This is a genomic window from Nocardia sp. NPDC049707 (assembly GCF_040674855.1).
Taxonomy (GTDB): domain Bacteria; phylum Actinomycetota; class Actinomycetes; order Mycobacteriales; family Mycobacteriaceae; genus Nocardia.
The window spans coordinates 99,644-214,986 of sequence record NZ_JBFANN010000004.1; the positions used below are offsets into that span (position 1 = coordinate 99,644).

Consider the following 115,343-nt stretch of genomic DNA (forward strand, 5'->3'; position numbering starts at 1 on the left):
GGCTCGACGAGCCTTTGGCGGGGGTTGATGATCTGCGGGAGGTGGTGCCGGAGTCGGATTCGGCTGCATCGCGCATTGATGATGCGTTGGCGCGTGAGTTGGCTGCTGCGGAGGAGGCGTTTCGGCGTCGTGATGCGGATGCGGAGGCGGAGCATCGAGCGCTGATGGATCGTCTCGATGGGGTGATGCGTGGGCTGGAGGAGCCTTTTGTGGGGGTTGATGATCTGCGGGAGGTGGTGCCGGAACCGGAGTCGGCTGAGTCGCTCGGTGATGATGCGTCCGCTCGTAAGTCCGAAGAGTCGCCGCGCTCGGATGACGAGCCGGATGAGGATGGGCCAGAGCCAGCGGCATCGCCATCCGGACCGCCACACGATCCGCCGGACAGTCCGGCCTCCGGTGCGAAACCGATTCCGGAGTCGTCCGAACCGACGCGCGGCGAGGAGCCGATTCAGGTTCGCCTCGACGACGATTCGGATGGCGTGGAGTCCGCGATTCCGGAGGAGGCGGGGCCGCAGGAGAACACCGAACCGGTCGCGGAAGCCGGGGGTGGGTCGAAGAAACCGCCCACTGACCCGCCCGCACCGCCGACGTCCGATCCGGAGGAACCGTCAGGTCGGAAAGCTGAAGACGGCGGTGCGGAGAACAGGAAGCCAGCTGGCATACCGGATGCGACCGGGAGACCGGATCCAGCACCCGAAGCCCGGATCGGTCCGGAGCACGAGGAGGCGGTGCGGGCGCATGCGGATGCGGTCGCGCGGCGGGATGCGCTGGCGGCCCGGATCGCGGAGCTGGCCGATCGACTTCCGGCGCAGGAGGACGCGGATGCGTGGACGCCGCGCCGGATTCGGGCGACCGTTGCCGAATTCGCCGGGCGGCGACTCCTTTCGGATGCCGATCGGGCCGTGGTGGCCGAATTACAACGACTCGCACTGGAATTCGCACGGGTCGATGCCGAGGCAGGCGAACTCGCGACGCGCATCGGACTGGTCGACGAATACGACCGGTTGTTGCAGGAGCGGCGCGATCTGGTGCGCGAGCGCGAGTTCGTGCGCGCCAAGGCCAATGAGCGCGCCGCCAATTTGGGTCTCGACGATTCGACGGAATGGGTGCGCCGGGACCCCGATGCGCGCGACGAGGCGATTCAAGCGCTGCACACCCGCGCCCGGACCGATGTCGTCGACGTGCAGGGCGGCCTCGACGAGGCGAATGCTCAGGTGCGCAGCCCCGTCGAGCCCGGTGAGCAGGGGCGGCGCGAAGAGGCGTTGCGCAAACTCATCGCGGCGACCGAGGACTTCGAATCCCTCGACGATCAGGTCCGTCGGGTCGATCAGCGACTGTCCGAGCTGGAGGACCAGGGCGTCGCGCGACACCGGCCGCCGTCGGAAGAGGGCGCTGCCGAAATCGATCGGATGGCGCGGGAGCGGGCCGAGGAGCTTCGGCAGATCAAGCCGCGGCGGACCATGCGCGATGATTTGGCTGTCCGGCTCGGTGTGGTCGATGCGTCGGGCCATCCGGATGAGGCGGCACTGCAACCGGATCGGCTGCGGAATACGATCGCCGACCTGCGAGTCGAGGCGGATGCCGAGGCGCGCGATGGCACTCTGTCCACGGCCGAGTCGGCCGCTCGGCATCGCGAAATCGACGGACTCTTCGACGCCGCCGATGATGTGAACCAGGCGCACAATCGGATCGGCCGCCTGCAGGACGAAATGGCCAGCGCCGCAGGTGTATGGCGGCAGCAGGTCGAGGCCGAGGGCGGGCGCATGGTCACCGACCGGGTCGGCATCGTGGCGGGCGAGCGGCCCCGCATCATCGTGTACGGTCCGCGCCCCGATCCCGCGTCGCCGCGCATGGATCACGATCGGGCCCTCGCCGATGCGCTGCGCCGCGATCCCGCGGTCGCCCAGGCGATGGTGCGTCCGGAAACCCGCGTGGAATACCGTGAGGTCCGCGCGGATCGGGAGGGCAATACCCGGACGTTGCGGCTGTCGCCACCTGAGATCCGACGATTGAGCACCGGCTGGCACAACGGCAGACGCATGGATATGACGTCCTGGGTCGATGCCGAAGGCACTGTGCACCATGTCGATCCGACCCGTCCCGATTGGGTGGACAATCGCGATGCCGGGACAGTGCCGAAGAAGTTCACCCCGAAGGATCCGCCGGACGGTGTGAGCGGCTGGGCCATGGAGGATGTCGTCAACGACATCACCCTGCCGACCGATCATGTTCCGCCGGGCGAGATCGCGGAGAGCACCCTGCCGGTGCATATGCCGCAGGCACCCGCGCGCTACGACACCTCGTCCGTGCCGCCCGGCACACCCATCTTCGAACAGCACTGGGGCGGTGACGCTTACAACATCACCCGGCTGATTCTGATGGCCGCGCAGACGCCCAAGCATCCGGCGGTGCAGGCCTGGATTCAGGCGCATCCGGAGATCGGTGCATGGGTGCAGGCCCGGCCGTGGCTGCAGAAGATCCCGCCGTTCGGCACCGTCTTCCGCAATTACGAGTGGTTCGCGGGGCCGGAGCGCAATATCCAACCGATGCATCGGCCGTGGGATCCGGCCGAACACGGCCATCCCGCGGATCGGGTGGCGATTTCCGAAGGGCTGCAACGGGAATGGGATCGTGACGTCGCGAACTGGCGTCGCGTGCAGGACTGGGCCGACGCCGAGTACCAGCGGTTCCTCGCCGATGACAGCGATATCGATCGGATCATGGACGGGCTCGATGCGCACCGCCGGGCCCAACAGTTGGCCGCGGCCCGGGATGTGGTCGGGACCGTGCAGGACAGGCTGGTTACGGCGGATCGTGGTATTGATCCGACTCGCGATGTCGATGCGCAGTTGCTGCGGATGCAGGACGAAAACGACCGCGTCGCTGATGATTTGGCGGACCGTTTCGTGGTCGACGATCGGAACGCGGTGCGCGACACCATCGCCGACATTCGCGAGCTTTTGCGCGCGGGCGCGGATCCGGCGGCGATCGCCCAGATCCTCGCTCAGCACATGCACCACGACATGCCGGCGTTCACGCGTGCCGAGATCGAGCAGATCAAGAACCATCTGATGGTCGATGAGCATCTGGTGCGCGACTACACCGATCCCAACGGCGCGTACGTCCGTCGTCCGATGGATCGCCTCGCCGATGTCGCCGAGGCATGGAACCGGTTGATGGCGGGCGAACCGCTGCCCCAGGACCTGATCCTGCTGCAAGACGCGCGCGCGGAAGCCGACTTCCTGCGCGCCATTCGGGGTGCCACCTGGCGCGCTGCCAACACCCACGCCATCGGCCTCGGCTTCCACTGGGACGCGGACCGTCCGCCGCTGACCGACTGGCGTGCTGACATTCCCTACGCGGTCGATATCCTCCCGCCGGATCCGGCCTGGTCGCCACCGGTCCAGCACACCGGTCCCGAACTGCCACCGGATGCGCCGCCGCTCGGTGCTATTGCGCCGCCGGATACGCCGAGCCCCGGGGGGAGTGCGCGATCCGGGGGTGTGCGGCCGGAATCCGAGTCTCCTGCGGAAGGCAGTGCGTCGGGGCGGGATCCCGATGCGGCCGCGCGACAGGCCGATATCGAGCGCATCGCGGACGAATGGGCCGCCGTGTTCGTCGCTCGTGAAGACGCGCGCACCGCCCTCGACCAGGCCATGGCCGACCCACAGCAGACCGACGAACAGCAGGCCGCCGCACGTCGATTGGACGAGGCTGACGCCGAACTGACGCGGTTGAACGAGGAATTGAGCCGCGCGGTTGCCCGAGATATCGCCGAAACCGAAGCGAGCCAGGATGATTCGTTGGGTGCTCAGTCGGATGCGCGGGCACGGCAGGATGGTTCGGGCAGCGATCCTTCGGCACCCGAATCGACCGGCGACGGTTCAGTGCGTCCATCCCAAGATCCCCCGACCCCGGTATATCCGGACGAACCCGGGGACCCCACCGACCCCGTGCGGCGAATCGAGCAGGCGCATCAGCGTGCTGTGGCTGGGTTCGATGAGTTGCAGCGCCGCATCGATGCGTGGCACGAGGAGGCGTTGCGAGAGAACGAGCGGCGCTACGAGGAAGCTGTCAACTCGCTGAGTGAGCCGGAGCGGCCGATGCGGCCCGGCGAGGCCGATCGGTCTGCCACGGATCCGAGGTCACCGGATGGTCAGGATCTGAACGAGAGTGCTGGTCGTCGTGATTCTGCGAGTGACGAGTCCTCTGACAGCGCAGTGGGTCGAGACGGTGACGGTGACGGTGAATCATCCGACGGTGTCAGGTCAGGCGATCATTCGGGCGATGCGGAGTCATCCGATGCTGGGCGGGGTCGTGGCCGTTTCGATGGTGAATCATCAGGTGAGACAACGCGTCCCGAGCAGGGAGGTGATGGTGAGTCGGCTGCGGAGCGGGTGCGGAACGAGCGTGCTGGTGCAGGGGAGACCTCCGGTGGTGGCTCGCGTATTCGGGCGGGGGACGGGGAGTCGGGTGCCGATGCCGGGAGTCGCGGTCGGGACCGAGGTGCGGACGAGGGTGGGGCTCGGTCTAATCGGGATGGTGAGCGGGTCCCTCCGGAGGGGCGGTCGGATTCGGGTGGTTCGGAGCCGCCGCCGTTGCCCGGTTCGATGCTGCGGTCCCATATTCCGCATCCGCCGAAGCTGAACCACGAGTACGAGATGCCCGATCCGCCGAGTCGGGCACCGTTCGATCCGACGTGGCCGCTGCCGAAGCACCCGCCGGAACCACCGCAGCCGCCGCATCCACCGACACCGCCGCATCCGCCGAAGCCTCCGGTTCCACCGAAGCCTCCGGTTCCACCGAAGCCTCCGGTGCCGCCGCATCAGCCGGTGCCGCCCAAACCGTCGGTACCCCCGACGCCCCCGCCTCCATCAACACCGAGGGTGCCGCCGAAGCCTCCGGTGCCGCCGCATCAGCCGGTGCCGCCCAAACCGCCGGTACCCCCGACGCCTCCGCCTCCATCAACACCGAGCGTGCCTCCGGTTCCACCGACTCCTCCATTGCCGCCGACGCTGCCGACGCTGCCGACGCTGCCGGTGCCGCCGACGACGCCAGAAAACCCACAACCCCCAACGTTCGCACCGCACGACCCAACGACATCCCCGCGCGACCGGGCGCACCCACCGTCATCCGGCCACCCGTCGGATCCGCGGGTCCGCCCGGGTGCGCCCGTGCCGTCGTCACCACCGGACCAGCGCCATCCCGGTGCCCCACTGTCTCCCGGTTGGCGCGACGCAGCTCCTCGGCCGATCAATCACGTTGCACCGCAACAAGACCCGACCGCACAAACAACACCCCCACCGACGACGTCCCCACCTGCCGGCGCGCCATCATCACCCGCCCGAAACTGCGAAGGCACCAATGGCCACCGCAACGGCCCATCTCAGAACGGCAACAGCACAACCCTTTTCGTTCAACCCTTCTCCGGTTTCGGTGCTGCCGCACACTTCGACCCGGAAACCGGTGCGCTCCAAGCCTTCGGGGGCGGAATCGGCCCGCAACGCGGCGTATACGGCGATCTCGGTGACACACCGGCGGTCTTCTACCGCGCTACCTCCGGCCTCGCCCTACGTATCGGCGACTACACCATCGACCTCGACGGCCCTCTCGTCGCCATCGAATGGGAACCCATAGCCAACCGCCAAACCCGCTTCGCCGTCACCGCCTCCGGCGCCGTCATCTGTCAACTGCTATACCGATCGCTGCCTCCCGAACTAGACCTCGGCCGCCTGATCCACGACGTCTGCGCCACCCCCAACCGCCGCGCCCAGATCTTCACCCGCTGACCCAGGCATGCCGATCGAGCGCGAGTGCTTGCTCGGACTCGCTCAGATCGTTCCTTGTGAATGTTCCTGCGGGACACGGAGTTCGGACCAATACGCGTGGCGTATCGCATCCCACAACCGGTCGAGTTTCGGGAACCGCTCGCGCATCTGAACCAGGTCCGGCGCAGTGGCCGAGTCAGCGCTGGACATCACCGTAGTTGCTTCAAATATGTTGGTCACCAGCATTATTCGAATCCGTTGGTCATCGAGCCGCCAGATCGCCTGCCAGCCGTCCATCTCGATCCGATGTTCGCTCATGCCGGACTCCCGGATCGCCTACACGTCATCGCTGTCAACACCTGTACTTGGGACCGGAAGCCCCAACTCGGTGAGTTTGTCCAGCACTTCACGTAAAGTCTGCACCGCCGGCCCGCCCTCCGCGCAGACCTCGCGCTCCAGCACTGGGAACTCGAGCCCACGCGCCGCGGCCCGCTCACGTGGTGTCAACGATGGCGGTGCCAGCCGACACGCATCGATCAATGTGTAATACGCCGCTGCCTTCCACATACACAGCCCGATCCGACAGGCGCGATGCACGCGCATCTGCTCATGTGCCAACTCGACATCGGCATCCGCGCAAACCCTCGGCGGCGTCACGATCATGCCCACGGTCATCACGCCACTTTCATTTCGGCCGGAACCGGGACCGCAACCCTCGCCCATGTGGTTGCGGGACAGACGGTTTCGAGATCGAAGTGCTCACACACCCGCGCTGGCTGATCGTCGACCTGAGCGAGGTCGTAGACAACAATCGCAGCCACATCGAGCCCGGCTGCGATACCAAGGGCGTAACCGATCGGATCGCAAGCGTCCTGCGGGGGCCGCACCGTGTACGCACACTGGTAGCCCAGCAGCCGCGCGTGCCGCTGCACAGCTTCCGCATGCCGAGGCGCGTCCAATCCTGACACCTCGCCCCGCACGAAACCGACCGCCATCGGCCTACAGCTGTCGTTCGGTGACTTTTCTCCTTCCGTCGCTTGCATTTTCGTCACTCCGGGGAACTGTGAGAAATGTGCGATGGAGCTGTTAACTCGACAGCCCCGGGGTTCGGTAACAGCTGCGGCGCAGGGCGCGCTGATCGTTGAAGTGTTCGGAGTCATCGGTTCAGTCCTGTTCGTCGTACCTCGATGAGGATTGGTTTCGTCATTCCTGGTATGCATCAACACTGGACCTGGGACGATGCGGAGCGCAGAGCGGAAAGAAGCAGGTTTGAGCGAGTTTTAGCGAGGGGGCGGCGGTGACCACGCGGTGGACCGGTGGAACTGTTCGAGCACTACGGACGGCATTGCGCATGAGCCAGCGCGATTTCGCCCGGATGATCGACGCTGGGCAGCGGACGGTCTCCGGTTGGGAGCGAGGGGAATCGAGTGTCAATGCCGCAGCACAGCTTGCACTCGACGCACTTCGGGCGACACTGGACCCTGTGGCGCGGGCGCGCTTCGAAGTGCTGGCCGAGGAGACCGATGTGGACCGTAGACAATTCCTCATGACAACGGCAGCGCTGGCCGCGACCGCCGGAACAGCCCGGCCGACGGTAACGCCGGCAGCTATTGATCACCTTCGGACAACAGTTCATGCGGGAATGCTGTTGGACGATTCGCTCGGATCCGACGCCGCGAAGCCCCTGGTAGATGCGATGGCACGGACCTGCCTGACGCTGCTGCCCGACTGCCCCGAATTGCTGAAACCACAACTGTCGCAATTGACGGCCGAAGCTGTGGCGTCTTCAGCCTGGGCCGCATGGGATCAGCGGGACGTGAAGTTGGCCGACGCATTGTTCGCGCAGGCGTTTCAGCACGCCGAAGATGCGGGTGATACTGACGTCCAAGCCGGAATCTTGGTGCATCGCACCGATCTCGCCGTGTGGACTCGCCGCTACGCCGACGCGGCCGACTACGCCGACGCAGCATTGGACATCAAGGTCCGTGATCGCAGAATGGCGGACTACCGGGCGCTGCGATCCGCACAGGCATTCGCGCACGCCAATCGGCGTCAAGACGCCCGACGGCAGTTGGAAGCCGTTTCTGGAGAACACATTACGGAGACAACGCCGGACGATTCGTACGCGTATTGGATGGCGGGCTGGGTGACCAGCGACGTCACCGGTTCTGTTCTGGAAGCGACGGGTGATCGGCGCAGTGCCGTGGAATCGGTCGAGGAATCGCTGCAGTTCATCCCCGAACACGCAACACGCCACCGAGCGTTGACGCTGCTGCGCCTCTCCCGAATCGCCGCGCCCCTCGATCTCGATCGATCCGTGGCCGCGGCAAAACAAGCGGTAGCATTTTCGCGCACGAACCCCTCACCGAGAGTGCGCGAGAAGTACACCGAAACGCGGCGCCTGTTAGAGCCCTGGAATGACACCTGCGCCGTCCGCGAACTGGACGCCTTCACCGCAGGTGCCGCGGAGTTCGAGCAGCGCTTCCAGCAGCGGCACGGTTCGGTGCAGACCTAGGATCCGTCGCTGCGCCACTGATAGCCGAAGCCGCGGACGGTGGTGATCAAACCGGGCCGGTCGAGTTTCGCGCGCAATCCGGTCATATGCACATCGAGCGCCCGCGATACCGAGGCCGACGAGTCGCCCCAGATGCGGTCCATCAGTTCTTGTCTGGTGACGACGGTATCGGGTCGCTCCGCCAGGATCCGAACGAGCTGGAATTCCTTGTGCGTGAGCATGATCGGCACTCCGGCAACCTCGACCCGCCGAGCGATCAGATCCACCCGAACATCGTGGGAAACAACCACTTCCACGGGCGAGGCATGGATAACGACGCGACGGTTGACCGTCTCCAGCCGGGCTACCAGCTCCCCGATGCGCGGCGGTTTCACCAGGTAGTCATCCGCGCCGGCGCGCAGCGCGAGTACCACAGTGCGCTCACCGGCTCGGGCGGTGAGAATCAGCACCGGTATCAAGCTGACCTCACGCAGTCGCCGCAACACCTCCAACCCGTCCATATCCGGTAGTCCGAGATCGAGGATCACCGCGTCGTAGTCGCGGTGCGTGCGCAGTAGGTCAGCACCGCGCCGTTTGCGGTCTACGTGGTAGCCCCGAGCAGTGAGCGCGGCCAGCAGCGCTTCACCGACTCCGTCATCGTCTTCCACCAACACAAGCCGCACGCGCTGATCCTTGCAAAGCGAAGCTGCCACGCGCAGGCGTTTGCGAATAGCCAGGCGCCCCTGGACATTTCGAGCGATCTGCAAGCAGTCGCTAGCGGTCGGCCGCTTCAGCGTTGGCGTCGGCCTTCTAGCTGTCCCTCAGGAAAGGTCCGAACCGAATTCAGCGCTGGAGAATTCGGCTGTCGCAGTCGCAGATGCCCTGGTCGGAGGCAGGTTCGAAGTCTTAACAATCCCTTTAGCTTGTCACCATCGGTAACCGGATGCGCGGGTCGATCCGCATGCCAGCATCGGAGTGGACATCGATGGTGACTACGTGCCCGGCACTCGAAACAGCAGCACGCGATCGGTGAATCGATTGCGTTGGAACAGGAACGAGAGCAATGACTCGAGCATCGCGTAGCAATTCCGTGAGGGGTGATGGTCGGGCGACGGGCGGGTGCGACGGGCCGATCGGCGGCACGGCTACCGTGGTCGCCGACCACGGCCGGTACGCCGACACGTTGGTTTCGCGCATCGCCAGGGAGTTGGGCGAACACGGCCCCCTCGGTTGGCAGCGTCTGAACGCCGTATTCGCGCTGACCGTGACCGTCGAGTCCGCGTGTGTCGAATTCACCGGTGCGCATCGGCAGGTACGCCTGGAAGTGCCGGAGTCGGTGGTCGCGCTGGTCCGGCAGTATCGTGCCGGGATTGCCGCGTCCGGCGTCGAGCCGTGGTGGCGACTGTTGTTGCAGGCCAACGCATACGGTGACATCGAGGTCGACTATGACTACGGCGAGGAGCCGTTCCCGGCCGATCAACTCTTCCGTCCGGAGGCGTATCGCGCCGATGTGGCGGCGTATCCGCGGCCGCGACTGCCGGTGTGGTTGGGGGCCTACATGGGGCATGGTGACCGACAGTGCCGCCGCCCGCACCGTGCGGTGGCCGCCGCCCTCGTCGATCGGGCGCACGGGGTGAGCGCGCGGCCGGTGGATCCGGAACTGCCGTCGTTCCCGCGGTTGTGGGCGCGCTGGGCGGTGATCTCCGCGGCGCACGTTGCCATTGCGTCCGACCGTGGGCCACGCATTGTGGCGTCGAACGGCTGGTTCGAGAGCGGCGGGAACGGCAGTAGTGGCTCCACGCTGTACGTCGTGCCGGGCGGACGAGCCGTGCTTTCGGGCGGAGTTTGGGACGCACCGGCTTTGAACGCGGCCTATAACGGCGGCGTCGATCTGCCGAACCTCTATGCGGGAGCGCCGGATTGGGTGAGCAATGCGGTGCTGAGTCCGCGCGCGGCTGTCGGCTTGCTCTCGTTCTGCTTCTGGTGGGACGGCCAACAGTGGTGCTGCGGGGAGTCGCCCTCGGTGCAGCAGTGCGGTGCGGCGATACCGGAAATCTGGGGGCCGCATACTGTGGTCGAGTCGGTGGCCCGGCTACTGTCGGCGGATCCGAGCGCCCGAATACGAACTGTGGTGGCGCACTTGCTGACTGCCGCCGAGCGCGGTGTGGTCACCCGAGAGCTGTTGGCGGACACATTCGGTCGCGATGCCGATCTCGAAGCCGCGATGCGTCAGCTGTCCGCAGCCGGATTGTCTGCGCCGCAACCGAATCGAGTTCATGCCGGGAGCCGGTGGTCCGAGTCGGCAGCCGAGAGTATGTCGGGATTTCACCTTTTGGACGGCGAACGTCCATGCGGTGATCGAATTGCGCTATAACTCGTTCGAGGTCGTGCCGAGTGTCGGCGAAGGTGAACTCTTTATGTTTGTGCTGTGTAAGGGTTTCGACATGCCGGGTCTCTCGATCACATCCTGTGCCAGGATGAGGCCAGTGTGTCGGCTCGAACCGGTACCGCAATCCTTCCACGGGTCGGTGGTGTCGGATGGATGAGGAGATAGCTGCGACGTGACCAGACCAGACGACGAGGTCCACGACAACCAGGTCCCCGACGAATCGGCTTCGGATCGCCAGCAGCCGAATCTCGCCGACGAGCAGAGTGCCGACCACGAATTCCTGCGCGAGTTCCAAGAGGCTTTCGAGGAAGCCAATGCGGAACCCGATATCGGCTTCACGCTCAGCGAATCCACCGCCGCCCGGACCGCTGCTGGTCAGGAACCCGATCGAACTTCTGGTGCGGCACCCGCCGACCCGGTCGAGCAAGCCAAGCAACTCGGCCACCGCATCGCCCGCGAACTCGCCACCGCCGGTCCGCAGGGTTGGCGGCAGCTCGATGCCGTCTTCGCCTTGACCTCCGTCGCGGAGTTGGCGCAGATCGTCTTCAGTGACGGTGACCGTTCGGTGCGCGTGCAGCCGCCGGAGCCGGTGCTGGATCTGGTCCGCGAACACCGCGGGGTGTCGGCCGGTTCGGCCGCTGGCCCGTGGTGGCGACTGCTGTTGCAGTTGTCCAGCGAGGGTCACCTGGAAATCGACTACGACTACGGTGACGAACCATTCCCCGACGATCAACTGTTCCCTGCCGAGGTCTACCTGGCAGATCTCGAGGCATACCCCCGCGACCGGCTGCCGGTGTGGCTGGCCGCCTACGTCGGCCACGGCAACCGCCAGTCCCGCACTCCGGCGCAGGCGGCAGCGCAGGCGCGCGCGGACCGGGAGTCCGGTGTGCGGCCGGTCGTCTCGGAGCGTGATTTCCCGGCGCTACCGACGATGTGGGCCCGCTGGGCGGTGATGGCGGCGGCGTTCGTCGCCGTCGGATCGGAATGGGGGCCGCGGATTCTGCCCGCGCTCGGCTGGTTCGAGGGCGCGAAACGCGGTGGCTCCACTCTCTACATGCTGCCCGGCGGCCGGGCGGTGCTGTCCGGCGGCGTGTGGAACGCACCTGCCTTGGACGCCGCCTACAACGATGACGCGCCGATGCCCGATTTGTACGCGGGCGCCCCGGCCTGGGTGGCCAACCCGGTACTCAATCCTCGTGCTGCCAGCGGTCTGCTGTCGTTCTGCTACTGGTGGGAGGGCGGACGCTGGCATCGCGGCGAGTCGCCATCGGCCGATCAGCTCAGTGCGGCGGTCGCCGGGATCTGGACCGCGGAGACGGTGACCGATGTGATCGCGGGCATGCTCGCCGAGCGGCCCACCGACGGGCAGCGGGCAGCGGTGACGACGCTCGTGTCGGCGGCCGAGGCCGGCGTGGTCACCCGGGACACGCTCGTCAGCGTATTCGGCGACGACGGCGTTTTCGATATCGACAGTGCTCTCTACCAGCTCGTCATGGCCGGGGCCGCCACCACACTGCCGGATCCGATGCCGGAACAGGAAGCCATCGATCGGGTCCGCGACTACGTTCTCGAGCGCGGACTGGATACCACCGGATACCCCCTCGACCAGTTGCGCGCCGACCGCATCAGCTGCGGTTGGATGGTGTACGTGCCGACCGCGCCAGGGGAGATCTCGATCGGACGGGCGATTTTCTACATCGCCGATGACGGTGTCCTGGAACAGTCTTCGTCCTCCATCGCTCCGTCGCGCTATATCGAAGAGTTCGAGAAGCGTTTCCAGGAGCGCAACGGCATGGTCGACGCGTAGCGGAAAGACATTCCTAACAGATTCTTTAGCTTCTCATAGCCCGACACCGATCCCGTACCGCCTCCGTAGTGCCAGAATGATCGAAAAGCCCCGGCACACTACAGAGTTCGCCTGCATTTCACTTTCTCGTCGGTGTAGCGCGCATGCGAGTACATCGGCGGGTGTGTCGAGAGAGGTGTGAGATGACAACCGAGAAATATTCCGAGAAGCTCAAGGCCTCGGGTACCGACAGCGAGAAGGTGCGCGATCGGCTGAACAACACTGCCGACCGGATCCAGGCGCAACTGGACTCGTTGTTGGCCATCGTCGGCAGTGATCACTTCGGCAGCCAGTTCATCGACGGCCCGAAGGGGTTGAAAGCGCGGCTCGAGGGTTCCGTCAAGGGCACCCGCAGTCAGGCCAAATCCTGGAACAACCTGGCGGACGGCCAATTCAAGTCGGCTGACGTAGCCAAGAAGAACGAAGACATGGCGGCGGAGGCTATTCGGCAGGCCCAAGCCCGGCGGCAACGGTGATCGGCGGGCCACCTTTCGGGGTCCGGTCATAGAGGTGGAGCGGGTGAGATGGTCGGACGTGCTGAGGGCGAGATCAGCGGGCTACTGGATGACTTCCGCAAGCGCATGCAGGATATCGCCGCAGCGCAGCGGCAGCGGGTCAAGCTGACCGCCACCGCGACGACTCGCGACAAACTGGTTTCGGTGACGGTGAACGCCAATGGAGTGGTCATCGAAACCCGATTCGCCGATCGCATCGACGAACTCAGCTATGCCGATATCGCCAAGGCGGTCACCAAGATGGCGCAGCAGGCGGCCGACGAAGTGTTCCGCAAGAGTAAGGAACTCGCCGCGCCGTTGCTCGAGGAGCGCGCGCGGTTGCCGAAGCTTTCCGATGTCATCGAAGGGATGCCCGATGTCGAGCGCGAAATTCCGTTGGAGCCACCGGTTTCGGTCGCGCCGCCGGGATCGCCCGAACGTGACGAGGACGAGGCGATGACATTCGACGACGTGGAGAGCCTCGACCACGCCAGGGCCGATCCGGGAAAGGGCGTCACCGGTCAAGCCTGGTGACGCGACCGTTCGATGGGCTACTGGGATATTCCGCCTGAGCTTGCCTGGCTCGAATGGGTAGCGGGCTCCGAGATTACCCACGTCGACCCCGACGATCTCGTGGTGATCTCCGCCGCGCTGCGCGAAATCGGCGACGAGATACTCCGCGAAGCAATCGGCGAAGCGGATTCCGCTGCCAGCTCGGTGGTCAACGCCTACCCGCAGGGCGACGGCGGGGCGAAAATGACCGCGACCCTGCGGTCGATGATTCACAACGACACCCCGGCGGGTAAAGAACCCGACCATGGCTCGATCGAGCTGATGGGCAACTCGTACAAGGAATTGGCCGACGCGGTCGATTCCTTCGCGGGCGAAGTACATTCGAATCACCTCAACGCCATCTTCTCGCTCGGCTGGCTGGCGGTCGAACTGGCCTGGGCACTCAGTGGCGGACCGGCCGCGCCCTTCCTCGAGGCAGGGGCGATCGCCGCGACGCGGCTCGCCTTCCGGACGATGGGTGAGTGGCTGGCGTCTCGAATCGCCCGCATGCTCGGTCAGCGGTTTCTTTCCGATGCCGCACGCCGGGCCATCGCCAAGGTCGTCTACGAAATCATTCAGGAAGCGGCGGTAGAGGTCTTCCAGGGCACGGTCCAGGAAGTTGCCGTGCAGGGCATTGTCATCTCCGAGGGCCTCCAGGACGGGTGGCGGGCCGGCCAGATCTGGGAGAACGCCTGGGTTTCGGCGTTGGCCGGCGGTGTGGGCGGCGGCGCCGGAGCCGGGTTCAACCATCTGTTGCCGCGCGGCCTGCAGGGTGGTGGGTGGCGCGGGGCCCTCGGTGGCGGCCTGGTCGGTATCGGCGCCGGCCTGGCGGGCGCGACGGCCGCGGCCCTGGCCACCGGGCAGTGGGATCCACGGGCCTTCACCGGTGGCGGGCTTTCCGGTGCGGGGCCGAGCGCCGCGCACGGATATCGGGGCCGGGACCAATACGGCGGCGGGCCGATGAATTTCAACAACCAGACGCCGTCACGCGTCGGTACGCAGCCTGCGGCCGGACCCAATGTGCCGGGACCCACCACCGACGGGACCGCGCCGACCACCGCGCCCGCGGACCGCAACAGCACGGGGACGAACGGCACGGGGACCAACGGCGCGGGTACGAATGGTGCCGGGACCAATGGTGCTGGCAACAATGGTGGCGCAACCAATGGCGCTGGTACGAATGGCAGTTCCGCGACCGGAGCCAATGGAAACGGAAGTTCCGGCACTCCGACAAGTGCCGCTGGCGCATCGGGTGCGACCGCAACCACTGGAGCGAATACCGATGGCGCGCCCGCCGCTTCCAGCAATGGCGCCGACAGCTCCGGCGCCAACGCCGCTCCCGCCCCCGGCACGCCCGGCGGACCGGTGGCGAACAACTCCGATTCCAACGCAGGCGATTCGGGTGCGAGCAACAACGGCTCGAGTGGTAATGGTTCGCCGACAAGTGCTGGGCCGGGTCAGAGCAGTCCGGCTCATGGCGGAGATGTGTCGGCAGCGAGCACGCCCGGATCGCCGACTGCGGCTCCGGTCGGCGACAACGGGTCCGGTGCGAACCTCGGTGGTACCGACAGCAATGCGACGACTTCGGCATCGAATACGTCGAACGGCGGCGACCCGGCGCAATCCACTTCGTCGCCGACCTCGACGCCCAGTGCGACGAGCCAAGTGGGTACCGGTCCGGCTTCCCCCACAGCACCGGGAGGTATGTCTGCTCCGCAGGCCGGGGCCGCGCCGTCCGCCGCATCGTCGTCCGCCGCATCGTCGGCGGCAAACGCAGCGCCCACGTCTTCCGGATCATCGAGTTCGGCGACGCCGAGCGCATCGAGTTCTACCGCGACGCCGAGTTCCATGGCGCACCCCAACGCTGCCGCGAATACGAACTCCGCGGCGAATTCCAGCACCCCGACGAATCCGAACGCGGCGCGGGCGGCGACACCGACTTCCGACGGGACGGCCAGACATACCGCAGGACCCGATGCGACCCGTTCCGCATCGGACACCGCGACACCCGAATCGAGTACCGCGACACCCGAATCGAGCACCGCGGCGCCCACATCGGAGGCGGCGAAACCACAGGTCGGCCGCGCCGGTGCGCTGGACCCGGTCGCTGCGCGGCAGCCGAACGCCGCACCGCAGGACGCTGTGCAAGCCGGTATCGCGGATACCGCAGTGCCGCAAGCGAGTTCAGTCGACTCGGATGCTGACGCGGACAGCGCACGCGCACCGGCCGAACCCGATGTGCGGCTGAGGCCCGAAGACGGTCTACTGCCCCCGCCGCCCCCACCGCCGCCCGCCGATTCGGGCCGCCCGCCCGCGAACAGTCGCACGGGCTCCGACACTGATACCAACACCAACACCAACACCAACACCGACGAGAATGCCGCGCCCGAATCCGGTCGGGTGTTGCCCGAGGACAACAGCAAGGCGACTCCGGAGGAGCGAGCCCGGGCCGCGACTCTGCTGCGCGGTATCGATCCCGACGCACCGAACCTGCGCGCGACGGATTTGTTGCACGGCGTCGCCGACAGCGACACCGCCGTCGACGATGCGAAGCAGTTGGCGAGCAAGAACGCCGAGCGGTGGGCGAATCTGAGTGACGCCGACAGGGCGCTGCTGATCCGCGTCTATCCCAGCGTGATCGGTAAGGCACCCGGTATCGACGCTGCCTCGGCCGATGCCGCGAACCGGCGGCAGATGGTCCTCGAGCTCACCGATCTGGTCTCCCGTGGCGACTTGGACGCCGCTCGGATACAAAAACTGCGAAACCTGGTGAACGCATCCGTCGCGCTGGAGGAGGCGCGGGCGGCGGGCCACAAAGTGCCCAGGTCGACCAGGCAGCAGGTGGCGGGAGACCTCGCCGACGTGCTGTCGCACGGTGATTTGAACGCCGCTGAGAAACAGCAGCTACAGAACCTGATGCGCACAGTTCTGGCATTGCAGAAGGCGCAGGCCGCGGCGGCGGCGATCGACCCCGATATGCCGGTGCGGGTGATCGCCTACGACTCCACCGCCTTCGATGGCAGCGGTAGTGCGGCAATCGCGTTCGGCAACCCGGATACCGCGACCCAGGTGGCCTGGCATGTGCTGGGTAAGAACGGCACGCTGGCCAATGTCAACGACGCACTCGCGGTGACGCTGAACCAGCACCGCGCCACATTGCCACGGCTGCGCGCCGGCGAATCGGCCGCATCGATCGCCTGGCTCGGCTATGACGCCCCGACCACCCGCCGTGGCGCATTCTTCACCGGCCGCGCCCGTGCCGGAGCTGAACTGCTGCTGCGCGACCTCGCGGCCTTCAACGCGGCGCGGGAAGCGACCGGCGAGCGGCCGTCGAACAAGATCATCGCCCACGGTTATGGCGTCGACGTAGCCGAAAACGCAGGTGACATGGGCCGTCTGTCCGGCCTCGCCGACGATATCGTGCTGACCGGCATGGAAGGTGAGCCCTTTGTGAATAAGGGCCATTACGGCGACGACGTGCGCGTACATGTCCGCGACGACGCCACCGGCCTGTACCGCCAATGGAACGCCCCCGAACAATCCGGACCCAAGCCGCCCGAGGGCGTCCCGACCGACACCATGTACCGGATCGCGGACATCGCCGCCGACCGCGCCGGCGCCACCCCCCACCGCACCCCGGATACCGCCCCTGTGGATCCGGATGCTGCGCCTGTGGATCCGGATGCTGCGCCTGTGGATCCGGATGCTGCGCCTGTGGATCCGGATGCTGCGCCTGTGGATCCGGATGCTGCGCCTGTGGACCCGGATGCAGCCCCCTCCGACCCGGATTCGCAACGTCCTCCGTTGCGCGAGAACGGCTGTTCCGAGCAGGCGTTGTGGGTGGCCAAGCAGCGGACCGGCAATCCGGAGATGACGGTGCCCGAAGAGGGCACTGTCGGTACGGACGGTATGAACTGGCGTGCGCTGGAACGACATGCGGGTGCTCAGTTGACGCCGATCAACGGCAATCGCAAGCAGTCGGCGCATCAGATGATCGCGGATGCGCTGACGTTCATGGGCGGCAGGTCGACGGTGATCGTCGTCGATCAGCAGCACGGGGTATTCGGGGAGAACGAGGTCGGGGCGCATGCCTACGTCATGTACTTCGACGCCGCGACCAACAAGGTCATGGTCGACGATCCGCGGCGAAATCCCAACGGCCCGTTCGAATTCGACCCAAGCAACACACCGGACGTCAAGCGCACCTGGGGCATTGTCTACGACGCGAACGGCACCGCGACACGTCCACTCGCGGCCGGTAGCGGCGTTCAGAGCGACGATCTCGATTCCCATATGCCGTCCCGCGTCGGTGAGGGCGATCCGGTCGATCCGATGCGCGAAGTGCAGCGCTACCTCGACGATCCGCGAAATTCCCCGCAATCCGGGCAGGATCCGTTGTCGCCGGGGGAGCGCGACTACGTCAACGCCCTGTCCGACCCACTCGGACTGGGTGATTCGCTGCCCGGTACCGCGGATCCGCTGCATACCCTGGCCGATCTCGCACACACCGCCTGGGTGCGCGGCTTCCTGGACACTTCCCCGGAAGGCCGTGCGGCGCAGTATCTGCGCTTCCCGAACGACCTCGGGCCGCTGAACCTCGACGAACGTTTCCCCGGCGAACGCTACTGGCGCTATCCCTCCGATCCCGCCGACGCCGATTTCGTGCGCCAGCGCGACGACGTCGAGAACGACCCGTCGGTCGATACGAACACCCCACCGCCGTCGCTGCCGCGTTCCGCGCCGGAAGCGATCGCCGGTCCGCCGCGGACCGTCACCTCCAGCGCTCCGGATAGTCGTGCGCCGCAAGCGTTGTCGCCGCAGGCGGAGCAGGCACGGTTGCTGCGGCAGCTCGGCCTGTCCGCCGATCAGGTGAGCAGCCGGACGGCGCTGGCCGAAACGGTGGCCGAGCAGCAGTACCGGACGCTATTGCGCGCGGGCGCGATCGAAGCGCTCGCGCAGACGATCCAGCGTCAGGCGACCGCGACCGATCCGGAGCAACGCGCCGAAATCGCCGCGGTCGGTGACCACTGGGCGAGCTTGCTCCGGCTCCCGGCGGGTGATCTGACCGAGTCCCAGGTCGAGACGACGATCGCCCGATTGCGGGCCGAAACCCTGGCCCGCGCGACGGCGATCATCGATCTGGCCGATGCGGCACAGGCGGTTATGGCTGTTACGGCCGGACCGGCCGGTCAATTGGCGGAAGGTGAGTCCCTCCGCTACACGATCACTGTTGGCGGCCAACGGATTCCGGTGCTGCTCGTCGCCGACGGCAACGGTGGCTGGCGGGTCGAACCGGCCCGTCCGCTGGCCCAGCCGAGCCTGCCGGACCGGCAGACATCGGACCCGGCGCAACCGGATTCCCGGATGCGCAAGCTGCTGCGGCAGTTGCGGTACATGTTCGGCCATCATGGCGACGGACGGCCGATCCGGTATGCGTTGGGTTCCGGAAACAACACCGACTACTACAACTCCGATGTCGCCTCGATCCAGATGGCCACCGGCCATTCGGGTGACCACGTCACCGGTTTGGACTGGGACCCGGCATTCTTCCTGCTCCAAGCGAAGAAGTTGTGGTCCGGGCGCGAGGCTTTCATCGCGATGATCCGCGGCGACTACGCGGCGAGCCCGCGCATCGGCTCACCGGAGTCGCCCGAACTGCCGCCGCCCGCCGAGCGTGACGGCATCCCGAACGCACTGGTGCCGTCGGTCGACGATACGACCGTGCATCCGCCCGAGGACGCCGATCTCGCCGCGCAGGCATGGGTGCTCGGCGACGCGATCGATCAGCGCAACGCCGCCGGTGTTGCGCTGTACCAGATGGCCGACCAGCTGAATCTGCCGTTGCCGGATCTGAGTCCGGACGCGGTCGCGCGGGCGGTCGACGAGGCGGCGTACCGCCCGCTGCGGCAGGCGGCCGCGGCCGCGGCATTCGCGGACGCGGTCCAGAACTTCACCGTCGAGAACGGCGACCTTCGCTTCCTCGCCACCGATATGCGCAACGCCAACCCGCTGGAGCGCTTCGCCAATGAGATGAACATCGCGCAGGGCGGACGGCCGATCTCCTCGGAACCGAGCGGCGTCCAGAACAATCCGACCCGGATGCGGTTCAACTACGACCTGGAGAGCCGGAGTCCGAGCGCTGAGGCACTGCGGATCGCCTACAACGCGCTGCGACGTCAGCAGATCCTGATGCAGCTCGGATCGTGGACGACCGCGATCGACGTCGATCCGATCCAGCCGCAACCGCGGGAAGTCGCACAGCGACTGGCCGAATTACAGGACGCCGCGCGGGAAATGGCCAGCAAGGCAGCCGAATTCGCGGAACTGGCGGCGAAGTACCAAGAGGCGGACAGCCGTTTCGCCGACCTCGCCGATGAGATGGCGGCCGCGGCCGGACACAAGTGGATCGCCGATGCCGGCGGTGCGCTCCTGGCGCCCGGCATCGGATTGCTGGACGGCGACCGGCTGGTCGTGATCGACGACGGCGGCGGCCACGATCGCCTGTTGGCCGACGCACTCGCCGATCCGCGCAATGCCGATATCGCGGAGCTGCTCACCCGCGGCGAACTGGAACTCGAGTACCGATTCGCCTGGGCCGACCCCCGCAACGGAAACCTGCACGTCGCGGCCATCGATGCACCCGAGGTTCGGCATTTCTCCGATGACGTCGACGGCCGCAGGCTGTCCGTCACGGTGGTCAGGGACGGTGACGGCCCCTGGCGAGTGATCCCCACCGAGACCACCGACGCACCGCAGCCGGACAACCGGATCGACGTACTGGATGCGGACGCGTTGTCGACCGCCGAACTGGTGGCGCTGGTCGAGGATGCCGCCGTCCGGCTGGATGTGCCGATCGCCGACCTGGCGCCGGATCAACTCCGGTCCACCCTCGACCGGTTGATCGCCGCCAACAACCTGCGCGCGGTGCGGATCGAGGCACTCGCCGATATCGCCCGCACCCATTTCGATATCGACCGCTTCACCAAGTTCGAACAGGCACTGGCCGATGCCACAGTGTCCAGGGACGAATTGCGCGGCAGGCCCCAAGAGGCCATCGACGAGTTGAAGCAGCAGCACCCCTCACGGGCAGCGAAACTCGACAAGCTGGCGGGCCTGCTGCGACAGGACCCGGATCTACTCGATTTCGATCCGCATGTCTACGACGAACAGGGGCGGATGCGCCCACGCGGCCTGCCGATGCACCACGCTGACGCTCGCGACCGAGTAGACAGCGTCATCGGTGACGCCGCCGCCTTCCTCGACGCGGCGCGGGCACATACCCCGTCGGCGTCCGACCCGCCCGCGCCGAACCGTGACTGGGTGCGCCTGCTCGGCGTCGACCTGGAGAACGCGTCCCCGCGCGAGTCGGAAGCCATTTACAAGGCCCTCAAGGCGGGCACGCTCGCCGATCTGGCGCTGCGTACTCCCGAGCAGATCGCCGAGATTCAGGAGGATCTGCGCGGCGAGGTGCGGCAGGCGATGGCCGATCTCGCGGCTCTTGAAGCGCTCGCCGATCGCTACTTCCACATACCCAGTGGTGGTCAGCTGCTCAACCACTGTCTGTCGGAGTCCTTCGCCGACCTGAACGGACACCAGGGACCGGTCGTCACACGTGTTGCCGTGGATCCCGACCGCATCGCGGGCGTTCCGTGGGCCGAGGCACGGCCGCACTTCGGTGCCGCGAAACCCGGACTGTTCCGGACGGATTCGGACGGAACCGGTCACGCGCACCTCATGACCGGTCTGCGCGCGCAGGGACCGAACAGCACGGCCTGGGTGCTCGATCAACGCACGACCACCGACGAATTCGGGGTCGGTGCGCACTCCTACGCGGTGCACTACCTCGGCGGCGACATCTTCGTCGTCAACGGTCAGCGGGTCACCTTCGACGGCATCGACGATCAGGGCCGGGAATGGCTCGTGACCGACGCGGGCGATCGCGTGGCGCTGGCCGAATTGACCGGCGGCACCAGGCAAGAGACCGCGAATACGTGGGCCGTCGTGTATCAGGACGGCGTGCATATCCAGGATCTCGGCGATGTATCCGCCCCGCCCGCCGACGATCTGCGCATCGGTCAGGATCCGCCCGGTGTGCAGCGGTCGAACGACCCACTGCACCAAGTGGATCGGTTCTTCGCCGAGACACCCGAATTGCGGGCCGAGTCCGGGCAACCGGATCCGCTGACACCGGCCCAGCGCACGCAGGTCGCGGCATTGTCGGAGGCGCTCGGCCTCGGGGAAACCCTTGCCGGACTGCCTGATCCGCATTCGGCACTGCTGGATATGGCGCAGATGGCGTTGGCCCGCCGGTTCCTCGACCCGTCACCGGACGGGTTGGCGGATCAGCACATGCTGTTCCCGACGCATTTCGAACCGTTGACGATCAACGAGCGATTCCTGGGGGAGCGGTACTGGCGCTATCCGTCGGATCCGAGCGACGCTGAGTTCATCGCGCAACGTGACGTGCTGGAGAACGAGTTGCGCTCGCGCGGTGGGACGCCGGACGCGCAAGTGCCGACACCGATCCCGGCGGCGCATCCGCAGGCGATCGCCGGCCGCACGCCGGTACCGGATACCAGTGCGGCTACCCCGCGCCCCACCTCGATCACCGAGGTCCAGCAGACGCTGCTGCGGCAGTTGGGGCTCACAGCCGATCAAGTGAGTACTCCGGCCGCGCTCGCGGAAACTGTTGCGTTGCAGCGGTATCGGATCTTGTTGCGGGCGGGCGCGGTCGAGGCGCTCGATACGGCCATCGGGCGGCTCGAGGCGGCGGTCGATCCGGAGCAGCGCACCGAGATCGCGGCGGTCGGCGATACCTGGGCGACGCTGCTGGAGGTGCCCCCGGCTGATCTGCAGACTGGGCGGACGGCCGAAACGATCGCGCGATTGCGGGCCGAGACCGTGGCGGCCGCCAGGGCGGTTGCCGATCTGGCCGATGTCACCCAGCTGATGCAGCGGCCCGCACCCGGCCCCGGTGCGGCGCGGCGGGTCGATCTGGTGCTCGACGGTGAGCGGGTGCCGGTGCGATTGGTGCCGGATCAGCGCGGCGGCTGGCGGGTCGAGCCCGCCGAGCGGCTGGTGGCGCCGCAGGTGGCCTCGAACGCGGTCGCGACCACGCCGGATAAGCAGCCGTCGCTGTACCAGCGGATCAAGAACCGGATGTTCCAGCGGGATGTGCCGAACCCGGTGCATCCGCCGTCGGAGTTGGTGCCGCAGGGCCAAGAGGCCACGCTGCACGGTATCGGCCATCTCGTCGACAGCGATTTCCTGCTGCATTTCGAGGGCAATCCCGCGCTGACAGCACGGGAAGTAGTGAATCTGTGGCGCAACCGGCAGAAGTTCTGGAACTACCTGCGCGGCAAGTTCACCGCCACGCCGGTCGAGGCGCCGACGGATCGCCAGGGCAGGCCGTATCAGCCCTGGAAGCAGGACGCGGACCCTGCGGCGTTGCGCGAGTTCGAGGCCGAATTGGACCGCCTCGGTCTGAAGGACCGGTTCATGCCACAGCTGGGGACGCCGCCATCGCCGCAGGCACCACCGGTCACGCCTGCTACGCCCGGGATCGATAACGAACTCGCCCCGCCGGTACCGGCGGCGCAATCGCATGAACCCGATCCACAAGTCCGCGAAGAGCTGGACAACTGGGGCCGGGAGGTCGAGCAAGCCGCGCACGAGCGCGAGACGCAGGCCCAAGCGCTGCTCGCACTGGTCGGTCCACTGGGGATCGAATTGCCGGATCTGAGCCCGGATTCGGTGCGCGCGGCCATCGACCAGGCCAGGTACCTGCTGATGCGGCAAGCGGTGTCGGTCGAACGGTTGGCGGATGCGCTGCGCCGCTTCGATGTCGAGAACGCTCGCATTCCGTTCATTACCGAAACCGATCTGTCGCATCTGCTTCCGGCCGCCGTCGTCAACCGACCGAGTCCGATGGAGCGGTTCGAGCGCGAGGTCGCCGCCGCGCTCCGCCAGGGCAGGCCCGGCGGCACCCTGCACTGGGGCGGGGTCAACAACAATATGCAGGGCGGCCGGATGTGGTGGGATCTGTCCCGCCGCAACACCCCGGAGGGCCGCCAGTTCTTCGAGGACGCGCTGCGGCGGCACCAATTGCTGACCGAAGTCGATCACCTGACCCATCTGCTCGGCGTTGATCGCGAGGCGCTGATCGCGGATCGATCCGGCTTGGCGGATCTGCGCGGCCGAGTCGACGACCTGAACCGGGCTGTCACCGAGATCGAGCAGCAGGCATCCCGGTATCTCGACGCGGACACCGACTTCGGTGACCACGTCGAGGTGATGGCCGATATCGCGGGCGGCGAGTGGATCCGGGCACAGGGCGGTGTGTTGCTCGACCCGGACAACGCCCCCGGTATCGGCCTCGTCGGTGACCCGATGCGGCTGGTTGTCGTCGACAACAACCTCGAACACGACACCGTGCTGGCGAACGCGCTCGCCGATCCACGCAACGCGGATCTGGTCCGACTGCTCAATGAGGGCGGGCTGCAGGTCGAATACCGGGTCGCGTGGCCGCAGGCGGCGGCGGTTCTCGACGCCGCGGGCCAAGAAATCGGCCGTACCTGGGAAGTCGCCACCGCGACGGTGGAATCCCCTCAGGTGCGGCACTTCTCGGGCGACTACGACGGGCTCGGCCTGACGGTCACCGCAGTGCGCTACGGCGATGGATCCTGGCAAATCGCCCCCGGGCCGTCGACCACTACGCCTGCCGTTACGTCGCGACCGGAAATAGACCTCGGCACCATAACGCGCGTCGAGGTCGAAGCCGCGATCACCGAACTCGTTGGTCGACTGCCGGTCGGTCGTGCGGATCTCACGCCGGGACAACTGGATTCGACAATCGAACGACTGCACTTCGAGAATCGCGCGCGGGCGGCGCATATCGAAGCACTGGCCGACTACGCGCGGATCATGCTCGACCTGGACGAGTACCACAAGTTGCAGACCACGCTGGACAAACTCGGTGTGGACCGCGACGCTTTGCGCGCCGATCCGGAGCAGACGCTGGACCAGCTGAAGGCCGATAAACCCAAGCAGGCCAAGGCGATCGACGCACTCGCGCGCCAGCTTCGCGACAACCCGCAACTGCTCGATTGGGATCCACGGGTCGCCGACGAGATCGCGGGAATCCCGCACACCGACGCCCCGGCGCAGCTGGCGGCACTCGTCAATGACACCGGTCAGCTCCTCGCCGAATTGCGCTACCACGGGCTCAACCCGACCGCCGTCCCGAATATGCCTGCGCCGAACCATGATTGGGTCCGGATGCACGGCGTCGACATCGACAGTATGACGGCCAAGCAGTATCTGGCGGCGTTCGGCAAGTTCAAGGCGGACAAGCTCGAAGCCTTGATGGTGCGCACGCCCGAGCAGCTGCTCGCGATCCATGAGCAACTCCGGGCCGAAGTACGGCGAACCGCTGCCGAGATCGAGGCGTTGGCCGCGTTGGCCGGGCATTACACCACCACGATCGATCCGAGCGGTCTGTCGGCGATCAACACCTGTGTCGCCGATTCGCTGAGCCGCATTCTGTCCGATCAGGGCGACGTGGCCGATGTCCCGGTGCCGCGGCCCGGACAGCTCTCCGGTCTGGCGTGGAACGAGGTCCAAGCGCTACTGCACGGAGCCAGGCCGGAAGGTTTCGACAACGGTCGGGCACGTGGCCACGCCGATCTGATCGAAGCTCTGATGAACAAGGGGCGCGCGGGTGCGATCGCGTGGGTGCTGGATCAGCGCGCGACCGTCGACCAGCACGGCGTCGGCGCGCACTCGTACACGGTGAAGTATCTGGGCGGCAATCGGTTCGAGGTCGATGGGCGGCCGGTGACGTTCGACGGGAGGGACGCCTCGGGACTGGAGTGGTTCATCACGCCCGATGGCGCCCGGATGGCACTGGCGGAACTGACCGGTGGTTCCCGAACCGAGACGGTGGATACGCATGCGGTGGTCTGGCGCGATGGTCAGGTCATCGAAAACGTCGGCGACCGCACCGCCGCGCTGCCCGATGACCATGTCCGGATCGGTCGGACTCCGGATGAGAACACCCCGGTCCCCGCGCACCGGCAACCCCCGGCCAACGCCCCGCCCACGGTGGCCCGGTTGCGGGCGCAGATGGCGGACGCGCTGGCCGTGGAAGCGGCCGCTCGCACCGAGATCACGCAGCTGGAGGCCCAAGCACAAGAGGCCCGCCGGGACGGCTTGCACGAGCGGGCATTGCGTCTCGAGGAGCAGGCCGAACAGCGCGTCATCGAGGCGGATGCCGCGCGAGATGCGGCGGAGGCGGCGCGTTCCGACGCTGTCGCGGTCCGTGCGGCGGCGATCACCGAGGCTGAACAGGACGCCCGGTCCCGGATCGCCGACCTGCGCGCGCAGCTGGCCGAACAGCTCGGCGATAACGAGATCGCGCAGTTCCGTAGCGACCTCGAACTCATCGACAACCTCGATGGCGCCTTCGCGCTGCGTGATCGGGTCGAAGTCGCCCAGCAAGCCTTCCAAACCCTCGAAGCGCAGATCGAGCGCGGCCAGGCGGCCATCCAGGCGCTGCGCGAGGGCATCCGGGATCTGGAGGCGGAACCCGTTGACACGGTGGAGTCTTCGCGTGCCAAGCAGGCCGACCTCCGAACGGCCCGCACGAAGCTGCGCGAGGCCCTGCACACCATCAGTGCGCTGGAGGCGACACACGCCGCGCTGAGCAGGAAGCTGCCGCCCGGTGATCTGATCGAACTGCGGGCGGCCGTGACCACGGAGATCCTGGCGGCGACTCGTGCGCGCGATGCGGTGGCCGACGTTTTCGGGGTCAGTGATGTCGACCAGTTGAGCCCGCGCTATCCGGGACCGGTGGAGCCGGGCGTGCAGCAGGTGCGCACCCTGCGTGACATCGATGATCAGCTGAAAAAGGCAGAGGCCGAGTTGGATCGGCTCGCTGAGCGTCGGGCGGCGTTGGCTGCCCTTGACGACCTGGGGTTGCTGCCGATTTCCGAGCGTGTTGGTGTTCATCCGGCGGCGCAGCCGTCGGCGGGTTTTCCTGATGCGCGGTTGGTGGTCGTTGGTAGTGATACCGATGTCAATGGGTATCGGCAGGCTTTGCATGCGGTGCTGCCACCGGACACCGACCTGAATTTGGTGTTGGGGCTGGCGAAGTCGGACAAGGTTCCGTTGCGGGTCGAGTTCCATCGGGTGGAGGTGGATGCGCAGGGGCGTTTCCAGCGATCGCATCTGTTGCCGTCCACGGATGCGGAGCTCACTCGGCGTAGTGGTTCTTGGGAGCCGGGCAAGCATGCGCGTAAGTGGGAGAAGACTCGTTGGACCGATCCGCAGCCGCCGTTTCTGTTGAAGTTTTCCGCGGTGCCGAGTTTCGACAAGATGTTGGCTGGGTTGCACGATTTCGAGAACGGTGAGGTCCCGGCGTTCGTGTTCCCGCAGAACATGCCGTTCGCCCCGACGATCTACAACGTTCCCGAGGGTGTCAATGCTTGGACCTCCGCGGTCGGGCTCGATGTGTTCCAGGCTCGGATCATGGTGATCGGCATTTTGGAGCGGTTGCCGAATCATCCGTGGATGAAGAATCTGCTGCACAATCGTCCGTGGATCGGTCGGGCCATCCTCAGTGCCACTCGATGGTTGCCTGCGAACACTTCGCACGGCAAGTCGGTGCAGTTACCGTTGTCGGCTGATTTCGCTTCTCGGCATGCGAGGTTGGCGTGGGCTCTCGGTGATCTCACTACGTGGATTCCCGCTGTCCGAGACGGCCGTTGGATCCATTTGGTGCCGATGGTCCGTGGCACTCGAACGCATGCGTGGTTCGCCGATTCCCAACCCGATCCGCAGTCGCTGCATCGCGCCGATCTGAGCAGGCCGCCGATGCACGCGGAGATGCTGCGATTGGACGGCACCGTGGTCCGGCCCTACACCGGGGAGAGCGTCGAGCTCCCGGAAGCGCTCGTTGAGCGCTGGCGGGCCAATGACGAAGCCCGCGAGGCTGTTCGGCAGCAGACCGCAGCCGAGTACGCCCGATTCGAGCACAACCTGTTGCACGAGAGCGACAGCTTCATCGACCGGATCGTGGACCGGGCCGAAGCCGATCCGGACCGCTACTCCGGCGGAGATCCGAAGCGTTGGGTGCGCAACAAGCAGGGCGTATGGGTGCGCGACCCCAGCGGTGCGACCCTGGCGAAGCACCCCGACGGGTCGACCTGGTTGCGCGATCACGACGGTGCGGTGCGTTCGAGCGAGGAGATCGCCCGGACGCTGCGCCAGGTACGCGACTACCTGCTGCGCAATACCGAACTCAACCAGGTCGCCGACGTGGCCGCGCTGTGGAACCGTTTGATCGACGGTAAACCGGTGCGCGAGGACATCATCGGTGTCGAAGCCGCGCTCGCCGAGATCCGTTATCTGGCAATAAATCCCGAACATACCGGGCAGCAGGCCCATGAGGCGGCGAAGAAGGCGGGCTACGACTGGGACGCCAACCGCCCGCATCTGCCCGGCAAGCGCACCCTGTGGCAGCGGTTGACCGGCCGCCGGGCCACCCCGCTCGGATTCACCGCCGAACTGGACCAGCAAATCAACGATCCGGCGCACACCCGCCGCTTCGGTACGACGCTCTACTACGGCAGGCAGGGCTTCGATCAGGTGCGCGCCCAGATCCGCGCGGTCATGGGCGGCTGGCCGGAATCCAAGATCGCCGAGGCGCAAGCACAGGTCACCGAGCTGGCCACCCGCGCAACTCAGTCCTATCGCGGCGATCACGACCTGGCCCGTGGCGGCGTGCACGTATCGGCGCGAGTCACCGGCAACCCCCGTTTTCAGACCCTGCAAGTGTCCGTTGAAACAGACGGCGACGGCTCCTTCACGCCCACCCACTACACCCTCGATGAGCACGACAACAACTGCGTCGTAGTGGCCGCCCAATTCGTCAACGCTCACCAAGGCGACGTCACCTGGGCCGATATGCTCGAACCCGGCCTGGCGGGCGTGCGCTTCGGCGACCTCGTCCCCGAACTGCGCGGCGCCCCGATCCAAGGCTTCGCCACCGACGAGACCGCCAGCGCCCATGCCCGTCTCGTCCGCGGCCTGATCCAAGCCGGACCGGGCACCACCGCCTTCGTCATCGAACAACGCGGCGCCCCCGACCGCCACGGCGCCATCGGCCACGCCGTAGAACTGACCTACCTCGCCCGAAACCCCGACGGCACCCACACCTTCTCGCTCAACAACGAGACCGTCACGCTCGCCGAGTTCGACGGAAACGGCCGCGAATGGTTCGTAGCCCCCGTCGCCCGCCCCGCCACCCCCGCAGTGGCCGCAATCGAAGGCCGCCCCACCACCACCCTGGTGTCCCTGGCCGACCTCACCGGCGGCACCCGAGCCGACACCGTTGCCCTCTGGGCGGCGGTATGGCACGACGGCCGAGCCATCGTCATCGAAGGCGGCGACGTCGACGCACCGATGCCGGATGCGGACGCCCACATCGGCCAGAACGCCCGGAATGGCCCTGAGCAGCCAGCTATCCCATCGCTGCGCGAGGTGCTGGAAGCGGCAGCCGAGGGTGCGAGCACCAGCGAGCTGGCCGACATGCTGCAGGGGCTGGAGCAGCAATACGGCCCCTATCGCCTGACCGATTTGTCGGTGCGATACCTGTCTTCCGGCGGCATATCCGTCGACGGCATGGTCGTCGACGAAAACGGGATGGACGCGGGAACTCTCACCGAAATCTTCGAGATCGACGAAGACGGCCGGGTCACCGTCCGGCACGAAAACCTCCGTATCGACGAGGATTACCAGGGCCGAGGCTTCGCGCGAAACTTCGTCGAGACAATCGACGCACTGTATTTCCGCAGCGGCGCCGACCGCATTCTGATCACCACGCAGGGGGACGGCGGCAAGTTCTGGGCCATGGCGGACTACGGCTGGAATATGGATGATCCGCGCGCGGCAGCGGAGTGGATCAAGGCGCGGATCGAACAACTGTTGCCGGTGGTCACACCCAGCGAATATCAGATTCTCGCTTCCATTCAGCAGCGCCTCAACGGCCCGGTCGAGAGCTACCCATCGCCGCGCGAGATCGCCACCCTGAATATCGACGGGCGCCAACTCGGTGACCGAATCATGCGCGACGCGTGGTGGGACGGTACGCGGGAGCCGGGATCGCCCGCAGCAACCGAGCCTGCGACAGTGGGGCAACCGGTTCCGTTGACGCAGCTCGCGGTGAGTGAGATCCGCAACTGGATCGCGCCGTCGCAGGCACCGTCCGCAGCGGGCGCGACCGATGCGCTGGTGCTGTCGGTCGGACGCTCCGACAGCCAATTGCGGCCCGGCGAGGTGCTCGACGCTGACGATCGGGTGGGACGTGACCGGGTGAGTAGCGTGCCCGATGCCCGTGATCGTGTCGTGCGGTGGCTGGCCGAACTCGGCTGGGGCGATGTCGATCAACGTCATTCGGTGAAGTTGGCCGCATCGGAGCTGGTTGCCAACGCGCTCGAGCACAGCACCGAAGAGGTCGCGGTGCTGGTTCGGGTCATCGGCGAGCCGGGCTCGCGGGTAGTGTTGCTGGCGGTGCTGGATAACAATCCGGCACAGCCGACCCTTCCGGTCGCGCGGGCGGAAGCCGCGGCCGAACCGGCTGCGGAAAGGTTGGAGGGCGCCGACCTCGACGCGTTCCTGGGTACCTTCGACGAGGAAGCCGACGTCCCGGTCCCCGATCCGGCAGCGGTCGAACCTGATTCGGAAGTGCTGACCGGCGATGCTCTCGATTCATTCCTCGATGGCTTCGACGAGGATGCCGCAATCGTGCTTCCCGATCCGGACGCGAACGAGGCGAACCCGCCGACGGAGGGCACTCGGGGGCGCGGGCTCACAATTGTCGCCGAGCTGAGCGATGGCTTGGGCATCGTGGGGATGGATGACGCCACGGGCAAGGCGGTGTGGGCGGCCTTCGTCGAGAACGGCGGCGCCACCGAGGACGTGGCGACCGCCGCTGTATCGGAATCCGGTGCGGTCGAAGCCGATCCGCATCCGGTCACCGCACCGGAGATGCCCGCATCCGGACTCCCCAGAGGGATGCGGCGGCTACTTGCCGGCATCGACGACGCTGCCAGAACTCCGGAGTTGGCCGAACGTGCCAAGAGCTTCGTCCTCGACCGCTACCACGATTACCGGCAGCAGAGGTCGCAGACGCAGTATCGAGAATTCCTGAATACCAAGACAGCCGAGCTGATGGCGCAAGGTATTCCGGCATCCGATGCCGAATCGACGGCTCGGCAGTTGACCGATGAGTTCATCGCAGGTGAGCGCGCACAGCGGGGAATCGACCGTGCCGCGGCGGAGCGTACGACCGACTGGGTGGACAAGGTCCACATGCGCGCACAACGAGCGCGCGGTGATTTCGTCGACCGGTTGGTCCGGATCAGCCTGGCGGAGCAGGGAATCCCCTCCGATATCGACCCGGCACTGCCTGCCGAACGACGGGTTGTCATCGATCGGGTGAATGCCCTGATCGAGAGGTTGGGCGAAACCCAGAACCGGTTGGATGAACTGCTGTCGGTCAAGCCGGAGTTGCTCGATAACGGGGCAGGCCATTGGCAGACGGTCCTCAATTCGATGCGTTCCGAACTGGCCGAGTTGGCTGGAGACTACTTCGAGGGCAGGACCGCGATCGGACAACCGATTACCGCTGCGGTCGATGTCGGCTTCCTGAAGGGCTACGACATTGTCGTGCGCGGCCTCCTCGGGGAATTCGCAATGGCCGCGCGATTGGACAATGTGCAGGCCGTCGGACTGCTCGTCGACGCTGATCTACCAGGGCAGAGCAGGTTCGACGGCGAGATCGATATCGTCACCGACCGCGGCGCGACATGGCATGAGGTGAAAACCCGTGAGCGCGCTGTGCAGCATGATCGGGGCATCCGGCCGGATACCGAAGCTCAGGTTCGCAAGCAGCTGCACATTGCATATCTGAACCGCGCGTATTGGGTGGATGGGCGGCCGCCGAAGATCGTCTGGCACTTTCTGGACGGCGTAGCGCCGACGGAGAAGGCCCAGATGGAAGCCATCCGGATCGAGGACGAGTCCGGCCGGGTCATCCACGACCACCGTGTCGAGGTCGTCGACCACGCCGATACCGCGATATCTAGTTCCTCGAAATCCTCCGCACGCCAGCAGATTCCGCCGCTGCCGGAATTCGGATTGCCGGAAGGCATGCACCAGATCCTGGCTCGGATCGATACCGCCGCCGGTGATCGCGAATTCGCGGGCCGAGTCGAGGCCGCCGTGCTCGAGCGGTACCGAGAATTCCGGCAGGAGCAAGCCGAGCGCGCTCACCGGGAATTCGTGAAGAACAAGACAGCTGATCTGTTGGCCAAAGGTACACCGGAAGATCGGGTAGCACCGGCGGCCCGGCAGTTCGCCGACGAGAACCTCGTCAGCGATCGCACGGTGGCACGAATCGGTCGTGACGCCGCGGCCCGGACCAAGCAGTGGGCCGAGAAGGAGCTCACCCAGTTCTTCGCCGAGCCCGCGGCTTCGCACTCGGATCCGGCGGGCACGATCGATACCGGTGAGCTGCCGAAGGGGCTGCGCAAAGTTTTGGCGCAGATCGCGAACGCCAGTGATCCCGCCGCCGCGCAGCAAGCCGAAGCTATTGTCCTGCAGCGTTATCAGGAATACTTGGAAACGCCGACGGCGAGTGTGCGCCGGGACGCCCTCGCCGCGAAAGTGGAAGAATTCTCCCGGCTCGGCATGTCGACCGCCGACGCCGAGCGCTTGGCGCGGTCCGAGGTCGACGCCTTCCTGCGTACCAAGGCCGCGCGTAAAGCGATAGATGGTGTCGCCGCGAACAACACCGTCCAATGGGTGTCCAAGGCGCAGCGCAGCGCCGATCGTGCGGGTGTGGATCTGGTCGACCATCTCGCCCGGTTGTACCGAGACGCGAGCGTGGCGGATTCGGCAACCGCGCCGCAGGACGCACCGGGATACCGGCCCAAGTCAGCGGAATCCGCGAACCCGGGTACCTCCCGGACCGGGATCGCAGCCGTCACCGACGGCTCGCACCAACGGTCGGAATCCGAGACTCCGACGAACCGCGGACGCCCCACCGGTTCGGTAATCGCGAACCCGAATCCGTCGGGCCGCTTCGATCCGGGCATGCTCACCGCGCACAGTCGCGATGCCGCGGGTGCGGGGGACGCGTTCCGGCGACCAGGTACGCAGGGTAAACCGTTGCAACCCAACGCCGATCAAGAGATCGATCCGCAGGGCCACGACACCGATGTGCACAGCACCGCGATCGATTCGACCATCGCCGAGCCGTCGGGCCGACCCGATCCGGGCCATGCTCGGCTGAACGACGATGTGCCGCCGACTGATCCGGTGTCGACGGAACCATCCGAGGGTGGGCAGCGGCTGAATCCGGACCAGATTCGGTTACCTGGGCTTTCTGAAACTGTCCTCGCGTGGAAGAGCCCGAACTACGAGTTCGAGGGCGCCCTGGATGCCGTCGCCCGCACCGCGATCGAGGCGGCTGGCGGACGCGCGCTGACCGATCGGGTCGGCCTGGTGGATGACGTTGCGCCCCGCGTTCTCATCGCGGACTGGGAGGGTGCTGATCATGATGCGGCATTGACCGCCGCGCTGGATCAGTTCCCGGAGCTGGCAGCCGCACTCACACAGCCCGGCGCCCGGATCCAATATCTGTCCGGCCGCGTCGATCCCTACGACAACATCCTGCTATCGGACATCGACTCGCCGGAACTCGTCTCCGCCGCCATCGAATCCGGTCCGTGGCAAGGGATCGAGCTGACATATTGGCAGGACACCGAGGGCTACTGGTGCCCGGTACCGCAAAACGTCCCACTCGATCGAATTCCGCCCGCACGCACCGGAAGCGACCTGAGTTCGAGTCATCCACTGCGCGCGGACTATCGAGGCGAAAACAATGAGAGCCTCCCGATCTTCCGCCGGGTCCACTACATGTCCGAGGCGCAACGCGAGGCGACTCGGGTATTCGTGGGGCCGGACGGCCGCCTCTACCGCGCCGTCGACGGCACCCCGTTCCATGCCGCCCGTACGAACGGGAACCGCGCGCAAGCGGGCTGGGCGATGTTCGTCATGGACAGCAGCGCCAACCTCTACGCAGACACCAGCGAAATCCCTGGTATCTTGCACCACTCTTCGTTCCTTGCCGGTGCACCGGTTAGTGCGGCCGGATCTCTGAAGGTCCCACACGGCCGAATGGTCGCCATGGATGACCAGAACGGACACCACTGGGCGAACGCCGAATCCAACGACCACGGTTTGCGACAGCTGCGTGCCCAGGGCTTGGTCACGGCGGACGGATTCCAGCAATACGACCACAAGATCCAGGTCCGCGAATCGACGCTGCCCGAACCCGAAGCTGGTCAGGAGACCGATGCGGCCGAGGCACGGACCAGCGATGACCTCGACCTGCCAGAGTCGAGTACCGAACAACAGCCGGATCGAACCACCGGCGCGTGGCATCCGCACCTGCCGGGCAGCGAACATGCCGCTGACCCTGCCGCGTATCCGGGCCAGCTCATCACCCACGTCGAGGACAATCCCGACTCCGGCGAAGGCCCCGAATACTTCGACGCGTCCGAACCCGCGCCGCCGAACCAGCCGGATCCGCCTGCCGAAACAGTGCAGGGCGTCGGCGAATTCCATGGCTCCGCTCGCGATGCCGCCGAGCAGACGCTGACTCGCGAGCTGGCGTTGAACCTGACCGAGGGTGCGCTGCGATTGGTCATGCCCGCGCAGACCAGCTGGCATCGCGACGGCCACTTCCTGCTGCCCGACGGACGCTCCGTCCACCTCGGCGTCGCCGAGCTGCCGGGCAATGCGATCGGCGGCTTCGCGTTGCGCGCGGACGGCAACGTCGATCTCACCCTGGCGCAGGGGCTGCGCAACCGGGATATTCCACGTGCGGTCGCGCATCTGTTGACCCGGCTCCGTCAGGTAACCGATCCGAATTTTCGGCATCCGGGTGGTCGGTTCGCGGAACTGAAAGTTCTTGCCGGGCAGCTGGATCAGGCGATTTTCGATCCGGGCCGCGCCAAGCTGGTTCCCGATGTGCGGCAAGACCTGTTCGCATTGCTCGACGATCTGGGCATGATCAGCGATCCGGTCGGCGACGCCGCCGAGCAACTGGCCGCCTTCGATCCAGAACTATCGCGCCGGATCGGCCTGGAATACGGTGGGGCGGTTGCCAATCGGCCCATATTCGGCAAGGCGCTGACCGATCCGGCCTTCGACGCTGCCGCGTTGGCCCACCTCGGCGAGCTGGCCCAGGCGCTGACCGGACCTTATGCCCGCGACGTGTTGATGGCCGAGGCGCTCTCCCTCAATGCTCGGATGCGGGAAGAGCAGTGCCGCCGCATGTTCGAGCCCATGTTCGCCGACAAGAACGCGGGAGCGGTGCGCAAGCAGTTGGTGGGCGACGAGGAACATCACCTGCTCACCAATGACGACCTGATGGCCGAACTGAGCCCACTGCGGGCGGCCTTCAACGACCCGTTGCCGCACGGACCTTCCCGGTTCGCGGCCTTGGACGCGGCCATCACGCAGGTCGCGAACTCGCCCGGCATTCCGCGACAACTGCGTGAAGCCATCGACTTCGAGCAGATGCGGATGGCGGCTCGGGCCTTCTGCGAGATGCCCGATCGCTCGGGCGGCGTGCTGGACCGGACCACCGGACAGGTCACCTTCGACTTCCTGCCCGCCCACGACCGTGGCACGACGATGTCGCTGCTGGAGTTCTTCCACGCCGTCGACCGCGCCAACCGCGGTGCCGCCGAGCACGGGTTGAATATCGAATACGTCGTCGTCATCTACGACGAGTCCGGTGGGCGTTCGACGGTGGACATCCTGTCCCGGCCACGGCCGCATTACCGGATGCCCGCGGCGAACAACCACCCCGTGCTGTTCGCGCCGCGCCCCTCGGTGCCCGCGGCGGCGGCAGGCGGTCACACCGTCGATGTCGGGGTCGGCCGTGGCGGATTCGCCGTGGAAATGACTCCGGAACAGGATCGTTCGGGCGGCGGCCTGGTGCTGCAAACCGAACTGCCGATGGACTACGCCGATGCCGGGCAGCGCCGTCGCCCGCTCGGCATCCTGGACCCCGGCCCGCTCACCCAGCCGGGTTCGCTCATGGTGTGGGCGGATCTGCTGACCGCCGGTGACGTACTCAACGCCGGCGGTAACGGCGGCGTTGCCCGCTTCTACATCAACAATGTCAGCGCCCACTTCGGCGACGCCGAATACGACGCGATGGCCAGGACCCTGCCGCGCACCCTGGCGCCGGGCGGCCGCCTGGAAATCCAATGGGATATGAAGTCCGAACTCGTCGAGGGCGGCGAACCCGGCGATCGGGGCCACATTCAGGGCGACAAGCTGGTGTTGGCGATCAACCGCGTGCTGCCGCCTTCGGTGGCTGCGGCCTTCAGCGTGCTGGAGCACACCGTGTTCCCGCATCCGGGCAGTGCCGAATACGTCTTCACCATCGATGCGGGTGCGAGCAACGTACTCAATCCGCAGGCGATGGCCAAGTATTCGCCGCCCGCCCCCACCGACCGTATGGTGATCGTGTACGAACCACCCGGCATGCGGCCGAGCGCTGCGCGGACCGACCTCGAGGACGGTGCACAGTAATGGCGGAGATCGACGGGGTCCGGCAATGGCTGGACCGCGCGGCCGAATTCCTGCGCGGCCAACTGCAATGGTTCGGCGGTCAGATCGCCCCCGGCGCGGTCACGCACGTCGCCATTCCCGCGCACCCTTCCCGCGTCGACAACACCGATCCCGGCCGCTACCGCTTCGAGGCCGTGGCGAACCTGACCTGGCGCGACGATCCGACGGCGGTACACCGCGCCGCCCACGCCCTGAGAACCACAGGGTGGACCGTCGACATGCACCGTGATCCGGACTTCCCCACGGTAGTGACCGTCGTCGGCACCAAGGACGGCTACCGCATGCAGGCCCGCACCGAAGAGGGCTACGGCGGCATCGTCCTACTCGGCGAAACCCCCGATATCGTTCTCTACGAAGACGATCCACTGCCCACCCCGTCTCCCGCCGTCACCCCCGAAACCCTGAGCCCCGGCGCACTCCTGTGCTACGAATGCGACGGCCTCGGCCACTGCCCGGTCTGCAAAGGCCGCGGCTGGACCAAGGGCGGCAGCACCGGCCGCATCCGCTGCCGCGAATGCCTCGGTTCCAAGGTCTGCCCGGTCTGCGGCGGTGCGGGGGAGTTGCACATCGCGGACCTGACCGACGAGGCACGCGTCCACTATCCGGACCTGGGCTGAACCCTGATGCCCCTCGTCCTCACCCGAATCGAGTCGACAGTCGGTAATGGCCCGCGGCGACAAGGACTTCGAGGGCGGCGCGCCGGGAAGGACAGGAGCGCGGGCACGTTCGGTGCACCTGCATCAGCCGGTGCGCGTGCTCCACGCCGTATGGATGGATCGTCGCCGTACAAATCGGATTGTCGGCCATGGTCATCCACCTCCGCAACCAAGCGCTGTTACCACCATGATTCCCGGTTGACCTGGCGTCGGCGTGGCGCGGACCGTTTCCTTACCGTTCCTTAGGGCGATCTATGCCCGTCACCATGGTTCGGTATCACATGGCAATACACAATGGCAGCAATCGAATCCATGTCAGTATGGGTCGGTAGGACCGAGTGCTTCCGCACATGACACCGAGACAGCAGGAGTCATCGATGGCCCCGAATGATGTTCCGCAACCGTCCTGGTCGGGTCTGAAGAACCAGGCGGCGAACGGGACTCTCAAGCTGGACGACACCGCCATCGCCGACCTCAGGAATGCTTGCGACGCGGTGATCGGGCGCTTGCTCGCGGTCAAACAAGAGATCAGCGAACTAGCGAACATCAAGGCGTTCGCGCCGACCACCCTGCCATCCAGCGATACCTTGGCGCAGAAATACGTAACCAGCGCCAATAACTTCGGCGACATCGTGCAGCGGCATTTGGACATCCAGAACGACATGATGGACACCTTCATCGCGGCAGGCAAGGCGTACATCAACGCGGAAGTCGACAGTTCCCAACGGCTCGACCGGCTCGCCGCTCTCTCGAAAGTGTCCCCGGTGACCAAGAAGGCCGGCGACTTGGGCGTCGATCTCGGGAAGGTCGACACGAAAGTCGACCGGATGGGATTCCACGGTTTCGACCAACTCGACAAGAGCAAGATCAAGAACGCGAACGGAAATCCGAACGGTTCGTTCGTGCCCGAGCACAACACGCAGGGTGACATGTTCAAGGGTGCGGCCGCCGAGGGCGAGAACCCGGATAAGTTCGACTACCAGTTCCTCTACCGCATCGGGCAAGAGATCGATCACCAGACTCCGGGAAAGCGAGCTGGGCAGTGGGACAAGCTCGCCGGCGTGTTGGACGACGTTTTCACCACCTTCAACAACAAGATCGGCGCCGTGGCGAACGGGGAGAAGTGGGGCGGTGACGGCGCCGGTGCCGCGAAGCTGGCAACCAACCAATACGTCACGGATACGCAGAATCTCCGCGCGCAGATGAGATCGCTCAGCGGAAACCTTGCCTACACCTCGGGATGGTTACAGCTGACCAAGTCCGTCATGCCGCAGACGCCCACCGATAGGTCGAACCAGGAATTCGAAGCGCCGAGCGGGCCGGTAATCACGGCCCCCGGTGGGGGATCGGGCCCCACCGGGGGAACCTACCCCGATCAGACCCCGATCTACCGCGAGAATTTCAAGAACACCTACCTCATCGGTCTTCCCGAATCGGACACGTCGATACCGTCGCTGCCCCAGCCGACCAGCCCGATCAAGGAAATTCCCAACTCGACCGATCCCCACACGCGGCCGACCACTGGCGGTCCAGGACCCAGTTCCGGGCCTGGCACGTCTGCTCAGCAACAACAGCAGACGGGGGAGGCCGCGCGACGGCAACGGCAAGCTCAGCAGGAAGCCGATCGTAGACAACGGGCTGCGGACAACTACACGAAACAACAGCGCGAGGACGCCGCTCGTAGACAACGGGATGCGGATAAATACGCGGAACAACAGCGCAAGGAAAACGAGAAGTACACCAACGAGCAGCGGGCAAGGGCTCGTCAGCAAGAAGAGGCGGCCGCCGCATACCAGCGCGAAATGCAGGAGAAGGGCCGCAAGCAACAGGCGGAGCAAGAAGCGAGGCAGGCCGCCCAACAAGCCGAGCAAGAAGCTCAGCAGGCCGCTTCCCAAGCCCAGCAAGCGTTGGAAAAGGCCATGTCGGGCGGCGAACAGGCATTGCAGCAGGCCATGTCGGCCGCCCAGCAAGCCGCACAGCAAGCATTGGCAGGGCAGCAGGCAGCCGCGGCGCGAGCCGGGATTCCCGGCATGCCGACGCCAGGCGATCTGGCCAAGCTCGGTGGTGGTGGCGGCGGTGGCGCCGGGCCTGGCGGCACGAGCGGGCTCTCGGCCGGTAAGCAGCTCACCGAGTCGGCCAAACTCTTCCCGCGCGCGAGCGCTGCGACAACCGGTCTCGGTGCGCTCGGCCGGGCCGGCGCAGCATCTCCGATGGCAGCCACCCCCGGTTCTCCCGGCCCGGCGGGCGCGGCCGGACGTGGCGCCGATGGTGGTCAAGGCAATAATCACAAGCGGCCCGCGTACCTCGAATCCGTCGAGCATATGGATGATTTGCTCGGTGACGCGCCGCGCGTTGTACGACCAGTTGTGGAGCAATGAACCGAACCTGGAAGCTGACCGATCTCGAGTTCGTCGTCGCATGGGAGGACATCCTTCGCGAGGGTTTCATTCCGCAACCGTTCGTGTTCACCAGCCGCACAGAGCTGTGGAACGACTACGTTCGCGAGCGGATAGGGGTGCGCGAGCAGCTCGTCGCGACAATGGACAACGACCTGCTCGAACTGCTGAAGGCGATGGCGCGCCCCGACATTCGAGTTATCGCGGCGGCATGGGACGGTGCGGACCCGCAGAATACGGAAAAGTGCGTGCGCGTGGTCGCCGCGCGACGGGGTGACCTCGGAGTTGTCGCAACCCAGATCCGGGGGGAGACGGTATTGCACAGTGGCGGTTACACATTCACCGAATGTGATCCGCTTGCGCTAGCGGATGAGCTGGTAGCGATACTCCCCGACGCAGCCGCGGGACAGCGTGGCGAGATCGAGCTGGCCACGCACACCGATGCGGCACATTTGGACTATGAACGCCAGGTATCGGCCGTCTTCGACGATTTCGACGACACGGTCTCGTACCGATCGGAGGCTTTTTCGAAGGCACCGGTTGAGACGGCGGGCCAAGTGATCGTCGTCCAGGGGCAGTCCAAGTTCGGTCCACGTGGCATCGTCGAGAACCGTATTCCCTGGCGCGATCTGGTCGATGACGGTCGTTACGCCATCGTCTCCGCGAACCCGCCGGTGGCACGCCCTGTCGATAAGCGGCAGTTCGTCGCCGTGATCAACACGCAGATCGCAACTGTTGTGCGCGCCATCAAGGATGAGCGGGTGTAACCAGCCGAGCGTTCACGATCCATGTGCCATAAAGCAATTCGTCATAGACTTACCAGAAGTGATCACGAGATGAGGTGCCATGTCGACAGCGATGTCCAGGAGCGGTTCTATCTCGGTTCGGACTACCGAACAGGGTCTGCCGCTGGCGGTTTCGGTGGAACCGGAGGAGTTGCGGCGAGATCCTGCTGAGCTTGCGCAGCGGATTGTTCGGTTGTGTAAGCAGGCGGCGAATCGGGCCGGGCTGGCGCGGCGGGAGCAATTGGTCGCGGCGGGGTTGAGCAGTGAGATGCTGGCGCTGACCGGGTTGCCGAAGCCGGAAGATGTTGCGCGGCAGGAGCTTGCCGACGAGGAAGAGTACGACGAAGAGCCGCAGAGCTGGTTGAGGTCGGTATGAACCATGTGATGGACGAGATCGAGGCGCGGGCGCATCGGCAGTTGCACCGGATGCGGGAGTTGGGTGAGCGGATGGCCGCCATCCGGGTTCGGGAAACCTCCACCGATGGTGCGATCACCGCCGAAGTGGACGGCAACGGTGCGTTGTGCGACCTTGTCTTCACGACTGCGGTATCGCGGATGTCGCCGCGCGATTTCGAGCAACTGCTGGTCGCCACCGCGGCGCAGGCGGCAGCACGGGCCTTCGCGGAACGGGCCGAGTTGATCAACGCATTCAACGCGGAGGGCGCGGACCTGCCGCGATAGAACAGCCGAGGTGATCGATGGCCACGTGTGGACGTGGCCGTCGTAGCTGTGTCCGCGACAGTGCGGATGACCACCAATTCTTTACTAGCTCTTAAGACACTCGACCCGAAGACTCACCGAGCCGAAGCCCTTAGATCGGTACATTCGATTCAACGTACCAATCGTATTCTCGCAGAGGGTGTTTCCCGATGAGTGATATTGCCGCAGTTCCCGATGCGATTCGCGCCTACGGCGACGCCGCGGCCACGATGGCCGCCAACGTCGCGACCGCGGGGGCGGTGAACCAGGCGGCCACGATGGCCGCCGCCATCCCGGTTTTCGGTCTGATCGGTCAGGACTTCCTCGGAGCCTTCGCGGTCGCGCAGGGCAATCATCTGCAATCGGTCGGTGAACTGGCGTATGTGCACGCCATGACCGCGGTGAGCCTGCATGAGGGCGCCGCCACCTACCAGACAACGGATGAGGGTTCGGCGGCAGAGATCGATACGATCGGCAGAGCCTGATGTCGGACGCGGTCGATCAATCGGTACTGGATCTGCTGCGCGAGAGCGCGGTGGGTCCGATGCTGACCCGGCCGGTGAACGATGTCCTGAAGGATATGGGTTTGCCGCAATTGCCGGATCTGGCTGGGCTGCCGCCGCTTCCGGATCTGCCGCCGTTACCGGTCATCGACCTGTCGCTACTGGCGAAACCGCTGACCGATCTGGCGGCCACCTTCGGCACCGGCCAGTTTCCCGCCCCGGCGGCCGCTCCCGCGGAGACCGCCGGCGCGGACCCGGAGAATCCGATACCGGCCGCTGCTCCCGTCGCCGACCCCACTCAGGTGCTGTCGCAGATCTCCTCCGTAGTCCAGACGGTTGTGCAACTGGGCAGTACGGCACTGCAGATGGCGATGCAATTGTGGCAGAGCCAGGCTGCGGAGAAGGCAGCCGAGAAGGGCACGCAGGCGCAGAAGGACGGCACGAATGTCGCTGCGCAGGGCGCGGAAACCTCGCTCGGCGTAGCCAATGCCGCGGGCACGGTGTTCCGGGGATCGGCCATGATGGCAGGGATTATCGCGAAGTACATGGCCTCGCTGACGGCGTCGGCCCCGTTTCTGGCGACTCCGGGCGGCCAGGCGTTCGTGCTGGCCATGTCGGCGGAAACCCTGGCCGAGGCGACCGCGGTGGTGGCCGAGACCCGTGGTGAACTCACCGTGCACAGTGCCGAAATGGCCAAGACCGGAACCAAGGTTCCGATCACCGACGCCCCCAAGGGCGTCGACCCGATGCAGATGGTTTCGCAGCTGATGCAGATGGTCGGTCCGCTGGCGTCCGCGGCGACGACCGGTGCGCAGTCGATCGCCCAAGCGCATGCGGCGTTGAATCCCGTGAAACCGGCCAGTGAGCTGGATAAGGACAAGCTCGACCAGCAGAAGTTCAGTGCGGCCGGAGGCGGCACCCCGATCGGCATGGGCGGAGGCGGCGGTATGGGCGCGGTCGCGACCCCGGCCAGGCCACTGAGTCCCTGGGTCGACACGCGCGGTGCGGGCGCCCTCGGCGCGGCCGGTGCGACCGGAGCGAGTTCGGCGGGTTCGGGTTCGGGTTCGGGTGGATCGAGTGCCGCGGCGCGCGGCAGCGCCACCACCAGCTCACCCGGCATGATGCCGATGGGCGCGGCCGGCACGGGCGCAGGGATGGCCCGTTCCGCCGAGGAGAGCGCCGACGGACTGCGCGGCCAGTTGGTGACCGCACAACACGGCAACGAGGTCGTCGGCGATATCGAGGGAGTTTCGCTGCCGGTAGTCGGTGCCGCCGAACGAGTTTCCGATCATCTGGACAACGAACCGCCGGACCAGGCACTCACCCTCTGACAGGAGGTCGTCATGGAATTCGATCCTGCCCGGGCGCATAAGACCGCGACCGATTTGGACGCACTCGCGGATCGGCTGGAGGCCGATCTGCGGGCGAACAGGCCGGCGCTGGCCGTGGAATCGGCTGGACTGGACGAGGTTTCATTGCGCGCCGCGGAAACCATGCGTGCGGTTGGCTCGTCCTACGACGAGACAGCGGTCGCGGGCATTCTCGAGTTGCGCAAGTTGGCCGCCGCACTGCGTTCACAGTCGCAGCAGCTGCTGGTGATGGACAACGAGAACGCCGACGGCTTCAGGGCATCGGCATAACGCGGAGTAATAGGAATGGTCGAACCGCCGATCCCCGGTTTCACCGGTGTGGTCTGGGAAGCCAGACCCACCGAACAACTGGCGAAGGATCTCATGACCGGCCGCGGCGCGGCGCCGATGGCCGAGGCGTCCGCCGCCTTGGCCCGCCTCGCCGCGAGTTTCGGTGGCGCCGTAGTCGAATACGACCAGATCATCGGGGCGATTCGGGAGGCGTGGCGCTCCGATACGAGTGAGGCCGTACTCGAGCGCATCAGCACCCTGCGCGAGTGGTTGATCGAAGCAGCGGGTTCTGCCGGGCAGAACGCCACGCGCGCGGGTCGTCAAGCCATGGCCTATGAGCTCGCGAAGCTGACCATGCCCCATGTCGCGGAGATCGCCGCGCTGGAAGCGGCGAAGCAATCGATCGAACAGATGGGCGCTGGTCTCGGCGGCCCACTCGTCGGGGCCGCGGCCGCGGTGGATGCCGAACAGGATCTGGCGAAGGCCAACGCGGCTCGGGTGATGCGCACCTATGAATCGGCGGCGACGCCGCTGGCCACGCCATGGCAGCATGCGGCGCCGCCGGTCATCGCGTCCAGCGCCGCACTCGACGCCGAACGCGCTGCGGCCGAACCCAAACCGGTCGCGTCCACACCTGGTGGTTTCGCACCGGTCTCGTTCGCCGGCGGATTCGGCGGGATGACCGCGATGCCGCGGGTGAAGGGCGCGTACCACACGCGGACGTTCGCGCAATCGGTCACCGAGCCGGAAGTCACCGCACGCCAACAGTCGACCGCGGCGGCCGAATCGAGTACCAGCCGCATGATGCCCGCGACCGGCATGTCGCCCGGGACCGCGATGCAGGATGCCGAGCGCACCGCGCGTGCCGCCGCGGCGTCCGCGCTGCCCGGCGAGTCGGTGGAACTCGACGCCGGAATCGCCGCCGCACCAGCGGTACTCGGCGGACCGGTTGAGACGGCGCAGGCTACGGCTACCGGGCAGGCGCCATGACGACAGTGACCAACGACGGCTTGCTTGCCGTCTCCGATCTGCTCGGCGTGCAGACGTTGCCGCTGGTGCTCGGTGTCGGCCCGCAACAGGATTCGGTCGAAGCCTGGAATGCGGCGCGCCAGAATGCCCTCGCGAATCTGCGCGGCGCGGGACTGGTCGACAAGTACGACGATGTGGCTCCCGAACTGGCCGACGCACTACGCATCCTGGCCAAGCCCGAGCGCGAGCTCGCGGCCAGGATCTACACCGAATCCGGTGTCCGCCAAGTCTGTCTGGCTCGCCGGGGCAGCGAGCACGCTCTGGCATCGCGGACCGGTGACGCGTTCGAGGTGCGAACGACCTGGGCCGACGACGACGCAACGGCATTGGCGCGACCGGTGCTCGACGCACTGGGTCCGTGCCCGCCCGGGGCGATCCCCAGCGTCAGCGCGCCGATGGAAGAACTGCGTGAACGTCTGGACGCGGCCACCGGATCCAGTGACTACACCCAGATCCTCTACGGGCTCGGGGTGGACACTCGCGACGCGATCGAATTCGGCCTCGCCATGTCGAGCTGTCACGCGCATGCCGAGATCGTCGCCTATGCCTACGACGATGGCATGACCACCAGAACGTCCGGAGCGGTAGCGGTATACGACACCTCGCGGGGTCGTATCGTCGCCAGTCCCGGCGCTGCGCCGGACCTGCGAGTCTGGTCGACCTTCACCCCGGGCACCGATCATCGGATCGCACAGGCGATTTCCGCGCTGATCGAATCACTGCCGGGAGGAAGGTGGATGCCCTAGTCAACGCATCGGAGATGACGCAGCGAGCGACTACCACCGCGGCGACAGCACAGCGGATCCGGCAATACGTAATGAAATGGAAAGGGTGAACAATGGCTGGGCAAACTAGTTATACCGCCAAAGAAGCGTCCGAGGTCGTCAACGAATTCCTCGACGCCATCAATGGCATTCGCACGACGATCAGCAAGGTCCAGGAGACCTTCGATGCCGCGCGTTCCGGTTGGGAAGGTGACGCGGCGATTGCCGGACAGAAGGCATCCACCGCGTGGCAGGAAGAGGCCGCGGATCTCAATAAGAAAATTGACGACGTGAACCAGACGGTTTCCGAGGGCAATACCACCCTCGCGAATGTCGATCCGACGAACGTCGACGCTCTGACCAACCTCATTTAATTCGGACGAACTTACTGCCCGATAGGAGAATTCTATGCTTTATACCGATGCGGTCCATCAGCAGTTGCTCACCGACATGGATCAATATTACAAGGATCTGGACGGCTACAAGGATGCGCTCGTCGCGGCTCGCGATAAGCTGATCAAAGTCGGCTGGGAAGAAAACGAGTCGGCTGTCGCCTTCCAGCAAAAGGTCGACGTGCTGCTCGGCGAAGAAGGGCTCGGCGATACGCACCTCAAGCTCGAGAAGCTGCGCGATGCGATCGATTACGCATTCAACAATGCGAAGGCCGCGGACCAGAAGGTCTACAACGCTTTCTGATCGCCTTCAGCGATAAGCCCCGGTCATCCATTCGGCTGACCGGGGCTTATCGTGCGTCGGCGGCCCTCACACCGCGGCCATTCCCACATGCAGGTAGCGCAGTTCGTCCGGGGTCGCGACCATGTGGACGGTCGTCGACTCACCCGCGGTATCGACGGTGACCAGGTTGGTCGTCTCGGGATCCTCGGTGAGCGTCACATCGGGTTCGAAGGAGTCATCGGCGACGGGCGTGTTACGCAGGAGTACGACGGTGGCGTCGGAATGGTGCGTGGAGGGCGCGATGCCGTCGTAGACCACGACATCGGCGAACCGATGGGCGCTGGCCTGCTGTGATCCCGCGGACCACGCTGCCAGCATCAACGATTGCGGTGCGTCGACGTCGGCGACCATCGGCCGCCAGGCCTCGTGCCGGTTGGTGTGCACGACGACGGCGGCGCCGAGCGCGATGGCACGCAGGATCATCTGCTGTGCCACCAGCAGGGAGCCGATCACCTCCACCCGCCGCACATGGTGGCCGACCAGCGGCAGCGCGACGCCCTGCCCCGAGGAGTCCGCACCGATCAGCTGTCCGCAGCCTGCGATCGGGACCGGTAGATCGGCCAGCGAATCCGGCTTGCCGAGATAGCTTTCGGGGCTGAACTGCTGGCCGCGAGCGGCGACCGGGAGGGTGTACAGCAGCGCCCGGAATTGCTTGCCCGGCAAGGGCACCAGCCCGGCTGCGCGCACGTCGGCGGGCTTGTCGCGAGTATCGAATCGCGCGACCGCGGTGACCTCGATACCGGCGTCACCCCGCTTCGGCGTGGAGTTGTTCGTGCGCTGCAGCCGCATGGTGACCGTCGTGGCAATGGTCGGCGTCGACCAGACCGCTGCGAACCCGCGCGGGCCGAGCGCTTGCGGCGCCATCCGGTATGTCGTGTAGTGGATGCCGTCGTGTTCGACGCTGTGGGCCGTCTCGGTGAACTCGTCCAGCGGCGCGTGCCGAATCAGTTGGTTGACCGCCCCGGTCATTTCGGCCGCGGAGAGCACCGACGCGGTCAGGCCGCGAGCGGCGAGGCGGTTCGCCACCCGCCTGGTGGCGACGATAGCGGACCGCAGCGTGCCGGTGGCCCCGCCACCGCGCCGATTGACCGCGGCCGCGTTGGCGAGCGGATCGAGCCGCAGCACCACCCAGACGGTCCGGTGCGCCACCGCGGGCAGCGGGCCGAGGATGCGCTCGTACAACTGCGCCACCGCGCCCGTTCCCGCGGTGCGCGCACCGGTGCTGATCACATCGATCGAGGCCAGGCCGATATCGAATTGATCGAGACAGTGCGCGATCTCGGGCAGCGGCATCATGTCATCGGCGATCAGCGCCCGCGGACTCAACAGCGTCACCGTGCGCGGGTGCGCCTCGATGCGCAGCATGGTGATCAGGCGGGAGCCGTCCCAGCGCATGCCATACGCCCCGCCCTCGGGAAGCGGTACATCGAACGGCGCTTGATCGACGGTGGCGGAGCGATGGCGAAAAGCCCGCCACCGGAAGGCGATCTCCTCGTCCAGGAACCGTGCGAGCGAGGTACCGCGGAACGGAACCAGACCGATCAGCAGCACCGCGGCGCATATCGCCGCCGCGATCGGAGTCGAGGCGCCGAAGATCACGGCGACCAGGGATGACGCCACCGCGATCAGCGCGACCGGAATCACCAAACGGAGCGGGAGGTTTCGGAACAACCAGAGGTCGGGTGAGTGCAGCGGCGGTGCCGGAACGCGCGTTTCGGTGTCGGCTGTCGAGGAGCCCATGCGCTCATAATGGACCGAAGTTCCCCGGCTTCGCTACTGTTGTCGCACGAGCTCACCGGCTCGCCGGCTTCATTCGCGTCATTCGGAGGCGTCGTGCCTGCACAGTTGACCACCCGTGCGCAAGTCAACGGCTACCGGTTTCTGCTGAAACGGTATGAGCATGCGTTGATCCGGCGCGACGTGCGCATGTTGCACGATCCGATGCGGTCTCAGTTCCGTTCGCTGATCGTCGGCGCGGTCCTCGGCATTCTGGTGGTTGCGGGTGCGGCGATCATGTCCTTCCTGCGGCCGCAGGGTTCGATCGGCGACGCGAAGATCGTGATGGGCAAGGAGAGCGGCGCGCTGTACGCCGTGGTCGACGGAACACTGCATCCGGCGCTGAACCTGGCCTCGGCCCGGCTCATCGCCGAGAGCGCCGAGGCGCCGACTTCGGTGAAGGAAGCCAAGCTGACCCTGCCGCGTGGGCCGCTGCTGGGGATCCCCGGCGCACCCGCCGTGCTGCCCGGCTCCGCCTCCGGCAACCGTTCGATCTGGACGCTGTGTGACACCGTCGCGCTGTCGGCAGCCGGTAGCGCCGCGGGCTCGCCAGGCGCCGAGACCACGGTCATCGCTGGTCCGCTCGACTCCGACGGACCGGGCAATGCGCGTGCGCTGCACGGCGAGGAAGCGTTGCTGGTGCAGCGCAACGGCAAGACCTACCTGCTGTTCGACGGCAAGCGCGCGGAGGTCGATCCCACCGATTCGGTGCTGGTGCGCTCGCTCGGCCTGCGCCAGCACAATGCGCGGCCGGTCAGCGCGGGACTGCTGAACTCGGCGACCCAGGTCCCGGCGCTCACGCCGCCGAAGATCGACCGGGTGGGCGAACCCGGCCCAGGCCGGCTGCAGAGCGTGCCGATCGGTGGCGTGATCCGGGTGCGCGGTGTCGACGCCGAGGAGCTGTACGTGGTGCTCGCCGATGGTGTGCAGCGGCTGTCGCCGTTCGCCGCCGAGGTCATCCGCAATGCGAACTCACAACAGATGAACGAGATCATCGCGGTGCCGCCGGACCGGCTGGTCGGCGTGCCGGTGGTGAGCAGGCTGCCGGTGGACCAGTTCCCCCAGCAGGTCCCGCGCATTCTCACACCCGAGGACAACAAGGTCGGCTGCATGATGTGGTCGAAGTCGGCCGACGATCCGGCCGCGACGGTCACGATTCTCGCCGGTCGGGAACTGCCGCTGGGCGAGAACGCCAAAACCGTCGAACTCGCGACCGGCGACGGCGTCGGCGACCGCATCGATTCCACGTACCTGCGGCCGAATTCGGGGGAGTACGTCCAGGCCACCGGCATCGAACCGGACACCATCCGCAAGGGGACGCTGTTCTACATCGGCGACAACGGTATTCGCTACGGCGTGCCGGACGCCGAGACCGCCGCGGTGCTGGGGCTGGAGGCGAAGCCGCGCCCCGCGCCGTGGCCGATCATCAGCCAGATGGTGCCGGGCCCGACCCTGTCGCGGGACGAGGCGCTGCTCAGCCACGACACCCTGCCCACCGCGCGATAGCGCCCGCGCTCCCCGACGAATCCGGCCCCGTGCATACCGGGGCCGGAGTCGTCTCAGCGGATGGTGGCCAGCACGTTGTCGAGGGCGTTGCGCATATCGTCGGCCTCGATGCGCATCAGCACCGCTTCGTCGACCGCTGACAGATCGAGGCTTTCGTCGTTGGCCAGCCGGAACTCGCGCTCTTCCTCGGCCGCCTCGATCACATTGCGGATGAACCGGCCGTTGCCCGCCAGGTCGATACCGCGGTGGAGTTCACCGTTCTGATCGGTGGACTCGCGCCCGTACAGTTCGATGCACGAGGCGACCAGCTGGGCCTGCGCCTCGTCGGAGAGCTCCGAATCCCGTTTGCGCGCAATGAATCGCCCGATCTCGCCGAGCTCCTCCGGCGTATACGAATCGAACTTCACGCGCTTGGCGAACCGGGACGCGAGACCGTCATTGGAGGCCAGGAAGCGGTCGATTTCGCCGCTGTACCCGGCAATGATCACCACTAGGCGATCCCGGTCGTCCTCCATCCTGGCCAGCAGCGTGTCGACGGCCTCGCGGCCGAAGGCGTCGCCACCGGACAGACCGGTCTGGATCAGCGTGTATGCCTCGTCGATGAACAGCACGCCGTCCATGGCGCTGTCGATCAACTTGTTCGTCTTGATGGCGGTGCTGCCCAGATGCTGGCCGACGAAATCGGCGCGCTTGGCTTCGATCAGCTTGTCGGTCTTCAATATGCCGAGGCCGCAATAGATCTTGGCGACCACCCTGGCGACGGTGGTCTTGCCGGTTCCGGGCGGGCCGGTGAAGGCCAGGTGCTGGCCGCGTGAGGCGCTGGCCATCCCTTTCTCGGCCCGGATCTTCGCCAGTTGGGCAGTCGCCTGCAACTTCGCGACCTGGGTCTTCACCGCGGCCAGACCGATCTGCTCATCGAGTTCGGCGCGCGCGATCTCCAAGATCCGCTTGGCCTTGTCGTCGCGTTCCTCACGGCCCATCTGCTCGGCCGTCGGTGCGGAGGCGGGGTCCCAGCGATTGGTACGAGCCGCGATCTGCTCCTTGCCGGTCACGGTGATGCGGTACTTGCGGTCGCGCATGGCCGCGGTGTTGGCCTCGAAGTCCGGCGCCTCGGAGTAGACCTTCTCGAACAGCGACTGGGCCTGGTCCTCCTGGCCGATTTCGCGCAGGCACAGGCCGCGGCAGAACCGGGCAGTGGTCGCGGCTGCCGGAATGGGGCCCGCTTCAGCGGCTTCCATCCGGCGCAGCGCCTCGCCGAACAAGCCCAACTGGGCGCAGGAAGTGCCGACCATGACGTGCGCGCCCGCCGCGAGGTAGGGATCGTCCCACGCCGCCGAACCGGCCAGTACCGTCATCACATCGGGCCAGCGCTGGGTCGTGTAGTGCAGCACGCCGCGCACGTACGCGCAGACTCGATCGTCGATTTCCCGGTCGGGCTGCGAAATCTGGGCCGAGCGGTGTTTGGCCAACTCGTCCAATACTCGCTCGGCCTCGTCGTATTCACCGTCGGTGATCAGTTGCGCGGCCTGCGCGAGGCAGATCTCGGTGTAACTGGCCAATGGGTAATCGATATACAGGCCGACGACGAAGCGGCCGGCGAGTATTCGCGGTTGCAGGCCCAAACGGCGTTGTTCGCGAAAAAGTGTTGCGGTGCTGGTCTTGTAGAGATTGAAGATCACTTCTCGAGTGAGTTCTCCAGCCGCGGCACGCCCGAGCCATGCATCGCACATCCCGGGATCCCATTCGGTGGCCCGTTGGAAGGCGAGCTTCGCATACTCTAGATCGCGGACAGATTCCTGCCCGTCGATCGCAATGCCCAATGACAGAACGCCGGCATCGAAGGCGCGTTGTGCTTGGCGGTTGCCGGTCATACGGGTTTGCCCCTAAACACCTACGAATGTGCTATTTCTCGCCCAGCATACCGGCTGCGAGGACTTGGTTTGTCCGTTAAGTTGAGTACGTTGTCAGGTGGTTAGTGCGTCAATGTAGGGGGTCATCCAAACCGTGACCGATTCGTCGAGCAGTGGCTTGGGTGCCGTTGATCCGGAACTGAGCCGAGTGTCAGTCATCGGTGGTAACACCCAGTTGGATTTGGGATTGCCGGCAACGGTTCCGATTGCCGCCTACATCACCGACGTGGTCGAGCTGATCGAGTCGCGTAATCCGGATCTGACCGAACACGACGACAGCGCGCCGCTGCGAACCCAGCACTGGACGTTGGCCCGGATCGGTCGCGACCCGATCCCGCCCAGCCAATCGCTCACCGACGCCGAGGTTTTCGACGGCGAGCTGCTGGTGTTGCGCTCGGTCACCGCCAAGGAATCGCCCGCGTTGTTCGATGACGTCATCGACGCGGTGTCCAAGTTGACTGCCGAAACGTTCCACACGTGGTCACCGGTATCCGCGCGGTGGATGGGCCTGATGGCCGGTCTGGTCGCGGTACTCGCCGCCACGGTGCTGCTCGCGGTGGCCAAGGCCGACGGCGCGGGCGCTGCCGTCGGGTTCATCGCTCTCGGCCCCGGCCTGCTCGCGGCCGGTGCGGCCGTCATCGTGTCCCGGCGCTACCAGGCGTCGCTTCCGGTGATCGTGCTGTCGCTCTACGCGCTGGTGCTGCTCTTCGCTGGGGCAGCGCTTTTCGTGCCGGGCCATTTCGGCAGCCCGCATCTGCTGCTGGCCTCGGTGGCGACCCTGGTGACGGCCGCGGTGTGTTACAGCGCGACCCGCATCGGCGCCACCATGTTCACCGCGGTCATCACCACGGTTCTCTTCACCGGCTTCAGTGCGCTGGTCCGAATGGTGTGGGATCCGGCGCTGTCCAAGATCGCGGCGGGCGTACTGGTCGCCGCACTGATCGTGATCACTATGGTGCCGAGGATCGCGGTCGCCGCCGCCCGGCTTCCGGTGCCGCCGGTGCCGACCGCGGGCGGCGCGATCGATCCGATCGACCACGAACCACGCCCGACGATCGAGGACATCGGCGCGATCGGCGCCACCGCGCTGCCCTCGGCGGCCGGGCTCGAACAGCGAGCGCGCGCGGCGAACGAGTACCAGTCCGGCATGGTCATCGGCTGCGGCGGCGCTGCCGCGGTCGGCGCGGTGCTCGCCGCGGATCCGCTCGGCGCGGCGCGGTGGCAGGGCATCGCACTGGCTGTGGTCATCGCGCTGATCCTGTGTCTGCGCGGGCGTGCCTTCGCTGATCTGGTCCAGGCGTCGACGCTGATCGGGTGCGGCGCACTGGCATTGGTGGCGGTCGGTGTCGGCGTCGGTCTCGGACATACCTCCTGGCTGATGCCGATCGCCGGACTGCTGTTGGTGGTCACGACGGCCGCCGTCGGCTTCGGTGTGATCGGACCGCACACCGAGATGTCGCCGGTCACCCGTCGAGCCGGGGAAATCTTCGAGTATCTGCTGATCGTCACCATCATTCCGCTGGTGCTGTGGATTATGGATCTGTACTCGGCCGCCCGGAATCTTTGACTCGGGGTGGGTTTCGCGATGAGTGGACGCAATGCCCGACCATCCGGCGTCCGCCGGGCCGCGCGGGCGGTGTTGGTCGCCTTGTTACTGAGCCTGAGCGCCGGAATGCCGGCACCGGCGCAGGCGATCGGGCCGCCCGGCGTCGATGACGGCGCGCTGGGCCCGGCGATCGCCCTCAACGCGGGCAACCGGCCGCCCGATGAGACCGAGCAGCGCCTGATCTGTGCCGAACCGCTGCTCAGAGGCGAGGTGCCGCGCGATCCGCCACTGTCCCAACGCATTCTGGGCTTATCGTCCGCATGGCAGTTCAGTCGCGGCGCCGGACAGAAGGTCGCCGTCATCGATACCGGCGTCAACCGGCATCCGCGCTTGCCCGACCTGCAGGCCGGTGGTGACTTCGTCTCCAACTCGGATGGGACCGTCGACTGTGACGCGCACGGAACCATCGTGGCGGGCATCATCGCCGCCCGGCCGAGCCCGGACGACGGCTTCTCCGGTGTCGCGCCGGAGGCCACGGTGCTGGCGATCCGGCAGTTGAGCAACGCCTACGAGTCCAAGAACCGGGCCAGGCGCGATGAGCCGGGCACCATCTCACGCGAAGGCTACGGAACGGTGCTGACCCTGGCCGCGGCCGTGGTGCGCGCTGTCGATCTCGGTGCGACCGTGATCAACATTTCGGAAGTGGCCTGTGTGCCAGCGGGTTCGGATCCGGCCGATGGCGCGCTCGGTGCGGCGGTGAAGTACGCCTACGACCACAACGTCGTGGTGGTCGCGGCTGCCGGGAACACCGGGCAGGGCACCGCGTGCGAGACGCAGAACGAGCGATCCGGTTGGAGTGGGGTGAGCACGATCGTCACTCCGGCCTGGTACCACGCCTATGTGTTATCGGTGGCCTCCAGCGAACCCGACGGCACGGCATCGGCATTCTCCGTCAACGGGCCGTGGGTCGGTGTCGCCGCACCGGGGCGCAACATCATTTCGCTGGACAGCAAACCCGGCGGCACGGGACTGGTCGACGCGACGCAGACCTCCGACGGCAGCGGACCCATCGACGGCACCAGCTTCGCCAGCGCCTATGTATCCGGACTCGCCGCGCTGGTGCGATCCCGTTTTCCGGAACTGTCGGCGCAACAGGTGATCGACCGGATCATCAGGACCGCGCAGGCGCCCGGTACCGGGCGCAACGACCGGCTCGGCCACGGCCTCATCGATCCGTTGGCCGCGTTGACAGCTCAGCTGCCCGACAAACCGGTGAGTGCCGGGGCCGACACCGCCCGGCCCATCGCCGGCCCCACGCCGCCGCCGTATATCGATCCGGCGCCGCGTCGGGTCGCGACCATCGGTTCCATCGCGTTGCTCGCGCTCCTCGGGATCGGTTATGCGGCATCGATTCCGTTTCGGCGCGGCGGCAAGGCCAGTGTCGATCCGGCCGAAGACCAGTGACAGGACGGTAGGACATGTCAACCGAAGGATTTGTGCGTCGGCCGCGCATTGCGCCACCTCGCGCGCCCGGTGGCGAGGTCGCACTGTCCGCACCGCCGGAGATCGATCGTCCGGTTCCGGGCAACTTGCTGATGAAGTTGATGCCGCTGGTCATGGTGGTCGCCGTCGTCGGCATGATCGCGATGATGGTCATGATGGGCCGCAACCTGCTGGCCAACCCGTTCATGATGATGTTCCCGATGATGATGCTGATGTCGATGGTCGGCATGATGGCTGGCATGCGCGGGGGCGGCGGACCGAAGAAGGCCGCCGAGTTGAACGAGGAGCGCAAGGACTACTTCCGCTACCTGGACCAGGTGCGCAAGGATGTGCGCAAAACCGGTAACGCACAGCTCGACACCCTGCTGTGGAGCCATCCGGTGCCATCCGATCTGCAATCGGTGGTCGGCACCAGGCGGATGTGGGAGCGCAGGCCCAACGACCCCGATTTCGGGCATGTGCGGGTCGGTATCGGCAGCCACCGGCTGGCCACCAAATTGGCCCGCCCCGAAACCGGTCCGCTGGAAGATTTGGAACCGGTGTCGACCGTCGCCCTGCGCCGGTTCGTGCGCACCCATTCGGTGGTGCACGGGCTGCCGACCGCGATCTCGCTGCGCGCCTTCCCCGCCATCAATATCGAAGGCGAGCGTGCCGCCTCGCTCACTCTGGTACACGCGATGTTGATGGAGTTCATCGCATTTCATGGCCCGGACCATGCGGCCGTCGCCATCATCTGCGCCGACCCCGACAGTCCGGCCTGGTCCTGGGCGAAATGGATACCGCACCTGCAACATCCGGTCGATCGTGACGGGATGGGCTCGGCCAGAATGATGTACCGCTCGCTGGCCGAACTCGAAACATCCATGGCCGCGGAGTTGCTGGAGCGCGGGCGTTTCATGCGCAACGCGCAGCCGACCGCGGGCCGCATCCACTTGCTCGTGATCATCGACGACGGTTACGTCAGCGGCGGTGAGCGGATCGTCAGCGACGCCGGGCTCGACTCGGTGACGGTGCTCGATCTCACCGCCCCGCAGACGGGTCTCGCAGTGCGCCGCGGTCTGCAACTCGTGGTTACCGACGGTATGGTCGCCGCGAAATCCGCTGTGGGCGTCGAGAAATTCGCGACCGCCGATACCGTGACGATCGCCGAAGCGGAAGCTCTGGCCCGCGACCTGGCGCGATATCGGGTCGCGACCGCCGCCCAGATGGTCAGCCTCGGCGACGAGACCCGCACCGATCCGGGCCTGATGGCGCTGCTGAAGATTCCGGATGCCGCGCAGATCGACCCGTCGGTCGTCTGGCGCCCGCGCAGTGATCGGGAACGACTGCGGGTGCCGATCGGCGTCACCCCCGACGGCACACCGGTCGAGATCGACATCAAGGAGTCCGCCGAGAACGGTATGGGCCCGCACGGATTGTGCATCGGCGCAACCGGTTCCGGTAAGTCGGAGTTCCTGCGCACGCTGGTGCTCTCGATGGTGACCACCCATTCGCCGGACCTGCTGAACCTCGTGCTCGTCGACTTCAAGGGTGGTGCGACCTTCCTCGGTCTCGATTCGCTGCCGCACGTCGCCGCGGTGATCACCAACCTCGAAGAAGAACTTTCGATGGTCGACCGCATGAAGGACGCGCTGGCCGGTGAGATGAACCGCCGTCAGGAACTGCTCCGGTCGGCGGGCAACTTCGCCAATGTCACCGAGTACGAGAAGGCGCGCGCAGCAGGCGCCCAATTGGATCCGCTGCCCGCACTGTTCGTCATCGTCGACGAGTTCTCCGAATTGCTCTCCCAGAAGCCGGATTTCGCCGACCTGTTCGTGATGATCGGTCGGCTCGGGCGCTCGTTGCGAGTGCATCTGCTGCTGGCTTCCCAGCGGCTCGAGGAGAACAAGCTGCGCGGCCTCGACAGCCACCTGTCCTACCGGATCGGCCTACGCACATTCTCCGCCAACGAATCTCGCGCGGTCCTCGGCATCACCGACGCCTACCACCTGCCGAGCGTGCCGGGCTCCGCCTACCTCAAGAGCGACGCCGACGACCCCCTCCGATTCAATGCGAGCTACGTTTCGGGGGAGTATGTTTCGCCGCGCGGCACCCGTGAGGTCGACGGCCGGGTCATCGGCGGGCAATCGCCTGCGATATTCACCGCGAGCCCGGTCGATATGCCGGAGCAGGAGCGGCCCGTCGGAACTTCCGCCACCCCTCGCGGACTTCCTGAACTACCGCCGCCGCCCGGTGCGATCGAGACGCCCGCCACCCCGACGGAGGCGGTGCCCGCGACCTTGTTGAGCGTCGTCGTGGACCGTCTGCGTGGACACGGCAGGCCCGCCCACGAGGTCTGGCTGCCGCCGCTGGACGAATCTCCCTCGGTGGATATGCTGCTGCCCGATCCGGACTGGCGTTCGCCGGTCAACCGGCACGGCCAGCTGTGGATGCCGCTCGGCGTCATCGATAAGCCCTACGAACAGCGGCGCGACGTGTTGGTCGTCGACCTGTCCGCGGGCCAGGGCAATCTGGCGGTGGTCGGCGGTCCGCAGTCGGGTAAATCGACCACGCTACGCACGGTCATCATGGCCGCCGCCGCGACCCACACCCCGGAGCAGGTCCAGTTCTACTGTCTGGACTTCGGTGGCGGAACCCTGGCCGGCCTCGCGGATCTGCCGCATGTCGGATCGGTGGCTGGCCGATTGGAAGTGGATAGGGTGCGCCGCACCATCGCCGAAGTGACGACGTTGCTGCGCCAGCGCGAAGAGCGCTTCCGCGAACTCGGCATCGAGTCGATCAGCGAATTCCGCAAGCGCAAGGCACAGTTGAACCAGCTGCCGCCGCGGGAGCGCGCCGCCGACCCGCTGGCCGAGGATCTGTTCGGCGACGTATTCCTGGTCATCGACGGCTGGCCGACCATCCGCGCCGAATACGACCAGCTCGAACCCGCGCTCAACGCGGTCGCGGCACAGGGACTGTCCTACGGCATCCACCTGATGATCTCGGCGACCCGCTGGCCCGAAATCCGGCCCGCGATCAAGGATCTCATCGGCACCCGGCTCGAATTGCGCCTCGGCGATCCGGCGGATTCCGAAATGGACCGGCGCACCGCGGTACTCGTGCCCATCGGCCGCCCGGGCCGAGGTCTGACGCCGGATAAGTTGCACAGCCTGATCGCGCTGCCGCGACTGGACTCCGACTCCGACCCGCAAACCCTGTCCGACGGGATCAGCGGCGCCAAACAACAGTTCAACGAGCTCTACGGCGACCGCCACGCACCCCAGGTCCGGATGCTGCCGCTGGAGATGCCCCGCGACGATGTGCAGGCCGAAACCCGCCGCCGCGGAATCGAACTCGGCAAGACTCGGGTCGCCATCGGCCTCGGCGAATCCGAGCTCGAACCGGTGATCCTGGACTTCGACGCACAACCACACTTCATGGCCTTCGCCGACGTCGAATGCGGCAAGACCACGCTGTTGCGCAATATCGTCATGGGCCTCGCGGAGAACTCGACCTCAGAGGAAGCCAGAGTCATCCTCATCGACTATCGCCGCACCATGCTCGGCGTACTCGAAGGCGCCCAACTGGCGGGTTACTCGACCTCAGCGCAAACGTCGTTCCCGATGATCCAGGAAGTCGCGGGCTACCTGCAGAAACGCATCCCGGCCAACGACATCACCCCCCAACAACTGCGCGACCGCAGCTGGTGGACCGGCCCGGAAATCTACATCGTTGTCGACGATTACGACATGGTCGTCACCGGCGGTCGCAACCCACTCGAGCCACTGCTGGAATACCTCCCCCAAGCCCGAGACATCGGTCTGCACCTGATCATCACTCGACGCTCCGGCGGCGCCGGCCGCGCAATGTTCGATAAGGTGCTCGGCACGATGAAGGACATGTCCGTGGACGCACTGCTGATGAGTGCCCCCAAGGACGAAGGCAAGATCCTCGGCGACATCCGCTCCGCCAAACTGCCGCCGGGACGCGGAACGCTCATTTCACGTAGCCGGGAAAACGAGATGGTGCAGGTGGCGTACTTGCCGCCGCTCTGATACCGACGTCGCGATGAGAAGTCGCTTATCTGCCGCCGCTGTGCGCCTCTGGCGCCGGCTGCGGTACCGGGGTCGGCACTGGTGTCATCGGCTCGAATGCCCAGCTGTCGGAGCGGCGTTGGAACAGCGCGCGGGACGGTCCCGAGGTGGCCGGGCCCGCGATCCGGGCGAGGTGGAAGCCTTCGCCGCGGTAGTAGTCGTGCAGATCGGTATTGGTGGTCCAGGCATCGAGCCGGACCCAGTGGCGTTGTCGTTGGCGCGCAAGCGATGCGGCGTGGGCCAGTAGCCGGTGACCGATGCGCTGGCCGGCGAAGCGGAGGTCGACGATCATGTAATGGACGATCACCGCGTCGGCCAGTTCCCATGGCGACCACAGCCCCGGGGTCGAGCGGTTGTTGACGGTGATCGTCCCGGCCGGTTCCCCCGCCACCTCGGCAATCCAGGTCTCGCCCGCGTCCAGTGCTTCGCCGACCGCCTGCGCGAAGATCTCGATGGGTAGGCCGCGGGCCGTGACGGTCCACTGATCGGAGCCGCGCGCGGTGAGCCAGGCCGTGCGCTGGATCCGGAGCCGGCAGATGGTGCTGAGATCGCTCTGGGCCGCCCGGCGGATGCTATTCATGACTGCACCGTATTCATGGCGGAACGTTTTTCATGGCAGCGAGATCCCCGGCCGGTAGGAGATGCCGAGCGTGTGTCGGATCACGTTGCTGCCCGCGTCATCGCCGAGTTCATAGGCCAGCCGGTTGCGGGTGGCGATCGACCGGTGCCTGGTGGCCCTGGTGATGCGCTCGTGGTTGGCCCCGATGCGTAGATGGTCCAGCAGGATGGTGCCGGTCGCGACACCGAGCACGATGGCCTCCTCGGCGCTGGCCGGGCGGGCGACGAGCGTGTCGCGGTGTGCGGTCTCGGCATGGCCGCGGTCGGCCAGCCGGCGTGTCGTGCCCTCGGGAATATCGTGTGGCGAGTCGATGCCGGTCGCCTCCGCCAGGTCCCGTGGATAGAAACTGACCTCCCACGACCACGGCTCGTTATCCAGGAACTGGACGACTGTCCTGGCCAAGACCCAGGCATCCTCCGGCACGCCTAGCCAGTGCGCCACTTCCGGGCTCGCCGGTTCCATTTTTGCGCTGAATTCCTTGGTCGGCTCGCGATGTGCGGCACGGGCGATCTCTTCGAAAATATCGTGGGCCGACTGTGGTCGATCCGGACGAATATGGTCGGTGAGAACCGATTCCAGGACTTCCCGGTTGCGGACTATCGTGCCGCGGGAAGTAGCTGTGTAGACCAGATTTTCGGCGACCAACACCTGAATGGCATTGCGCGCGGTAGTGATCGAAACCAGCATTTGATCGGCTAGTTCGGTATGGCTGGGCAACCGATCGCCCGGATTCCACTTGCCTGCGCGGATCTCCTCGCGGAGGAGGTCTGCGATCCGGTGGTACGTCGGACCGTCCGCCATCTTGCTCCTCGGTCAGTCGTGCAGGTAACGAAGTGTACTCTTCGTGACTCCCTACGGCCCCGTAAGCCTTGACAGGTGCCTTCAGAGGTTTATTGTAATGAAGTCCTGATCCAGGTGTTGTGCGGCGATGACGGCGAGGCAACGTGGCAGGTTCGGATTCATCTACGGTTGTGATGGCTCTTCCAGGCACACTGCGGTGTGTCGATTCGACGGTGCAGTCCCTGAATTCCGGACTGGTTCCCACCTCGGATCTACTTGTTCGGGCGTGTCGTGGTCACCGAGTTGTCGGTGGTCCGCTGCTCTGGTTCGCCCGTGACCTTGCGATTCTGCACGAGAGACGGCTCGTCGGTCGCGGTGGATCCGTATCGACCGATCCGGCGACGATCCTCGAAATCGAGCGTCGCAGAAGCGAATTGGTGATGGCGATCGACGACTGGGTGGCGCGCAGCGTGCCGCAGCACCGGCTCGGCGCGACGCTACACACCGAAACCGTCGGCTCGGTCATCGACCGGATCGCGGAATCCTCGGTCCGCGCGCACCACGCGTTGATGACCCTGGCCGCCGACGACGAGCAGTTGCACGGCGCGTGGCATCATCTGGCCGAATTGGCCGATGCCTACGACGATTTGGTGCGCGATGTACTTGCGGGGCGGCGGCGACTCCCGGAGTGGTGACGACCCGGGTTGACGAGGGGCCATGGCGCCTTATCAGGTAGCCGAGGCCCCTTGCTTATTCCGAAAGCGGTGCGCGTGGTCAGCTCACCGGCGTCGGGTGCTGGGCGAGAGACGCCAGCGCCCGTCTTCGGCCTCGCGGACCAAGTCGCTGTAGGCGATCCGTAACTCGGCCAGTCGCGTCCACGCCACGTGCATATGTTCGCCGGTCAGATCATCGGTCATCAGCAGGTGAAAGGCGCGGTCGGCCGCGGCCGCGATGCGATCGATGATGTCGCCGAGTTCGGCGTCGCGGCGGCTATCGGTACCCAGCGTCAGATGCTCGGTTGCCCAGGTATTGATATTGGCAACCAATTCCGTTCGGATACAGTCGATTACGGCCGCTTGCTCGGGATGCTCGCGGGTGATGCGGTGCAACCGCACCAGATCGTGCGACCATCGGCAGACGTGTCCGCGGACCTGTTTTCCGCTCAGCGCGCACAGTAGTTCGCTGGTGCTGGGCAGTGCCGAGCCGGTATACGTATGCACCAGAGTCGGATGCCGACGGAACGTCGGGTTCCTACAGTACGCAGGCGCGTTCACAGCGGTGCGGTGAGCTCGAGGTGGATGCCGTCGGGATCGCTGAAGGATAGGATCGCGATGCCGAGCGCTGCCAGCGGGGTGACCTCGCCGTGTTCGACTCCGGCCTCGGCCAACCGGGCGGCGGTGCGGGTCAGATCGTCGACCGAGGGCACGGTGAAGCTGAGATGGTCCAGCCCGACGCGGTCGGAATCGAATGTGTCGCTCGGATCGGCCACCGGGCGTAATCCGAACAGCATTCCGTTCGTGTGGAATACGACGCCACCGTAGAACTGGGCCGGATCGGTCCGCACGTGCGGGTCCTCGGGCCGACCAGGCGATTCCACCGCGATCTCGAAACCGAGCACGTCGCGATAGAACACCTTGGAGCGGTCGATATCGGTCACGGTCAGGCGGATGTGGTGGATACCGGTGGTTTCGACGATCGTCATGTGAACTCCGTAGGGCAGGCCGGGTAAGCAGTATGAACAGTAAGCCGCTTTATCCGCGCTTCCGAGTGTCGGAAACGACATATTCAGTACTGTTTGCGACATGGATGTTGCGGTCTTTGTGCAGGACGGCGTCGCCGATCTCGGACTCACCGCCGTACTGGAGACCTTCGCCACCGCGAACGCACGGCGCGAGGAGCTCGAGTCGGCACCCGATCCATGGCGGTTGCACATCGTCGCCGACGGCGAACACGTGCGCACAGCACACGGTTTCCACGTGCAGACGACACCGATGACCGCACTGCCCGATGACGTCGGCCTGATCGTCATTCCGGCCTCGGGCGTCCTGGATGCGGACGGTCTGATCGGCTTGGTGTCCGCACCCGCGAATCGGCCGGTGCTGCAATTGATGACGCGCGCCTATGCATCCGGCGCCCATCTCGCCGCGGCCTGCACCGGCACTTTCTATCTGGCCGAGGCCGGTGTGCTGGACGGTGCGGTGGCAACGACGAGTTGGTGGCTCGGCCCGGCCTTTCGGCGCCGATATCCGCGCATCGACCTGGACGAGAGCCGAATCCTGTGCCGGGCCGATCGGCTCACCACCGCGGCGGCCACGCTCTCGCATATCGACCTCGCGCTCTCGCTGATCGCCACGCAGAGTCCGACCCTGGCCGAGTTGACCTCCCGATATCTGGTGGTCGGCGATCGCCGAACGCAGAGCGACTCCGCGATTCCCGAGGTGATCGCCCGAAATGACTCCCTGGTCGCCGCATTCGAGCGCTGGGTGCGCGACCATATCGCCGAGCAGTTCCGCATCGCCGATGCGGCGCATCGGCTCGGCGTGACCGAACGCACCCTACAGCGCGCCACGCAAGCCGAAATCGGGATGTCGCCAAGGGATTTCGTGCACGAGGTCCGGCTGCAACGCGCCACCCAGCTACTGCGCACCACGACCCTGACCGTCGACGCGATAGCGGTCAAGGTCGGCTACCTGAACGCGGGCACCCTGCGCGGACTGTTCCGCCGCCGCCGCGGACGATCCATCGCTGAGGTGCGCGCGTCCCGATTATCTTGGTGAAAAGCATGATTACGGCGTCGGTGACCACAACGAAGCGCGTGTTTCGACCGGCTTTCGCGGCCAGTCCCATGCACGTGTGGAGGCGCCGACCCGGATCGACGGGGCAAGCGCTCGGCAGCGATCAGGCACGTGGCAGGCCGGACCCACGCCGACGGGCGGCGCCCGGCGGGCGACCAGATGCCGTGGCGGCCATCGGACTCAGCCCGAGTCGCGACGGCTCGGGCACGAGACGCATCAGGAGAGCCGCGAACACGCAGCGCCGCATCCGCTGCTGGTCAGACTTGGTAGCGGCGGTGATCGATGCCGAATTCGTCGGCAACTGTCGCGGCGAGTTCGACGTACGCACGCTTGGTGGTTTTGTGCAGGCGGTGCAGATCGATCTCGGCGCCCTCGGACAGGTGCGAGTCGTACGGGATGATGTGCACCGCGCGGCAGCGCGACAGGAAGTATTCACGCAACTGCTGGATGCCGACATTCGGGGAACCCTCACGCGGCAGGTTGATCACCACGACCGCATTGCGGACCAGATGGTCGTGGCCGTGCAGGGACAACCAGTCCAGTGTCGCCGCCGCACTGCGCGCACCATCGATCGCGGCCGAGGAGATCAGCACCAGCGAATGCGCGAGGTCGAGCACGCCGCCCATGGCCGAATGCATCAGTCCGGTACCGCAGTCGGTCAGGATGATGTTGTAGAACCGCTGCAGGATGCGGGCGACCGCGCGGTACTCCTCGTCGTTGAATGCCTCCGATGCGGCCGGATCCCGTTCGCTGGCAAGCACTTCCAAGCGGCTGGTGCCCTGCGAGGTATGCCTGCGCACATCCGAATAGCGCTCGATCGTCGGATCGAGCAGGAGATCACGCACGGTGGAGCGGGTCTGCAACGGCACCCGCTGCGACAGTGTGCCGAAGTCCGGATTGGCATCGACCGCGATCACCCGGTCACCGCGGATGGAGGCGAAGATCGATCCGAGACCCATTGTCGTGGTGGTCTTTCCGACACCGCCCTTGAGCGAGAGCACCGCGATCCGATAATCACCGCGCACCGGCTGGCGGATCCGCGCGACCAATTCCTGCAGCCGCAACTCCTCCGCGGACATTCCGGGATTGATCGCGCCGCCGGACACATGGTGCACGGCCTTGCGCCACCCACTGCTCGGCGACTTCTTCGCACGCCGCAACGGCACGTCATCGAGTGAGGGCTGCGGTCCGTGCGGATGCTGCTGCGGAGGCTGTCCAGACTGATGCTGGGCACCCTGCTGATACCCGGACGGCCCATATCCTGGCCCCTGCGACCCAGCGGGCGGTTGGCCGAAGCCGGCCGGATCCCCAACGGGCCCTTGCTGTCCTGTCGGTGCGTGCCCCTGCTGCCATTGGTCCGGCTGCGCACCCGTCGGCGACTGCTGTCCCGCGGCCCGCGCCGCCGGATTCTGCCACTGCTCACCCTCCGGCGCCCGCCCGATGTGTGGCTGGCCATATCCGGGCGCGCCTTGCCGTGGTGCGTGATCGCCACCGGGCGCTTGGCCGGTATGTCCCGGGCCGCCCTGCCATGGTGCCTGGTCGCCAACTGCTTGCCCCACGGGTCCGGGCGCGCCTTGTGCTCGGTCGCCGCCGGGGGCGTGGCCCGTTGGTCCGGGTTCGCCTTGCCGCGGTGCCTGCCCCGCAGGGCCGCCCTGCCACGGTCCCTGATCCCCGGCAACTTGTTGCCCGGCGGGCACGGGTCCGCTCTGCCATGGCATCTGGTCGCTTCCGGGTGCTTGGCCCGTGGGTGCGGGTCCGCCTTGCCACGGCGCGTGGTCGCCGCCGGGGACTTGCCCGGTGGGGCTGGGTCGGCTCTGGCTCGGCGTCTGGTCGCTTCCGGGTGCTTGGCCCGTGGGTGCGGGTCCGCCTTGCCACGGCGCGTGGTCGCCGCCAGGAGCTTGTCCCGTTGGGCCGGTTCCGCTTTGCCATGGCGCTTGGTCACCGCCGGGTGCGTGCCCTATGGGGCCGCTCTGCGACGGTGCCTGGTCAGTGCTGTGCCCTCTGGGCGCAGGTCCGCCTTGCCATAGTGCTGGATCGCCGGGTGCTTGCCCCGTAGGCGCGGAGCTACTGTGCCACGGTGCGTGATCGCCACCGGGTGCTTGCCCCGTAGGCTCGGGTCCGCTCGGCCGCGCTGAGCCTGGCTGATCGCCGGCCGGTGTTTGCGCGGTGGACGGTTGCCCGTACCCAGGGCCGCTCGGCCACGACGCGGCCGGATAGCCGCTGGGTGCTTGCCCTGCCGGCCCGGGTCCGTGCTGCCATGCCGCTTGGTCGCTGCCAGGTGCCTGCCCGGTTGGGGGTTGCGCGTACCCGGGGCCGCCCTGCCCCGGCGCGGCCGGGTCGCCGCCCGGTGCTTGCTCGGTGGACGGCTGTGCATACCCAGTTCCGTCGTGCCACTGACCATTCGGTTGGTCGGTGCCCGGGGCTTGCGGTCCCGCTTCGGGTTGCGCGTACCCGGGCGCATTGTGGTCGCTGCTCTGCCCCTCGGCTACTGCGGATTGCGCTGCTCCGGTTGCGCTTCCTCGATCGCCGGGCCCATGCGGTGTCGACTGCTCGCCGGTCGGAACTTGCTGATCGCTGGCAGTATCAGTCGCCCGCGCGGCAGCATCGCCGGACCCACTCGACCCTTCGGCCGTGTCGATCTCCGTTGGCAGCCGGTGCCGTCCACCGATAGGCATCGATACGCCCGTCGTTCCGGGCACCGGGTGCGCGGCCCAACCGGGCGTAGCCAACCCACGTACCCGTTGCGCCGCATCGGAACCAGACTGCACCGTCGTCCCGGTCGGCTGCGGGGATTCGGTCGCGGTTCCCTGCGGTCCCGCGCCCAGAGGTCCCGGCTCATCGCCCGATGCCTGGGGTCCCTCCGAACCCGAACCGGCTGGATTCGGGCTATCGCGTTGCGGCCGACCGGACTCCGGCTCCCCGGCGCCGGTATGCCCTTGAAAGTCTGCTCCCTGCGGCGCGGAGGGCGGTCGCTGCAAGTCGCCGCCGAGTGCGTGCGGTGCCGACGGAGGACGCTGGAAGTCGTTACCGGGTGCCTGTGGTGCGGACGCGGGGCGACTGAACTGGCCACCCTGGCTCTGGGGTGCGGTCCCCGGGCCGGGCATCTGCCCGGAGGCCGAATCGTCGTCGGTTTGTGTCGCCCGGCTGTACTGACCGTAGTCGTGCGCCACACCAGTGCTCGCAGATGATGTTGCGCCCGAAGGGGATCCGTCCGCAGTGGGGCGGACGGCGGAATCCTGGGCGCGATCGTGTGGTGCGGGTCCGTACTCCGAGAAGGCGGTGCCGGGCACCCGTGCGGCGCCACCCGACCGTCGGGTCGGATCAACCGTCGCGGAATCGAATATCGGTGTCGCACCGGGGGATTCCGCACGATCGCCCGTTCCCGTGCCTGCGGCGGAACCCACGGCGTCGTTCGCGTCCTGCTCGGCACCGAGAGTTCGCGCCGAGCCATCCTGATCCGTGCGGGTTACCGGATTCGGTTCATCGCTCGCCGTCGCGCCTGCCGAGCCGGAGTCACCCGCTACGCCAGCAGTCGAGGGCACACCGGAGCCCGCCGAGGAGGTATCGAATTCCCCTGGTGGCGGCGGCAACTCGGGCCGCTGCCCGGTCCGCGCAGCCCCTTGCGCAGCAACGGTCTGATCCGACGTCGGCTGCTCCGGCGCGAGCCAAGGCGGTGGGCCATCGTCACCTTGCGAGACCAGCGGACGCGCGGCGTCCAACAGTTCCGCCCGGCCATCGCCGCCGTCCGAGCCGGCCCGGCTCGACTCGAGTCCGGGGCCCCCCGAGCTGTCCGTACGTCCCGCGTCTGGTCGCGAAGATGGACTGTCGATTCCGCGCGGGTCGTGCTGGCGCGGTTCATCGCTTCGTGTGGGCGGTCCGTCGATGCCATGAGAGCCCTGTGGACGGGGTTCGTCGAGTCGCGAAGGCGGGCCGTCGATTCCCTGCGGGCCGTGTGGTTGTGGTTCGTCGAGGTGAGTCGGCGGGCCATCGATACCGCGTGCGTGCGGTTCATCGAGCCGTGCCGACGGTGCGTCGATGCCGGGCGAGGTCGGCGCGTGTGGTGCGTCGAGCCGTGACGGTGGCGTGAGTTGGCCGTTGTTCGATCGGTTTTCGGTCGAAGTTGGGCCGGGTTGGTCGGGTGCCGAGGCCGCGCGGGTGTGCGGGTCCATGCCAGCCGCGTGGGGGGACGGTTGGCCTTCTTCGGTGCGTGGCGTATCGAGCCATGGCGGCGGGGCGTCGAAGTCGCCGGACGGCGGCATGCCGGGGCGCTCGGTCGTCGGCGGCTGCGGCGGTGCGGCAGGCGAATACGGTTGTGCGGCGGCCTGGTTCGGTGGCGGCGGCAGGTCGGGGCGCGACGACTGGTAGCGCACCGTCTCCTCGACGGACGCGGGCGGCGCTGCGGCCGTGGTCGGTTGGCCCGTACCTGGGTGCTGGACGGCAGGCGATTGCGTAGCGCCGAGCGGCTGGGCCGGAGACGTTTGGGTAGCGCCCGGTTGCTGATAGTTGGCAGCGGGCTGCTGAGGGTCGGAAGGGTGGAGCGGCACCAGCGGTTGCGACGGTGCCGTCGGCGGCCTGCTACTGCCGAGTGGATCGAAGCCCGCGGAGGGCTGGCGCGGATTGCGGGTCGGCAGCGGGGTGCCGCCTTGCCAACCGTTTTCCGGGCGCGGCGCACCCTGCGCGGCCTCATCCGGACGTGCATGGGGACTCGAGTCGTGCTGCGGCGGACCCTGTCGGTGTGGATCCCCTGGCTCGGGGCCGCGCTGAGGTTCTGGGCCGCGCTGGGGTTCTGGGCCGCGCTGGGGTTCTGGGCCGCGCTGGGGTTCTGGGCCGCGCTGGGGTTCTGGGCTGTGCTGGGGTTCTGGGCTGTGCTGGGGTTCGGGGCGGTGCTGGGGTTCGGGTCCGCGAAAGGCGTTCGGGCTCTGGAAACCACCTGGTCCGCTGTGCAGTTCGAAACCGGGCCCGGACAATTCACGCCCCGTCGAACCGGGGCGCTGCTCCTCGGGCTCGTCCTTATTTTTGCGGCGACCGAACCGGCGCTTGTCCCGGCGCGCGGGCTCGGGACGCTCCGTCTCCGGCGCGCGCTTGGAACGTCCACGCCGCGAAGGCGCTTCATCGATGATGTCGTCGGGTGGCAGATTCTGTACGGGCGCTTCGTAGCCGCCGGTGACATCGCTCTCGGATAGCCACGGGGGCAGCATGGGGAGGCCGTCGTTATTACGGCTCACACGTCCCCCTTGATCTGCTCGACCTTTATTCCTGGGCTCGAGGTCAGTTTACGCGACGACTCTGCACCATCACGGGTGGGGAGTAGGCCGGAATGACCGGCTTTCAAACCCCTTTCGCGAGACCTATCGGTCCCGACACACCTCTCGATACGCACGCCGCGAGGTGCCGCGATGTATGACCGCGATCACTCTGCGCGGCCGATTGCCGCGCGTCTGCTTCGGCACCGGAGTTCCGTCTCGATCCTGATCTCCGGCGGTCGCTGAGCACCCGGTAGGTGCCGACCAGCGGCGCGAAGGCACGTCCACGTCGCCTCGCCCGCCCAACGTGGTCGACGGATCAATGCCGAGGGACACCAACCCGCCACTGCCGCAACATCATTGTGCCGTACCGCGACCTGGACCCCACGATTCCGGCGGGTATCGTCAGGTGCCGGGTGAGCGCGGCCGGATCGGACGTCCCCGGCGAGGGGGCCGCTATATCCGGCGAGCAGAACTCCTTCTCCGGCGTTCCCCAACGCATCCCTGTCAGGGTGGCGACCGGGCTCCACCGCATCCCATGCGATCTGTTGCCGAGCCATCGCCATGCGAGCCAGTACGGGAGGTCGCCGCGACGGGTGTTCCGTCGGCTCTCTGCGCCGAGCGGTCGAGCCATCTGCGCGCGGCGGGCGGGGGATGCCGGACTGGCCGTCGCCGACGTGCTCCTGCTCGGTCGGGGTGGATGACGACAAAACCTCGACGGCGATCAGCGGCCGACTTCCGATCTCAGCGCCGACGGTGTCTTTCCGCTGGCGCGACGACCACGACTCCAACGCGGGGCGGCGCCGCAGCCCCGCGCACCATGACTAGGCTGGCAACTGCGGGTCCGGGCACCCGCCGCATGCGCACCGGGTGCGCAACAATAGGCGTTCGCTCCATCTGTTACCAGGGTGAATTGGCCTGCCCGCGATTGACCCGGTAAGCTTGGTCGGCGGTGCACCTACGCGCCGACTGTTTGCATGTCGCCGATCGGTCGACCGATGGGTTACATGGAATCAGATACAAGGCAATCAAACCAGGTTTGAGCGTAAACCGGGATCGCGGAGGACATGGCGAAGAAAGACGGGGCCATCGAGGTCGAGGGTCGAGTTGTCGAGCCGCTGCCCAATGCGATGTTCCGGATCGAGCTCGAGAACGGGCACAAGGTTCTCGCGCACATCAGCGGAAAGATGCGGCAGCACTACATTCGCATCCTTCCCGAGGACCGTGTGGTCGTCGAGCTTTCGCCCTACGACCTGTCGCGCGGCCGCATCGTTTACCGCTACAAGTGAATCGGGTGGGTGACTTCTGCTCGCCGAATTGATTCACCTGGCTCGCCGCCCAGCGCGGCGGCAAAGACCTCCCCAGTCTTCCGGCTGGGGAAAAACTGTGTTCACACCCGTGTGAACCGAACAAGATTGGACGGACGTGAAGGTTCAGCCGAGCGTCAAGAAGATCTGCGAGAAGTGCAAGGTGATCCGCCGTCACGGTCGGGTCATGGTGATCTGCGAGAACCTGCGCCACAAGCAGCGTCAGGGCTGAGTTCGCGGCACCAGCCGGGCACCGATCACTGATCGGCTTGGCCAACTGAAGAAGACCTCCCAGCGCCAGCGGGCACACACTGTGCCCGCGCACCCCCGGACCGGAGGCCGGGGCCCCACCAAGACGAGGGGACGGACAGGGAGCAGACCTCCGCAACGATTAAGGAACCTGCCACATGGCACGTCTCATGGGCGTCGATCTTCCGCGCGAAAAGCGCATGGAGATCGCGCTGACCTACATCTACGGCATCGGCCGTACCCGCGCCAACGAGATCCTCGAGGCGACGGGCGTCAGCCCGGACCTGCGGTCGAAGGACCTCAGCGACGAGCAGGTCACGCAGCTGCGTGACTACATCGAGGGTTCGGCCCTCAAGGTCGAGGGTGACTTGCGCCGCGAGGTGCAGGCCGACATTCGGCGCAAGATCGAGATCGGCTGCTACCAGGGTCTGCGTCACCGTCGTGGCCTGCCCGTGCGTGGCCAGCGCACCAAGACCAACGCGCGCACCCGCAAGGGCCCGAAGCGCACCGTCGCAGGCAAGAAGAAGTAGGGGATAAAGGATGCCTCCGAAGAGTCGGGCCTCCGGCCCCAAGAAGACCCAGAAAGCGCGTCGCAGGGAAAAGAAGAACGTCCCGCACGGCCACGCGCACATCAAGAGCACGTTCAACAACACGATCGTGTCGATCACCGATCCGTCCGGCAACGTCATCTCATGGGCGTCCTCGGGCCACGTCGGCTTCAAGGGTTCGCGCAAGTCGACCCCGTTCGCCGCGCAGCTCGCCGCCGAGAACGCGGCCCGCAAGGCGCAGGAGAACGGCGTCAAGAAGGTCGACGTCTTCGTCAAGGGACCGGGTTCGGGCCGCGAGACCGCGATCCGTTCGCTGCAGGCCGCCGGCCTGGAAGTCGGCACGATCTCCGATGTCACCCCGCAGCCGCACAACGGCTGCCGTCCGCCCAAGCGGCGTCGCGTCTAGCGGGAAAGGAATAACGAAAAATGGCTCGTTACACAGGCCCCATCACCCGTAAGTCGCGTCGTCTGCGCGTCGACCTTGTCGGCGGCGACCAGGCGTTCGAGCGTCGCCCGTACCCGCCCGGCCAGCACGGCCGCGCGCGGATCAAGGAGAGCGAGTACCTGCTCCAGCAGCAGGAGAAGCAGAAGGCGCGCTTCTCCTACGGCGTCATGGAGAAGCAGTTCCGCCGGTACTACGAAGAGGCCAACCGCCTCAAGGGCAAGACCGGTGACAACCTGCTCCGTCTGCTCGAGACCCGCCTCGACAACGTCGTGTACCGCGCCGGTCTGGCGCGCACCCGTCGGCAGGCTCGCCAGCTGGTCAGCCACGGTCACTTCCTGGTGAACAACCGGGCCGTGAACGTCCCCAGCTTCCGGGTGACCCAGTACGACATCATCGATGTCAAGCAGAAGTCGCTCGGCACGCTGCCGTTCCAGGTCGCGCGCGAGACCATCGGCGACCGCCCGGTTCCGGGCTGGTTGCAGGTGATCCCGGGCCGGCTGCGGGTCCTGGTGCACCAGCTCCCCGAGCGCGCCCAGATCGATGTGCCGCTGCAGGAACAGCTGATCGTCGAGTACTACTCGAAGTAGTCCTTCGGCGAGCCGTCCCCGGATACCCTGGGCGGCATGCACGCGCAGCTTCGCTGCTGGTGCGTGATCGTCTCCCCCAGCCGTAGCGACTGCTTGCAGGTCGCTCGAAAGGGTCAGCCGATCACGCACAACCCCTAAGACGTGGGCGTCAAATAGTGGGCGCCCGTACAGGAGGATGATCCTAATGCTGATTTCACAGCGTCCGACGCTGACCGAAGAGGTCGTCGCCGAGAACCGCTCGAAGTTCACCATCGAACCGCTCGAGCCGGGCTTCGGTTACACCCTCGGCAACTCGCTGCGGCGTACCCTGCTGTCCTCGATTCCGGGGGCCGCGGTTACCAGCATCCGCATCGACGGTGTCCTGCACGAGTTCACCACCGTTCCCGGTGTGAAGGAGGATGTCACCGACATCATCCTGAACCTCAAGGGGCTGGTCGTGTCCTCGGAGGAGGACGAGCCGGTCACGATGTACGTGCGCAAGCAGGGCCCGGGCACAGTCACCGCGGGTGACATCGTGCCGCCTGCCGGTGTTGTCGTGCACAACCCGGATATGCACATCGCCACCCTGAACGACAAGGGCAAGCTGGAGATCGAGCTCGTCGTCGAGCGCGGTCGCGGTTATGTCCCGGCGGTGCAGAACAAGGCGTCCGGCGCGGAAATCGGCCGGATCCCGGTGGATTCGATCTACTCGCCGGTGCTCAAGGTGACCTACAAGGTGGAGGCCACCCGTGTCGAGCAGCGCACCGACTTCGACCGTCTGATCCTGGACGTGGAGACCAAGAACTCCATCACCGCCCGGGATGCGCTCGCCTCCGCGGGCAAAACCCTGGTCGAGCTCTTCGGTCTGGCCCGTGAGCTCAATGTCGAAGCCGAAGGCATCGAGATCGGCCCCTCGCCGGCGGAGGCGGATCACATCGCCTCGTTCGGTCTGCCGATCGAGGATCTGGACCTCACCGTCCGGTCGTACAACTGCCTCAAGCGCGAGGGCGTGCACACGGTCGGCGAACTCGTCGCCCGCACCGAATCGGATCTGCTGGACATCCGCAACTTCGGCCAGAAGTCCATCGACGAGGTCAAGGTCAAGCTGCACGCGCTCGGCCTCTCGCTGAAGGACAGCCCGGCTACGTTCGATCCTTCGTCTGTGGTGGGTTACGACGCGAGCACCGGAACGTGGAGCGACAGCGGCACGTTCAGTGACACCGATGGTGGCGAGCAGGACTACGCCGAGACCGAACAGCTCTAGGCCGCCGGGGTAGGCGCCCCGGTCCCGGCCTCTTCTAAGGAGAACAAACAATGCCCAAGCCCAAGAAGGGTGCCCGCTTCGGCGGGTCGGCGTCGCACCAGAAGGCGATCTTCGCCAATCTGGCCACGGCGCTCTTCGAGCACGGTCGGATCACGACCACCGAGGCCAAGGCCAAGGCGCTGCGCCCCTACGCCGAAAAGCTGGTCACCAAGGCGAAGGCCGGCACCCTGGCCGACCGGCGCGAGGTGCTCAAGGTCATCCGCAACAAGGATGTCGTCCACGAGCTCTTCGCCTCGATCGGTCCGTCGTTCGAGGGCCGCGAGGGTGGCTACACCCGCATCATCAAGACGCTGCCCCGCAAGGGTGACAATGCGCCGATGGCGGTCATCGAGCTGGTCCGGGAGAAGACCGTGACCAACGAGGCCGATCGCGCCCGTCGCGTTGCCGCGTCCAAGAAGGCCGAGGCGCCCGTCGCCGAGACCGTGGTCGAGGAGAAGGCCGAAGAGGCCGTCGCCGAGACCGTCGAGGCCGAGGCTCCCGCTGCCGACGAGGCCGCTGAGGACAAGAAGGACGCCTGACGTTCGCGTTGGAGTTCGAACGAGCCCGCCGCCCCTGTGGGTCGGCGGGCTCGTTCGTATCCGAGACCGCAACGCTGACATCGGGTTTCGTGTGGTGCGTGGTTCCGGCCGCACCGCGCGTTCGTATCGACTAGGAGATCGCACGTGACCGAGCGCAGCGAGGGAGCCGAAAACACAGCACCGTCGGTCGCGGCGGAGCCGAGCGTTAGCGAGGCGGAGTCGTGACCGAGCGCAGCGAGGGAGCCGAAAACGCAGCACTGTCGGTCGCGGCGGAGCCGAGCGTTAGCGACGGAACCGAAGGCGCAGCTGTGACCGACGAGGATTCGGCGGATTCGGCCGTGCTGTCGATGGCGTCGAGCGAGTCCGCGCCGGCGGATTCGGCGGGCGTCCGGTGGGCCGCGGCAGCCGATGCGCGGGTGGAGTCCGAAGCCGACTCGGTCCGGGTGCGGCTCGATATCAGTTATGACGGAACCGATTTCATCGGATGGGCGCGACAGCCGGGTCTGCGCACGGTGCAGGGCGTGTTGGAAGAATCGCTGAGCAAGGTGTTCCGCGAGCCGATCCAATTGACCGTCGCGGGCCGCACCGATGCCGGTGTGCATGCCGAGGGACAGGTCGCGCATTTCGATATCGGCGCCGAACCGGATGCGACCAAGCTCATCCATCGCATGGCCCGATTTCTCCCGAAAGATGTGCGGATCAAGGATATTCGCGTCGCACCGCCCGAATTCGACGCACGCTTCTCGGCGATCCGCCGCCACTATGCGTACCGGCTGACCACCGCACCCTATGGTGCCGAGCCGCTGCAGGCTCGCAGTGTTGTCGCCTGTCGCCAGGACGTCGATCTCGAGGCCATGCGCGAAGCATCGCGAAAGTTATTGGGCCTGCACAACTTTGCCGCATTCTGCCGCCGCCGCGATGGTGCGACCACCGTGCGCGAGCTCCAGCGCTTCGATTGGGTTGTGTCCTCTGGTCGCTCTGCAGGCTCTGCTCAGGGCGAAGGTGATCTGCTCACCGCCTACGTCAGCGCGGATGCGTTCTGCTGGTCCATGGTGCGCAGCCTCGTGGGTGCGGTGCTCGCGGTGGGGGAGGGGCGTCGCACACCCGACTGGGTCGCCGCGCTTTTGCAGGAAACCGAGCGCTCGAGTTCGGTCACCGTGGCGCCCGCGCATGGTCTGAGTCTCATCGCTGTCGACTATCCGGACGATGCCGGCCTTGCCGCGCGTAATGCCCAAACCCGCGAAATGCGTACTGTCCCAACCGAAGGCTGCTGCGGCGGCTGATCTTCCTTGGGCGCTCCCGCACCGTGAATCGGCGGGCGCGGGGCGGTGCGGGAGCATGACCCCACCGATCTAGCCGGACGAACCCGCCTCGATCGTCCGCGGCTGGCTGGAACCGGAGATTTCGATGCGGCGCGGCTTGGCCTTCTCGGCGATCGGAAGCGTCACGGAGAGCACGCCGTTGTTGTAGGTCGCGCTGATGTTGTCGGCATCGACATTGTCGCCGAGGCTGAGTTGGCGCATATAGGTGCCGGCGAAGCGCTCGGACGCAATCCATTGGACGCCTTCATCACTCGGCAGGCTGCGCTGTGCGCGCAGGGTGAGGGTGCCGTTGTCGACGCTCACATCCACCGAGCCGGGGTCAACACCGGGCAGGTCGGCGTTGAGTACGTAATGATCGCCTGTCTTGAACAGATCCATCGGCATGAATCGTGGCGCGCGAGTCGTCCCGACGGATTCGCCGAGCAGTTGGCGGGCAACGGTGTCGATGTCATGGAATGGATCGAACCGGAGCACAGCAATCACCTCCATTTCACTAGAGGACGCCTGCCGCGGCGACAGGCGCCGGAAGCTGTGCACCATCCAAGCTAGCACTCTGAGATTGAGAGTGCTAACCCGTTATGTTCAGGTTTCGACCCTGATTCCCAGGTCGGAATACGAACGATGCCAGCGAGGTTGGCTCGAAACATGGTGATGGAAGATCTCGGACGGTTCGGTGTCTGGCGTGGTCACCAGGGGTTCACCCCGGAGGACGCGCAGGAGCTGGAACAACTCGGCTACGGCACGCTGTGGCTCGGTGCGTCACCGCCCGCCGACCTGCCCGAAATCGAGCCGCTGCTCGAAGCGACGGACTCGATCACCGTGGCGACCAGCATCGTGAACATCTGGACGGCGCCCGCGAAGCAGGTCGCGGAGTCGTTCCACCGGATCGACGCGCGCTTTCCGGGCCGATTCCTGCTCGGCGTAGGTGCGGGCCACCCCGAACACCAGGGCGAGTACCGCAAGCCCTACGACGCGCTGGTCGAATACTTCGACGAACTGGATACCGCGGGTGTCCCCAAGGAGCGCCGCGCCCTCGCCGCCCTCGGTCCGCGCGTGCTGCGGCTGGCGGCGGAGCGGTCCGCCGGCGCGCTGCCCTATCTCGTCACCCCCGAACACACCGCCCGCGCCCGCGCCGTGCTCGGCGAGGGTGTGCTGCTGGCCACCGAACACAAGGTGGTCCTCGACGAAGACCCGGTCCGGGCCCGCACCACCGCCCGCCCACGGGTCGAGTTCTACCTCGACCTCCAGAACTACGTCAGCAACCTCCGCCGCCTCGGCTTCACCGACGACGACCTGACCAAACCCGGCAGCGACCGTCTCATCGACGCCCTGGTAGCCCACGGCGACGCGGATTCGATCGTTGATCGGCTCTCGGAGCACCTGACCGCAGGCGCCGATCACATCGTGCTCCAAGTCCTCGCCGACGAAGCCGCCACTTTGCGCACGCTGGCGCCACTGCTTGCGAAATAGTCCTGCGCGGGCGGAATCGGCCCGAGTTATCGGCCGATCGCCCGGTAGGGCCTGTTGAAGCGGGTCGAGCAGACGCCGGGCGTCGGTTCCGGACGGGATGAACATCGGTTTCCCGATTCGCTCGCGAGGTTCCGGCCGTAACCGACGGCAATCGTCCTAAGACAGCGTTAGAAAGGGCGCCCTGCGCTTCCATCCGTGCTGTGACTGCGCACACACTGATCTCCGACCGGTGCAAGGCCGCGTCGAAGAAGGAGATCTTGTGACTACGACACAACCTGTCAGCGAGCGCCGGGTGGTCGCGAATGTATTGCGCGGATCCATCGGCAATCTCGTCGAGTGGTACGACTGGTATGTCTATGCCGCATTCAGCGTGTATTTTGCGAAGTCGTTCTTTCCGAAGGGCGATTCGACCGCGCAATTGCTATCCACCGCCGCGGTTTTCGCGGTCGGCTTCCTCATGCGGCCGCTCGGCGGTTGGGCGCTCGGCCGCTACGCCGACAGGTTCGGCCGCCGCTCGGCGCTGACCCTGTCGGTGACGGTGATGGCGGCGGGTTCGCTGCTCATCGCGGTCACGCCCGGATACCAGACGATCGGAATCGCCGCGCCGGTACTGCTTTTGCTGGCCCGACTATTGCAGGGCCTTTCGGTCGGTGGCGAATACGCAACCAGCGCAACGTATTTGTCCGAGGTGGCCTCGACGGGTAAGCGCGGATTCTATTCGAGTTTCCAGTACGTCACGCTGGTCGCGGGCCAGTTGGTGGCGCTCGGCGTGCAGATCATCCTGCAGCAGTTCCTGAACAATGCTCAGATGAACAACTGGGGCTGGCGCATTCCGTTCCTAATCGGTGCGGCAGCCGCGTTGGTCGTGATGTGGCTGCGGCGCAGCATGGACGAATCCGAACACTTCGAAGCCGAGGTCGAGGCCGAGCGTGCTCCGGCCGCGAAGCGCGCCGATGCGAAACAGCCTGACCGCGGTTCGCTGCGGATGCTGCTGCAGTACCCGCGGGAATGTCTGCTGGTGATCGGGCTGACGCTCGGCGGCACCGTCGCGTTCTACACCTACACGACGTACATGCAGAAATTCATGATCAATACCTCCGGCATCTCGAAGTCGACGGTCTCGTGGATCAACTTCATCGCGCTGCTGGTCTTCGTGGTGTTGCAGCCGCTGGCCGGCGCACTGTCCGACCGCGTCGGACGCCGCAAGCTGCTGATCTTCTTCGGCGTCGCGGGCACCCTGTTCACCGTGCCGATCATGAGTGTGCTCGCGCATACCAAGAATCCGATCGCCGCCTGGGCGCTGATGATGGGCGCTCTGGTCATCATCACCGGCTACACCTCGATCAATGCCATTGTGAAGGCCGAGCTGTTCCCGACCAAGATCCGCGCGCTCGGCGTCGGCCTGCCGTATGCGCTGACCGTCGCGATCTTCGGCGGTACGGCCGAAACCATCGCGCTGTCGCTGAAGCAGGCGAACCATGAATCGCTGTATTTCTGGTACGTCGCCGGGTGCATCGGAATCTCGCTGCTGACCTACTGGTTCATGCGGGAGACCTCGACCGGATCCGCCATCGATGCCGACACCGCTGCCGCGGACGATATCTCGCTCACCAAGGCGAATACCTCGGCCACCGGGACGGGCCGTGTCCGCGCTCGACCCTGACGGCCCGACCGCACACGTCGCTCCACTGCTGTGCGAGGATCGGCGTGTGCGGCTTGCGGTGGTCGAGGACGATGACGGTGTAGGCGATGCGCTGGTAGAGGCGCTCAACGCCCGCGGTTATCAGGCCGACCGCAAGCGCCGCGGCGCCGATCTGCTCATCGCGCACCGCGGTTATGACGTGGTCATCCTGGATCTCGGATTGCCCGATGGTGACGGTCTGCAGGTACTGCGCCAACTGCGCGAGGTGAGCTCCGTGCCGGTGCTGATCCTGACCGCGCGCAGCGACGAACGCTCGATCGTGCGCGGACTGCGCGGCGGCGCGGACGACTATTTGGTGAAGCCGCCGCGGATCGCGGAATTGATGGCCCGGTTGGAGAATGTGGTGCGGCGCGCGGCCGCAGGATCGCAACCGGAGCGGGCCGAGGTGGTCACCGGGGATGTGCGGGTCGACCTTGCGGCCCGGGTCGTCGAGGTGGCCGGGCGGCCGATCGCATTGACCCAGAAGGAATTCGAATTGGTCGAGGCACTGGTTGAGCGGCCCGGTGCCGCGGTCAGCCGCCAGCAGTTGATGGATCGGATCTGGGGTGATGCGTTCGTCGCGGTATCGCGCTCACTGGATGTGCACATGACTGGACTCCGTGCGAAATTGGACCGACCTGGGCTGATTACGACGATTCGCGGCTACGGTTACCGCTGGGGCCAGTGATCGTGCCGGTCCGACGGACACCGGATGGCGTCTGAGCACATTGCCGGTGCCCTGTGGCAGACTGCCGTCTATCCGGGGCACCGACACCGTCGCGGGTCCGGGCGTCGAAGCGCAAGCTCTGGCGACCGATGTCCGTGCACGTCGACGGCGCTGGCCCACGCGCTGGTGCGGGTGAAACCAGCCCGGAGGAAGCGGAAACCGAGGTGCGCGGTCTCGTGATGCGCACGGAGGACATCCGAGAAAGACGCTGTCCGGAAATGCCGAAAGGGTTCCAGACATGCTGTAACAGGAGCGGAGCCCGGGCATGCGCAGACGACTACTCGTCGCGCTGACGGTATTCGCTGCGATTGCGGTATTCGCCTTCGCGGTACCGCTTTCGCTGACCTTCGCGACCAGCCGCACCAAGGAATTCATGGCCGATCGCTCCGGCGATGCCGACCGGTTCGCCAGCCTCGCCAATGCCGCGGTGGCCGAGGGGGACAGCCGGGTATTGGCCGACGAGGCCGAGCGCTATCACGATCTCTACGGGGAAAACGTGCTTGTGGTCGATGCCCGCGGTGCACGGACGGTGAATGCGGGTGTGGACGCGACCGCCGACCCTGTCGCGGCCGCCGTTGCCGCGGCACGCCGCAATCAGCGGCCCCAGCCGGTCTATCGGCTGACCCCGTGGAGTGGCCCTACGGTGCTGATCGCCCGGCCCGTCGGTACCGGGGTGCAGGTCAACGGTGCGGTGGTGATCGAGGCATCCACCGCTCGCGCCCGGCGTGATATCGCCGGTGCCTGGGCGGTGATCGCGGTCGGAGCGGTGCTGGCCATGGTGGTATTCACCATGCTGGCGCTGAGTCTGGCACGCTGGGTGCTGCGTCCGCTGGCGGCACTGTCACAGGCGGTCGCCGAATTGACCGCGACCCTGCCGAAGCCGCGCGCCGAGGCCGCCGCGCACGTCTCGATCGCGCGCCACTACGGCGGGCCGCCGGAGATGCGGGCGGTCGCGGAATCCTTCGATGCCATGGCATTGGCCGTCGCCGATTCCGCGGATGCGCAACGTCAGCTTGTCGCCGATACCGCGCATGCCATGCGAAATCCTCTCGCCGCCTTGATGATTCGTCTCGACTCGCTGGAGTCCGGCATTCCGGAGAGCGCGGTGGCCACCTTCCGCGGCGCGGGTGCGGAGGTCGAACGGCTGACCGCACTGCTCGATGGCCTGCTGAGTTTGGCGGTCGCGGAGACGCCCGCCGCCTTCGAGGCCGCGCGCTCCTCATCCGACCCCGAAAACTATTGCGACGCGGTACAAGTGGCTGCCGATCGGGTCGACGCCTGGTACTCCGCCTACGAGAATGCCGGACAGGACTTGCGGGTGCAATCGCAGGTGGCCGAGGCCGACACCGCGGTCTCCGCCGATGCACTCGCCCAGATTCTCGATGTGCCGCTGAGCAATTCGTGCAGCTATGCCGGACCCGACACGAAAACCGTGATCGTGGTGGATGCCGAACCGGGCTGGGTGACGGTGACCGTCTGTGACAATGGCTCCGGTGTCGAGCCCGCGGAGATCGATAAGCTGACCACCCGGTTCTTCCGCGGCTCCGGTGCGTCGTCCGGCGGTTCGGGGCTCGGCCTGCCGATCGCGGCGGCATTGGCCCAGGCGCGTGGGGGCACCTTGTCCGTGCGCCCCGTGCAGCCACACGGTCTCGCGATCCAGATCCGGCTGCCGCAGGCGGTGCGGTCGTGATGCGGCGGCGGAAGTTCCTGGCGCTCACCGTCTTCGGGGTCGCGGCCGGTGCCGTTGGCTGTGCTGGCAGTCCGGAGCGGGTGCGAGTGGCCTCGGGCGAGGTCGGCGGCTTCTATCAAGCATTCGCGGAACTGCTCGCGACGGTGGCCGCGGAGGTGGGGACGGTCCGGATCGATCCGGTGACGACGAGCGGGTCCCAGGAGAATCTGGCGATGTTGGCGAACGGCCAGGTGGATGCCGCGCTGACGCTGGCGGATTCGTTGCAGAGTGAGCGGGCTCCGATGGTGGCGCTCGGTCGGGTCTACGAGAACTATCTGCAGTTGGTCGTGCGGTCGGACGCGCCGATTCAGCAGGTCACCGATTTGCGCGGGACCCGAGTCAATCTGGGGGCCGCGGGATCCGGCGCGGCGGTGACCGGTGAGCGGCTGCTCTGGGCAGCGGGGGTGAATCCCGTTTCGGATGTGGATGTTTCGCATCGACCACTGCGCGATGCGGTGGCGGGTGTGGAATCCGGTGAGTTGGATGCGCTGCTATGGGCCGGCGGTGTACCGACCGACGCACTCGATGTGCCGCGGTTGCGGCTGGTGGAACTCGGCGAGTTGGCCGCGCCGATGCGGGAACGCTTCGGACATCTCTACGATTTGGTCGAGATTCCCGCCGACGCCTATGCCAGCGGGCGTTCGGTCCGCACGGTCGGCGTCGCGAATCTGCTGCTCGCCACCCCGACCATGTCCGATGCCGCGGCCGGGGCGATCGTCGATCTGCTGGTTTCCTGTGCGGACCGGCTGGTGCCCGCCGAGGCGGCGGGCACCCAGTTCCTCGATACCCGCTCGCTCATCGGAACCGATTCCATCCCGTTGCATCCGGGTGCGGCGGCGGTGTACCGACGGCGACACGGTTGAGCGTCAGGAACGCACCAGGCGAGCGATGGCGTCGGTGGCCTCTTTGATCTTGGCATCGGCCTCGGGACCACCGGCGACCGCCGCGTCCACCACGCAGTGGCTGATGTGGTCCTCCAACAGCCCCATCGCAACGGCCTGCAGTGCCTTGGTCATCGCGGAGACCTGGGTGAGGATATCGATGCAGTACTTCTCTTCCTCGACCATGCGCTGCAGGCCGCGGGCCTGGCCCTCGATCCGGCGCAGGCGCTTGAGGTAGTCGTCCTTGGCGGTGATGTAGCCGTGGCCGGCATGGTCGTGCGCGGCATGGTCGTGGGTGGTGCCCGCCGAGTCACTGCCCGGCACGGGCGCGATGTCATTGTGCGACGGGGTGGGTGTCACCGACTGTCTCCTCGCTGCTCGCCAGCCGGGTTCGCACCGGCCCGATTAATACCCCCCTAGGGTACAGTTTCGCGCGGGGGTTGTCAGGTTACGGCGCTTTGCGCCGCGTCGGCCACCGGTATTCGGCGCTGCCGTGGCCAACGCGATGCTGCCGACCACCGGCGCGCCGGTGATCCTCTGCATCGGCACGACCGATTCATCGAGCAAAAAGCCACGACGAGTTCCAGCGGCAGCCAGACCCGCACGTGGTGCTCGGCGAGCGCAGTGTCGACAGTACTGAACAGCATCGGTAGCAGGCCGGTCAGGCTAACCGCCCAGGCGGTCGCGGCGGCACGGAAAGGCTCGGAGCCGAGCAGTACGACGGTGCTCAGCGAATCCGAGGGCCGCTCCTACAGCGATCACCAACTCAGGTCGTGTGAACGAGGGGTGATTGGCGGATGCGGACCCGTCTGGTCGGGTATCGGGGACGAGCGAGAGAATCGGTGCATGAGTTCAGATGTTCGGCCCGCGCTCGCCGTGATCGGTGGTAGTGGCTTCTACGATTTCTTCGACAGCGAGGCGACCACCGTCGAGGTCGAGACGCCCTACGGCAAGCCGAGCGCGCCGATCGCGGTCGGCGAGGTCGAGGGCCGTGCGGTGGCCTTCTTGCCCCGACATGGCAAACAGCACGAATTCGCGCCGCATACGCTGCCTTATCAGGCCAATATGTGGGCGCTGCGTTCGATCGGGGTGCGGCGGATCTTCGCGCCGTGCGCGGTCGGCAGCCTGCGCGCGGACTGGGGCCCGGGGACCGTGGCGGTGCCGGATCAGCTGGTCGACCGAACTTCGGGCCGTCCGCAGACCTACTTCGACGGCGGTGGCGTGCACATCTCCTTCGCCGACCCGTACTGCGACGAACTGCGTGCCGCGGCAACGAAATCCGCGACGGATGCGCTGCCGATGAAAGCCACGGGCACCATGGTTGTGGTGCAGGGCCCGCGCTTCTCCACCCGGGCCGAGAGCCGCTGGTTCGCGGCACAGGGCTGGGAACTGGTCAATATGACCGGACATCCCGAGGCGGTGCTCGCCCGTGAACTCGAAATGTGCTATGCCGCAGTCGCTTTGGTGACCGATCTGGATGCCGGTCTGGAGGAGGGCGACGGTGTGCACGCGGTCGACGTCTTCGCCGAATTCAAGAAGAACCTGGGGCCGTTCAAGGACCTCATCCGGCGCTCGGTTTCGGCGGTCACCGCAACCGACACCTGCGACCGGTGCCGTGTTCATGCGGGAGTGTCGCTGCCGTTCGAACTACCGTGAGTTCGTGCGGTCAGTGGCCGATATGTGAGTCGATGGGAAGCGGAGCCGAACGCGGGGTGCGGATGCGATGAGAGTATTGGTCACCGGGGCAGCCGGGTTCATCGGGACGCGGTTGGGGCTGGCGTTGGCCGCGGCCGGGCACGAGGTGGTCGGGGTCGATCTACTCGGGCCGGATGTGGAAGTGCCGGATGCGGTTTCGCGGGTGGACGTGCGCGATGCCGATGCGCTCGAACCATTGCTGCGTGGCATCGACACGGTTTGCCATCTCGCCGCCGTCACCTCCGCACCCGAATCGGCGGTGTTCGCCGCGCACAATGATCTCGGGACCGCCGCGCTGCTCGATGCGATGGGACGGGCGAAGGTGCGTCATCTGGTGCTCGCCTCGTCCATCGTGGTGTACGGCGAGGGGCGCTATCGCGGGATGAACAGTGGGCCGTTCTATCCCGGATTGCGGCGGCGGGCCGATCTGGATCGCGGCATGTTCGACCACTTGGCGCCGCGCACCGGGGAGTTGCTCACCTGGGAGCCGGTCACCGAGGACGCGCCGCTGCGTCCGCGCGGCTTTTACGGCGCCAGCAAGCTGGCGCAGGAAAACTACGCGCTCGCTTGGGGTTTGGCCACCGGCGCGGCCGTCACGGCATTGCGCTACCACAACGGCTACGGCGCGGGTGCGCGCGGCGGCTTCATCGGAAACTTCCTCACCGCACTGGATCAGGGCCGCCCGCCGTTGGTCGGCGAGGACGGTGGGCAGGTCAGGGATGTGGTGCACGTCGACGACATCGTGGCCGCCACCGTGGCCGCCGTCGACCGCCGCCCACCCGGCTTCGTCCCCCTGAACATCGCCTCCGGCCACCCCATCACCATGTGGGAAGTCGCCTCGATCATGGCCAAAGCCCGCGGCGGCCCGGCCCCCGTCGTAACCGGCAATTATCACCTCGCCGACGCTCGCCACTTGGCCGCCGACCCCGAACGAGCCAGGCGCACACTGGGTTTCATTGCCCGGATCGCACCAGCCCGGGGCCTCGCCGAACTTGCCGCCCCAGCGGTCGAGATCACCACACCGCAACGAGAATCCGCCCCATTACATGTCCGCGTTGCCGCGCCTCCGACCACACCGGACCCGCATGCAGAGCCTCGGCCCGCGGCACCGTCCGAACCCCATCCCGACGCTGCAAACGTGAATCCGGCTACGCCCCGACCGCAGCCCACGATCGAGAGTGCCGGGTCGAATGTGAAGACGCCTCCGTCCCAACCCGAGCTCGCGACACCGGAGGCTGGTGCGGGCTCGCCGTTGTGAGGGCGCATCTCGTCCCGAGTAGGCGGCGCCGGCGGTTGAGCCGCCTCGCCGGACGTGATGGAGTCCATCATGCGCAATCACCGAGCCGAGCGTCGAGGCGATCCGCGAATGAATCGAGAGAGCATCGCACCCGCATCGACCGTACCGTCGGCATCCAGAGTTAGGCTCGCGCAGTGGATACTCCGCTTCGGCTAGAGGTCATCGTGGCCAGCACACGCCCGCAGCGATTCGCCCCGGTGGTCGCCGACTGGTTCCTGCGCACGGTCCGCGCCACTCCCGAATTCGACACCGGCGTCATCGATCTCCTCACCACCCCACTGCCCACCGATCTCACTGTCACCGCCGAGGTCGCGGCCTACCGCGAGCGTGTGGCCGCCGCCGACGCCTTCGTCGCCATCACCTCCGAGTACAACCACGGCTACCCGGCGTCCCTGAAAACCGCCTTCGACAACGCGAAACACGAATGGCGTGCCAAACCCATCGGCTTCGTCTCCTACGGCGGCCTCTCCGGCGGTCTGCGCGCCGTCGAACAACTCCGTCAGGTGGTCGCCGAAATCCACATGGTCTCGATCCGCGAAACCGTCAGCTTCCATCAGGCCAAAAAGCAGTTCGACGAATCGGGCAATACCCAGGACGGCGCCGCCATCGACGCCGCAGGTCGCCTGATCCGGCAATTAGCCTGGTGGGCAAGAACTCTCCGCACCGCCCGCAGCGCAGACCCCTACCCAGGCTGACCAGCCAGCCGACCCGGTTGTTCCGACCGCGCAGAGCCGGAGCGCACATGCCACAAAGGTGTCTCGCGCTGGCGCCCCTCCGGCGCTCGTGCCCCGGTCGACCCAACAGCCCGGCACACGGTGGGGCCGCCCGGCTCTGCCGCACTCGAGGTGCCTGCGACCGGCCGTTCAGCCACAGTCCGGCGCAACGAAACCGACCGCTACTGCGGACTTTCCGCCATAGCCCTGCGCCCCCGCGGATGCCCGATATACGTCGCCTCGCGCGGAATCGACACCAGCGTCAGATCGACCTGAGCGGTCCCGGTCCGCAGCACCACATGGTTGCCGATGGCCCCCGGCTGGTGGATCGACAGGTCCGGACGGGTCGCGGGCCAGCCCATCGGATCTCCGGTCACATAGATGGTCGTGACACCGGCGTGCGGCGCGGGTGCCAGCACACCATCGACCACGGTCGCGGTGAACCCGGCATCGGATTGATGCGTCTCCACCGCGATCTGCAGCCGCTCCGGATTCCCGATGGTGGTCACCAAGTTCTCCCAGGCATGCGCCCGATCGGTGCGGACCAGGATGCGTTCGCCGACCGCCAACGCGCGGAACACCAACTGCTGAGCCAGGTATAGCTCACCGGCCAGATACACCGTCGAGATACCGGTACCGACAATGCGTACCGCGACACCCTGCCCCTCGTCATCCGACCCGATCAGCTGACCGCATCCGGACGACGGCAGATGCAGTGCGTTGATCACATCGATCGGGTACTCGGTCACCGGGACGGCGTGGTCCAGATCCGGAATGGCCAGCGGCAGATGCGCGAGCAGACCGTCGCGCTGCCGTCCGTTCATCGAGATCAAGCCCTTGAGTTTGGTGCGCTCCGGCAGTTCTCGTGCGGTCAGCCGCCAAGCCGCGCCGATGCTCACCGAGTCGGCCGAACTACCGGGACGCAGCCGCACCGCGACGGTCGTACCGCGCGACGGCGCGACCCACAGCTGCGAGAGCAGATCCGAACCGAGCCGCTTCGGGTCGACGGCGCTACCGATATTCACACTGTTGCCGATTTCGGCGTAGCGCCAGCGATGGGTCAGCGTGCGCGGATCGAAGCCCTGCGTGACCTGCAGAACCGCCTTGCGGATCTCGGGTGCGGTGAGGATGCGGGCGCTGCAGTCGGCGTCCTCGAGGGTTCGCATAATGCGTTGTGTCGCAATGGTTACCGTGCGTGAGGCGCCCTCATTGCCGCCACCGCGCCGGGCCGCGGCCTCCGGGCACGCGATCGCGTCGAAGCTGATGGCGAGCCACACATTCCGGTGCGCGGTCGCGGGCAGCGGACCGAGCAGCGATTCGTAGATCTGGCCCGCGGGCGTACCGGAGCGGCTGCGGTGACCGTGACTGATGATGTCGATACCGCTGAGCAGAATGTCGTGCTGGTTCAGGCATTTCGCCAATTCCGGCAGCGGCAGCAGATGCGAGGCGTGCACTGTGGTGCGGGCGATCCGGGTCAGCCCGCCCCTGGGCGCTTGCACCTCGACGACCGTGACGACCCGGCTGCCTTCCCAGTACAGGCCGAGCGAGCGACCGTCCGGGCCGCGGAAGTCGACGGTATCCCCGAGCTGGTAATCGCCGTGGGTGACATAGCGCCACCAGGTGGCGATCCAATCCATGATGGTGCGCTTGGCAACCGGGATCAGTGGCAGCAGTCCTACAACCAGCGCGACGCCCAACGCGGGCCAGGCGCCGAGCCCGAAGAACAGGGCGAGCAGTCCGGCAATGAGCCCGATCACCTGCGCGATAAGCAGATTCGGCAGTGAGATGCGCCCGAGCAGCGGGCGTGGTCCCGCGCCGGCTTGTTCGGCCATCGTCGTCCCCCAAGTACCCGGTATCGGCCGTATCGCAGCGGCCGAGCTGAACAATAGTCCTCGGGAACTGTACTGTGTTCCGCGAACGCGAGCATTGTTCGGGGAGGGAAAAATGCCTTCAAAACCCACCACACGCTGGCAGGTGAGCGGTTACCGCTTCCTGGTCCGCCGGATGGAACACGCACTGGTCCGCCGGGATGTGCGCATGCTGCACGATCCGATGCGCTCCCAGTCCCGTGCCTACGCGGCCGGTTTGATCATGGCCATCGTGGTGCTGGCCGGTTGTGGTGTGCTCGCGCTGCTGCGTCCGCAGGACAAGATCGGCACCAACAAGATCCTGATCGGCAAGGAATCCGGCGCCGTCTACGTGATGATCAACGATGTGGTGCATCCGACGCTGAACCTCGCCTCGGCCCGGTTGGCCGCGGGATCGCCGGAAAAGGCTGTCATCGTCAAGGAATCCGAGGTCGGCAAGAAGGCGCGCGGCCAGCTGATCGGCATTCCGGGCGCACCCTCCTCGCTGCATTTCGACAAGGACGGCAAGGGCCGAGCTTGGACAGTGTGCGACACCCTCCAGCTCGACGGCAGCAACAAGGCCACCACTTCGGTACTGATCGGCGACGTCGAACTCGGAGCCAAGGCATCGGCGATGACCTCGACCAATGCCTTGTTCGTGAAGGGGAAGGACGCCAACTACCTCATTTACGACAACAAGCGCGCCCGGATCGACATGAACAGCAACGCCGTGACCGAAGCGTTGGGCATTCGCAGCATGTCGCCGCGGCCGATCAGTGAAGGTCTGCTCAACGCGATTCCCGAGGTACAGCGGATCGAGGTGCCGCACATCGACGATCGCGGTGGGCGTCCCAGCTACCCGATAGGTGACCACAGGATCGGCGAAGTGGTGCAAGAGCCCGGGAGCAAGCAGTTCTACGTGGTGCTTCACGATGGCAGACAGGAGATCTCCCAGCTGACCGCGAACATCATCCTCAACTCTGACCCGGACGCGGGCCGCAATCCCACAATCACCCCGGTCGAGAAGACCAATTCGCCTGTGGCGACGCCCCTACCGGTGAAGGACTATCCGGCCAACGCGCCATCGCTCGTATCGATAAAAGATCGGCCGATCAGCTGTCTGTCGTGGAAGCCGATCGCTGCCGTCGAGGGCGGTGGTGGCAATCATGCTGAGCTTTCGGTGATTACCGGCGTGAGCCTGCCGATGCCGGACGCCGCTCGCCTGGTGCCGCTGGCCCAGGCCGACGGTGACGGCCCAAACGTGGATTCGGTGTACTTCAAACCCGGTTCGGGCGCATTCGTACAGAGCACCGGCATTGAGACGGACAGCCAGCGCAAGGATAGCCTGTTCTATGTCGCCGACACCGGCGTCCGGTACGGCATCAAGGATGCCGAGGCAGTCAAAGCGCTCGGCATGGATTCGGATTCGGGAGTGAAGCAGCCGGAACCGGCTCCATGGCCCATCGTCGGCTTGCTCGCCTCCGGCCCGAGCCTCGGCCGCCAGGACGCGATGGTCGCCCACGACGGCGTCGCACCGGACGCCAACCCTGCGAAAGACCTTGTGAAAAGCCAGAACTGAATGGACCGCAGCGGGGTTCCGCACCGCCTACCGGCTTGACGACATTGGCGTCAGGGTCCCATCACCCGTTGCCGCACCGGAGCAGTAGTCGGTGCCCGGCCTCGAAATCGCCTGTTGCGTAGCAGAACTGAGTACCAGCCAGTGCTGCTGGGGCACATGTCATCTCAGCGGCCGTCGTCGAGAAGACGGGCGGCGGTGTTCATCTCGGCTGGTGATCCGGATCGGACGACGTGACAAACGCAGTGCGCAGAGCGGCGACTTCAGCGTGCAGCGCGCGGATCTCGTCGATCAGGACACTCACTTCGCGGTCGGTCGCCTCGGTGACGGCCTCGACATTCTTCAGCTGATCCATCACCCAGCTGGTCGTGGTACCGATGGCGAAACTGATCAAGCCGATACCGAGCGTCATCAGGATCAGCGCGATCAGGCGGCCGTGCACGGTCACCGGATACACATCGCCGTAGCCGACCGTGGTCACCGACACCATGGACCACCACAGGGCATCGCCGAAGTTGTGGATCTTGCTGTCGGGTGCGCCGTATTCGGCGTCGAAGAACGCCAGACTGCACAGCAGCAGCGTGAGTGCCGAACTCGTGCCGACGAATATCGCGAGCCGGGCGCGGGTCACCTGGTTGCGGTTGAGTTGGTCGAGCACCAACAGGGCCGCCCGCAATAGCCGCACCGGACGGAACGGCGGCAACAGCACGATCAACAGCTCCAACGGATGTGTGCGCACGAACCGCCAGCGGTCGGTGGACAGCCAGGTCCGGATGCCGAAGTCTGCGGCGAATACCAGCCAGATCATGATGTCGACCCATTGAAGCCAGGCATCGAGTCGCGGTGACGCTCCGGTATCCAGTACATGCCAGGCGTAGACACAGATGAAGAGCACGGCGAGCACCAGCATCGGGATGGCGGTCGCGCGTTCCCAGGCTTGTCTGCGGCTTGGTTGTCCGCCGTCGTGTTGTGCTACGTGCATGGGAACTACCTGTATCGATCGGGTGGGACACCCCTATGTGCCGCCGTTTGCCACGAAGACGCTACATATCATCGGAGCTGACCATGAACCTGCGTCGGATCGGGAACAACGCGAGGTAGCCGAGGATCAATGCCGACTCGGCGTACATCCTGCCGTCCGCGGAAGCGTGTCGGGCTGAGTGCATCGTGGTTCGAGTACCTGGACGGTCCTCACCGATGAGCTGAGCCCGTTCTGTGTGGCTCGAGTTCCCGAACGACATTCTGTGATGCAGCTCACGAAATATTAATGTCGTTGTGTTGGAACCAGATCCGTAACTCAAGCGTCGAATCATATTGAAGGGGGAAGATCAGGAACTCTTCAGTGCGCCGTCTTCGATGGCGGCGCGCTTCTCTGGTGCTGCACGTGCGAACTGGAGAAAGGCTGCGCTGCAACGTATTCAGTGGCGCAGTTCGGGACTAGCAAGTGGGGAGATCAACTTGTACATCAAGCGACTGATCGCAGGGAGTGTCATCGCAACGGCACTGTCTACGGGGATCGCCGCGCCACATGCGATGGCGGCACCGGTGAGCGAACCTGCGACGAGTGTGTTGTTCGCGGCTCCTTCGGACTCCTTGGTGGCTCTGGGGGATGTGCGGGCGGGTAAGCCGCAGAATGCGGAACTGTCGAAGGAAGAACAAGAAGCCGTCGACAGCAAGAACGCGGGCAAGCCTTACGATCAGGCGGCCTACAACCGGGCCATGCAGAAGATCAAGCAGGCGGAGAAATACGATGGATGCCGAAACAAGCAGAAGCGAAAGAGTTGCTGAGTGATGATCGCGAAATATCACTCCTTCCACTTCTCTCAGGCCAACCCGCAGGGCGAGGGGCAAGCCAACGTGCCGAATCTTCTTCGGACGGTCGCTGATAGCCTTGAAGAGTTGGGCGATGTGTCGGTAAGTGATCTCGTTCTCCATTCCGAGACGACGGCCGATGGAGAGTGGCCGTCGATCACCGTCTACTACCAGGAACGGGATTGATTCGGCTTCATGAGGTCGAGCCGAGGATCGGTCTGATCGACACGGGAAACTGATCAGTTCGACGCTCGCTGGTTGATCGAGGCAGGTGCTTCGAACAAGCACCTGCCTCGATACTGATCAACAGCGCTTGGGAATCACGTGCACCGCGTCCGATGGTGCTGCGGGTGATCCTGACTGTCCGCCGATCGGTGCCAGCGGTCGCTGGTTCGCGTTTGATCGAGTGTGGCACTACGCTGAAATTCGTTTGGGCAGAGCAGGTTTGGCTAGCGGGGATTCATAGGGGATGGCAACGATCCTCAATGGACTTGTCAGGTAGGGCGGGAGTGAGAAGTTGACGGCAATCGATGTCGCCGGTATCCGCGGTATCAGCTCGGATCTGAAATCCTCGGCAGAAATCGTGTTCGACCAGGCGGTAGCCGCGAAATCCGCTGCCACCGATGTTGATACATCAGGGGCTGGTCGAGACTATCGGAAATGGGGTGACCGGGTCGCTCGGGCATGCGTCGATGTCGCGGGTGTATTGGCGACATACAGTCAGTGCGTCACCAACTGCTCAACCGCGCTGGAGGTCGCGGCCTCGGCGTACGAACAGCAGGATCAGGCGACAGCGAACGAGGTCGCCGCAGTCGAGGCGGGGATTCCGACATGATCGGTACCACGAACGGTCTGAAGGCGGACCCGATCCTTGACCGTGGGCTGCCAAGCCTGCGATATTTTCAGGCATTTCTCCCGCAGTACGGACGATGGACGGGTGTGAAACCCCTTGGGCACGACACCGCTTCACTGTTCGAGTTGTACGACGCGCAGCGTGAGATGGACCTCACCGGGTTGAGCGCGTTCGCGAGTGCCCTGCGTGGTGCCGTGGACGCAAGCCGCGACGAAGTCCAGATCCAATGTAACCGATTCCGGCAGGTTGGCATCGCCTGGCCCGAAGGCGCTGGGGTCAATGCTCTGCAGCTGTTCGAGAGTGTTGGTAGCCGTGCCGGCTCGGATCTTGAACAACTCACAGATCTGGTCGAAGCGATCGAAAGCGCGACGGCCAACTTGCTCGGCGTTGTCGGTCACAAGGCCGATGTCGGTGCGAGCGCGTTTACGCCTCAAGCTGTCGACGGTAGGTCCGCTGACGAAGTTGAACAGATAATCAAATATGCCCGTGGCGATTTCGGTCTGGCTGAAGACCTTGAAGCACGACAAGCCATGGTGCGCAACATATTGCCCAGCTTCCCGCAGGACGGAGATCCCGAGCAGTATTGCGCGGCCTGGCTGAACGAAGTGTTCGTATCCGCCATTGATGGCAAGGTCGGTGAGTTCGTCACATTGTGCCAAGACACCGACATCGCCGTATGCGGCTTCTACGAACAGCTTCTTGCCGTGTTCGACGCTGTCGACCAGTCGCCGTACTCGACCGTGCAGGGTTTGGAGACAATGTCGCAGGGCCAGAATCCGGCCCAGACGTCGGATGCCGGTTCGAGTTCGCTCGATCTTCTGGCTGGTAGCAAGCTCAATACCGAGTCCGAGTCGCCCGACGGGGACAGCGAAGGGGCCGACGAAGACTCCAACAGCAACACTCCGAGCAGAATCGCCGGTGATGAAGATCCGGAGGAAACTATCGGTGCCGAAGTCGATAAGACCGAAGACGACGGATTTATGGGCAATGGTTCTGACGACGGGACCAGGGAAGATGAGTCCGAAGATGATGGGTCCGAGGACGATGGGTCCGAGACCGCAGAAAGTACCTCAGCCATCGCGCAGGCCAAAGAGCAGGCGGAGTTGATTCAGGCGCAAGCTGCTGCTGCCACTGAAGTTGTCGGCACGATTGACGCCGCGATCCAGGCCGTAGGGTCTGCGGTCGACGTAGGTTCCAGCGTTGTCGAGACCGCTTCGAGCACAGTGTCCAGCATCATCGAAAACCTGAGTAGTGGAGTAGATCTGGTCGACCAGATTGTCGAAGCCGCGTCCCCGGACAGTTCCGATGGTGGGGATGGAGACGCTGGTGAGGATGCGGACGTTGGCGAGGGCAAAGACGCCGGCGAGGACGAGGACACCGGCGAGGACGAAGACACTGACGAGGACTCGGTGACCGATACAGAATCGACCGAGCAGACTCGGAACGTAACTCCCGTGTCCACAATTCCCACTCCGACAGGAGATTCGCTTCCCTCGCCCCTTGAACCATCGTCAAGTGTCGGTGTAATGCCCAATGTGACTGCAAATCCGTCGTCTTCGTGGGCTATGGCGCCGGCAGGGGGCACGCCTAACTGGCCAGGTGACGGCGGCTCCGGAAACCGCCACGGCGACAACCGGAAGTTCGGAGGTCGATAATGAGCTGGCGAACTGAAATGGACCATGCCCGCAGTACCCATTCTGCGGCGATGAATAATGTTGAACGCCGAATCCAGCAGATCGACAGCGACGCCGCCGCGCGGTCGCAGCGTCTCGCGAGCCGCGTCGCTCGGCGAGGTATTTTACCTTCATCGTCGAAGGAAGGATCGCACTACGCAACAGCCGAATTCGGTTTCTCTCGTGCATCGTGGCCAGTTCGTTGGACGAGTGGGACGATCGACCGGTGACGTCACCCCATCGGATGGTTAGGACGTGCGCCCGCCGATAAATCGGTACCTACAGCCTCGACGGTGCGGCCGCCCATGTTCGGTTTCTGGTGAGCGCTCAAGTTTGTCGTGGCGCCGGCGGGTCCCGTCATCGCCACGGCTGGGTCACCGCGACGTTGATCGCGCTGCGGCCACACCCACCATCCCGTGGCCTGCGACATCAACTGCAAACGGATCGAACACAACCCGGCTCTAAAACTGGGCGGACTTTATCGGTGACTCGCCAATACCATGGCGGCGGTGCTTGCCTTAATAGTAAGGCTGGTCGGCTGCCACCCGGTCGATCGCGATCGGGTGCCGTCCAGGATCAGATAGGCGTGCCCGTCGTTCTTCGGCTGCTGCAGCGCCGATCTCAGCTTCGCACGCGTGCCGCAAATAGCTCCGCCGTTTCGGTGATGTAGCGCCAGGCAGTCGTCGTCGAGACGTCGAACCCGGCCCCGATGTCGGCATAAGTTTCGGCTTTGCACAGATGGGCCAGCACGAGCAGGGCTTGGCGGCCCGGGTCGAGCTTGCGCCAGGCCAGCCCTATCGCGCGGCGGTGCCGGCGGATCAGCCCAGCGACGAAGTGGAGGGTCTGGCATGACAACGGCAGCGCGGAACGGTAGAAGAACAACGGAAGCCCTTGGTGTACAGCATGTCTTGGTCAACAGCCGTCTTACCAAGGGTTTCCTCGTGTCAGGTGAAGGCATCGCCGCCTCGCCAGTTTCATTGCCCACCAACAACATCCAGTCAGGATGAAAAGGGCTCGATGTGTCAGACTTGTTCTACCCAATGTGATGCAAGACACATTATTTAGTTCCGTTGTAGTGGAACCAGATTCGTAGATATTGCGTCGAATCATATTGAAGGGAAGCAAAGTTGGATGCGGTTGGTGTGCCATGCATGTCGCTGGTGGGTGTGCGGCTGGTTTGTCGACAACTCCTGATGCAGAGGAATGCACTACAACACATCCGAAGTGCGGCTCGGAGCGAGTAATAAGGAGGGATCTCGTGAGGCTATCGTCACTTCAGATCAGTCGTCGGCGCAGGTCGATGATCCGCTCGAGCTGTTGGGATCCGTTGTCGGAGACGGTGCGTCGGCACCGCTGCCAGCGCGATCCCGAGGCATTGCAGATCCTTCGTGTGCCGACTCGGCCCCTCTATGCGGATCCCGGTTCAAGCGGCTGACGCGGAGGCTGTCGTGCTTGGAAACGGTGAATCCGGATTCATCCGGACGCAATCGACCTCAAGCAGTTGACATAACTAGAGACCTCGGGTTGGGGAGCTGGCACTCCCCAACCCCAGGAAGCCGCACCTCAATGCGGTCTGTTCACAGTCCACAACTTACAAAGGAACCTCGTATGAATCTCATTCGCAAGTCGATCGCTGCCGGTCTGATCATACTTGCATCGGGTGCCGTCGGATTGCTGTCGCCGCAGTTGGCGTTGGCCGATGTGCCCGCGAGTCAGATGACCTCAGTGGAGCTCGTTAGTAAGGGTAGCTGTGCGGCGAGCGACAGTCTTGGAGACATCGCCGATGCGTTTATTTCTAAGTGTCGAAAGGGGTCTATTCGGAGAGAGTTCCCCGGAGAATTGTTGCAGTCGTCGCTGGGTGACATAAAGAACGGAGGGAGCGCTGTCCACAAGAAGGCATGGAAGTTGTTGAATGACAGCCGGTTCAAAAAGTAGCGAGGAGGCTCATGGTGGAAAGAAGTCTGTTTGTTGCCGTTGTTGTATATCAATCGACTTCGGACGCTCCTGATTATCGCAGCTTGTATCAGGAAGATTTCGTTTTGATACATTCTGAATCTGAGGAGATGGCTCGTCAGCGCGCTTTGGAAATTGCAAAAGAGCAGGAGTGTGTCTATCGTAATGAAAAGGGTGAGAATATCACAGTCGCTTTTAAGTGTCTCGTTGATGTTAGTCCGGCGATAGATGATGAACTTTCCAATGATGCTGTTTTGTATACGCGCCATTTCAGAGACTATGAATCCTATCGCCGAATGGAACCGCTCCTGGATGATAATCCACTGTAGCGCGACGGTATATCAGTGGCGCGCGATTGTCTTGACGCCGTTGTGACGATGTAGCGGCCGGTTAGGAGGCTGCGTATGTCGGTGACCAATTGTGAACGCCAGGAAAGTGTTCAGAATTCAACGCAACCCGATAATTGGTTGAAGGCGCATGCTACGTCTGACCTGCAAAATATTAGTAACAGAGAGGGAAGTTTCTATGAAGAATGTCAAGGTTAAGGCTGTTGCCGCATTGTTTGTCGGATCATTGGCAATGATCGGCGGAATTAGTGCGGTTGGATCCGGAGTTGCGCAAGCGCACCCGGGGTCAATAACCGGACACGAGGTGTACGACTCTGATTCGGAGTGTTACCAAGATCTCCGCTCCCATCGTGAAACTAGGGAGTGGGAGTGCACCAGGCGATCGGACGGGAAATATGGGTTGGATGGCAAGACGCATGCCCAGTAATTAGAGAAGTCGGGTCTCGGTGAAGAGAGAATGAACATCACGAAGAAGGTTGTTGCTTCGTTGGCCGTATCCATGGCAGCATTCGGAACACTCGGGATGATCGGTGCCGGGGGTGCGTCTGCTGGTGCTCCTGACGTGCGGTTCGTGGCCGGCCCAATGGATACCGTGTACCCATCGAAGTCGGAATGTGAAAAGCACATCCCGAGGCGAAAGCAGGCTTCGGATCCCAGGTACACGTGCGAGGGTTCCGGCAATCATTGGGTAATCGGATCCTGGAGCAATTAAGTTGGTATAGCAACACTCAAGGGTCTCAGCAAGCTTGCTTGCTGAGACCCTTGGCGTCGTGATGATTTGTGCTACATATCGTCTGAAGTAACCCCGAACCTGCGTCGAATCGGGAACGACGCGAGATAACCGAGGATCAGCGCCGCAGCGATAACACCAGTGCCGATGAGCGCGACGTTGCGTGCCAGGTTGGTCGGCGGCGGTGGTGGTACCGGCACCGCGAGCTGCTGGCTCTTGGCCGGGCTCGGGCGCTTGGGCGGTAGCTCGGTCGGTACCTCGTTGGTCAACGCGCCGATCGGGTCCACCGTGCCGTATCCGATGTACGGGTTCCAGCCGTCGGCGGGTGCGTGGGCGGTCGCTTCCAGCCGTTTGATCACTTCTGGTGCGCGCAGTTCCGGAAAGCGGGCGCGGACGAGCGCGGCCACACCGGAAACATAGGGAGCGGCGAAGCTGGTGCCCTGCAACTTATTTGGTGTGTTCTCTCTTCCGATGGTGGCGTTCGTGGTGCCGGTGCCGTTCGCATCGAGAGAGACGATGTCCTCGCCGGGTGCGGCGATGCCTACCCACGGTCCGGGCACTGTAAAGCTTGACGGCGCACCGTACTGATCGATGGACCCAACGGTGAGGACGTATTCGTCATAACGCGGTGGTGTGACATTGGTGGACAGATTTTTCCATAGATCAGCGTTCGGATTGAGCGGATCAAAATCGGGATTGCCCGCTGAGCACTTGTCGTCCTTGTTGCCGGCAGCGACGACCACTACGACGTCTCGTTCCAGCGTGGCATAGCGCAGCGCGGCGCCGAGCGGCCCATCATTGGGTGTGACGGAGCCTGGCACGCATGCGACGAGCGAAATATTGATAATCGATGCACCCAGGTCTGCCGCGCGTCGGACCGCGGAGGCGAGTGCCTCGATCCTGCCGTATCCCTGTGGTGGATCCTCAGGGCGCTGTTCTTCTGACTTGCCCGCCACCTGGAACATCTTGCTGGTCTGCCGGATGGAGAGGAGCCGCGCATCTGGCGCCACACCGGAGAAACCTTGGCCATCAACTTGTTTGGCCGCGATGATGCCGGCAACGGCGGTGCCGTGCGCATCGCAGTCGCTGAGTCCGTCGCCGGGATTGGCGACATAGTCACCCCCGGCCTCGAGATCGGGCAGGCGCGGGTGTTTCGCTACCCCGGTATCGATGACCGCGACGAGCTGTCCGGCGCCACGCGAAAATTCCCAGGCACGGGGCAGATTGAGCGAGAGCTGCGGTGGCGGGGTCGCCGGGCCGTCCCCACCGGACTGCGTGCTCACACAGGGGTTGTTCGCCTTCTGCTCCGTCTTGTCCGGAGGCACGGCTGGATCACCGGACGGCAGCAAGGCTGGGTTGACGGGAGCCGGGCGGTCGGCATGTGCAACGCTCTGGCCGAGTCCGAATGAAGAGTACAGCCCCAGTGTCACCACCGTCGCGGCGGCGCGCAAGCTCGCCTTCACAGCCCGCGAACCAGCGAGTAGAGCGAGGCCACCCAGAACACCAGCGGCAGCACGGCGGCCACGAATGCGTACTCGAGCAATTCGATGCCACGGCGCATCGGCGGTGTCGCGGACTGATTCGGAATGATGATGCCGAGAATCAGGGCGGCGACCAGCACCACCATCGCCGCCCCGAAGACGGCCAGCGGCTGTTCCATACCGATGGCGACGCCGACCATCATGATCAGCACGATCGCCGCGCCGCCCGCGATCAGCACCACGGCCTGTTCCGCACCCGCGTAGGTCCGGCTGCGGAACATCAGCACCACTGCGGTCACCAGTGCCAGTGCGATACCGGGCCAATACGGATCCGCGGCACCAGGGTCGGTAGCCGACAACGCACCCGCTACCGAGACCAGCGTGGTCGCCGAGACGAGTCCGGCCAGGTACATGCGCGCCCGCTCCGATTTCACCCGCAGCACTTCCATGGTCGGCAGCGCGCGGTGATCGTCCGGATCGTCCTCGGTCGGGTCGATCGGGGTGCCGGGGGAGGGCACCGGCGGCAGCGGCAGCTTGGCGAGCAGCATCGAAATCCGTGGTGCGAGCGAAAGACCCGTGAGTCCGAGCGCGGCGAGGACGGCGCCGACGGCCTTCTCCGGCTGGTCGGTCAGCATGCCGACCAGCGCGGCCGGTACCGCGTACACCGCGAGCGTGGCCGCGCCGATGAACAGCGCGAGTCCGACGCCGGTGACGCGCCAGGCGAGAACCGCTGTCGCGCCGACCAATACCGAACCGAGCAGCAGATGCGCCCAGCCGTAATCGTCGGGCACATAAAGCATTCCGGCGGTGAACGCGGCGGGCAGCGCACAGCCGCCGAGCACCAGCGCTGTCGAGGCATCGCCGTACATCCGGCTGAGCACCATGCCCGCGACCACGAGCAGAATCGCCACGGTCAACGCGACCGAACCGCTCACCCAGCCCGGCAGCGCGTCTTTGGACAGCAGCAGACCGAGGCAGCCGACGATCATGGTGAGCGCGGCGAGCACCGAACCGGTGATCCGGGCGACCTTCGGCGTCCAGCTGCGGTAGTGATCGGCATCGGCGATCGCGACGTTGTACATGATGTCGTCGAACAGCGGCGTCGGCGCGGTGTGCGAGGCGCTCTCCAGCATGAGCAGCTCGCCGTCGCGCACGCCGTGCTCACCGAGGCTCAGCGAATTGGAGAAGGGGGGATGGCCGATTCGGGCCAGCACCCATTCGGCGGGTTCGAAGCGTTCGCCCTCATTGTCGAAATCGTTGGTCCGACTGTGTTGAGCGACCATATCGACGACACTCGGAATCACCAGCGCGACCGGCACATCGACCGGAATCGCCATATCCACCTGGGTGTGCTTCGCGAGAATCGTGACCCGGGCGAGGTCGGGCGCACGGACGATGCCGCGCGAGGATTCTTCGTCGATGTGGTCAAGTCGCGCGTGCGTCAAGCTTCCCCCAACTCGGTCTCTACCTCGTATTTCCGCGTCCCGTGCGCGAGGGGGCCGAGCTTGCGAACCCACCGTTCGGGCAGCAGAATGCTGGTCGAACTGTACGACATGTCAGCTGTGCGCTCTACACTGAGGCCGAAAAGGCGCAGCTTGCGAAGAGGGGGATCTCGTCCGATGAGTACCGTCCGGTTCCAGCGGCGTGCGCGTCGCGAGATGCCACGCACGCCCGGTGGCGAGGTCACGCTGCAGCCGCCGCCCGAAATCCCAAGGGTGACACCGGGCAGCCTGGTATCGAAGCTGATGCCGGTCGTGATGGTCGTCGGCATGGTCGGCATGATGGCGCTGCTGTTCACCCAGGGCGGCGGTATCGCGTCGAACCCGATGAGCATGATGTTCCCGATGATGATGGTCGTCTCCATGGTCGGCATGTTCGCCGGTCAGGGCAGCGGCAAGGGGCAGAAGGCGGCCGAGGCGAACGAGGACCGCAAGGACTATCTGCGCTACCTCGACCAGGTCCGCAAGGACGTCGACCAGACCGCCGCCCAGCAGCGCTCCTCGGTCGAGTGGAGCCATCCGGAACCGACGCTGATCTGGATGTTGGCCGGTACCAGCCGCATGTGGGAACGTCGCGCCGGGGACAAGGACTTCTGCCACGCCCGCATCGGCACCGGCGGGCAGCGTCTGGCCACCCGCCTGGTCGCGCCGGAGACCGGTCCGGTCGAGGAATTGGAGCCGATCGCCGCGGTCTCGCTGCGCCGCTTCGTGCGCGCACATTCCACGGTGCCCGATCTGCCGACCGCGATCGCGGTCAAGGGCTTCGCGACCATCGCGCTCGACGGCGACCGGGCCGAGGCCCGCGATATGACTCGCGCAATGCTGTTGCAGCTGTGCATGTTCCAGGCGCCGGACCAGGTGCTCATCGCCCTCGTCTGCGGCCCGGACACCGCCCGCGAATGGGAGTGGACCAAGTGGCTGCCGCACACCCAGCATCCGGACACGCAGGACGGTATCGGCACCCAGCGCATGTTCTACGGCTCGATTCGCGAGGCTACCGCCGGCCTGCATCCGTTGCTGGCCAACCGCGTTCGCTACTCCCGCAACCAGCCCGCCAACGCCAACCTGGTGCATATCGTCATTGTCGTCGACGGCGGCCTGCTGGAGGCCGAAGAAGACCACCTTCGCGAATCCGGTTACGAAGGCGTGACCATTATCGACTTGTGCGGCTACGCACCGCGTTTGGCGGTTTCGCGCGGTATCAAGATGGTCGTGGAGAATGGTGAATGCGTCGGTCGCGGCGCCACCGGCAACCAGGAGCGTTTCGCGCTGATCGACCAGATCAGCCCGGAGCAGGCCCAACAGGTCGCGCGTCGACTCGCGCCGTATCGCGCCGCGACCCAGCGCAGCAGCGATGTGGAAAACGATGACGCCGAAGTGATCTCGACCTGGACCCAGCTGATGAAACTCGGCGATATCGGTACGTTCAACCCCGAACATGCCTGGCGTCCGCGTTACGGCCGCGAGCGGCTGCGCGTGCCCTTCGGTGTCGGCGCGGATGGTGCGCCCATCGAACTCGATATCAAGGAAGCCGCCGAAAGCGGTATGGGCCCGCACGGATTGTGCATCGGCGCAACCGGTTCCGGTAAGTCGGAGTTCCTGCGCACCCTGGTGCTCAGTCTGCTGGCGACGCATTCGCCGGACCAGCTGAACCTGGTGCTGGTCGACTTCAAGGGCGGCGCGACCTTCCTCGGGCTGGACGGTGTTCCGCACGTCGCGGCCGTCATTACCAACCTGGAAGAGGAAGCCGACCTCGTCGACCGTATGCGCGACGCCCTGGCCGGCGAAATGAATCGCCGCCAGGAAGTGCTGCGTCAGGCGGGCAACTTCGCCAATGTCTCCGAATACGAGAAGGCGCGGGCCGCGGGCGCCGATCTGGACCCGTTGCCCGCACTGTTCGTGGTGCTCGACGAGTTCTCCGAATTGCTCACCCAGCATCCGGATTTCGCCGAACTGTTCGTGATGATCGGCCGCCTCGGCCGCTCGCTGCACGTGCACCTGCTGCTGGCCTCGCAGCGCCTCGAGGAAGGCAAGCTGAAGGGTCTGGAGAGTCACCTCTCCTACCGCATCGGTCTGAAGACGTTCTCCGCCAACGAATCCCGCCAGGTCCTCGGTGTTCCCGACGCGTACAACCTGCCCGGAATCCCCGGCGGTGGCTACCTCAAATCCGACTCCGGTGAGATCCAGCGCTTCCAGGCTGCCTACGTCTCCGGCCCCTACGTCGGCGGCGGCTCCCAGCGCGAGGTCACCCAGGCCGGTGTCGCGGGCGGCGAAATCGACATCAAGGCACGCCCTTTCACCGCAACCCACGTCGACTTCCGCGCGATCGACCGCGTCCCGCTGCCATCGGAGGCGTCGCACGATCCGGAGCCACAGTCCGAAGACGGCGAACAGATCTCCAACCTGAACATGCTGGCCTCCCGCATCCAGGGCCACGGCCGCCCGGCCCACGAGATCTGGCTCCCGCCCCTGGACGAGGCCCCCACCCTCGACCAGCTCATCCCGCGCAGCGTGCTCACCGGCGAATACTCCGCCGTCGCCACCCTGCGCGCGCCCATGGGCATCGTCGACCGCCCCTATGACCAGCGCCGTGACCCCTTCGTCGTGGACCTGTCGGGCTCACGCGGCAATGTCGCGATTGTCGGCGGCCCGCAGTCGGGTAAGTCGACGGCCCTGCGCACCATGATCATGGCCTTGTCGCTCACCCACACCGCCGAACAGGTGCAGTTCTACTGCCTCGACTTCGGTGGTGGCACCCTGGCCAGTCTCGAAGGCCTGCCGCACGTGGGTTCGGTGGCCAGCCGCCTGGATGAGGACAAGGTCCGCCGCACCATTGCCGAAATGACCACGGTCGTCCGTCAACGCGAGGGACGGTTCCGGCAACTCGGCATCGAATCGATGACCGAATTCCGCCGCTTGCGCGCCATGGACCCGGCCAGCAGTCCGGCCGCAGCCGGTGCTCACGAGGATCCATTCGGCGATGTCTTCCTGGTGATCGACGGCTTCAGCTCGGTCCGCCAAGACTTCGACCCGCTCGAACAGCCGATCATGAACCTTGCGGTACAGGGCCTTTCCTATGGCGTACACGTCGTCATCGCCCTCAACCGCTGGGCCGAGGCCCGCCCCGCCCTGAAAGACCAGATCGGCACCCGGATCGAACTCCGCCTCGGTGACCCCATGGACTCCGACCTCGGCCGCAAGTTCGCTTCGCTTGTGCCGCAGGGGCGTCCGGGGCGTGGTATGACGCCCGAGTGCCTGCACATGCTGACCGGTCTGCCGCGCATCGATGGCAGCGCGGATCAGGACAACCTCGGCCAAGCCGTCGCTGAGGCGGTGGCGACCATCGCCCGCCTGACCCCGGGCCGCCACGCACCCGCGGCCCGGATGCTGCCGGAAATGCTGCCGCGCGAGCAGTTGCTGCAGCTCGCGGGCAATTGGCCCTCGCAGGTCGATCCGGAAGCCAAGTGCATGCGAATTCCGCTCGGTATCAACGAATCCGAGCTGGCTCCGGTCTACCTCGACTTCAACGAGAGCCCGCACTTCATCGTCCTCGGTGATACCGAAAGCGGTAAGACGACCTTGCTCCGGTCGATCATCGAGAGCATCGCGGCCTCGAATACACCGGATCAGGCGCGTTTCATCCTCGGCGACTACCGACGATCAATGCTGGGACTCGTGCCCGACGGGTACCTCGCCGGATACGGTTCCACCGCACCGCAGTTCACCCAGAACATGACCGATCTCGCCGCCTATGTCGCGCAGCGGACACCGGGACCCGATGTCACGCCACAGCAGTTGCGCGACCGCTCGTGGTGGCGCGGTCCGGAGCTCTATGTCATCGTCGACGACTATGACCTGGTCGCGTCTTCCAGCGGCAACCCGGTATCGGTACTGGTCGACCACCTGCCGCATGCGCGTGACCTCGGTTTCCACGTGATCATCGCGCGCCGTTCCGGTGGTGCCAGCCGGGCCATGTACGAAGCGACGGTCGCGCGCATGAAGGATCTCGGTTCGGCCGCACTGGTCATGAGCTGCAATAAGGACGAGGGCGTGCTCTTCGGTACCACCCGACCCGGTATCAAACCGCCTGGGCGAGGCACCTACGTCACGCGCAATACCGAGGGCCTGATTCAGCTGGCCTGGATGCCGCCGGCCGAGTAATGCCGAACGTCGATCTGGTGGTGACCGACGCCCGCATATGGGCGCGCGGTCCGGCCACCCATTGGGATGTGCCGCCCTCGGTGGTGCTCGGCAGCAACGGGGATCTCGTTGTCGGCGAGCCACTTACGCCGCCGACGCAGGTCAGCTCCGCCGTCCAGTACGTCGCGGCGGATCGGATCGCCTTGCTGCCGCGCGTGCCGAGCGTCGCCGAGGTGATGGCGTCGGTGGTCGGGACCGTCATGCGCAACCTCGGTGTCCCGGTGCCATGTGCGCAGATCACCGTCGTCTGCCCGACCGAATGGGGTGCTCGTCGGCGAGCGATATTTGCCGAGGCGGCGCGCCGCTTCACCGCGGATGTGGTGTTCGAGGACATGGCAATTCGCGCGGTCGTCGCCGATGTCCGCACCGCTCGTAGTCGCCGCACGCTCGTCTTGGAGTTCGGCCCGCTCTCGACCACCGTGACCGCCGTGGTGCGCAGCCACGAGGGCATTCACATCGAATCATGTGAGCACGAACCGAATCTCGCGGTTGCCGATATCGAACCGGAGTCGACTGCCTCCTACGATCTGTGCGAACTCATCGATCGCGTGCTCGCGGGTGAGCCCGCCGATATTGCTCAGGCCGTTGGGGTTTCCGATCCGGCGAAGCTGGACCTGATCCGGTCGGGTGTGCAACAGGTCTGCACCCAGGCGATCGAAGTACGTCCGATCGCGGGCGCGGATCTGGTGCGTAGGCCACAGCAGGAACCGGAATATCAACCCGAAGTCGCCCCGCTGCCGACCACTGAGTGGATGCAGTCGCTGCGTCAGCGGGCCGCGGCCATGCAGCCACCCGGTCGAAATACCAAGGCCTATGCGATCGCTGGTATCGCCGGAGCGCTGGTGGTCGCCGCGGTTGCGGTCGGTGCGGTCGTCGCATCAGGCGGCTCGGACGACAAACCCGAAGTTGCGGCACCGAGCCCATCAGCGGTCGCAGGCACGACCGCACAGTCGCCGGTCACCCAGCCGCCGACGACCTCGAAGTCATCATCGGAAACCGCTGGACGCGTACGCTTTCAGATCCCATCAGGTTGGCGCCTGACGCAGGCCGTCGACCCCACCAAATCGCGGATCGACCTCGTCCCGTCGGACGGAGCCCGTGCCCGCATTACGCTGATCCAGACCCCGGTCGCCCCGGGCGCCGGATACGAGCAGGTCGCCGCCAATCTCGAAACTCAGATGAAGCAGCAGCCGAACGGCAAGCTGAGCGATCTGAAGCACGACGTGGTCTTCGGCGGTAAGTCCGGGCTCGCCTACACCGAACAGCCAGGCGACGGTTCAACGGTGAGCTGGCATGTGCTGGTAGAGCACGGACTTCAGGTCAGCACCGGATGCCAGTACCTCGGTGGCACCGACTCGATCAAACAACCCTGCGAGCAGTTCGCGGCCTCGCTACAGGTCAATCCCTGAACGATATTGTCCCAGTATGGTTTCGCTGCACTCGGTGCATAAACAATTCGAGCCCCCGGCACAATCGCTGAGGGCTCGAATTTGTCCGAGTTCGAACTCAGAAGATGTTCGACAGCGCGACGTCGGTGCCCTGCAGCTCCGAGTTGCCCTTGTCGACAAGTGAACCGGCGCCCTGCAGGGTGACGTTCAGCTGGGTGGTCATCTGGTTCCAGTTGGTCTGGAACTGGCCGAAAGCCTCATTCGCGGCACCGGAACCGTAGACGCTGATGTACTCTTCGACCTTCTTGTGGAAGGCCTCGAGGTCCTGCTGGATGCCCTCGGCGCGGCGGATGAGTGTCCTGGCACCCTCGGCAACGCCGTCGAACTGGGCGGAGATGGTCTGGCTCATGGTTCAGTCTCCTTAGCGTGTAGGTCGGGATGATCAGACGGCGGGCAGGTCCAGGCTGGAGACCTGGGCATTGACTTTGCTGGAGAATTCGTCGTCCTGGTCCTGGAACGAGGTGCCCATCTTGACGAGCTTCTCGGCGGTCTCCGCCAGCTTGTCGTTCATCTTGTCGGCCTGGTAGTAGTAGCGCTCCATGAACGCGTTGAACGCGTCACGGGCCGCACCCTGCCAGTTGGCGCCGTTGGTCATGTTGTCTTCGTCGGTCTTCAGCTGCCTGATGGCGGCCATCAGGCTGTCGTGCTGCTCCTGGAACTCCTTGGCCTTCTGGCGGATAAGTTCGGGACTCGCTTCGAGCTTGCCGGTGTTAGCCACTGTGGCTCCTCCTGGTTCTACTGATGGTCAAACGTTGCAGGTGCCAGCTGACCTGTTCATATGGTTGGACGCTTCATAGGCGCGATCGGTTCCATCCAGTTCTCGGAAAACCTGATGGGCTCCTGTGCGTCCGGTCGCCTGCGCGTTATCCGACTGGTGCACCGTGAATGGAGGCTGCATGAACTCCCCCTGGACATCTCGTACCGCGGTGCCGCAACAACGGTCGCTGCCGGCGTTCCCCTCCTTCCCCCTTCGCTCGCTTTTCCACCTGAACTGGCTAGTGGGCTGGCTGCGAACACCCTACCGAACGGCCCGGCTTCACGTCTACCGCGCGACCGACGTCCACCGAGGCAGCGCACTACTTTGTCACGACTTTGGCGATGGTCGGGATCATCTTGTCGGCCAACAGATTCGTCGATTGGTCGGTCCAGACCTGGAAAGCCTGGACGGTCGCCGGATCATCCACCACGACCACTTTGGCCGAACTGGTCAGTATCGAGCCCGGCAGGCCACGCAGCCCGCCATTGCCCGCCTCGCTATCGGATCGCAGCACTATGACGATATCGGTGTCGATGTCGATCGAGTAGCTGCTCGCAGACAGCTGTCGCGGTGATTTCTCGTCTCCAACAGCCTTGTACTTGGTGTTGTACCGGAAACCGATGTCCTGCAGGAATTTCGACTGCGCGCTCGGATGCAGCGCTACCGAAAGCGTGGCATTGCCATAATTGAAGGCCGTTATGGTCTTTCCGTCGAATTGCGGATAGTCGCTGCGGACTTGGGCCAATGTGTCGCGGCCGCCCGCGTCGTTGATCCTGCCCTGTCTGGTGAAGAAGAAGGTGCCTGCGGCGACGGCCGCTGTGACTACCAGGGTGATGATGGCGGGCACAAGGAAACGGCGAGCGCCCGAGCGATTCTTTCCGTTGCCATTGCGCTGGGTCGCTATGAGACTCTGGTCGGTGGTTTCGCGTTGAGTTGGCTGCCCATATCCGGTATTCGCGGCGTACGCCGGGATCAGGGTGCCGGATTCGGTGCTATATCCGGGGATCGGCGTATTGGGATTTGTGCCGTATCCGGGGATCGGCGTGCGCGCGTCCGTCGAGTATGCGGCCTCGGGTGCCCGGAACTGGTTGCCGTACAGCGCGGCCTCGGCCGCTCGAGTGAATTCGCGGCATGTCGCATAGCGCTGCTCCGGGTCCTTGGCCATCACCTTCTCGATCACCGCGTCGAGCGCGGGCGGCAGACCGGGCCGGACAGCGCTCAGCTTCGGCGGCGGCTCGTGCAGATGCCCCATCATGACCACCGCAGGCATGGTCGACGGGTAGGGATTTTGGCCTGTCAGCAGTTTGAAAAAGGCGCAGCCGAGGCTGTAGATGTCGGCGCGCGGGTCGAGGCTGGTTCCCACCAACTGTTCGGGCGGCGCGTAGGCCACGGTGGCCATGAAATTGCCGGTGGCCGTGAGGTCTTGGCCGTCCTCGGCGGATTTCGCGACACCGAAATCGGTGAGCAGCACCCGCTCCTCATCGCCCTCCTCGGCGGCGGAGAGCAGGAAGTTGGCCGGCTTCACATCGCGATGCAGCAATCCGCGCCGATGCGCGTAGTCGAGTCCCTTACCCACCTCGGAAACGATGCGCAGCGCCCGCTGCGGCGTCATCACCGCCGGGCCCTTCCTGGCCTCGTCCGCGGCGTCGACGCCATCGACGTACTGCATGGCGATCCAGAGCTGCCCGGCTTCTTCACCGCGATTGTAGACCGCGACGATATTCGGATGATCAAGTCCGGCAGCGAGATTCGCCTCGCGCTCGAAGCGGGCCCGGAACTCGTCATCGGTGGACAGATCGGCGCTGAGGACCTTCAATGCGTCGCGACGGGGCAGAATGGGATTCTGCGCCAGGTAGACAGTGCCCATGCCGCCGCTGCCGAGAACCTGCAGTACCCGGTAGCCGCCTACGATTGCGCCGGGCCGCAACGCCATTCGCTCCTCCTCAACGATGTCGAACGCCCGGACATGCGAGCCTTCGGAAAAATCTAGCAAGTCGACGGTGGGTATTCGACTCGCATCTCGTCAGGTACCCACTGGTGGGCACGGTATATCCGGCCGCTCAACGCGCGCTTGGCAATATCTTGTATCGGGCGGGCGCCCGTTTGATATGTCCTGGATCCGGTCTTCGGATTGCGTAGCCCGACCAGTGTCAGACCCGGTTGCGTATTCCCGATGATCGAGGTCGAGCAGCCCGTCGCCATGGTGAGCGCCAAGGCCAATGCGGCGCCTGCTCACAGTCTCTTGCTCACGAGATTGCCCTCACACGCTGGTCAACAAGGCGAATTGCGCCGACACCTTCTGATGGAGATCCTGCAACTGCTTTCCGAAGGCCTGTACGGTGTACCGGTCGATTTGGAAGACACAGATATTCATGGCGACGGTTTGCTGATCGCCGGATCCGACCAGATCCGCATAGCACTCGGTGTGTTCGCCGAGTCCGGAAGGCGCTTCGACCATCTTCTTGTTCGCCGCCAGATTCTTCGAAGGCTGCCATTCCTGCCAGAGCGCCTCCGCGCCCTTGGCGGTCTTGCTGCGAAATACCGACGCATCGCCGAAGGCGACCAGATCGACCTCGCCCTTCTCCAGGGTCCCCATCGTGGTGGGTTTGGAATTCAAGAGACTCAGCATGCCGCGGCCCTCGTACAACCCGTCCGGTTCGCCGCGCAACGGTTGCTCCGGATTGCTCGGGATCGTCCGTCCCAGGAGTCCGGGAGGATCGAGCGGTATGTGCGCGAGCTCGGAGGCCGGTGTCGGGTGGAACTTGTCGAGCAGTGGAACCTGCACGTCCAGCATCCGCTCGACCTGGGGGGTCAACGCGGAGAGGTCGGGTGCGGAGGTGTCGTCCACAACCTTGATGAAGATGACGTACCGGTCGTGCACAGTCCAGGAGCCGATGGAAGAGATATCCGGTCGCCAGTGCGCGGTTGTGTTGGCGTGCTTGGTAATCGGAACCGGTTGATTGTCGCGGTTGTAGGTGAAGTCGTCGTGCTCGAGCATCGGGCCGACCGTCATCGCGGTCTGCGCATCCGGGAACATCAATACCGCGACGTTCAGCGTCCGCCGCTTGTCCTCCGGCGCGCCGCCGGTGGACCAGGCATTGACCCAACCCGCGGTCAGATCCTTGGCCACCTCGTCGAAAGTATCGTTGATAACGAGATTGCCCAGGGTTTTTCGGTTGAGCACGATATGCGAGCGAAGGCTCCACACGTCTTCGACATATGTGGGATCTGCTTCATAGGGCAAGGCGACGTAGTCGGCAAGTCGCTGCGCCTCGCGCGCGCGAGCTTGTTTGTCGCTCTTGGCATTACCGATTGTGCGCGGCTTGGTCTGGTAGTTGCCGACATCGAGCTCGGACGCATCGGATTGGACCCGCGTAGCGGTGCCGGGGACCTCGGTACCGCAACCGACAATGCCCAGCGCCGAGACGCCGACCGCGAGCAGAGTCCAGATCGCCCGAACCGGCATCGATTTCACTGCGATCTTCAACGCTTCCCCTTCATGCGCATGGTTCCCGCGGAATCCTACTAGCTGTGATCAATGTACGAGCAGCTTGTATTGTGCTGCGGTCCGCTGATATAGCTCCTGGGGGTTGTGGCCGGTTACCCGCGCGACGTAGCGGTCGTAAGCGAAATAGCAAACCGGCGGATAACGGGAGGAAGTCGATTTCGTGTCTTTGTTGTCGAAGCAACGTACGCCAGGCATATTCGGCGGACTGTCGATCTTCCGGTAGCCATCCGAGTCCCGGTCCGCAAAAGCGGCCAGCAGGCGAGTAGCGCTGTCGGCATCACGGGCGCGAAAGAGCCTTGCGCTGGAAAAAGAGACAAAATCTACGCCGGCATCGTCGAAAGCGGCTTTAGTAAGGCCGGGTAGATTCTCGAAATGTAGCGCTGCATGGACGGGGAGGACCATCGAGTTGTCGTAATCCTTGCGGATCCGATCCTTCTCCTCTAGCGGCAAGGTTCGGCTCAGGAGCCCGTCCACATCCAGGGGGAGCGATCCGAGCTGGTCAACCGGGGTGGGAGTGTAGCTGGCCAGCATCTCGATCTGCTTTTGGAAGTATTTCTGTGCGAAGTCGATAAGCGGTGCTGGCTCCGCCGGTTCACTGAGCGGGTCCTCGATATGCACGTATATCGCCATCACATCGTGTGTCAGCCATGCATCGAGATATTTCTTGCTGACCGACCATTTCGCGCGTGCCTGCGGGAATTTGGGTAGTTGTACCGAATCGCCGGGCAAATTCTCGGATTGTCGGTCGGCCAGACGGCGAAGTGCGGTTTCGGCCTGCACGGTGTTCGGAAACCGTAGCAGGGAAAGGTTGACCTGTCGACCGAGTGATGGTTGCTTGCGGCGCTCGCCGCTGGTGTCCCATCCGGCGATCATCTCTCGAGTTGATTCGGCTAATTCTTCATCGCTCAATGAGAATACTGTCGGTTTGGCAAACGGAGTAACTCTGCGATCAGTGTTGGTAAGTCGCTGGAAAGAGTATCTTCCGTCCACATCGAAAGGCAGTAGAGTCGAATTGCCGATTCGGATCGCCTCCAGTGCTGGCCCGGTTCGCGATATTCGGATTGCCTCGATATCGCGTGGAACTATCGGGTAATTACCGGACTCCAGTTTCGAGGTGTCGATGGTCGGAGTAGTCGTGTGGGCGGTACCGCCACATCCGGCGGTAGTCGCAATCGCGAGGGCGAGCAGGAGGCGCAGAATGTTTGGGAGTCGCATGACAGCCTCGTTACTCACTCTTTGCCAGGACCGAATACTGTGCAGCCGCACGCTGATACAGCGCATGGTCGACCCGAGCGGATGAGAGCATCTTCGACATGACCACGCCGACATATCTTCCGTACACGACAGCGCACAGGCCGTTGAAAAGACGATATGGATCGGTCTTGTCGAGCTTCACACACCGAGCGTCGGGCAGACCCGGTGGGGGATCGAGCACGTCGTCATTCTTGCCGGCTTTGGTCAGCGTGGACTGTAGGCGGAAGGCACCCGACAAATCCCTCGTTCGATAGATGATCCCGCCGCGTCGTGCGATGAGATCTACACCGCTTTCGTCGAATACCTTTGCGACTTCGGCCGGGTTGCGTTCGAAGTGCAGTTCGCCGGTCGGCTGAAAAGGACCGAAATCCCAGTCGTAGATGTAGGGGTCGCTGTAATCGGATGCTCGAGGCAGCGCGCGCCGCATGATGCTGTCCGGATCAACGGGAAGGTCGAGGATATCGTCGAGCGGCGTGGGCTGAGTCTGGTCCAAACGAGCTATCTGCTTGTCCAGCGTCTTCCGGATGACCTCGGTCAGTGCGGCCTGATTCGGTTCCGGGATGCCGACATTCGCCATGACGACGTATGGGCCGTGTGCCAGAAAGGAAATACCGGTGACGTCATCCGGTGACGACGTCTTGGCATCCGGATGGCCAGAGATCGGAACCTGGTGTCGGCCAGGATCAGAATTCGTGGTCGAGTCGAAATCGTTGGCAGCCTTCATCGCGGCGGTTTCGGTCGGAAACCGCAGCACCGAGATGATCAGTTTCTTTCGGCTCCGAAGGTTTTCGTTGATCCGCGAGACGTAGACCCCCAGCAGTAGGTTGTTGTCGACTCCGGCGGATCGGTACTTCTCCGGGAAGGTATTCGACTCGGCTAGCTGATTGCCGTCGAAGAACACCTTGATGTCACCGAGGACGTTGATGTCGCTGTCGATCTCGTAGGAGGGAGTTAGATAGTTGAGTAGCCGCTGCGCTTCGATGCTACGCACGTCGGCCGAGCTGGTGATGTCGGGTTCGTAGGCGGTCGGTTCGGCCTTGTAGGGGCCAGTATTCAGGGTCTTTGGATCCACCGGCGTCAGCCCTGGTCCGGCATGCCCGGTCACACTCCCAGCGCAGCTCGCGCTCGCCATGGCGCCCACCATGAGTAGTGTGACGAATCCGCCTCGCATACTCACATTTCCCCCCGTCCCGTCGGCCTACCTCCTGCCGGATCCTACTCGACGCAGTACCGTCAGCATCGGGACGGAAACGAGCAGTCGATCCGGATCCTATGGCAGGTCGATCATTTGAGCGGTGGACAGTGCGGGCATTTGGTCGAGCGGGCCAATCGCACGCCCAAGGCCCGGTCAGCGAGCGCAGTCTCAGAGGCTGTTGGCCAATAGCGCGTATTGCGCGGTCACCTTCTGCCGCACATCCGTTTCCTTATCGCTGGTGACCACGCCGACATACCGCTTGTACGGGACATAGCAGCGGTACTTGTACTGCCGCTCGGGATCGCCTTTGCTATTGAGCTGCAAGCACTTTGCGCCCGGAATATCCTTGGGCGCGTCGATCGGGTCGAAGGTATTGCGCACCTCGTCGATCAACCCATCGATGAACTTCTGTGCGGCCGGATAGTCCCGGACGCGGGTGACCGAGCCGTTGTCGGCAATGGCGAATCGTTCGACCCCGACCTCGTCGACCAGCTTCTGGGTCTTGGACTCGTCCTCGGCCGACTGGACGAAATAACTGGGCCCGTAGATTGCGAAGTTATCGGCATTCGGGGTGTGCCCCCGGCGATCCGCGACCACCACGCGCCCGAGCATGCCCTCCGGGTCGACCTTCAGGCTGCTGAACTTGTCCTGCGGGGTCGCCTGAAACTTGTCCAACGCGCCGACCTGGGCATCCAGCGTTTTCTCGACCCAGTCGAGCAGGTCGGGACCGTCCGCGCGGGGCCGCCCGACGAACAGTGAGATGACGAACTCCTTGTGCGCCATGAAGGTTCCGATATTGGGAACGCCCGGGCGCCAATGGATATAGGCGTCGGGATATTTGCTCGACGGCAGTTTGCGGTTGTCGGGGGAGATATTGATATCGGCGTCCTCGAGTTCGCGGGCGGCGATTTTCGCGGTAGCCTCGTCCGGGAACCGGAATACGACATCGGTGATCGCCGTGGTGTCGGCCGAGGGTCGGGTCTGACCGCGCGGATCGGGTTTATCCGAACCGCTGGTGGCGTATCCGGTGAGGTATTTGCGGTTCACCAGCACCGGCTTGGATGCTGATGCGACATGTTCGACGGCATCGTCGATGCTGCTGAGCACCTTGCCTTCCCGTCCATAGCTGAGCGACGGGTCGATCTTCGAACTGGCGACCACCGCCTCCGACATCCGCATGCCCTCGACCAGCGCCCCGTTCTTGCCCGCGTCCTGGTTGTAGGTGTGTCGATCGACCGGATAGGTGCCGACCTCGAGTTTGCGCACATCTTGTTCGGCCGCCAGCGGCGTCCCCTGCACGCCGCTGCACCCGACCAACACCCCGCTCACCGCGATACAAGCCACGGCGAACGCGATCCGCGAAGTCCCAACCATGACAGGCCCCTCGTTCGTCCCGATGTGCATCTGAAGTTACCGGACGGACACAAGGACAGGGACCCCTTAGGGCTTCGATTGCAATACCCTTGTCATTGTGGCGACGACCCCGCACTGCGCACCGCTGGAAGACCGATTCCGTTGAAGGAGCGGCAGGTTGAGGTCATTGTCGGAGGTCACGCCGTCGCCCGGGTCGCGGGCGCGGTGGTGGTCGTCGCACATCGTGGGCATGCGCGCCTGACTCCGGACACACCCGCCGTCGTCGCGTTGGGATCACTGGCCGAGCTCGTGCGAGAGGCCGCCGAACAGCATCCGCAGGGGCCGGGCGCACTGGTCGCGCGCGCGGCAACCCGGTGGCTCATGACGCATGCGGAACAGATCAGTCCCGGTGTGCCAATCGATTTCGGCATCCTGTCCGCGGCCGAGACCGGCGGGATGGCGATCTTCCTGCACGGTGCGGTCACCGCGGTGCTCGCCGGCGACGGCACGCTCGAGCGCTATCGGGGCAGCGATGCGGCCTTCACGGTGGACCGGGTCGCGACGGTGCCCGCCAGGGCGGTCGCGCTCTTCGTCGACGAACCCGAGGGCCGCATTCCGGATCTGCCCGCCGAGCGGGGGATCGGCTGGTTGGTGGAGGGCATCGCGCAGGCGGGCGGTGCGATCGTCTGGTCCGACGCGGTGCGTGGCCGGTCCGAACCGCTGCGACCGGCGGGCGCGCATCGACCGCCGCCGCCGACCGCGCGCATCGACTCGGGCCCGACCCAGCGTCGCCGGCCCGAACCGGAGTCGGGGGCCGAACCACAGCTGACCGAGACCCGCGCGTCGACCGCGATGCTCGATTCGGTCCGGGAACAAGAACCGGTCGATTCGCATCACGCGCCGACCCAAACGGGCGGCACCAATCCGGCCCCGCGCCCGGATCCGGATCTGCAGCGCAGGCTGGAGGCCACCGCGAAGGCCACGGCCCTCACCGTCAAGGTGATGGGATTCAAGTGCGCGCGTGCGCATCCCAGCGATCCGCGCTCGGCGTTCTGTACGGTCTGCGGGATGCCGGTGGATCAGACGCAGCAGCTGATCGAGGTGGTCCGCCCGCCGCTCGGCATGTTGGTCCTCGACGACGGTATGACCTACATGCTGGCCGCGGACGCGGTCCTCGGCCGCGATCCGGAACACTCCGAACAGGCCCGCCGCGGCATGGTGCCGTTGAAGGTGGAGGATTCCTCGGGCGGGATGTCCCGCGCGCATGCCGAGGTGCGGCTGGTGAATTGGGATGTGTCGCTGGTGGATCGAGGGTCCACCAATGGCACCCGCACCCGCCTGCCCGGTTACCGCGATTGGGTCCGGTTGGCGCCGAATCAGCCGATGCTCCTGGCGCCCGGCACCGAGGTGATGATCGGCAACCGGGTCCTGCGTTTCGAGCCGGCCGCCCCGCCGCCGTTCGGCTGAGAGTCAGTACTCGACGAATACCGCGCAGGGCTCAGGAGATACGCGAAGGGTTGCTGCGTCGTGCCGGCTGTCCGATTGGTCACGAATATCGTGACATGCATGTCTTTTCGCCGTTCATGACTCCCGCGCGAAACGCGTCGACACGGGAGAACCCACTCCGCACGGTCTGGCCCTGTATATCGCTTGCTGCCAGCCCGTCGACCAGCAGTCCGGAGACCGCCTCGTCGAGATCGCCCGCGGCCAAGACGATATCGCCCTGCGCCTGGGTCCGGCCCGGTTGCGCGAGCTTGCCGGTGACCACACCCGACAGGCAGGCCGCGCGCAATCCCGTCTTGGCGCCGACCAACTGCTGACCGTTGCTCTGCTGGACGGCGAGGGTATAGCGCGAAATGAAGACGATGTACCCGTTGTAATCGCCGGTCACCTTGATCGGCAACGGATCGTTGTCATCGACATCGGAGGTGCCGCGCTGCGCGAGCGCGGGCACATCGGTCGCGATGGCGTTCGTGGCCGGACAATACGAAACCGGCGGTGTGGTAACGCCGTTCTTGCAGTCGATCTTCGCGCCGGAATAGTCGTAGGTCGGCGCCTTCTTCAGCGGCAGGATCACGGCGAGTGCCTTGCTGAGCTCGATCAGACTGTCCTTGTCGATCGGATTCTCGCCGTGGCCGGGATCGTCCTTGAAGCTCTGCGGCAAATTGCCGCGGCGGCGTTCGATCTCGTGCATATCAATGGCCTTGCATGCCTTCGGGCCATCGGTGAAACCGATCTGCACGGCCGTGACCCGCTCGAACGCCGAACCGTGCACGCTCTCCGGATCATCCGGATTGGAGTCCCGAATGGCGACGGTCGCGGCAAGCACCGAGTTCAGACCATCGGAGGTATTGATGGTGAAGTGCTTGGATTTGCCTTCGGCCACATGGCGAATGAACGCACCCGAGAAGCAGTCGGCCTGCTGCTCCTTGACGATCACCGGATCCTTCGGCTGCACGATTTTCGCCAGCGTCTGGATGGCGTGTCCGTATTCATGGGCGAGCACCATGATCACGGCCATCTTGCCGAAGGTGTCCTGGATCGTCGGCAACAGCACCGAGCGGTCCCAGCCGATCGAGTTGTCGAGTCGGCAGTAGGCGGCGTTCACCAGGTGATAGGTGGATTCCTTACAGAATTCGAGCGACTGGCTGCGCGGTGCCTTCGCGCTCCAGGAGATCAGCTTGTCGACCGGTTTGAACTCGCCGTCGAAGTCCTTGCTGTATTCGGCGCGCCAATATGTCTGAATATCCTCGATCGCGTTGAGCGCCAAGGCATCCACTTCGCCGCTGTCCCCATTGACCGCGGTGAGCGAGGTATCGGGGACGCCGGGGCGCGGTCCGCTCGGACCACCTGTGGTGGGCAGTCCGGCGACCCTGAACGGATCGTCGTAGACCGAAACCGCTCGACCTTGCACCGCGCGAGTACAGCCCGCCAACATGGTGATTACGCATATTGCTACGGCAATGACCGCGGTTGCTCGGAGTTTCGGCAAGGCTCCCCCTGGTCGGCCGGTCGCACGTTCATAACGGTCTCCGGGTCGGGGTAATAGGCGCATCAGGGGCACCGCCGACGTCCGGGTGATGGAATAGTATCCGCTGCATGTCTTTACCGGGGGCGCAGACCATCACCGTGCGCCATGATGGAACCGAACGGGTCTTCGATTCGAATCAACAGGTCACGATGGGCCGCGCACCGGAAGTTACTCTGTTCGTGGACAGCCCGCTGGTCTCGCGAGTGCACGCGACGCTCGCCTGGCAGGGGAACAGCTGGGTACTCATCGACAATGGCAGCACCAACGGCGTCTTCGTGGATGCGCGACGATTGAGTCAGCCGGTGCCGATCAATCGGCCGACACAGGTGCGGCTCGGCGATGCGATCAGCGGTCCGCTACTGCATCTGCTACCCGCGACGCCGTCGGCCCGGCCGCAGCGGCCGGTCGCACAACCGCCGGCCCAGCCGCCACCGTCGCAGCCGCAGTCGTCGGTGCCGCCGGGTTATCAGCATCCGCGGCGGACATCGCAGGCACCGCCGCCATCCCAACAGCGTCCGGAACCGCATCTCCAGCAGCCATCGCAGCAGCGTCCAGAACAGCCACCTTCGCAGCCGCAGCCCGCCCAGCCGCAGCAGCCGAACGTCAATATGACCTTCAAGGCCGATAGTTCGATGCTGCCGCCGGTCCGCTCCCGCCCGTCCAGCTCACCGATCGCCAGGCCCGACCGCCTGCCGCCCGGCGGGCTGAATATCGGTCGTACTTCCGATAATCAGATCGTTGTCAACGATCCGTTGGCCTCGCGCAAGCACGCTCGTCTGGTCGCGTCCGCCGAGGGCCTGATCATCGAGGACCTCGGCTCGGCCAACGGCACCTTCGTCAACGGCCATCGCGAGCAGCGCGCGGTACTGCGTGAGCGCGACATCATCACCATCGGCAATATCGACTTCGTCGTCCAGCAGGGCACGCTGGTGCATCGGCAGAAGCCGGTCGCCGAACAGGGCCTGCACGTGCACGGCGTCGGCTTCACCGTCGAGGGCAATAAGCAGTTGCTCGTCGATGTGAACATGCAGGCGGGGCGCGGCACGCTCACCGCGCTGATCGGACCCTCCGGCGCGGGCAAATCGACGCTGTCGAAATTGATCGCGGGCACCACGCACCCCTCCGGCGGTGTGGTTA

At 65.5% G+C, this 115,343-nt stretch carries 78 protein-coding genes and 2 pseudogenes (1 of these 80 cut by a window edge); 54 read left to right on the top strand and 26 right to left on the bottom strand.

What is annotated here, in order from left to right:
* Window positions 1-209 precede the first annotated feature (209 nt).
* Window positions 210-5,789, top strand: a complete 5,580-nt coding sequence (locus AB0J29_RS06450; protein WP_364780239.1) for a hypothetical protein — start codon at window positions 210-212, stop codon at window positions 5,787-5,789.
* A 42-nt stretch (window positions 5,790-5,831) separates the two neighbouring features.
* Here the strand turns inward: AB0J29_RS06450 and AB0J29_RS06455 are convergent, their stop codons facing one another.
* From AB0J29_RS06455 to AB0J29_RS06465, 3 genes are read right to left on the bottom strand one after another with little or no spacing between them, the layout of a single operon-like run.
* A complete protein-coding gene (locus tag AB0J29_RS06455) occupies window positions 5,832-6,065 on the bottom strand; it encodes a hypothetical protein (protein ID WP_364780242.1) in 234 nt (77 codons plus the stop codon).
* Between the two features lie 39 nt (window positions 6,066-6,104).
* On the bottom strand, window positions 6,105-6,443 hold the full coding sequence (locus tag AB0J29_RS06460; protein ID WP_364780245.1) for a hypothetical protein: 339 nt from the start codon (window positions 6,441-6,443) through the stop codon (window positions 6,105-6,107).
* On the bottom strand, window positions 6,443-6,727 hold the full coding sequence (locus AB0J29_RS06465; protein WP_364780248.1) for a hypothetical protein: 285 nt from the start codon (window positions 6,725-6,727) through the stop codon (window positions 6,443-6,445). Before AB0J29_RS06465 ends, AB0J29_RS06460 begins: the two co-directional genes overlap by 1 nt.
* 338 nt (window positions 6,728-7,065) lie before the next feature.
* Between AB0J29_RS06465 and AB0J29_RS06470 the strand changes: the two genes are divergently transcribed.
* On the top strand, window positions 7,066-8,283 hold the full coding sequence (locus AB0J29_RS06470) for a helix-turn-helix transcriptional regulator (RefSeq protein WP_364780251.1): 1,218 nt from the start codon (window positions 7,066-7,068) through the stop codon (window positions 8,281-8,283).
* Here AB0J29_RS06470 and AB0J29_RS06475 read toward each other — a convergent pair.
* Window positions 8,280-8,945, bottom strand: coding sequence for a response regulator transcription factor (locus AB0J29_RS06475; RefSeq protein ID WP_364780254.1), 666 nt, complete (start codon window positions 8,943-8,945; stop codon window positions 8,280-8,282). The genes AB0J29_RS06470 and AB0J29_RS06475 overlap by 4 nt on opposite strands.
* Before the next feature lie 407 nt (window positions 8,946-9,352).
* Here AB0J29_RS06475 and AB0J29_RS06480 point away from each other — a divergent pair, with 407 nt between their 5' ends.
* The 17 genes from AB0J29_RS06480 (at window position 9,353) to AB0J29_RS06560 (ending at window position 45,424) form a co-directional block, all read left to right on the top strand.
* Complete coding sequence (locus AB0J29_RS06480; RefSeq protein WP_364780257.1) at window positions 9,353-10,636, top strand: hypothetical protein; 1,284 nt, start codon at window positions 9,353-9,355, stop codon at window positions 10,634-10,636.
* A 187-nt stretch (window positions 10,637-10,823) separates the two neighbouring features.
* Complete coding sequence (locus AB0J29_RS06485) at window positions 10,824-12,458, top strand: hypothetical protein (RefSeq protein ID WP_364780260.1); 1,635 nt, start codon at window positions 10,824-10,826, stop codon at window positions 12,456-12,458.
* Between the two features lie 182 nt (window positions 12,459-12,640).
* Complete coding sequence (locus AB0J29_RS06490; protein ID WP_364780263.1) at window positions 12,641-12,973, top strand: hypothetical protein; 333 nt, start codon at window positions 12,641-12,643, stop codon at window positions 12,971-12,973.
* 48 nt (window positions 12,974-13,021) lie between these two features.
* Window positions 13,022-13,525, top strand: coding sequence for a YbaB/EbfC family nucleoid-associated protein (locus tag AB0J29_RS06495; protein WP_364780266.1), 504 nt, complete (start codon window positions 13,022-13,024; stop codon window positions 13,523-13,525).
* Between the two features lie 12 nt (window positions 13,526-13,537).
* Entirely contained in the window at window positions 13,538-36,217 is a 22,680-nt protein-coding gene (locus AB0J29_RS06500; RefSeq protein ID WP_364780269.1) for a hypothetical protein, read from the top strand.
* A complete protein-coding gene (locus AB0J29_RS06505; RefSeq protein ID WP_364780272.1) occupies window positions 36,217-36,873 on the top strand; it encodes a hypothetical protein in 657 nt (218 codons plus the stop codon). Before AB0J29_RS06500 ends, AB0J29_RS06505 begins: the two co-directional genes overlap by 1 nt.
* Before the next feature lie 416 nt (window positions 36,874-37,289).
* Window positions 37,290-39,290 (top strand): hypothetical protein, encoded by a 2,001-nt coding sequence (locus AB0J29_RS06510; protein WP_364780275.1) that lies wholly within the window; start codon window positions 37,290-37,292, stop codon window positions 39,288-39,290.
* Entirely contained in the window at window positions 39,287-40,075 is a 789-nt protein-coding gene (locus tag AB0J29_RS06515; protein WP_364780278.1) for an ESX secretion-associated protein EspG, read from the top strand. Before AB0J29_RS06510 ends, AB0J29_RS06515 begins: the two co-directional genes overlap by 4 nt.
* 79 nt (window positions 40,076-40,154) lie before the next feature.
* Complete coding sequence (locus tag AB0J29_RS06520) at window positions 40,155-40,469, top strand: hypothetical protein (protein WP_364780281.1); 315 nt, start codon at window positions 40,155-40,157, stop codon at window positions 40,467-40,469.
* Window positions 40,466-40,774, top strand: coding sequence for a YbaB/EbfC family nucleoid-associated protein (locus AB0J29_RS06525; protein ID WP_364780284.1), 309 nt, complete (start codon window positions 40,466-40,468; stop codon window positions 40,772-40,774). Before AB0J29_RS06520 ends, AB0J29_RS06525 begins: the two co-directional genes overlap by 4 nt.
* Window positions 40,775-40,962: 188 nt before the next feature.
* Window positions 40,963-41,277 (top strand): type VII secretion target, encoded by a 315-nt coding sequence (locus AB0J29_RS06530; protein ID WP_364780287.1) that lies wholly within the window; start codon window positions 40,963-40,965, stop codon window positions 41,275-41,277.
* Window positions 41,277-42,626: a hypothetical protein gene (locus tag AB0J29_RS06535; protein ID WP_364780290.1), complete on the top strand. Its 1,350-nt coding sequence runs from the start codon at window positions 41,277-41,279 to the stop codon at window positions 42,624-42,626. The genes AB0J29_RS06530 and AB0J29_RS06535 overlap by 1 nt, the downstream gene beginning before the upstream one ends.
* A gap of 12 nt (window positions 42,627-42,638) precedes the next feature.
* Window positions 42,639-42,935 carry a PE domain-containing protein gene (locus AB0J29_RS06540; protein WP_364780293.1) on the top strand — a complete coding sequence of 99 codons (297 nt, stop codon included), beginning with the start codon at window positions 42,639-42,641 and terminating at the stop codon, window positions 42,933-42,935.
* Window positions 42,936-42,950: 15 nt separating this feature from the next.
* Window positions 42,951-43,925 carry a PPE domain-containing protein gene (locus tag AB0J29_RS06545; protein WP_364780297.1) on the top strand — a complete coding sequence of 325 codons (975 nt, stop codon included), beginning with the start codon at window positions 42,951-42,953 and terminating at the stop codon, window positions 43,923-43,925.
* Window positions 43,922-44,710 (top strand): ESX secretion-associated protein EspG, encoded by a 789-nt coding sequence (locus AB0J29_RS06550; RefSeq protein ID WP_364780300.1) that lies wholly within the window; start codon window positions 43,922-43,924, stop codon window positions 44,708-44,710. Before AB0J29_RS06545 ends, AB0J29_RS06550 begins: the two co-directional genes overlap by 4 nt.
* 92 nt (window positions 44,711-44,802) lie before the next feature.
* Window positions 44,803-45,102, top strand: coding sequence for a WXG100 family type VII secretion target (locus AB0J29_RS06555; RefSeq protein ID WP_364780303.1), 300 nt, complete (start codon window positions 44,803-44,805; stop codon window positions 45,100-45,102).
* Window positions 45,103-45,136: 34 nt separating this feature from the next.
* Window positions 45,137-45,424 (top strand): hypothetical protein, encoded by a 288-nt coding sequence (locus tag AB0J29_RS06560; protein ID WP_364780306.1) that lies wholly within the window; start codon window positions 45,137-45,139, stop codon window positions 45,422-45,424.
* 66 nt (window positions 45,425-45,490) lie between these two features.
* Here the strand turns inward: AB0J29_RS06560 and eccE (AB0J29_RS06565) are convergent, their stop codons facing one another.
* The gene (eccE, locus tag AB0J29_RS06565; RefSeq protein ID WP_364780309.1) at window positions 45,491-47,203 is read right to left on the bottom strand and encodes a type VII secretion protein EccE; all 1,713 of its coding nucleotides are present in this window, start codon (window positions 47,201-47,203) and stop codon (window positions 45,491-45,493) included.
* Window positions 47,204-47,296: 93 nt separating this feature from the next.
* Here eccE (AB0J29_RS06565) and eccB (AB0J29_RS06570) point away from each other — a divergent pair, with 93 nt between their 5' ends.
* Entirely contained in the window at window positions 47,297-48,745 is a 1,449-nt protein-coding gene (gene eccB, locus AB0J29_RS06570) for a type VII secretion protein EccB (RefSeq protein ID WP_364780312.1), read from the top strand.
* Between the two features lie 53 nt (window positions 48,746-48,798).
* Here the strand turns inward: eccB (AB0J29_RS06570) and eccA are convergent, their stop codons facing one another.
* The gene (gene eccA / locus AB0J29_RS06575) at window positions 48,799-50,616 is read right to left on the bottom strand and encodes a type VII secretion AAA-ATPase EccA (RefSeq protein WP_364780315.1); all 1,818 of its coding nucleotides are present in this window, start codon (window positions 50,614-50,616) and stop codon (window positions 48,799-48,801) included.
* A gap of 133 nt (window positions 50,617-50,749) precedes the next feature.
* Between eccA and eccD (AB0J29_RS06580) the strand changes: the two genes are divergently transcribed.
* Genes eccD (AB0J29_RS06580) through eccCa (AB0J29_RS06590) form a run of 3 tightly spaced genes read left to right on the top strand, consistent with a single transcriptional unit; the run spans window position 50,750 to window position 57,741 of the window.
* Entirely contained in the window at window positions 50,750-52,222 is a 1,473-nt protein-coding gene (eccD, locus tag AB0J29_RS06580) for a type VII secretion integral membrane protein EccD (protein ID WP_364780318.1), read from the top strand.
* An 18-nt stretch (window positions 52,223-52,240) separates the two neighbouring features.
* Entirely contained in the window at window positions 52,241-53,665 is a 1,425-nt protein-coding gene (mycP, locus tag AB0J29_RS06585) for a type VII secretion-associated serine protease mycosin (protein ID WP_364780322.1), read from the top strand.
* A gap of 14 nt (window positions 53,666-53,679) precedes the next feature.
* Window positions 53,680-57,741, top strand: a complete 4,062-nt coding sequence (gene eccCa, locus AB0J29_RS06590; RefSeq protein ID WP_364780325.1) for a type VII secretion protein EccCa — start codon at window positions 53,680-53,682, stop codon at window positions 57,739-57,741.
* A gap of 25 nt (window positions 57,742-57,766) precedes the next feature.
* On the opposite strand, the gene AB0J29_RS06595 is transcribed toward eccCa (AB0J29_RS06590), so the two are convergent.
* Both AB0J29_RS06595 and AB0J29_RS06600 read right to left on the bottom strand, forming a co-directional pair.
* Window positions 57,767-58,360: a GNAT family N-acetyltransferase gene (locus AB0J29_RS06595; protein ID WP_364780328.1), complete on the bottom strand. Its 594-nt coding sequence runs from the start codon at window positions 58,358-58,360 to the stop codon at window positions 57,767-57,769.
* 30 nt (window positions 58,361-58,390) lie between these two features.
* On the bottom strand, window positions 58,391-59,200 hold the full coding sequence (locus AB0J29_RS06600) for a GntR family transcriptional regulator (RefSeq protein ID WP_364780331.1): 810 nt from the start codon (window positions 59,198-59,200) through the stop codon (window positions 58,391-58,393).
* Window positions 59,201-59,412: 212 nt separating this feature from the next.
* Between AB0J29_RS06600 and AB0J29_RS06605 the strand changes: the two genes are divergently transcribed.
* Complete coding sequence (locus tag AB0J29_RS06605; RefSeq protein ID WP_364780334.1) at window positions 59,413-59,874, top strand: DUF4254 domain-containing protein; 462 nt, start codon at window positions 59,413-59,415, stop codon at window positions 59,872-59,874.
* An 84-nt stretch (window positions 59,875-59,958) separates the two neighbouring features.
* Here the strand turns inward: AB0J29_RS06605 and AB0J29_RS06610 are convergent, their stop codons facing one another.
* A complete protein-coding gene (locus tag AB0J29_RS06610; protein ID WP_364780338.1) occupies window positions 59,959-60,399 on the bottom strand; it encodes a hypothetical protein in 441 nt (146 codons plus the stop codon).
* 50 nt (window positions 60,400-60,449) lie between these two features.
* Window positions 60,450-60,881, bottom strand: a complete 432-nt coding sequence (locus tag AB0J29_RS06615) for a VOC family protein (protein ID WP_364780341.1) — start codon at window positions 60,879-60,881, stop codon at window positions 60,450-60,452.
* A 100-nt stretch (window positions 60,882-60,981) separates the two neighbouring features.
* Here AB0J29_RS06615 and AB0J29_RS06620 point away from each other — a divergent pair, with 100 nt between their 5' ends.
* The gene (locus AB0J29_RS06620; RefSeq protein ID WP_364780344.1) at window positions 60,982-61,956 is read left to right on the top strand and encodes a helix-turn-helix domain-containing protein; all 975 of its coding nucleotides are present in this window, start codon (window positions 60,982-60,984) and stop codon (window positions 61,954-61,956) included.
* A gap of 275 nt (window positions 61,957-62,231) precedes the next feature.
* On the opposite strand, the gene AB0J29_RS06625 is transcribed toward AB0J29_RS06620, so the two are convergent.
* On the bottom strand, window positions 62,232-63,533 hold the full coding sequence (locus tag AB0J29_RS06625; protein ID WP_364780347.1) for an AAA family ATPase: 1,302 nt from the start codon (window positions 63,531-63,533) through the stop codon (window positions 62,232-62,234).
* A gap of 2,476 nt (window positions 63,534-66,009) precedes the next feature.
* On the opposite strand from AB0J29_RS06625, the gene AB0J29_RS06630 reads away from it, so the two are divergent.
* From AB0J29_RS06630 to truA, 10 genes are all read left to right on the top strand, one after another.
* Complete coding sequence (locus AB0J29_RS06630; protein ID WP_364780350.1) at window positions 66,010-66,339, top strand: hypothetical protein; 330 nt, start codon at window positions 66,010-66,012, stop codon at window positions 66,337-66,339.
* A 278-nt stretch (window positions 66,340-66,617) separates the two neighbouring features.
* Window positions 66,618-67,157 (top strand): hypothetical protein, encoded by a 540-nt coding sequence (locus AB0J29_RS06635; RefSeq protein ID WP_364780353.1) that lies wholly within the window; start codon window positions 66,618-66,620, stop codon window positions 67,155-67,157.
* 1,127 nt (window positions 67,158-68,284) lie between these two features.
* Window positions 68,285-68,506: a translation initiation factor IF-1 gene (infA, locus tag AB0J29_RS06640; RefSeq protein ID WP_003418601.1), complete on the top strand. Its 222-nt coding sequence runs from the start codon at window positions 68,285-68,287 to the stop codon at window positions 68,504-68,506.
* A gap of 136 nt (window positions 68,507-68,642) precedes the next feature.
* Window positions 68,643-68,756, top strand: coding sequence for a 50S ribosomal protein L36 (gene rpmJ, locus AB0J29_RS06645; protein ID WP_040686659.1), 114 nt, complete (start codon window positions 68,643-68,645; stop codon window positions 68,754-68,756).
* Between the two features lie 175 nt (window positions 68,757-68,931).
* Window positions 68,932-69,303, top strand: a complete 372-nt coding sequence (gene rpsM, locus AB0J29_RS06650; RefSeq protein ID WP_364780356.1) for a 30S ribosomal protein S13 — start codon at window positions 68,932-68,934, stop codon at window positions 69,301-69,303.
* 10 nt (window positions 69,304-69,313) lie between these two features.
* Window positions 69,314-69,727: a 30S ribosomal protein S11 gene (rpsK, locus tag AB0J29_RS06655; protein ID WP_364495837.1), complete on the top strand. Its 414-nt coding sequence runs from the start codon at window positions 69,314-69,316 to the stop codon at window positions 69,725-69,727.
* Window positions 69,728-69,747: 20 nt separating this feature from the next.
* Entirely contained in the window at window positions 69,748-70,353 is a 606-nt protein-coding gene (rpsD, locus tag AB0J29_RS06660) for a 30S ribosomal protein S4 (protein WP_364780360.1), read from the top strand.
* A gap of 184 nt (window positions 70,354-70,537) precedes the next feature.
* Window positions 70,538-71,596 carry a DNA-directed RNA polymerase subunit alpha gene (locus tag AB0J29_RS06665; protein ID WP_364495831.1) on the top strand — a complete coding sequence of 353 codons (1,059 nt, stop codon included), beginning with the start codon at window positions 70,538-70,540 and terminating at the stop codon, window positions 71,594-71,596.
* A 50-nt stretch (window positions 71,597-71,646) separates the two neighbouring features.
* Window positions 71,647-72,174, top strand: coding sequence for a 50S ribosomal protein L17 (rplQ, locus tag AB0J29_RS06670; protein WP_364780364.1), 528 nt, complete (start codon window positions 71,647-71,649; stop codon window positions 72,172-72,174).
* A 221-nt stretch (window positions 72,175-72,395) separates the two neighbouring features.
* Window positions 72,396-73,457, top strand: coding sequence for a tRNA pseudouridine(38-40) synthase TruA (truA, locus tag AB0J29_RS06675; protein WP_364780367.1), 1,062 nt, complete (start codon window positions 72,396-72,398; stop codon window positions 73,455-73,457).
* 69 nt (window positions 73,458-73,526) lie between these two features.
* Here the strand turns inward: truA and AB0J29_RS06680 are convergent, their stop codons facing one another.
* Complete coding sequence (locus tag AB0J29_RS06680; RefSeq protein WP_364780593.1) at window positions 73,527-73,970, bottom strand: Hsp20/alpha crystallin family protein; 444 nt, start codon at window positions 73,968-73,970, stop codon at window positions 73,527-73,529.
* A 177-nt stretch (window positions 73,971-74,147) separates the two neighbouring features.
* On the opposite strand from AB0J29_RS06680, the gene AB0J29_RS06685 reads away from it, so the two are divergent.
* The 5 genes from AB0J29_RS06685 (at window position 74,148) to AB0J29_RS06705 (ending at window position 79,966) form a co-directional block, all read left to right on the top strand.
* On the top strand, window positions 74,148-74,966 hold the full coding sequence (locus tag AB0J29_RS06685; RefSeq protein ID WP_364780596.1) for an LLM class F420-dependent oxidoreductase: 819 nt from the start codon (window positions 74,148-74,150) through the stop codon (window positions 74,964-74,966).
* Between the two features lie 259 nt (window positions 74,967-75,225).
* Window positions 75,226-76,629 carry an MFS transporter gene (locus AB0J29_RS06690; RefSeq protein WP_364780370.1) on the top strand — a complete coding sequence of 468 codons (1,404 nt, stop codon included), beginning with the start codon at window positions 75,226-75,228 and terminating at the stop codon, window positions 76,627-76,629.
* 46 nt (window positions 76,630-76,675) lie between these two features.
* The gene (locus tag AB0J29_RS06695; protein WP_364780373.1) at window positions 76,676-77,335 is read left to right on the top strand and encodes a response regulator transcription factor; all 660 of its coding nucleotides are present in this window, start codon (window positions 76,676-76,678) and stop codon (window positions 77,333-77,335) included.
* Window positions 77,336-77,639: 304 nt separating this feature from the next.
* On the top strand, window positions 77,640-79,064 hold the full coding sequence (locus AB0J29_RS06700; protein ID WP_364780376.1) for a HAMP domain-containing sensor histidine kinase: 1,425 nt from the start codon (window positions 77,640-77,642) through the stop codon (window positions 79,062-79,064).
* Complete coding sequence (locus tag AB0J29_RS06705) at window positions 79,064-79,966, top strand: TAXI family TRAP transporter solute-binding subunit (RefSeq protein WP_364780599.1); 903 nt, start codon at window positions 79,064-79,066, stop codon at window positions 79,964-79,966. The genes AB0J29_RS06700 and AB0J29_RS06705 overlap by 1 nt, the downstream gene beginning before the upstream one ends.
* 3 nt (window positions 79,967-79,969) lie before the next feature.
* Here the strand turns inward: AB0J29_RS06705 and AB0J29_RS06710 are convergent, their stop codons facing one another.
* Complete coding sequence (locus tag AB0J29_RS06710; protein ID WP_364496854.1) at window positions 79,970-80,308, bottom strand: metal-sensitive transcriptional regulator; 339 nt, start codon at window positions 80,306-80,308, stop codon at window positions 79,970-79,972.
* Window positions 80,309-80,830: 522 nt separating this feature from the next.
* On the opposite strand from AB0J29_RS06710, the gene AB0J29_RS06715 reads away from it, so the two are divergent.
* The 3 genes and pseudogenes from AB0J29_RS06715 to AB0J29_RS06725 all read left to right on the top strand — a co-directional run bounded on the left by AB0J29_RS06715 (window position 80,831) and on the right by AB0J29_RS06725 (window position 83,671).
* The gene (locus AB0J29_RS06715) at window positions 80,831-81,640 is read left to right on the top strand and encodes an S-methyl-5'-thioadenosine phosphorylase (RefSeq protein WP_364780379.1); all 810 of its coding nucleotides are present in this window, start codon (window positions 80,831-80,833) and stop codon (window positions 81,638-81,640) included.
* A 67-nt stretch (window positions 81,641-81,707) separates the two neighbouring features.
* Window positions 81,708-82,676, top strand: a pseudogene (locus tag AB0J29_RS06720) (NAD-dependent epimerase/dehydratase family protein); the annotation flags it as partial.
* A gap of 434 nt (window positions 82,677-83,110) precedes the next feature.
* Window positions 83,111-83,671: an NAD(P)H-dependent oxidoreductase gene (locus tag AB0J29_RS06725; RefSeq protein WP_364780382.1), complete on the top strand. Its 561-nt coding sequence runs from the start codon at window positions 83,111-83,113 to the stop codon at window positions 83,669-83,671.
* A gap of 200 nt (window positions 83,672-83,871) precedes the next feature.
* Here the strand turns inward: AB0J29_RS06725 and eccE (AB0J29_RS06730) are convergent, their stop codons facing one another.
* The gene (gene eccE, locus AB0J29_RS06730) at window positions 83,872-85,521 is read right to left on the bottom strand and encodes a type VII secretion protein EccE (RefSeq protein WP_364780385.1); all 1,650 of its coding nucleotides are present in this window, start codon (window positions 85,519-85,521) and stop codon (window positions 83,872-83,874) included.
* Between the two features lie 112 nt (window positions 85,522-85,633).
* On the opposite strand from eccE (AB0J29_RS06730), the gene eccB (AB0J29_RS06735) reads away from it, so the two are divergent.
* The gene (gene eccB / locus AB0J29_RS06735; RefSeq protein WP_364780388.1) at window positions 85,634-87,115 is read left to right on the top strand and encodes a type VII secretion protein EccB; all 1,482 of its coding nucleotides are present in this window, start codon (window positions 85,634-85,636) and stop codon (window positions 87,113-87,115) included.
* A 199-nt stretch (window positions 87,116-87,314) separates the two neighbouring features.
* Here eccB (AB0J29_RS06735) and AB0J29_RS06740 read toward each other — a convergent pair whose 3' ends face one another.
* Window positions 87,315-88,094, bottom strand: coding sequence for a potassium channel family protein (locus tag AB0J29_RS06740; RefSeq protein ID WP_364780391.1), 780 nt, complete (start codon window positions 88,092-88,094; stop codon window positions 87,315-87,317).
* 332 nt (window positions 88,095-88,426) lie between these two features.
* Between AB0J29_RS06740 and AB0J29_RS06745 the strand changes: the two genes are divergently transcribed.
* From AB0J29_RS06745 to AB0J29_RS06760, 4 genes are all read left to right on the top strand, one after another.
* A complete protein-coding gene (locus tag AB0J29_RS06745) occupies window positions 88,427-88,900 on the top strand; it encodes a hypothetical protein (protein WP_364780396.1) in 474 nt (157 codons plus the stop codon).
* 3 nt (window positions 88,901-88,903) lie between these two features.
* Entirely contained in the window at window positions 88,904-89,110 is a 207-nt protein-coding gene (locus AB0J29_RS06750; protein ID WP_364780602.1) for a hypothetical protein, read from the top strand.
* Window positions 89,111-89,441: 331 nt separating this feature from the next.
* Window positions 89,442-89,759 (top strand): hypothetical protein, encoded by a 318-nt coding sequence (locus AB0J29_RS06755; protein WP_364780399.1) that lies wholly within the window; start codon window positions 89,442-89,444, stop codon window positions 89,757-89,759.
* Window positions 89,756-91,432, top strand: coding sequence for a hypothetical protein (locus AB0J29_RS06760; RefSeq protein WP_364780402.1), 1,677 nt, complete (start codon window positions 89,756-89,758; stop codon window positions 91,430-91,432). The genes AB0J29_RS06755 and AB0J29_RS06760 overlap by 4 nt, the downstream gene beginning before the upstream one ends.
* Before the next feature lie 539 nt (window positions 91,433-91,971).
* Here AB0J29_RS06760 and AB0J29_RS06765 read toward each other — a convergent pair.
* Window positions 91,972-92,332, bottom strand: a pseudogene (locus AB0J29_RS06765) (transposase family protein); the annotation flags it as partial.
* Window positions 92,333-93,058: 726 nt separating this feature from the next.
* Here AB0J29_RS06765 and AB0J29_RS06770 point away from each other — a divergent pair.
* Window positions 93,059-93,385, top strand: a complete 327-nt coding sequence (locus AB0J29_RS06770) for a hypothetical protein (protein ID WP_364780405.1) — start codon at window positions 93,059-93,061, stop codon at window positions 93,383-93,385.
* A gap of 11 nt (window positions 93,386-93,396) precedes the next feature.
* Window positions 93,397-93,732, top strand: a complete 336-nt coding sequence (locus AB0J29_RS06775; protein WP_364780408.1) for a DUF4288 domain-containing protein — start codon at window positions 93,397-93,399, stop codon at window positions 93,730-93,732.
* Between the two features lie 801 nt (window positions 93,733-94,533).
* On the opposite strand, the gene mycP (AB0J29_RS06780) is transcribed toward AB0J29_RS06775, so the two are convergent.
* The gene (gene mycP / locus AB0J29_RS06780; protein WP_364780411.1) at window positions 94,534-95,943 is read right to left on the bottom strand and encodes a type VII secretion-associated serine protease mycosin; all 1,410 of its coding nucleotides are present in this window, start codon (window positions 95,941-95,943) and stop codon (window positions 94,534-94,536) included.
* Window positions 95,940-97,406, bottom strand: a complete 1,467-nt coding sequence (gene eccD, locus AB0J29_RS06785) for a type VII secretion integral membrane protein EccD (protein WP_364780416.1) — start codon at window positions 97,404-97,406, stop codon at window positions 95,940-95,942. Before eccD (AB0J29_RS06785) ends, mycP (AB0J29_RS06780) begins: the two co-directional genes overlap by 4 nt.
* Before the next feature lie 174 nt (window positions 97,407-97,580).
* Here eccD (AB0J29_RS06785) and eccCa (AB0J29_RS06790) point away from each other — a divergent pair, with 174 nt between their 5' ends.
* Both eccCa (AB0J29_RS06790) and AB0J29_RS06795 read left to right on the top strand, forming a co-directional pair.
* Entirely contained in the window at window positions 97,581-101,621 is a 4,041-nt protein-coding gene (gene eccCa / locus AB0J29_RS06790) for a type VII secretion protein EccCa (protein ID WP_364780419.1), read from the top strand.
* Entirely contained in the window at window positions 101,621-103,069 is a 1,449-nt protein-coding gene (locus AB0J29_RS06795; protein WP_364780422.1) for a type VII secretion-associated protein, read from the top strand. Before eccCa (AB0J29_RS06790) ends, AB0J29_RS06795 begins: the two co-directional genes overlap by 1 nt.
* Before the next feature lie 97 nt (window positions 103,070-103,166).
* On the opposite strand, the gene AB0J29_RS06800 is transcribed toward AB0J29_RS06795, so the two are convergent.
* The 7 genes from AB0J29_RS06800 to AB0J29_RS06830 all read right to left on the bottom strand — a co-directional run bounded on the left by AB0J29_RS06800 (window position 103,167) and on the right by AB0J29_RS06830 (window position 111,196).
* A complete protein-coding gene (locus AB0J29_RS06800; protein WP_364780425.1) occupies window positions 103,167-103,457 on the bottom strand; it encodes a WXG100 family type VII secretion target in 291 nt (96 codons plus the stop codon).
* Between the two features lie 33 nt (window positions 103,458-103,490).
* Window positions 103,491-103,826, bottom strand: a complete 336-nt coding sequence (locus AB0J29_RS06805) for a WXG100 family type VII secretion target (RefSeq protein ID WP_364780428.1) — start codon at window positions 103,824-103,826, stop codon at window positions 103,491-103,493.
* A 358-nt stretch (window positions 103,827-104,184) separates the two neighbouring features.
* A complete protein-coding gene (locus AB0J29_RS06810; protein WP_364780431.1) occupies window positions 104,185-105,798 on the bottom strand; it encodes a serine/threonine-protein kinase in 1,614 nt (537 codons plus the stop codon).
* A gap of 327 nt (window positions 105,799-106,125) precedes the next feature.
* Window positions 106,126-107,352, bottom strand: coding sequence for a hypothetical protein (locus AB0J29_RS06815; RefSeq protein ID WP_364780434.1), 1,227 nt, complete (start codon window positions 107,350-107,352; stop codon window positions 106,126-106,128).
* A 48-nt stretch (window positions 107,353-107,400) separates the two neighbouring features.
* On the bottom strand, window positions 107,401-108,282 hold the full coding sequence (locus AB0J29_RS06820) for a hypothetical protein (protein WP_364780437.1): 882 nt from the start codon (window positions 108,280-108,282) through the stop codon (window positions 107,401-107,403).
* A gap of 316 nt (window positions 108,283-108,598) precedes the next feature.
* The gene (locus AB0J29_RS06825) at window positions 108,599-109,804 is read right to left on the bottom strand and encodes a hypothetical protein (protein WP_364780440.1); all 1,206 of its coding nucleotides are present in this window, start codon (window positions 109,802-109,804) and stop codon (window positions 108,599-108,601) included.
* A gap of 186 nt (window positions 109,805-109,990) precedes the next feature.
* Entirely contained in the window at window positions 109,991-111,196 is a 1,206-nt protein-coding gene (locus tag AB0J29_RS06830) for a hypothetical protein (protein WP_364780443.1), read from the bottom strand.
* A gap of 141 nt (window positions 111,197-111,337) precedes the next feature.
* Here AB0J29_RS06830 and AB0J29_RS06835 point away from each other — a divergent pair, with 141 nt between their 5' ends.
* Window positions 111,338-112,642 (top strand): FHA domain-containing protein, encoded by a 1,305-nt coding sequence (locus AB0J29_RS06835; RefSeq protein WP_364780446.1) that lies wholly within the window; start codon window positions 111,338-111,340, stop codon window positions 112,640-112,642.
* Window positions 112,643-112,721: 79 nt separating this feature from the next.
* Here the strand turns inward: AB0J29_RS06835 and AB0J29_RS06840 are convergent, their stop codons facing one another.
* Complete coding sequence (locus AB0J29_RS06840; RefSeq protein ID WP_364780449.1) at window positions 112,722-114,167, bottom strand: metallopeptidase; 1,446 nt, start codon at window positions 114,165-114,167, stop codon at window positions 112,722-112,724.
* A gap of 107 nt (window positions 114,168-114,274) precedes the next feature.
* On the opposite strand from AB0J29_RS06840, the gene AB0J29_RS06845 reads away from it, so the two are divergent.
* Window positions 114,275-115,343: the 5' portion of an FHA domain-containing protein gene (locus AB0J29_RS06845; RefSeq protein WP_364780453.1), read on the top strand. Its footprint extends 1,511 nt past the window's final position; only the first 1,069 of its 2,580 coding nucleotides appear in the window; its start codon is at window positions 114,275-114,277; its stop codon lies beyond the right edge, outside the window.

Excerpts from the sequence above, each read along its gene's own strand:
- AB0J29_RS06455 (WP_364780242.1), bottom strand. The coding sequence starts at position 6,065 with ATGGACGGCTGGCAGGCGATCTGGCGGCTCGATGACCAACGGATTCGA.
- AB0J29_RS06460 (WP_364780245.1), bottom strand. The coding sequence starts at position 6,443 with ATGACCGTGGGCATGATCGTGACGCCGCCGAGGGTTTGCGCGGATGCC.
- AB0J29_RS06490 (WP_364780263.1), top strand. The coding sequence starts at position 12,641 with ATGACAACCGAGAAATATTCCGAGAAGCTCAAGGCCTCGGGTACCGAC.
- AB0J29_RS06495 (WP_364780266.1), top strand. The coding sequence starts at position 13,022 with ATGGTCGGACGTGCTGAGGGCGAGATCAGCGGGCTACTGGATGACTTC.
- AB0J29_RS06500 (WP_364780269.1), top strand. The coding sequence starts at position 13,538 with ATGGGCTACTGGGATATTCCGCCTGAGCTTGCCTGGCTCGAATGGGTA.
- AB0J29_RS06505 (WP_364780272.1), top strand. The coding sequence starts at position 36,217 with ATGGCGGAGATCGACGGGGTCCGGCAATGGCTGGACCGCGCGGCCGAA.
- AB0J29_RS06510 (WP_364780275.1), top strand. The coding sequence starts at position 37,290 with ATGGCCCCGAATGATGTTCCGCAACCGTCCTGGTCGGGTCTGAAGAAC.
- AB0J29_RS06515 (WP_364780278.1), top strand. The coding sequence starts at position 39,287 with ATGAACCGAACCTGGAAGCTGACCGATCTCGAGTTCGTCGTCGCATGG.
- AB0J29_RS06520 (WP_364780281.1), top strand. The coding sequence starts at position 40,155 with ATGTCGACAGCGATGTCCAGGAGCGGTTCTATCTCGGTTCGGACTACC.
- AB0J29_RS06525 (WP_364780284.1), top strand. The coding sequence starts at position 40,466 with ATGAACCATGTGATGGACGAGATCGAGGCGCGGGCGCATCGGCAGTTG.
- AB0J29_RS06530 (WP_364780287.1), top strand. The coding sequence starts at position 40,963 with ATGAGTGATATTGCCGCAGTTCCCGATGCGATTCGCGCCTACGGCGAC.
- AB0J29_RS06535 (WP_364780290.1), top strand. The coding sequence starts at position 41,277 with ATGTCGGACGCGGTCGATCAATCGGTACTGGATCTGCTGCGCGAGAGC.
- AB0J29_RS06540 (WP_364780293.1), top strand. The coding sequence starts at position 42,639 with ATGGAATTCGATCCTGCCCGGGCGCATAAGACCGCGACCGATTTGGAC.
- AB0J29_RS06545 (WP_364780297.1), top strand. The coding sequence starts at position 42,951 with ATGGTCGAACCGCCGATCCCCGGTTTCACCGGTGTGGTCTGGGAAGCC.
- AB0J29_RS06550 (WP_364780300.1), top strand. The coding sequence starts at position 43,922 with ATGACGACAGTGACCAACGACGGCTTGCTTGCCGTCTCCGATCTGCTC.
- AB0J29_RS06555 (WP_364780303.1), top strand. The coding sequence starts at position 44,803 with ATGGCTGGGCAAACTAGTTATACCGCCAAAGAAGCGTCCGAGGTCGTC.
- AB0J29_RS06560 (WP_364780306.1), top strand. The coding sequence starts at position 45,137 with ATGCTTTATACCGATGCGGTCCATCAGCAGTTGCTCACCGACATGGAT.
- eccE (WP_364780309.1), bottom strand. The coding sequence starts at position 47,203 with ATGGGCTCCTCGACAGCCGACACCGAAACGCGCGTTCCGGCACCGCCG.
- eccA (WP_364780315.1), bottom strand. The coding sequence starts at position 50,616 with ATGACCGGCAACCGCCAAGCACAACGCGCCTTCGATGCCGGCGTTCTG.
- mycP (WP_364780322.1), top strand. The coding sequence starts at position 52,241 with ATGAGTGGACGCAATGCCCGACCATCCGGCGTCCGCCGGGCCGCGCGG.
- eccCa (WP_364780325.1), top strand. The coding sequence starts at position 53,680 with ATGTCAACCGAAGGATTTGTGCGTCGGCCGCGCATTGCGCCACCTCGC.
- AB0J29_RS06595 (WP_364780328.1), bottom strand. The coding sequence starts at position 58,360 with ATGAATAGCATCCGCCGGGCGGCCCAGAGCGATCTCAGCACCATCTGC.
- AB0J29_RS06600 (WP_364780331.1), bottom strand. The coding sequence starts at position 59,200 with ATGGCGGACGGTCCGACGTACCACCGGATCGCAGACCTCCTCCGCGAG.
- AB0J29_RS06615 (WP_364780341.1), bottom strand. The coding sequence starts at position 60,881 with ATGACGATCGTCGAAACCACCGGTATCCACCACATCCGCCTGACCGTG.
- AB0J29_RS06620 (WP_364780344.1), top strand. The coding sequence starts at position 60,982 with ATGGATGTTGCGGTCTTTGTGCAGGACGGCGTCGCCGATCTCGGACTC.
- AB0J29_RS06630 (WP_364780350.1), top strand. The coding sequence starts at position 66,010 with ATGCCGGGCGAGGTCGGCGCGTGTGGTGCGTCGAGCCGTGACGGTGGC.
- infA (WP_003418601.1), top strand. The coding sequence starts at position 68,285 with ATGGCGAAGAAAGACGGGGCCATCGAGGTCGAGGGTCGAGTTGTCGAG.
- rpsM (WP_364780356.1), top strand. The coding sequence starts at position 68,932 with ATGGCACGTCTCATGGGCGTCGATCTTCCGCGCGAAAAGCGCATGGAG.
- rpsK (WP_364495837.1), top strand. The coding sequence starts at position 69,314 with ATGCCTCCGAAGAGTCGGGCCTCCGGCCCCAAGAAGACCCAGAAAGCG.
- rpsD (WP_364780360.1), top strand. The coding sequence starts at position 69,748 with ATGGCTCGTTACACAGGCCCCATCACCCGTAAGTCGCGTCGTCTGCGC.
- AB0J29_RS06665 (WP_364495831.1), top strand. The coding sequence starts at position 70,538 with ATGCTGATTTCACAGCGTCCGACGCTGACCGAAGAGGTCGTCGCCGAG.
- rplQ (WP_364780364.1), top strand. The coding sequence starts at position 71,647 with ATGCCCAAGCCCAAGAAGGGTGCCCGCTTCGGCGGGTCGGCGTCGCAC.
- AB0J29_RS06685 (WP_364780596.1), top strand. The coding sequence starts at position 74,148 with ATGGAAGATCTCGGACGGTTCGGTGTCTGGCGTGGTCACCAGGGGTTC.
- AB0J29_RS06700 (WP_364780376.1), top strand. The coding sequence starts at position 77,640 with ATGCGCAGACGACTACTCGTCGCGCTGACGGTATTCGCTGCGATTGCG.
- AB0J29_RS06705 (WP_364780599.1), top strand. The coding sequence starts at position 79,064 with ATGCGGCGGCGGAAGTTCCTGGCGCTCACCGTCTTCGGGGTCGCGGCC.
- AB0J29_RS06715 (WP_364780379.1), top strand. The coding sequence starts at position 80,831 with ATGAGTTCAGATGTTCGGCCCGCGCTCGCCGTGATCGGTGGTAGTGGC.
- eccE (WP_364780385.1), bottom strand. The coding sequence starts at position 85,521 with ATGGCCGAACAAGCCGGCGCGGGACCACGCCCGCTGCTCGGGCGCATC.
- eccB (WP_364780388.1), top strand. The coding sequence starts at position 85,634 with ATGCCTTCAAAACCCACCACACGCTGGCAGGTGAGCGGTTACCGCTTC.
- AB0J29_RS06740 (WP_364780391.1), bottom strand. The coding sequence starts at position 88,094 with ATGCACGTAGCACAACACGACGGCGGACAACCAAGCCGCAGACAAGCC.
- AB0J29_RS06750 (WP_364780602.1), top strand. The coding sequence starts at position 88,904 with ATGATCGCGAAATATCACTCCTTCCACTTCTCTCAGGCCAACCCGCAG.
- AB0J29_RS06760 (WP_364780402.1), top strand. The coding sequence starts at position 89,756 with ATGATCGGTACCACGAACGGTCTGAAGGCGGACCCGATCCTTGACCGT.
- AB0J29_RS06770 (WP_364780405.1), top strand. The coding sequence starts at position 93,059 with ATGAATCTCATTCGCAAGTCGATCGCTGCCGGTCTGATCATACTTGCA.
- AB0J29_RS06775 (WP_364780408.1), top strand. The coding sequence starts at position 93,397 with ATGGTGGAAAGAAGTCTGTTTGTTGCCGTTGTTGTATATCAATCGACT.
- eccCa (WP_364780419.1), top strand. The coding sequence starts at position 97,581 with ATGAGTACCGTCCGGTTCCAGCGGCGTGCGCGTCGCGAGATGCCACGC.
- AB0J29_RS06795 (WP_364780422.1), top strand. The coding sequence starts at position 101,621 with ATGCCGAACGTCGATCTGGTGGTGACCGACGCCCGCATATGGGCGCGC.
- AB0J29_RS06800 (WP_364780425.1), bottom strand. The coding sequence starts at position 103,457 with ATGAGCCAGACCATCTCCGCCCAGTTCGACGGCGTTGCCGAGGGTGCC.
- AB0J29_RS06810 (WP_364780431.1), bottom strand. The coding sequence starts at position 105,798 with ATGGCGTTGCGGCCCGGCGCAATCGTAGGCGGCTACCGGGTACTGCAG.
- AB0J29_RS06830 (WP_364780443.1), bottom strand. The coding sequence starts at position 111,196 with ATGGTTGGGACTTCGCGGATCGCGTTCGCCGTGGCTTGTATCGCGGTG.